Below are 86,073 nucleotides of genomic sequence, written 5' to 3'. Positions count from 1 at the left end.
AAAGCGAAAATCGGCCCCAGCGAGGACAGTTTTTGCCGAATTTGCAGCCCCATAGCCGAGCCATGGGGCAAAAAGGCGGTTAAAAATGGACCGCTGCGGTCGATTTGCAGCCGACGATTTCCAAGTCCGACAGGCTCCTAGGGGGCCAGCGTCAGGCGTTGAAGGTGCCGCCGAGCAGTTCGGGCAGTCGCTGTGCCTTCATCTTGAAGCCACAGGCCTGGGCGTGCCCGCCGCCGCCCATGCTCTCCGCCAGGGCAATGCAGTCAAAGTTGCGCTGGGCCCGCAGGCCCACCTTGACGCCATGGGCGCCTGCGCTCCACATCAATCCGAAGGTGCCGCTTTGGGCCGAGAGGATGTCGCCCACCAGGCTGTGGAACATGCCCGGGGCATTGACCATCAGCCCCGGCACGCCATTGAATACCAGCGGCTGCGCGCCTTCGGCAATGTCGGCCGCAAGCTTGCGGAATTTCTCGTCCATGGCTGCGCCGCGCGCCATGAACTGCTCCAACTGCGCGGGCGTGAAGCTGGCAATGTCGCGCCAGCGCTCAAACGACTGGGGCTCCATGTCCAGCGCTGACAAGAAGCCCGCGCTCTGCGCAAACTCCCACTTCCAGATATCGCGGTCTTCCACGTACTGCAAGAGCGGCGGCACCGGCATGAGTGGCTGGAAGAACTCCCAGGCCAGGCGAGCGCCCGACTTGTTCATATCAAAGTGCACCACTCCGCAGCGGCAGGCAAAACCAGTGAGCTTTTCGGCTGCGCTCTTGTGGTGATCCAGCATCACGAGCTTGGCCGCGCGCTCGTCGAGCGCCACCATCACGTCGGCAGAAAACGAAAAATCCAGGATATAAACGGCCCGGCCGCGCACATCGGGAAGGTCGTCGATGGTGACGATGTCGCCATGGTCGAGACCCAGGTACTCGGCGCTATCGCCATAGAACATCCAGGCCGCCAGGGCAGCGCCAAAACCATCGGCGCATCCGCGGCCGTGGTACAGGATGAGGGGCGCGGGGTCGTGTTTGTCAGGCGCGCACAGCAGCTGCAATGGGAGGATGGTCTGTTTCATGGTCCCGCGATTGTCGCGCGTCAGGCGGTGGTGGCTTGGCGGGCGCCCCGCGCCAACACAGTGCCCTGGGCGATGCCAGGGCGCCCCGCCGGTCGAAGGCACAAAGTGGCGCGGTCTGGGCCTCGCTTCATGGGCAGCAACCCCAAGCGCTTGTCATGCTGGCATGCAGGGGTTTGACGGCGCATGCGCGGGCCGTGCCGTGTGCTGCACAATCTGCGCCGCCCCCACCCATGCACCCTGCCATGCACCACCCTTTGCACATCCTCTGGCGCGACGAGCACCTGGTGGCCGTCTACAAGCCCGCGGGCTGGCTGGTGCACCGCACAGGTCTTGATGCGGGCGAAACCCGCTTCGTGATGCAAACCCTGCGCGACCAACTGGGCCAGCATGTGTACCCCGTGCACCGACTCGACAAGGGAACCTGCGGCGTCCTGGTGATGGCGCTGCACAGCGATGCGGCGCGTGCGCTGTCGCAGGCATTTGAGCACCAGGCCATGCACAAGCGCTACCTGGCCCTGGTGCGCGGCTGGGCACCCAAGGCGATCGAGGTGGACTATGCCCTCAAGCCCGACGACGCCCCCGAGCATGCGCCCGTGCAGGAGGCCCGCTCGAGTTTTCGAAGGTTGGCACAGCTCACGCTGCCCGAGGCCAGCGACGGCCGGTTTGACACCACGCGAGTGTCACTGGTCGAGGCGATCCCCACCACCGGGCGGCGCCACCAGATCCGCCGCCATCTCAAGCACATTGCCCACCCCATCATCGGCGACGCCACGCATGGCAAGGGGCCGCTCAACCGCTGGTGGGCGGCGCGACTGGGCCAACAGAGGCTTTGGCTGCATGCATGGCAGCTTACGTTGTCGCACCCGATCACGGGTGCTGTGATGCGATTGGACAGTGGGCTGCCGTGGCCGCCTGGTAAGGGCCAAGGTGGAGGTGCGATGCCATCTGCTCCCACGGCCGACTGGCAACATCTGCTGGCCCTTTTTCCGTGGGAGGTTCTGCCAGGCGGCTCGGCCGCGGCAGACCCACCCGGATAAACGGCACGCGACGGCAGCTAGGCCGGAAGGCGGGCTTTTCAGGCATGCCAGCGATGGATGCGTCGGCCGGGCGCATCGACCCAGAGGCCACACGCTTGGGCAGCCCGTGCAGGGCGGCAGGGCAGCGCGGTTCGCGGCGTCGGTGTGCGGCGGCATGCGCATAACCATGCGCCAACGCCTGTCACGCGGTGCAGACTCGCATCCCCTACACTTTGCGGCCGTTCCGTAGCCCGTCGCTTTCTACCCATGCACCCCACGACTTCCACGACCGCGCAGGCCAATCTGCGCGGCATTGTTGCCATGGTGGCGGCGGTTGGCTTTTTTTCTGTGATGGACGCGCTCCTCAAGACGCTGACGGAAAGCTATCCAGCCATGCAGGTCGCTGCGCTGCGCGGCTGGGCTGCACTGCCGCTGGTGGCGCTTTATGTGCTGTGGCGGGGCGAGGTGCGCGGGCTGCTCAAGGTGCGCTGGCCACTGCATTTGCTGCGGGGTGCGCTCAACGTGAGCATGCTGGCGCTGTTTGCCTACGCGCTCAAGGACCTCGGCCTGGCCGAGGCGTACACGCTGTTTTTCATTGCGCCGCTGCTCATCACGGTGCTTTCCACAGTGATCCTGGGCGAGCGGGTTCGGGCATCGCACTGGGTGGCCATTGCGATGGGCATGGTGGGTGTCTTGGTGGCGCTGCGGCCCAGTCAGGACGCCTTCTTGACACTGGGGGCGCTGGCGGTTCTGGGATCGGCTCTGGGATATGCCGTATCGGCCGTCACGGGCCGGCTGCTCAGTCGCACTGATTCCAGCGCCAGCCTGGTGTTCTGGACCACCGTGCTGCTGGCGCTCGGGGCGGGTACCCTGGCACTGCCCGATTGGGTGTCCGTGCATCAGGCCCACTGGCCGCTTGTGACGGGACTGGCGGTGACTGGCTTTCTGGGGCAACTGAGCATCACTGAGGCCTTCCGCCACGGGCAGGCTTCCGTGGTGGCGCCGTTTGAGTACACGGCCCTGGCCTGGGGCATGGGGCTGGACTGGGTGCTGTGGCACACAGTACCCGGCATCGCAACGCTGCTGGGCGGCGCCATCATCATCGGCAGCGGCCTGTATTTGGTGCGGCAGGAGCGCACGCCGCCCGTACTACCGCCCTGAGTCCGCCCGGCTCGTCCCCGGGCCCATGCGGCTGTACCCACGGGCCTCACGCCAGCTCGCACGGCCACCCCCCGGCACTTTGGCAGCCTACATCGGCCGCGTCAGGTACACGGCCTCGCGCCCCACGATGGGCTCGCGCGTGGGCATGAGCACAGTGCAGTCATCGCAGAGGGCGCGGATCTCCTGCGCTCCGTCGGTGGCAATCAGATCGCCCTTGGCAAACACCTCAAAGCCGATCAGCGGCCGAATGAAGCGGAAGTCCGGCGTGCGCACCATGCAGGTTTCCAGCAGCTCATACCGGCGCGGCGCGGCCGTGGGGCGGGCCGTGGTGCGCGGGGCCATCAAACCGAAATGCGCCAGAAAATCGAGCGCCACGGCCGTCGCTGTGTCAGCGGCCGACTGCAGGAAGTGCTGGCCACATTCCACCACCACAGCCACGCCGTCACCGTGGGGCTGACCGTGGCGACCATGCTGGATCAGCGGCGTGCCCGAGCCCAGCCCGCCGGGCATGACCAGGTGCACCGACGGCGTGCCAATGCCCAAGGCCGCATGGGCATTGCGCGCATAGGCGGGGTACACCCAAAAGGGTTGTACGTTCTGGCTGGTGGAGTGGATGTCAAGGATATGGTCGGCCGCCGCCACCACCGGCCGAAGCTGACGCGCGCGCAGCAGTTCCGGGCTCTCCGCTGTGCCATCGAGCTCGTCGCCGGACCAGATGCGGTTGAGGTTGTGCACCAACTGGCGGCTTTCAAACGGCCGGGCGGGGTCAAACGACTCATACGCGGCCACGTTGGCAAAGCTGATGGTGAGCGTGCCGATCAGCGGGCGCACGCCGGTGTCCAGCAGGTGGGTGGCGGCCACCATGCCGCAGATCTCGTTGCCGTGCGTCAGTGCGTTGATGAGCACATGCGGGCCGGGTTGGCCGGACTCGAAACGGTGCACGTAGTCGATGCCCACATTGCCCTGGCGGTAGGCCGACAGGTCGCGGGGCAGGACTTCGAAAACGGGCGGGTTCAGGCTCATGGACAGGCATTGAAAGAACGGCGTTGCATTGTCCACCCAAAGCCGCCTCGGCGCTGTCGCAGGGTGTACCATGGCCCGCCGCCGCACTGCCTTTGCCGCCCATGCCATCCGCCCGAATTTGCCCCCTGGCCGAAGTGGCCCATCGCCTACCGGCGGGCAGCCCTCTGGTCAATCAAGCCGATGGTCTGGCGCTGCACATCACGGACGATGTGTACCTGACGCACCTTGATCTCAATCATCCGCTGACCGACCTGGGCGCATGGGTGGATGGTGCGCTGCCCGATGGGGCTGCTCTGGGGGATGCGCAGCTTCATGGCGGCCATCACGCGCCCGCGAGGGGCTTGGACATCGGCCTCGTGCTAATCGAGGCAAGCCTTTATCTGAACGGCTCGCTCACCGCCAATAACGAGCCGCAGCCGGACGATGGCAACAGCGGCCCTGCCCTGCCCGCGCACATCGTCGTCACAGGCAGTCTGCATGCACGCAATGCCGTGCTGGCCGGTACCCGTTTGGACATTGATGGAGCCCTGCACATTGCCGACCTGCTGTGGTGCCAAGGCGATCAGGGCATGCTGGCGGTGCGGGGCGCTGTGCATGCCCGCGTGGCCGTGTTCACCGGCGGTCATGGGTTGCACTTTGCGGCGACGCAAGACATCAGTTTTCTCATCGACGAGGTGCGTGGCGGCCCGCATCTGGCCGAGTTTTCTTGCGAAGCAGTGGGCGCGGTGTTCCCCACCGCGCTCCTGAATGGGCTGAGCGACGGCGAACACGGCGTGGCTGACCTGCTGGACCGCAAGGCCGTGCTGGCCGCTGTGCGCAGTGCAGGCGGCGCAGCCCGCAGCAGCGAAGCGATCCGCGCCGCCCTGCCCATGGCCGACGAAGGGTTGGCAGATTCCGACATCAGCATCCACAACATCCGCGCCGCGCTGCGCTCACCCGTCATTCCGCACAAGCAGTTCACGGCGATGGGCTGGTTCGGGCAGACGGATTTCCTGCTGTGCCGCCAGCATGAGGATGCCAACGGCGACGCGTGCGACGACCACATCCACATCACGGTGTGGAAGACCTGGGACTTCCATCTTTCGGTGCAAAAGGCGCCCGTGCGCACGGGGTTGCGGGCGCGACTGGCGGCCGGAGTCCGGCTGCGGCGCGTGCCTAAAGCGCCACGCCTGACGCTGGCGTTCCGCGCATATTCGGCGGGCCAGCCCGGGCCCTGGCAACCGCTGGACGCCAGCCACCACCCCGATGCCTGGCAGGCCTGCACCCATGCCTGGCGCGGCGTGCTGGACTATGTGCGTCGTGGCGTGGGGCAGCACCGCGCGCGCTACCCTCTGTTGCGACAGTTGCAGGCAGAGATCACGGCGGCAGCCATGGAGGACTTCACCAGCCTGCCGGTGTTTGCCGAGCGCTGCAGCAACTGGTGGGATGACGCGCACAACGGCTGGTGGGAGGGCAATGTGTGGCTGGGCGCGCGCCAGCCCTGCATGCATGACGGCGAGCCCTGGGGCCGGGCTCTCAAGTTCAGCTGGAAAAACGGCGAAGACGCACCCGGTGACCCGGCCGACCATAGCCACAGCGCCTACCAGATGGATGTGGACGAGGCCCGCGAGGGCCCGCCCGTGGTCGCGTTCACGTACGCGCAGCGCCAGGGCGAGCAGCGCGAACCCTTCCCGCCCTGTGCTGCCGACCACATCGCACGGCTGCTGCGGTTCTACCGCGGGTTACAGGCCCGTCTGCACGCCGCGCCAGAGGCGGCACCGGACTGAGCTTCGCCAGTTTGTGCCGTACGATGAGGCACGTTTTCAATCCAGAACCTTTTCAGGAGTCAACATGGCCAAAGGCGAACAGCGCAGCAACAAGATGGCAAAAAAGCCCAAGAAGGACACGTCCATCCCCAAAGAAGGTAGCGTCTCTGACCGGCCGATGCCGCCCGTGACCACGATCATCCCGCGCGGCAAGGACAAGAACAAGTAGGCGGTTGCCACGCATGCCAGCAAACGCCGGAACGCTACGCAAAAGATAGCATCCAGCTCATATCTGCCGGGCGTAACCTGCTGTTTTAGGCATCCAACCGAGCGGTCAGCAGGCGCGGGCGGGATCAATCGGGTGGAGGTGCGTCGCCCGCGTCCGGATCGCGCCTTCCGGACCCCTTGGCTTTGGACTTGGCCCGCGCGTCCTTTTTGGCCTGGCGCTTGACGTCCTCGGCCAGCCCTGCAGCACGCCAGGCTTCAAATTCGGCGGGTGTCTCCAGCGTGATGCGGCCCAGGATGGCGGTGCGGAAATCCGTCATCACGATTTCGGCCGCCTTTTGCAGGTTGACCCGGCCGCCGCCCAGCATCGCGCCGCGCTTGCGGCCAATCGCTTGCAGCAATTCGTCGTCCTGCATCGTGGCCATGGCCCCCGCAGGCAGACCCAGCTTGTAGCGGGCCTCCAGCAGCGGCGCGTAGTGCTGCTGCAAACGGCGCAGCAGCTCCAGCGCCACCAGCTCTTCGTCGTAAGCGTTGCGGCCCACGGCACCGCTGGCAGCCAGGTTGTAGCCGCTTTCGGGCACGATGATGCGCGGCCACAACATGCCGGGCGTATCCCACAGATAGAAGTCGTCGGCCAGGGTGATGCGCTGCTCCAGCTTGGTGATGCCCGCCTCGTCCCCCGTCTTGGCCTGGCGCTTGTTGCTCAGGGTGTTGATCAGCGTGGACTTGCCCACGTTGGGCACGCCACAGATCAACACGCGCATGGGCTTGGCCATGCCGCCACGGCTGGGCGACAGCAGGTGGCAGGCGTCGATCAGCTTGCGCGTGGGCGCCGGGTCGCAGGCATCCAGCGGCACGGCGCGCGTGTCGCTCTGGGCGTTGTACCAGTCCACCCACAACGCGGTGCGCGCAGGGTCGGCCACGTCCTGCTTGTTGAGCACCTTGAGCGTGGGCTTGTGGCCGGTGATCTCGGCCAGCAGCGGGTTGGCGCTGGAGCCGGGCAGGCGCGCGTCCAGCACCTCGATCACCACATCAATGTCCTTGATGCGTTCGGTGATGGCTTTGCGGGTCAGGTGCATATGACCGGGAAACCATTGGATGGCCATGCAGGGGGTCTTTCTCGGGTGGTCTGGGGCGGTGCCTGCGGCCCGTGACCAAAAAGGGCCGGGCGGGCGTGGCTGGGGTGGCAAGGATAATCGGGGTCGTCCCGATCCAGCCTGCACCTGATTTTCCGACACCATGCCCGCTCCACGCACCAACGCCTCCGCAGCCGCCACCCGGGCCGACAAGGAGCTGCTCTTGAAGGGCGTGACCTGCACCCTGATTGGCCTTGTGATTCTGCTGGCGCCCTACGTTGCGCGCTCGGGCAGCGTGCGCGAGATGATGGCCCAGGCGACGGTGGTGGGCTGGTTTGCGCTGGTGCTGGGCCTGGCGTTTGGCGTGCAGTACGGGGTGCGCCGCGCCCGGGCGGCCCGCAAGGCACCGTGAGCGCCACGCTTTCGCCCCTGCCGCTGCCGCCCGTGGATGCCGCCACGGCACGGGCCATGTTCGCGGCCCTGCAACAGCGAGCCGCCGCAGCAGGCACCCCGCTGCGTGACCCGCCGCCCGAGCCCACGACCTGCTGCGGACGCGGCTGCAACGGCTGCGTGTGGGAGGGGTTTCTGGCAGCGGCTGAACACTGGCGGCAGGAGGCGCTGCTGGCGCTGCAGGGCTGAATTTCAAGCAAAAATACCCCATTTGCGCCTGATGGTATTGGGTTTACAGCTATCAAACTCATAGCAATCCCACCCCACGCGCAACATGCGCCGCAACACGGGACGACGCACAGGCCAGCGCAGGGGCGACTCTGGCCTTGGTGGGCCGGCTACGACTTTGCCCTCGGGGGAGGCGGCAACGACGCTCGGGCGGTCAACCCAATTCTTTGACCGACATGTACCGCTCGCGCCACGCCTCAAAGGGCAGCGTGTCGGCGGCTTCAATGGCCTTTTGCGCCACGATGGACTCAACGGCCATGGCCAGATGGCGCGCCCGCTGCTCGGGCGTCCACGGCAGGGCCAGCAGCGCATCGCGCGCCTTCTCGGACTGCTGGCGGGCAAAGTGTTCGAAGCTGTGGTCGTGGTGGCGCACGATCTCGTAAAGCACGCGGGCCGATGGCGTGCGCTCGGGTGTGGCCATCAGGGCGCGCGCATCGCGCACGGCGGCGGTGTAGTCAGCCGTGCTGTGCGTGGCGTCCAGAGCGGCGGCCAGGGGCTCGCAGGCGGCCAATACCTCATCGCCCCAGGTGGAAAGCGCAATGCTCTGGCCGTTGCGCTTGAGCTGCAGCCCTGGCTCGCGGCCGCGCTCGGCCGTGAGGTGCTGGTTGTGCTTGAGCTCGGCGATTTCCTCGGGCGTGTCGGGCGGGCTGTCGCACAGCAGGCAGTGCAGCAAAAACACATCCAGCAGCCGCATGGTGGGCGCGGTGATGCCCACAGGCACGAACGGGTCCAGGTCCATGAGGCGGACCTCAACGTATTCCACTCCCCGCTCGCGCAGCGCATGCAGCGGGCGCTCGCCGGTGCGTACCGTGCGCTTGGGGCGGATGGTGCCGTAAAACTCGTTTTCGATCTGCAAGAGGCTGGTGCCCAGCTGGTTGTAGTCGCCGCCCGGGTTGCGTATGCCCACCGTCTCGTAGGCGGGATATGGCTTGGTCAGTGCTTCGTGCAGCGAGTTGGCGTAGCCCGTCAGGCCGTTGTAGCTCACGGCCAGCGTGGCCTGCGCGTCGCTCTGGTAGCCCAGGCGACCCATGCGCAGCGAGGTGGCGTGCGGCAGGTACAGCGCACAGCCACCCGGCATGGCCTCAAGCCGGTGCTCGCGCCCTTCCACAAAGCAGGGGCACAGCGCGGGCGATGCGCCAAACAGGTACAGCAGCACAAACGCATGGCGGCGGAAGTTACGGATGAGCGCAAAGTACTGCTCGCTGTCCACGCCGGGCATCGACCAGTTGTAGTGGATGCCGGAGATGGTCTGCATGCGGCGGCCATAGCGGTGGCCCAGGCCCATGCGGTAGACGCTCTTGGCGCGTCCGACGTTGGAGCTGCCATAGCGGGCCAGCGGAATGGTCTCGTCGGTCGGCAGGCCGCAGGGCATGCTGGATGCCCACAGCAGTTCACCGCCGTGATCCCTGAGCGTGTGATGCACGAACTGGTGCACCTCGGTCAACTCATCAAGGCACTGCTGCACGCCCCGGTGCGCGCCGGTGATCAGTTCCAGTTGCGATTCGCTGTAGTCGGTGGTGATCAGCGGGTGCGTGAGCGCCGAGCCCAGTGCCAGCGGGTGCGGCGTGAGGGCCAGGCCGCCAGTGGGCAACACACGCAGTCCTTCCTTCTCGATGCCGCGGCGAATGCCCCCCAGCGCGTCCGCGGAATATGCGGACAGTCTCTCTTGCAGTGTGCTCATGGTTTGAATCTGGCCCGTCTCTTGTGTCGGCCCGGAACTTAGCACGCCGCGGACAAGCGCGTATGACGCCAGCTTATCGAGCATGGTGTAGCACTGCACTGCACTGCATGCGCGCGGGGTCCGATGCCAGCGCGCAGGGACTCACCCCGTTCACGCCCTGGGCTGCGTTGCCTTGCGGGTCCTGCGTGAGGCCGCAGGACCGGCACACGGATCACCGCCCACAAGCCCGATCATGCGTACCGACCGGGTTGGCTGTGCACGCTCAGGGTTGCACTGCACGCGAATTAAGCAATGCAATATCAACCCCCCACGCGTTATCCCGATCTGCGAGGGACAAAACTGTGGATAACCCGGGACCACGGCGGTATGACCACCGTAAGCCATTGATTTGAAAAGAATTTCCTTGCATCGCCCAAAAAACAGGCATCTGCGATGTGCACCCGCTCCACGCTTTCGGAAGCCTCACCGGTCTCGCCCAACCGTGGTTATGCCGGTCCGGCGGGGACAATGATGTGGATAACTCTGAACAAGCGCTGTATGGCCGCGCCAAGTGCTTGATCTGTAATGAAAATGCCTGCGCCGCCCAAAAAAGCAGCACACGGGCCGCTGGCACGCAGCCACAACTGCGCGCCACGCCATCTCGAAGATTGCTATTTTAACGATAGCATCGAACCCCTATAATGCGTGCGCTCCCCGCCTAATTCACTACAAATGCACAGTGCAGACCTGCCCCACAGCCCGGCCGCCGAGCGCAACCAGGGCCCGATCGCTGCCCTCTTGCGCGCACTGCTGCCCGACCACGGCACTGCGCTGGAGATTGCCAGCGGCACCGGCCAGCACGCCGCCCACTTTGCAGCGGCCCTGCCGGGCTGGACCTGGCAGCCGACCGACGTGGAAGGCGGCCTGTTCCAGGCCATCGCTGCAAGGGCTGCCAATGCGGGCGCCACCAATGTGCTGCCGCCCCTGGCGCTGGACGTGCTGAGCCCACGCTGGCCGCTGCAGGGCGAAGTATTCACCGCCCACGCGTTCGACCTGATCTACTGCGCCAACATGCTGCATATTGCGCCATGGGCGTGCTGCGCCGGACTCATGCAGGGCGCAGCGCGCCATCTGGCCCCTCAAGGGCGGCTGGTCACCTATGGACCCTATCTGGAAGACGGCGTACCCACCACGCCTGGCAACATCGACTTTGATGCCAGCCTGCGCACCCAGAACAGCGCATGGGGCATACGCCGCCTTCAGGACATTGCCGCCGTGGCCGCGCCCTGCGGCCTGGCCCTGCAAGCCCGCCACGCCATGCCTGCCAACAACCTTCTGCTGGTGTGGGCGCGGTCCTGACGACACCTGTCACCCTCCACCATCGACCTGCCTCCACACCGAGTTTTCCCCATGAGCCAACCCAACGCCCCCTTCTTCATCGCCACGGTGGAGCCCGACGGCCTGCAATGCGATGCCTGGCCCGAGCAACCGCTGCTGCAGTCGCTGGAAGGCGGCGGCATCGACTGGCCCAGTTCGTGCCGCAACGGCACCTGCCGAACCTGCCTGGGGCAATTGCTGAAGGGCGCGGTGCGCTACGACATCGAGTGGCCCGGGCTCACGGCCGAAGAAAAGGCCGAAGGCTGCGTGCTGCCCTGCGTGGCGTACCCGACGTCCGACGTGGTGCTGCAGGCGCAGTCCATCTGAAGAGCACGGGCCGGCGGCAGAGATTCTTGTTCCAACGCTCTGCGCAGGTGGGGCGGTGAACTAAAATTGCCGCTTTTGCGGGCCTGCTGCACTCGGGGTAGCGGGCCCCTCAGACGAGCGGCAGCGCCGCACGCATGTTCTTTGGGTGAGACACGGGCCGCGCCAGCGCAGTCCGGCCACGGGACCTGCGTTGCAGTGGCCCAACGAAAGCCCCATGCATGAACACTCCCCTCACCCCAGTGCCCATCTCGCCGGTGCAAGACATCGTGGCCGAAATGCGCGCCGGGCGCATCGTCATCCTGGTGGATGAAGAAGACCGCGAAAACGAAGGCGACCTGGTGCTGGCCTCCGACCATGTCACGCCCGAGGCCATCAATTTCATGGCCCGTTTTGGCCGCGGCCTGATCTGCCTGACGCTCACGCGCGAGCGCTGCGAATTCCTCAAGCTGCCCCCCATGGCAGCCCGCAACGGCACGGTGTACAGCACAGCCTTCACGGTATCGATCGAAGCCGCTGAAGGCGTGACCACCGGCATATCGGCCGCAGACCGCGCCCGCACCGTGCGGGTGGCGGTGGACCACCACAGCCAGCCCACCGACCTGGTGCAACCTGGCCACATCTTCCCGCTGCAAGCCGTGGACGGTGGCGTGCTCATGCGCGCAGGGCACACCGAAGCGGGCTGCGACCTCGCCGCCATGGCAGGCTGCAGCCCGTCGTCGGTCATCTGCGAGATCATGAAAGACGACGGCACCATGGCCCGCCTGCCCGACCTGCAGCTCTTTGCCGCCGAGCATGGCCTGAAGATCGGCACCATTGCCGACCTCATCGAATACCGGAGCCGCCACGAATCGCTGGTGGAGAAGATCGGCGAACGCAAGCTCAAGACCGCCTATGGCGAGTTCACAGCGCATGCGTTCAGCGACAAACCCAGCCAGGCCGTACACCTGGCGCTCGTCAAAGGGCAGTGGAATCCGGATGACGTGGTGCCCGTGCGTGTGCACGAGCCGCTGTCGGTGCTCGATGCGCTGGAGGTCGACCGCTCCATGCACTCCTGGGGGCTCGATGCCAGCCTGAAGTACCTGTCCAGTCAAGGTAAAGGCGTGGCCGTGCTGCTCAACTGCGGTGAAAGCGCCGAGCAGATGGTGGCCCAGTTCAAAGGCACCGCACGGTCGGCCCAGGCGCCTGAGCGCGGCCGCATGGATCTGCGCACCTACGGCGTCGGCGCGCAGATCCTGCGTGAATGCGGCGTGCACAAAATGGCGCTGATGGGCCAGCCCCGGCGCATGCCCAGCATGGCGGGCTACGGCCTGGAAATCACGGGCTTCATCCCCAAGGAAGCCCAGGCCTCGGGCGGCTGAGCCACCCCGCACTGCCCCACACCACCCCGCTGGCAGAGGCACGCAATAGTCAACCGGTTTTCAAAGAAAGACTCACACATGTTTGGTGCAGACAAAGGCAACGCAGACCGCCTGGACGGCAAGAAACTGCACATCGGCATCGTGCAGGCGCGTTTCAACGAAGGTATCACTAACAGCCTGGCGGCGGCCTGCCGCGCCGAGCTGCTGGCCTTGGGCGTGCAAGAAAAAAACATCAAGCACGTGCTGGTGCCCGGTGCCCTGGAGGTGCCCATCGCCCTGCAGGCGATGGCCGAAAGCAACGACTACGACGCGCTGATTGCCCTGGGCTGCATCATCCGCGGCGAGACCTACCACTTCGAGCTGGTGGCCAACGAATCTGGCGCAGGGGTAACCCGCCTGTCGCTGGACTACCAAATCCCGATTGCCAACGCCATCATCACCACCGAGAACCTCGAGCAGGCCATCGCCCGCCAGACCGAGAAAGGCACCGACGCCGCCCGCGTGGCCGTGGAGATGGCCAACCTGCTGGACGAACTGTCATGAGCGAACACACCCCCATCGACAACGCAGCTGCATCGGCAGGCACCCGGCCCTCCAAGCCTTCGCGCACCGGCCCCAAGTCCCCCGGCGCGCGCAAGACGGCGTCCAAATCGAGCCGCAGCCGCGCGCGCGAATTCGCTCTGCAGGCGCTGTACCAGCACATCGTGGGCGGCAACGAGGCTGCGGCCATCGACGCCTTCACGCGCGACCTGTCAGGCTTTCACAAGGCCGACTCCGCCCACTACGACGCGCTGCTGCACGGCAGCATCGCCGCCGCATCCGATATGGACGCGCTGATCACCCCGCTGCTGGACCGCAAGATGGCCGAGATCTCGCCCATCGAGCACGCCACCATGTGGATCGGCGTCTATGAGTTCCAGAACTGCCCGGACGTGCCGTGGCGCGTGGTGCTCAACGAATGCATCGAGCTGGCCAAAGAATTTGGCGGCACCGACGGCCACAAGTACGTCAATGCCGTGCTCAACAGCCTGGCCCCGCGCCTGCGTGCGGCCGAGGTGGCGGCCGACAAGGCATCGGCAGGCGTGGCAGGCGCGGCTGCATCCGGCACCTGACCCATGCACGGCACGCGCCGCCGCAACGCCTGCGACCGCCCGGCAGCGCGCCTGCCGCAACCCTGAACAACGCCCGCCAAAGCGCGGGCAGGATGTCTGTCCATGAAGTTTTCCACCCGCGCCGAGCGCATCGAACCGTTTTATGTGATGGAGGTTGCCAAGGCCGCGCAGACCCTGGCAAGCGAGGTGGCGGGCAGCGCCAACCCGATGATCTTCCTGAACATTGGCGAGCCGGACTTCACCGCGCCGCCACGGGTGCAGGAAGCCGCTGCCAAAGCCGTGCGCGATGGCACCACGCAGTACACCAATGCGCTGGGCCTGCAAGCCCTGCGCGAACGCATCAGCGGCTGGTACCAGAGCCGTTTCGGCGTGACCGTGCCCGCGCACCGTATCGTGGTCACGGCGGGCGCATCGGCTGCGCTGCAATTGGCCTGCCTGGCACTCATCGAGGCAGGCGACGAGATCCTGATGCCCGACCCGAGCTACCCATGCAACCGGCATTTTGTGAGCGCTGCCGAGGGCCGCGCCGTGCTGCTGCCCACCACCGCCCAGGAGCGCTATCAGCTCAGCGCCGACAAGGTACGCGCCGCCTGGGGCAGCAAGACGCGTGGCGTGCTGTTGGCCTCGCCCTCCAACCCCACGGGCACCTCCATCGCGCCCGACGAACTGCGCCGCATCCATGACGTGGTGCGCGAGCACCATGGCATCACCATCATCGACGAGATCTACCTGGGCCTTTCGTACGACGATGCCTTCGGCCACACTGCGCTGGCCATCGACGACCAGATCATCAGCATCAACAGCTTCAGCAAGTACTTCAACATGACCGGCTGGCGCCTGGGCTGGATGGTCGTGCCCGATGCCATGGTGCCGGTGGTGGAGCGCCTGGCGCAAAATCTCTTCATCTGCGCCAGCACGGTATCGCAGCATGCCGCCCTGGCCTGCTTCGAGCCCGAGAGCATTGCCGAATACGAACGTCGCCGCGCCGAGTTCAAGGCCCGGCGCGACTTCTTCATCCCTGCCCTGAGGGGCATGGGCCTGCATGTGCCCGTGATGCCCGACGGCGCCTTCTATGCCTGGGCCGATTGCACCGATGCCGCTGCGCGGCTGGGGGTGCAGGGCAGTTGGGATACCGCCTTTGAGCTGATGCGCCGCGCCCACGTGGCCGTGACGCCAGGGCGCGACTTTGGCACTGCAGACACTGCCCGCTTTATCCGCTTTTCGACTGCCAACTCCATGGCGCAGTTGCAGGACGCTGTAGCGCGGCTGCAGCGGGTGCTGGGCTAGGACACGCGGCCATGGCGTTTGAATTTCCGATCCGCGTGTATTGGGAAGACACCGATGCCGGGGGCATCGTTTTTTATGCCAACTACCTCAAGTTCTTTGAGCGGGCACGCACCGAATGGCTGCGCTCGCTGGGCATCGGCCAACAACGATTGCGGGAACAAACCGGCGGGATGTTTGTCGTAACCGAGGCGCATCTGCGCTACCACCGCAGCGCCCGCCTGGACGATGAACTCATTGTGACCGCAGCCCTGCAAAGTGCAGGCCGGGCATCATTGACAATCGTGCAGCAGGCGCTCCTGAAACCAGAGCATATGTCCAATGATCAACCCGCGCTGCTGGCCGAAGGCACCATCCGCATCGGATGGGTGGATGCAGCCAGCTCGCGTCCGTCCAGAATCCCAGCGATCCTCGTGGAACAACTCACCCAATGAACTCGCAAAACATGTCCATCATCTCCCTGGTGCTGCAAGCCAGCTGGGTGGTGCAACTCGTCATGCTGCTGCTGGTGACCGTCTCGGTCGCCAGTTGGGCCGCCATCTTTCGCAAGCTGTTTGCCTTAAAGCGCGTCAAGGCATTGAATGAAGAGTTCGAGCGTGAATTCTGGTCGGGCACCAGTTTGAACGACCTGTACGCCAGCGCCGCCCAAAATGCCAAACAGGCTGGCCCCATGGAGCGCATTTTTGCCAGCGGCATGCGTGAATACCAAAAGCTGCGCGAGCGTCGCATTACCGACCCTGGCACGCTGCTGGACGGCGCTCGCCGCGCCATGCGCGCCAGCTTCCAACGCGAAATGGACGTGGTGGAATCGAGCCTGTCATTCCTGGCCTCGGTCGGCTCGGTATCGCCCTATGTAGGCCTGTTTGGCACGGTGTGGGGCATCATGCACGCCTTCACCGGCTTTGCCGGTATGGAGCAGGTCACACTGGCCACCGTAGCCCCTGGCATTGCTGAGGCGTTGGTGGCCACCGCCATCGGTCTCTTTGCTGCCATCCCTGCCGTGATCGCTTACAACAACTTTGCCCGCGACATTGATCGCGTTGCCACGCACCAGGAGACCTTCATCGAAGAGTTCTCCAACATCCTGCAGCGCAATCTGGGAACCCAGCCTGGTGGCCCTACGGCCTCAGGCCACTGAACGAAGGCCCGCAGCACCATGCCCACCCTGGCATCCCGCGGCCGCAGCCGACGCACCATCAATGAAATCAACATGGTGCCGTTCATCGACGTCATGCTGGTGCTACTCATCATCTTCATGGTGACCGCGCCCATGCTCTCGCCCGGCATGATTGACGTACCCAGCGTGGGCAAGGGCAAAAACATGCCCAAGGTGGTAGCCCAGGTCATTGTGAACAAAGACGGCTCGCTGCAGTTCAAGACCCCCGAAGCCACGCGCAGCCTGAACCAGCGCGAAATCGGCGACGCGGCCATGCGCTGGCAAAAAGGCCAGGGCCCCGGCAGCGCCGTGGTGATCAGCGCTGACAAGGGCGTGCAGTATGAAACCGTGGTCAAGGCCATGGACGCGCTGCAAAAGGCGGGCGTTCAGCGCGTGGGCCTGTCCGTCAAGCAGGGCGGTTGACCCCTCCACCGCCCAGCGCTCGCCAGTCCATGCAAGCCCACGACGACCGCGACCAGTTCACGCCGCCGCAACCGCCAGCGCGACTGCGCGCCATTGCGCTGGCCATGCTGGTCCACGCCGTGCTGATCGGCGCACTGACCTGGGGTGTGAACTGGCAAACCAACACGGACCAACCCGCCGTAGAAGCCGAGCTGTGGGCCGCCGTGCCACAAATGGCCGCGCCGCGAGAATCCGCGCCCCCCCCGCTACCGGAGCCCCCGCCGCCTCTACCGCAGGCCGTACCCACGCCACCACCTCCTGCGCCGCCGCGCGCCACCGAGCCGCCCGACACGCGTGAGGCCGACATCGCCATCGAGCGCGAAAAGAAACGCCTGGAGCAGGAAAAAAAGGCCCACGAACAGCAGGCCGAGCGGGACAAGCGCGAACGTGAGCGCAAGGAAGAAGAACGTCGCGAACGCCTGGAGCAGCAAAAGAAAGAGCGCCTGCAAAAGGAAAAAGAGCGCGAAAAACAGCTGGCCGAGCAAAAAAAGGCCGAGCTGGAAAAGCAAAAGAGGCTGGCCGAAGACAAACGCAAGGCCGACGAAGCTGCCAAACGCAAAGCGGAGGCCGAAGAAAAACAACTTGCCAAGCAGCGCGAGGAGAACCTGCGCCGCATCCAGGGCCTGGCGGGCGCAACGGGCGGCGAAACGGCTACGGGCACCGCACAGCGCAGCGCAGGCCCATCAGGCAGCTACGGCGGCAAGGTGGCGGCCAAGGTGCGCCCCAACATCGTGTACCCCGACGTCATCTCGGGCAACCCGCGCGCCGAGGTGGAAGTGCGCCTGTCGCCCGATGGCACCATCGTCGGCAAACGCCTGGTGCAATCGAGCGGTAACAAGGCGTGGGACGACGCAGTGCTGCGCGCATTGGAGAAAACAGAGACCCTGCCGCGCGATGTGGACGGTCGAGTGCCACCCTCGCTGACGATCGGGTTCCGGCCGCAGGATTGATTTCGTGTCCGGGCCATTCTTTCCCCATCTGAGCCGTTGAACGGGAGTTATTTGAGACCTGTCACGAGCGGCTACAGGTGCAACGCAGCCTCGCCCGTGTTTTGGCCGTGCAGCACCCATCTGTAACAGCCACTCGTGCGACTTCAAGCGTTTGCCATGCGTCAAGATCCAGCACCGCGTCAAAGCACAGGTGGCTTACATATGGCTACGCGAAAGCAGGAATATCCACGCCGCGCAACGCTGTGGGACGCATTGGGCCTTGAGATCCCCTCTGCGCGGGGCTTCAACGGACCAACCTAAGGTGTTACTCATTTCGCCGCCGCACGCACGCCATAGAGACTTAATAGCTATGTTTTTCATAGCAACAACCATCAATCCCGCTGCTGCTCCACCGTCCGATTGATCCGCAGCGCACCCAGCGTACACACCACGCCCGACAGCAGGTACAGCGACACGGCACCCAGGCCAAACTTGGCCGACAGGCCCAGCGCAACCAGCGGGGCAAATGCAGCGCCGATCATCCAAGCCAGGTCGGTAGACAACGCAGCTCCCGTGTAGCGATACCGGGGAGAAAAGTTTGAGGTGACGGTGCCCGAGGCTTGGCCGTATGACAGCCCGAGTAGCACAAAGCCGCTGATCAGGAAGATGTTGTTACCCAAGGTGCCCGCGTTCAGCAGCCAGGGGGCCAGCAGGCTGAACACGCCGATCAGCACGGCCATGGAGCCCAGCAGGGTGCGGCGGCCCACCCGGTCTGACAGCCAGCCTGACACCACGATGGCCCCTGCAGCCAGAACCGCGCCGACCATCTGCACCCCCAGCACCTGGGTGATGGGCTGGTCGGAATACATCGCAATCCATGACAGTGGAAACACTGTCACGATATGAAACAGCGCAAAGCTGGCCAGCGCAGCGAAGGCGCCCAGCAGAACGTTGCCGCCTTCTTCACGCATCACGCGGCTCACGGCCACAGGTTGCAATTCGCGCTCTTGCAACAGCTCGGTGTAGGACTGGCCGACCACCAGACGCAGACGGGCAAACAGCGCCACCACGTTCACGGCAAAGGCCACGAAGAACGGGTAGCGCCAGCCCCACGCCAGAAACTCTTCCACGCTCAGGCTGCTGTAAAGGTAGGCAAACAGACCGGCAGCCAAGACAAAGCCCACCGGCGCACCCAACTGGCCGATCATGGCGTACCAGCCGCGGCGATTCTTGGGCGCGGACATGGCCAGCAACGAAGGCAGGCCGTCCCAGGTGCCGCCCAAGGCCAGGCCCTGACCGATGCGCAGCAACACCAGCGCGACGATGGCGACCGTGCCCACATTGGAATACGCAGGCAAGAAGGCCATGCCAACTGTGCACACGCCCAACAAGAAAAGCGCAATGGTGAGTTTGGTGCCCCGCCCCCATCGGCGCTGGATGGCCATCGACAACGCCGTGCCTATGGGCCGAAAGACAAAGGCTACAGCCAACAACGCAAATGACATCAAGGTGCCGTCAAGCTGCGAAAGGAATGGAAATAGCAGCGAGGGGAACACCAGCACGCAGGCGATTCCAAATACGAAAAAGTCGAAATACTCCGATGCGCGCCCAATGATTACGCCCACGGCGATCTCGCCGGGGGTCACTTCTTCGTGGGTATCGGCCCGCGACAGGGAAGCAGGGCTTTCTTCAAAGCCTACGGCCGGATAGGCACCAGTGGCGGGGCTGCGCATGAACGGGACTCCTTGACGTTGTGCAGTGCAATGATCCACGTTTTACACCGCCCCCGGCAGACCCACAACTGGGCTTTCGCTAACCAGCGCACAGGACACGGTCGCTTGTGTTGATCGGGCAGGGTGTCGCGCCTGTCCTGACTTTGACCTTGGACAAAATGTCCAATCGACAAAAAGGCTAGGCCTTTTACATTCCATCGGTCACCGTTATCAGCGTTTACCCTAAAGAATCCTCTGCACAACCCCCTGCGGTCTACGCGGGCGCTGGCTCGGGCAGTCCACCGCGATGCTTTCCTTGCCCTTAGCGAGGCTACGGGCTGCCCAAAGCACCTGGTGGCCCAACCCGATGCGCATCGCCGCGTCCTCGCGAGGGTTTTGCAGAGATCCTGAAATCAACGCGCGCAACGAGCGCTTTTGAAATGTCCAAAACCTTCACTCCCCGCAGGCCCGCGTGGCTGGCCGCCGTGGCTGCCTCGGTCGCCCTCGCCGGCTGTAGCAAGGCGGTTGTCCTGAACCCGGCTGGCGACGTGGCCTCGCAGCAGGGGCTTTTAGTAGTCCAGGCCACTGTCCTCATGCTCATCATCATCGTGCCGGTGATCGCGCTCACGCTGTGGTTTGCCTGGAAATACCGGCATAACAACGCCGCCAATACCGAGGACGACTACGCCCCCGACTGGCACCATTCGACCAGGCTGGAGCTGGTGATCTGGACAGTGCCTTTGCTGATCATCATTGCACTGGGCGCTCTGACCTGGATCGGCACACACAAGCTCGACCCATACCGCCCGCTGGATCGCATCTCTGCCGACAAGCCGCTCACGCCCCAGGTGCGACCACTCGAAGTGCAGGTAGTGGCCATGGACTGGAAGTGGCTGTTTTTCTATCCTGAGCAGGGCATTGCCACGGTGAACGAGCTGGCTGCACCGGTGGACCGCCCGATCATCTTCAAGCTGACGGCCACCTCGACGATGAACGCGTTCTTCGTTCCCGACCTGGCCGGCATGATCTATGCCATGCCCGGCATGCAGACCGAGCTGAACGCCGTGATCAACAAGCCCGGCGTGTACAAGGGGCTTTCCTCGCACTACAGCGGTGCTGGTTTTTCGGGCATGACGTTCAAGTTCCACGGCCTGAGCGATGCCGACTTTGCACAGTGGGTGCAGACCGCCAAAACCGAGGGCAAGGCGCTGGACAAGCAGACCTACCGAAATCTGGTGAAACCCAGCACCCGCGACCCGGCGCAGCGCTTCGGCCGCGTGGAAGAAGGCCTGTACAACAAGGTACTCAACCGCTGCGTCGAAGACGGTCAGATGTGCATGCACCACATGATGGTGATCGATGAGCGCGGCGGCGAGGCCTACATGCGCGCCGCCGGCCTGAACCTGCCCCAAGACGTTTGCACCTCACAAAACGCTGCACAGATAGTCGCCAGCACCGCCGCGCGGAACGCCGCTCCTGCAAGGGTCATCGCCCAATGATTCGCATACCCACGCTCAGCCAGCCGGCCCAACGCCTGCTAAACCGCAGCCACTAAAAGTACCTATGTCCTCCGTCATCCCCACTGAACCGCATTGGGCCCTGGGTCGCATCACCTGGGACTCGATACCAATGGCGCACGACCCGATCGTGCTCTGGACCTTTGTAGCCACCATGCTGGGCGGCCTCGTCGTGATGGCGGGGCTGACCAAACACCGTCTGTGGGGCCCTCTCTGGCGCGACTGGATCTGCAGCATCGACCATAAAAAAATCGGGATCATGTACATGATCCTGGGCCTGGTGATGCTGCTGCGCGGCTTTGCCGACGCCGTGATGATGCGGCTGCAGCAGGCCATGGCCTTTGGCGAAAACGCGGGCTACCTGCCGCCGCACCACTACGACCAGATCTTCACCGCCCATGGCGTGATCATGATCTTCTTCGTGGCGATGCCGCTGGTCACGGGCCTGATGAACTACCTGGTGCCGCTGCAGATCGGCGCGCGCGACGTGTCGTTCCCGTTCCTGAACAACTTCAGTTTCTGGATGACCACGGCCGGTGCCGTGCTGGTCATGGTGTCGCTGTTCCTGGGCGAGTTCTCCACCTCCGGCTGGCTGGCGCTGTCCAACCTGGGGGCGCAGAACCCGGGCGTGGGGCTGGATTACTACATTTGGTCACTGCAGATCGCGGGGGTGGGCACCACGCTCTCGGGTATCAACCTGATCGTGACTATCGTCAAGATGCGCGCGCCGGGCATGAACCTGATGAAGATGCCCATCTTCACGTGGACAGCGCTGTGCACCAATGCGCTCATCGTGGCCTCGTTCCCCGTGCTGACCGCAGCTTTGGTATTGATGTCGCTCGACCGGTATTTGGGAACCAACTTCTTCACGAACGACCTGGGCGGCAACGCCATGCTGTACGTGAACCTGATTTGGATCTGGGGCCATCCAGAGGTCTACATCCTGATCCTGCCTTGCTTCGGCATCTTCTCGGAAGTGGTGGCCACGTTCTGCAAGAAGCGTCTGTTCGGCTACACGTCGATGGTGTATGCCACGGTGGTCATCACGATCCTGTCATACCTGGTGTGGCTTCACCACTTCTTCACCATGGGCTCGGGAGCCAGCGTAAATACGTTTTTCGGCATCACAACGATGATCATCTCGATCCCGACGGGCGCGAAGATCTTCAACTGGCTGTTCACCATGTACAAGGGCCGCATCCGGTTCGAGCTGCCCATGATGTGGACGGTGGCCTTCATGATCACGTTCGCCATTGGCGGCATGACCGGCGTGCTGCTGGCCGTGCCCCCGGCCGACTTCGTGCTGCACAACAGCCTGTTTCTCATTGCGCACTTCCACAATGTGATCATCGGCGGCGTGCTGTTTGGCCTGTTTGCCGGCATCAACTACTGGTACCCCAAGGCCTTTGGCTACAAGCTCGACCGCACCTGGGGCCTGCGCTCGTTCTGGCTGTGGGTGGTGGGCTTCTGGGTGGCCTTTGGTCCGCTGTATGTGCTGGGCCTGATGGGCGTCACGCGACGCGTGAGCCACTTTGAAGACCCATCGCTTCAGATCTGGTTCGTGATCGCCGCCATTGGCGCCGCCATGATCGCTGCAGGCATTGCCTGCTTCATCATCCAGCTGGTGGTGAGCCACCTCAAGCGCGACGAGCTGCGCGACTGGACCGGCGACCCCTGGGATGGCCGTACGCTGGAGTGGGCCACCTCGTCGCCCCCGCCGGACTACAACTTCGCCTTCACACCCGTGGTGTATGAGATTGACGCTTGGTGGGACATGAAGCGCCACGGCTACCAGCGCCCGCTGGCCGGCTTCCAGCCGATCCACATGCCTGCGAACACCTGGGCCGGTGCAGTGATCTCAGGCATCTCGCTGGTGTTCGGCTTTGCGCTGATCTGGCACATGTGGCTGCTGGCCGGCGTGTCGTTCGTGGCGCTGCTGGCGGTGTCCATTGCCCACACGTTCAACTACAAGCGCGACTTCTACATCCCTGCCGCCCAGGTGGCCGAGACCGAACGCATCCGCACACAACAACTGAGCGCCAGCCATGTCTGATATCCGCCTTTCCGCCAACGGCGCCGCGGCAATGCCTGCCCGCGCCTACCACCTTGCGCGCGAGCCGCACCCGCCCAACGGCACGGCACTGGGCTTCTGGCTGTACCTGATGAGCGACTGCCTCATTTTTGCAGCGCTGTTTGCCACCTTTGGCGTGCTGGGCCGCAGCTACGCAGCAGGCCCTACGGGTGCACAGCTCTTTGATCTGACGCTGGTGGCCATCAACACGGCCTTCCTGCTGCTGTCTTCCATCACCTTTGGCTTTGCCATGCTGCGCAAGCAGCAAAACGATGTGCGCGGCACGCTGGTGTGGCTGGGCATCACGGGTGTGCTGGGCCTGTGCTTCCTGGGCCTGGAAATCTATGAGTTCGCCCACCTTATCGGCCAGGGCGCCACGCCGCAGCGCAGCGCCTTCCTGTCAGCCTTCTTTGCTCTGGTGGGCACGCACGGCCTGCACGTCATGTTTGGCGTGATCTGGCTGGTGGTGCTGATGGTGCAGATCAGCAAGCACGGGCTGATCCCAGAGAACAACCGCCGCCTCATGTGCCTGTCGATGTTCTGGCACTTCCTGGACGTGGTCTGGATCGGCGTCTTTACCTTTGTGTATCTGATAGGGGTGCTGTAAATGAGCGCACAACACACAACAACCCATGCCGACGCGCACGACCACCACGGCGATCATGACCACCACGGTGACGAGCCGCACAGCACCTTCTCGGGTTACATGACGGGCTTTGTGCTGTCAGTCATCCTGACGGCCATCCCGTTCTGGCTGGTCATGGCCAAGGTCATCACCGAACGCAACACCGCCGTCATGGTGCTGGGCGCATTCGCCGTGGTGCAGATCCTGGTGCACATGGTGTACTTCCTGCACATGAACGGCAAGATCGAGGGCGGCTGGACGCTGCTGGCCACCATCTTCACGGTGGTGTTTGTGGCCATCACCATCAGCGGCACGCTCTGGGTGATGTACAACATGAACGCCAACATGATGCCGGACCACACTACTCCACCGGTGCCCGCGCTGCATAAAGCACCGGGGCATTCAACACCTTGACCGCCACCACCACGCCTGCCGCTGCGCCCAGCCGGCGCCTTCGCAGGGCCTTGCTTTCGCTGGTGGGTGTGGTGCTGTTTCTGGGCTTTGTGGCCCTGGGCACCTGGCAGGTAGAGCGCCGCGCATGGAAGCTGGCGCTCATCGAACGCGTGGAGGGGCGCGTGCATGCACCGCCCTCCCCCGTTCCTTCTGAAGCCACCTGGCCAACCGTCAGCGCGGCCGATTTTGAATACCTGCCCGTCACCCTGCAAGGCCGCTGGCTGCCGGGCAAGACAGTCCTTACCGCTGCGGTGACTGAACTGGGCGCAGGTTTTTGGGTCATTTCCGGGCTGCAACGCGATGACGGCACCCAAGTGCTGGTCAATCGCGGGTTTGTTCCGCAAGACCAGCGCAACCGCTGGCTACCGCCAGTATCTGCCGCGGCCGAGCCAGACACGGATACCGAGACATCCTCCGGCACTGTGCAGATTAGCGGCCTGTTGCGCATCACCGAGCCAGGCGGAGGATTTCTGCGCAGCAACGACGCTTTGGAAGGACGCTGGTTCTCGCGCGACGTCACGGCCATCAGTAGCGCACTAGGCCTGCCGTACGCGGCCCCCTTTTTTATCGATGCCGGCTTGCCCAATCCCACCGCCGCAGCACCTGGCAGCAACGGGGACTCGGATGCTCGCAATGCCGGAGCGAACACCTGGCCCCGTGCCGGTATGACCGTCATCCGCTTTCACAACAGCCACCTGGTCTACATCCTGACCTGGTACAGCCTTGCCCTTATGGTTGTGGTGGGTGGCTGGCATGTGGCACGCTACGAGCAGTCGTTGGCCCCCTCCGACGAAGGCTCCGCCCACTCCTGCCCCGATGATTCCCCAACCCACTGACGCACATCCCGCGGCCGCAACCCTGCTGACACAGCGCAGCACAGCGCGCGCGGCTGACGCCACGGCAGGCGTCAAGAATTTGCAACAGCTGATCCAACTGCGCTGGACCGCTGTGGTCGGACAGGTACTCACCATCGAACTGGCCCATTACACCCTGGCACTGCAAATACCGGTGCGCGAAATGCTGATGGTGGTAGGTTGTCTGGCGCTTTTCAATATCGCGAGTCTGCTACGGCTGCGAATTGGTCGGCCGGTCCACAACGTCGAGCTGTTCCTGGCGCTGCTGATCGACGTCTCGGTGCTCACGGTGCAGTTGTATCTGAGCGGAGGCACCAGCAACCCTTTTGTGTTTTTATACCTGCTGCAGATCACGCTGGGGGCCGTGCTGTTGCGTGGCGCGTATATCTGGACCATCGTGGCCATCACCATTGCATGCTTCGCCGCGCTGGCCGAACACCACATGCCGCTGGCCTTGCCCCTGGAACTGGACCAGGGCCTGTCGAGCCTGTATACGATGGGCCTGCTGGTGTGCTTTGTACTGAATGCCACACTCGTCATGGTGTTCATCACCCGCATTCACCGCAATTTGCGCGAGCGTGACGCGCGACTGGCAGCGGCTCGACGCCGACGGGTCGAAGAGGAGCATATTGTGCGTATGGGTCTGCTGGCCTCGGGCGCGGCGCACGAGCTGGGCACGCCGCTGGCGACGCTGGCCGTGATCCTGGGCGACTGGCAGCACGACAAGCGACTCGCGGCAAACCCGTCGCTACGGGAGGAAATTGCAGAGATGCAGACGCAGGTGCAGCGCTGCAAAAGCATCGTCAGCGGCATCCTGCTGTCGGCCGGCGAAACGCGCGGGGAGGCCTCGGCACTGACCACCGTGCGCTCGTTTGTCGATGCGTTGGCCCATGAGTGGCACAGCACCCGGTCCTTACAGCAGTTCGACTACGTCAACGGGTTCGGCACAGACACCCCCATGGTCTCAGACACCACGCTCAAGCAAATGGTTTTCAATGTGCTCGACAATGCGCGCGACGCTTCGCCCGGATGGGTACGGCTCTCCGTGACACGGCAAGACGATGCGCTGCGCATTGCCGTGACGGACGCCGGCCCAGGGTTCGCCTCCGACATGCTAGCCAGACTGGGGACCCCCTACCAATCATCCAAGAACCGCCCTGGCGGTGGCCTTGGGTTGTACTTGGTCCTGAACGTGGCCCGCACCCTGGGCGGAAATGTCACTGCCCGCAACCGGCCCGAGGGAGGCGCTGAGGTCACGATCGAATTACCGCTAGCAGCCATAGCGCTTCCCGAGAAGGTTTGATAGACAGCGACATGGACAGCCCACAGACACCGCGCCAGCTTCTGATCGTTGAGGACGATGAAGCCTTCGCACGCACGCTAGCCCGCTCTTTCGAGCGCCGCGGCTATCGCGTATTGCAGGCGGCAAGCCTTTTAGAAGTCCAGGCTCTCTTGAAGGAGCATTGCCCCGGCTTCGCTGTGGTAGACCTCAAGCTCAAGGGCGAGGCTTCGGGATTAGCCTGCGTGCAGACGCTGCGGGGCGCTCATGCGGACATGCTCATCGTGGTTTTGACCGGGTTTGCCAGCATCGCCACCGCCGTCGAGGCAGTCAAGCTGGGCGCCTGCCACTACCTGGCCAAGCCCTCCAACACCGACGACATCGAGGCTGCGTTCGGCCTGCGGGCCGGCAGCACTGAGGTGGAGCTCACCAACCGCTCCAGTTCCATCAAGACGTTGGAATGGGAACGCATCAACGAAGTGCTGGCACAGACCGAGTTCAATCTGTCCGAAGCCGCGCGACGCCTCGGAATGCATCGCCGCACGCTGATCCGCAAGCTGGAGAAAAAGCAGGTCCGGTGATCTGGGTCACGACCAACCCGCGGGCGCACGCGGCTCGAATCGTCCAGCACTCAAGGACTGCCGTCTGTGAAAAAATCCACTCCGATGGGCCTATGGCGCCTGCAAACAAAAGAACTTTACTCCTGAAACAATAGCAAAACCACAGGGCTTTGCCCACCGCTCCATGGGAATGTGGAGCATCGCTCCACGAGCGGGGTACTGTTCGTCATCAGCGCAGCTGGCGTTCGAGCAGCCAGCGCTCCGCCTCCCGCTGGTTACCCCACTTCGCCCAGTCCAGGGCATTCTTTCCGTGCGGATCCGTACGCCATAGGTCGACCCCCCGTGATTCCAGCCACTCCAAAGCCAGGATGCGGCCCTTGGCAGCCGCCAGCATCGCCGGGGTTTCACCACGGCTCGCGGGCGCAGGCGCATCCAGTGCCTGTCCCCGCTCAGCCAACCACTGCAGACACGGCACGCAACCGCTTTGCGCCGCCATGTGCACGACACCCCAATCCCACCGGTTGCGGGCGTCCAGACGGGCACCTGCCTGCACCAGGCGCTGGGCAGCCGCCAGTTGCCCGCCGTAGAACGCCCGCAGCAGCGCCGTATCGCCGCGCTCGCTATCCTTGCGGGTCTGTCGCATGTCGGGGTCTGCCCCTGCCTGCAACAGCAGTTCGATGTGCTCCAGTTGCCCTCGGTGGGCCGCCAGCATCAACATGGAGGAGCCGCTTGGCGAGAGCAGGTTGGGGTTGGCCCCCGCCGCAAGGGCCGCTCCCAGTGCCTGGGCGTCGCCTGCATCCTGGGCGTTCAACAACGCTTCCTCGATGTCGCTGAACGCTGACTGTGTCGGGCCTCCGGCTTGCGCAATTGCCTTCCCCTATTGAGTCGGCACCTTTGAACTTGAACCAGCCGTTCGGGCTGAGCCTGTCGAAGCCTTGCGCAGAGCTTCGAACCGCATCAACGCATTCAAGTTGGTTGATGCCGACTCAATAGGTTGAACAAATCAGGGGCGACGAATCAAGCGACGAAGCTGCCCGATTTTCCGCCGTGCTTTTCGGCAACGCGCACGTGGTGGATGGTCATGCCCCGGTCCACCGCTTTGCACATGTCGTAGATCGTCAACAAAGCCACTTGCACGGCCATCAGGGCTTCCATCTCCACCCCGGTGGGGCCCACGGTTTCCACGGTGGCCGTGCAGGTGATGCCCACGGCATCGGGCACCGACTGGCTGGCGGGTTCAAACTCCACGGCGACGCGCGTGAGCGCCAGTGGATGGCACAGCGGAATCAGGTCGCTCGTTTTTTTGGCGGCCTGTATGGCGGCAATGCGCGCGATGCCCAAGACGTCACCCTTTTTGGCGGTGCCCGATTCAATCAAGGCCAGGGTCGCTGGCAGCATTTCAATGCGCCCGGTTGCCACCGCAACCCGGTGGGTGGCGGGCTTGGCACCCACGTCCACCATGTGGGCCTGGCCTTGGGCGTCGAAGTGGGTCAGCGGTGATAGGGTGGCAGTCATGGCAGGCGGTGGTGGATCTAAATGCGGGCAAAGGCATCATACGGTGTACATACGGTCTGATGCGGGCGCGAACACCCCGCCCGAGCAAGGTTTGCACATGCCACCATTGAAGTCATTTTTGCCTCTGCCGCTCGCCAATAAAGCACAGTTTGCTATTTTTTTAGTAGCAACTGCCCTGTTGGCGCTTCCGGGGGCGGCACCCGCGCAGGTGTCGCTGCCCACCCTGGGCGACAGCAGCGACCTGACGGTGAACGCCGAACGCCGTCTGGGCGACCGCATCATCCGCGAGCTTTACCGTGACCCGGATTACATCGACGATGCGGTTTTGGGGGAGTACGTGCAGTCGATCTGGCAGCCGCTGGTGGCGGCAGCACGCGCACGCGGGGAACTGACGCCGGAGCTGGACGAGCGCTTTGCATGGGAGATTCTTCTGGGGCGCGACCGGACGGTCAATGCCTTCGCGCTGCCGGGGGGCTACCTCGGCCTTCATCTGGGGTTGATCGGTGTCGTGGAAACACGTGACGAACTGGCCTCGGTGCTGGCGCATGAGCTCAGCCATGTGACGCAGCGGCACATCTCGCGGCTGCTGACCCAGCAAAGCAGGCAAACACCGCTGCTGCTGGGGGCCATGGTGCTGGGCGCGCTGGCGGCCAGCAAAAATCCGGCGGCCACGCAGGCGCTGGTGGTGGGCGGCCAGGCCTTGGCCATTCAGAACCAACTGAACTTCTCGCGCGACATGGAGCGCGAGGCCGACCGGATTGGCTACGGCCTGATGGCGCCCGCAGGGTTTGCGCCACAGGGTTTTACCGGCATGTTCGACAAACTGCAGCAGGCCAACCGGCTTAACGACAACGGCTCGTGGCCGTATCTGCGCAGCCACCCGCTGACCACCGAGCGCATGGCCGACATGCACTCGCGCCTGCCCCCTGGCGCCGCGCCCAAGCCGCTGGATGTGGCGGCACCTGTGCTGGAGGCGGGCATGATGGCGGCGCGAGCCCGTGTGCTTGCCAACCCGGGCGTGGATGTGCTGCGGCAATGGGTTGCCGAACCGCAGGGCAGCGGCTTTTCGGCGCAAGGCCCTGCCAAACGCGCCAGCGCGCTCTACGCAGCCGCCCTGGCAAGCAGTGTGCTGCGGGACAGCCAGACCGCCCGCACGCTGACCCGCAAGTTGCTCGATCTGACCCAACCCGACCCTGCCGGATACCGGCTGGCCACGCTGCTGGCAGCCGAGGTGGAGCTGGCCGCTGGCGACACAGCAGCCGCCATGGCCAAGCTTGCGGCCGGCTCGGGGGCGTCGCCGGGCCGACGCCCCGAACTGTTGATGCAAGCGCAGGCATTTGTGCGCGACCGGGCCGCAGCCGACCCCGCGGTGCTGACCGGCCGGCTGCAGACCTGGGTGACAAACCACCCGCGCGATGCGACCGCGTGGCAACTGCTGGCCTCCATCTGGCAGGCGGTGGGCCAGCCGCTGCGTGCCATCCGCGCCGAGGCCGAGGCGCACGCGGCGCGGTATGACTATGCAGCCGCAGTGGACCGCTTCAAGGCCGGGCAGGACATTGCGCGGCGCAGCAGTTCGGCCGCAGACCACATCGAGGCGTCCATCATCGACACCCGCTTGCGTGCCGTGGCGCTACTGCTTCGCGAACAGGCCGCCGAGCGCTGATTCGATCACGACTCCCAGCGCGGAGTAGATGAGCGAGCCCAGCAGGGCGGCACCAAACCCGGTGACATGAAACCCGTCCAACACCGAGGCCGCCGCCCAGAACATGAGCGCGTTGATGACGAACAGAAAAAGCCCCAGGGTGACGATGGTCACGGGCAGGGTGAGCAGGACCAGCACCGGGCGCACCACCGCATTGAACAGGCCGATGACAAAGGCCGCGATCAACGCCGAGGTGAAGCTTTCAACCTGCACGCCGCTATAGACGTAGGCTACGAAAAGCAGGGAGGCCGCGCAAAGCAGCCATTTAACAAGCAGTTTCATGCCGCAAGAATAGCACCGGGCCGACGGCAGCGCCCACGCGGTGGCCGCGCCGCTGCCGCTTGCACACGACAGCCTCCAAACGCTTGAGCGTGTTCAGCCTAATCGAACCCGAGCATGGACAACAGGCCAACGCCTGTGAGCAAGCTGCCCAGGTTGCCGGGCAGCCCCGACCAGCGCGGGTCAACCGCCGCCGGCGGCTCCGCGGTCAAGCCACGGGGGCGGCGCAGGTCGATCACCTGCACAGGGGCCGATTGCCCGGCCTGCAACTGCGCCGTCAGTTCGGCCAGGGGGGCTTTGGCGAGCATGGTCGTGACAATGCCTGCATGCGCGGGCAAGGTTGGCAGGATCTGCGCGAACAGCTTGTCGGCCCATTGGTCGCGCCAGTTTTCACGGGAACGATGGCTGGCCCACTTGCTGATACGGTGCGTCATGCGCGGGGCGCAGGCGACCAGCAACCAGTGTGCGCGGGCCGAGGGCTGGCGCGCCAGGAGCGAAGCCAGCGCCTGCTGCGCTGTGGCGGCGTCGTCAACGAAAACAATGAACTTGTCCATCCACAACTCCTTGCCATGACGATGCTGGCCCTTGGTGCGCTGTGGCCCAAAGCAGGGGCAGCGCCGTCGGGACCGGTTTCGGACGCTACGCGCCAGCGGGGCCCGCCGCTGCGCGGCGTGCCAGCACGGCCTTGCCGATAGAAAGCACAAGCAAAGCGCCGGCGACGCTTGCCCCGTACTTGATCCAGTCGGTCTGCGGAAGTTTCACCATCCACTGCCATTGGTCGCCGTTGGCAAACACCGGGTCGGTGACCAGCATGCCACCGGCGATCCAGCCCAGCAGCATGCCGCCCAGCACGATGATGAGGGGAAAACGGTCCATCAGCTTGATCACCAACTGGCTTCCCCAGACGATGATGGGGATGGAGATGAGCAGCCCGAGGACGACGAGCAGAAACGAGTGTTCACCCGCGTTTTGGGCAGCGCCTGCAATCGCGATGACGTTGTCCACGCTCATCACCAGGTCGGCCACGATGATGGTCTTGATCGCGGCCAGCAGCTTGTCGCTGCCCTGCACATCACCATGCCCATCCTCATCGGGGGCGAGCAGTTTCACGCCGATCCAGATCAGCAAGATCGCGCCCACGAACTTGAGAAACGGCAGCGCCAGCAGCGTCATGGCAAACGCGATCAGCACCACGCGCAGCACGATGGCACCGGCAGTGCCCCAGATGATTCCCTTGGTGCGCTGCGCGGGCGGCAGCTTGCGGCAGGCCAGTGCAATGACCACAGCATTATCCCCACCCAGCAAGATGTCAATGATGATGATTTGGCCCAGGGCAAGCCAGAATGCAGGGGATGTTAAGAAATCCATACGTTCCTCGAAGTGAAAGACAACAGGGCGGCCAGCTGCCAGACTCGCAGCCGTCCTTCGTTCAGGGGCATGGTCGGGAAATCAAGAATCGCCCCCGGGCGCGGGGACCCGCAAGCAAAGGGCGTCCTTGATCAGCCCTGACAGGGCCCATCAAAGGTCTTGCTCAGCCTGGTCAACGCAAGTGACCCTGGCCCGGAGCGCCGGAAGCGATGCTTCGTATTGACGACGTTTCCGACAACATGCCCTGAGCGCAATTTGGCAACGCCAAGGCCCAACGCAGTTTGGGAGCTACTCCCCTTCGAAGCCTTTGATTGGAACACCGCCAGTGCCGCCACGCAAGCGCGTTGTGTTGTGGATTCTGCGGATCCGCAACGGTGCATTTGCTGCTTGAGTGAGCCTGGCCAACACAGCAGGCCGCTGACGGCTATGAGGCTATGATCCAGCGCCCTGCATGCGCGTCCCATGGCACACATCCATATCACCGACATTGAAGCGGCCATCAACCACTGGCGAGCGCTCACGCCATCGCCCGACGGCATCACGCTGGCACCCGTATTGCACGCGCTGGCAGAGCTGTACGCACGCATGGTCTATGCCCACGAGACCACCGTTGACGAGGATGCCCTGTCGCCTCCCGCCCGGGCCGCCTGGCAGGCCTGGTATGAGACGACGCCCGATACGCCGTGCATCGCCATCTGCTCGACCAGCCAGGGGGACGATCTGTGCAAGGGTTGCGGCCGCACTTTCGATGAGGTGCAGTTCTGGCCAGGCTTGACCCCGGCGGAAAAACGCAGCGTGTGGCGGCGCATCACGCTGGAGCACTCGGCGTGGCGGTTCAACCGCTATGCAGAGCGTGCCGCCGAAGGCCCCGTGGCACCGCCCGCCGGGGCTGCGCCGGTCTGATCGCAGGCCGCCGCTCTGGCACCCTGCGCAACCGCGGCAACAGGTGCCGCCCGATGTGTTTGCTATGATTTAAGTAGCTACAAACCCCTACCCGTCGTGCGTAACTGGCTTAAAACTCTGCAAAACTCGCCCCGACCTACTTCCAGCGCACCGGCTCCACATGCACGCTGCCCAGCGTGCTGCTGAGCGTGAGCGCGCCCTCCTGCACGGTCGCCTGCAATTGCATGCTGCGCTCGGCCAACTGGGCCAGGGCCTGCGACGCGTCGGACGGGATGCGCCAGACCTGCAGCTTGTCCAGGCGCGACAGCTTGGTTTCGATGCCCCTCCACCACACCTCGGCCGCGTGGTGAAAGCAGTACACGATCACCGCATCGGCCTTGCTGCAGGCCTTGGTCAGCGGTTTGTCTTCGGGCTGGCCGACCTCGATCCACACCCGCTTGCGCCCCGTGAAATCGGTGAGAGACGCATCCGGGTCATCGGGGTCGGACAAGCCAGCCCCGAAGGCGAGCGTGCCGTCGCCATGGCAGGTGTCGTTGAGCTCATGCGCCTGGATGGCCAGCGCGGCCAGGCGCACCATCATGCGCTCGTCGGTCTCGCTCGGATGCCGGGCCAGCGTCAGCGCATGGTCGGCGTAGTAGCCGTGGTCGATGTCGGCGATTTGCAGGTTCGCCTTGAAAATGGTGGACTTGATGGCCATGACTGCCCGTAAAAAAGATAGCAGCCCGCGCTGATGTGACAGGCGCGAGAGGCCAAAACAACCAACAAAACCCTCTGGCGCTCAGACCCGGCGCGCCAGCTCGGCCGCCTTGCCCACGTAGCTGCCCGGGGTCATGGCCAGCAGGCGGTCTTTTTCGGGCTGGGGGATGTCCAGCGAGCGGATCAGCCCGTGCAGCGCCTCGGCCGTCACGGTCTTGCCGCGGGTGACTTCCTTGAGCTTTTCGTAGGCGCCCTGCACGCCATAGCGGCGCATCACGGTCTGGATGGGCTCGGCCAGCACTTCCCAGGAGGCGTCCAGATCTTGTGCAAGGGCTTCTTCGTTCAGCTCCAGCTTGTTCAGGCCCGTCAGCAACGACGCATAGGCCAGCGCGGCGTAGCCCAGGGCCACACCCATGTTGCGCAGCACGGTACTGTCGGTCAGGTCGCGCTGCCAGCGGCTGATGGGCAGTTTCTCGGACAGGTGGCGCAGCAGCGCGTTGGCCAGGCCCAGGTTGCCTTCGGCGTTCTCGAAGTCGATGGGATTGACCTTGTGCGGCATGGTGGACGAGCCGATCTCCCCCGCCTTCAGGCGCTGTTTGAAGTAGCCCAGGCTCACATAGCCCCAGATGTCGCGCGACAGGTCGATGAGGATGGTGTTGGCGCGCGCCACGGCATCAAACAACTCGGCCATGTAGTCGTGCGGCTCGATCTGGATGGAATACGGCTGGAACGTCAGCCCCAGACCCAGCGGCTCCGGCGTTTCGACGACCTTTTTGCTGAAGGCCTCCCAGTCGAAGTCGGGCCAGGCCGACAGGTGGGCGTTGTAGTTGCCCACGGCCCCGTTCATCTTGCCCATGATCTTGACGGCAGCGATGCGGTCGCAGGCGGCCTGCAAGCGCACCAGCACGTTGGCCATTTCCTTGCCCACGGTGGTGGGGCTGGCGGTCTGGCCATGCGTGCGGCTGAGCATGGGCACGTCGGCATGGGCATGCGCCATCTCGCGCAGCTTGAGCACCACGCGATCGAGCCCCGGCAAGATGACCTGGTCGCGGCCCGAACGCAATTGCAGCGCATGGCTGGTGTTGTTGATGTCTTCGCTGGTGCAGGCAAAGTGCACGAATTCCGATGCCCTTTCCAGTTCGGGCCGGGCTTCGAACTTGCTCTTGATCCAGTATTCGACCGCCTTGACGTCGTGGTTTGTTGTTTTTTCGATCACTTTGATCGCTGTCGCGTCGGCTTCTGAAAAGTTTTTGACCAGCCCCAGCAGATAGGCGCGCGCGCCGGTGGTCAGGGGTTTGAACTCTGCAAAACCAGCGTCCGACAGCGCAATGAACCAGGCCACCTCTACCTGCACGCGGCGGTGCATATAGCCATGCTCGCTCATGATGGGGCGCAGGGCGGCCAGTTTGTTGGCATAACGGCCGTCAAGCGGCGACAGGGCGGTGATGGTGGACAGGCTCATGGCCCGTGATTGTAGGTGGCACGCCATGCGCCGTTCCCCAGGGCTTGGTCGGCGCGGTGCGGGTGCCGATAGAATCAATCAACATATGGATCTGCACATCCCGCGCACCGGAAAACACGCCATGAAACTGATCGGATCCTCGGCCAGCCCCTATGTCCGCAAGGTACGGATCGTGATGGCCGAGAAAAAGCTCGACTACCAGTTCGTCCAGGAAAACGTCTGGGCTGAGGACTCCACGATCGTCACGTCCAACCCGCTGGGCAAGGTGCCCTGCCTGGTGATGGAGGGCGGCGAAGCCGTGTTTGACTCGCGCGTGATCGTCGAGTACCTGGACACCCTGTCGCCCGTGGGCAAGCTCATCCCGGCGCAGGGCCGCGAGCGCGCCGAGGTCAAAACCTGGGAGGCGCTGGCCGACGGCGTGATGGACGCCGGCGTGCTGGCGCGCCTGGAAGCCACCTGGGCCCACCGCAAGGACGGCGAGCGCAGCCAGGCCTGGATCGACCGCCAGCTGAGCAAGGTCAACGAGGGTGTGAAGTCCATGAGCCAGGGCCTGGGCGACAAACCGTTTTGCAGCGGGATTCACCTGAGCCTGTCGGACATTGCCGTGGGCTGCGCGCTGGGCTGGCTGGAGTTTCGCTTTCCCGAGATCGACTGGCGCACCGAGTACCCCAACCTGGGCAAGCTGATGGACAAGCTGGCGCAGCGCCCCAGCTTTGCCGATACGCGCCCGTGCTGAGCCGCCTGGCCTGCCCAGGGGCCGCCATGGCGGCGTCGGGGGCCGTGAGCTGTTCAGCTGCTCAGCTGTTGGCGCGCTTTTTCAGCCAGCGCATGAGTGCGCTCACCACGGGCAGCTTCTCGTACAGCTCCTCGGCTGCATCCCAGTAGTCCCGGTGCAGCGCGACCAGCCCCTGGTCGTCGAGCACCAGATGTGACGCGCCGCGCACCGTTTGCATCACGCCCTTGTGGAAGCTTTTGAAGGCAAACACGAAGTCCCAGGTCAAAAAGCACTGCTTGCCCTGCACCACGCGGCCGGTGACGATGAACCGCGGGTTCTCGAGCGCCACAAACATGTGGGCAAAGATGGCCTGGATGGCGGGCACGCCCTGCACCTCGTTGAACGGGTCCTTGAACCGGGCATCGGCGGCATAGAAATTGCCCAGGGTGGCCACGTCTGACGGGCCCAGGTTCTCAAACAGCGCAATCACGCGCGTCACGGCTTCTTCGGTGGGCCGCTGCGCATCGATCACAGACGCGGGCGCGGAGGTGGGCATGCTGGGCATCACAGTCCTGTGAAACGGCGGATGGCCGGAAAATACAAACCGTAGGGCAGCAGGCGCAACAGCTTCATCACCCGCGTGAACCGCTTGGGAAAGTGAATGTCGAATTCCCCGGCTGACCAGCCCTTGAGGATGGCCTGCGCCGCGGCCTCCGGCGAGATCAGCGCAGGCATGGCGAAGTCGTTGCCCGCCGTGAGCGGCGTCGCCACAAAGCCGGGGTTGATCACGCTCACGCCCATGCCCAGATCGTGCAGGTCCAGGTACAGCGCCTCGGCCAGGTTGATGAGAGCCGCCTTGGTGGGCCCATAGGCCAGGCTTTTGGGCAGCCCGCGAAAACCGGCCACGCTGCTGATCAGGCTCACATGGCCGGGGCGGCCCGCTGCCGCCGCCGCCAGCATGGCCGGCAGCACGCCCGCCAGCACATGCAGCGCGCCGCTGTAGTTGACCTGCTCGTGGCGCAGCATTTCGGCCAGGTTGAAGTCGGTGGCACGCGTGTCGCGGTAATAGCCCGCGCAGTAGCACACCAGGTCGGGCGCGCCGCCTTGCAGCAGTTGCGCCGACACCGCCTGCACATCCGCTGGCTCGGCCGTATCCAGGGGCAATGCCTGGCTGCCCGGGTGCTCGGCCACAAAGGCGTCCAAGGCTTCCCGGCTGCGGGCCGACACAATCACCTGGGCACCGCGCGCATGCAATGCCGATGCCGTGGCTCGGCCGATACCGCTGGAGGCACCCACCAGCCAGACCCGTCGGCCCTGCCAGTCGCGCACGGGGGGATTGAGGCTCATGGGGCGCGTTTCGTGAACGACAGGGTGATCTCGCCCAGCCGCACGCCGAACTTGCTCATGGTGGCGCGGTTGAGCATCACGCGGTCATCGATGAGGTACATCCAGTCGTCCAGATCCACGTGGTAGGTCTTGCCGTCCACCGGCAGCGCCAGCGTGTAGGTCCATCGGAAGGCGTTGCCGCGTGTTCGCCCGTTGGCCGTGCCCACCACATCGTCTGCCGTGCCGGTGTAGCGGCCGTCGGCGTGCCTGGTCAGGCGCCAGATGCGGCGCTGCGTGGTGCCGTCCGAGTAGGTGAAGGCCTCGTCCAGCACCCCCTCGTTGCCCTTCCACTGGCAGTCCATCACCACGGTGAAACGCTTGACGATCTGCCCGCTGCGATCCTGAAAGATGCCCCAGGCGTCCACGATGCCGTTGAAATAAGTGGCCAGGTCGAGCACGGGCTTTTCGCTCGCGTAGCCCTCCAGCGTCTGACCGGCGCAGCCCGAAAGGACCACGGGCGCGGCCACGGTGGCCGCCAGAAAAAGGCGTCGTCTTTGCATCATGGATGGGTGCCCTGGGTCGGTCGTGTGGAAGAACGAGCCGCGTCCGTGGCGCGCGGCGGGATGAGAAAAAAATACAGGGCTGCGGCGGCGCAGAGTTTGAGCACGCACGGCAGCAACGCATAGGCAAAGCTCAGGGTTTGCAGGCCCGCCTCGCTGCGGGTGCCTGGGGTGTAGCCTAGCAGGCCCAGCAGGGGCAGTGCCAGCCCGGCCGCCAGCGCCAGGTTGAGCTTGGTCGCAAAGTTCCACCAGCCAAAGTAGGCGCCTTCATGCTGGCCGCTGTCCCCCTCGGCCGCGATCACGCCCGCCAGCAGTGCGCCCGGAAGCGCCAGGTCGGTGCCCAGCGCTGCCCCCGACAGCGCGCAGACCACCAAAAACGCCATGGCGTCGCCCGCGCCCAGGGTGGCCGTCCACACAAAGACCGAGATGGCCAGCAACATGCCAGCCAGCCAGGTGCGCGCAAGGCCCCAGCGGGCCACGGCACGCAGCCACAGCGGTATCGACAACGCGGCGGTCACGAAATACGCCGTCAGGAACAGGGGCTCCTGGACGGGCGGGGCCTGCAAGCGATCCTGGATGAAAAACAGCACCAGTGTGGCCGGGATGGCGCTGGCAATACCGTTGAGCATGAACACGGCCAGCAGGCGGCGAAACCCCGGCTTGCCCCAAGGCCGCCACAAACCCGCGACACCGCCTGAGCGGGCGCCCGTTGGTTCCATCACCGCCTGGGCGGCGGGGCGCGGTCCGCAGGTCCAGGCCCACCAGCCAAGCGCCAGCGCCAATGCAAACACGCCCACCATGGCCGCAAGCCCTGCCAGCGCGGGCAGCACCGAGGCCACCACGACGCCCACGAGCGCAGCGACCTCGCGCCATGCCACCACCCGGCTGCGCGCCAGTTCGCCCCCACCCAGGCGCGCGCCCCATGACTGGTGGGCGATGCCCAGCTGGCTGTAGGCGGTGTAGGTGATGAGCAGCGCCACCAGCGCCCACGCCACCAGGGCGTTTTCTCCCCGCACGGCCGGAAAGAACAACGCCGCCAGCCCCAGCGCCAGCACGACCGCAGACCCGGCACCGACGGCCAGCACACTGCGCGCCGAACGGCCAAAAAGGTGGTCGGCCAGCCGACCCAGCAGCGGGTCAGTGACGGCATCAAACAGGCGCGCCGCCAGCAGCAAGGCACCCAGGGTGGCCAGGGGCATGCCGAATTCACGCGCATAGTGATTGGGCAGCAACACGTACAGGGGCAAAGCCACAAAGGCCAGGGGCAGCCCCAAAAGGCCATAGGCAAACAGGCCGCGCCGAGACAGTGCGTCGCCGGTCGAAGACAGGCCTGCAGACGGGCCGCCCGGGCGATCGACCGACGGCACCGAGGAGGTCATGGACGGCCCGCGGGGCGCAAGGCCGACACCAGGTCCTGCCGCAGGCCGGGCTCCGAGGTCTGGGGAGACAGCCAGATACCAAAAAACAGGCGGGCGAACTCGGCATCGGCAACCTCACCCACCACACGGCCACCCATTTCAAACACGGCACCGCTGCCCGGACGGTACAGGCCCACCAGCCGGTCTCCAGGCTTCACGTTGGGCAGGGCTGCTTGCAGGCTCTCCTGCCAGCGCGCGGCCTGCTGCGCCGAAAAGCTGCCAACCCGTCGCATCTCCTGGATCGACCTTTTTGCAATCGCCTCCGACGTGAAGTTGCGCTGGTAGGTGAGCTCCAGGGCCAATGGCTGAGTGGCGTAGTCGTTCACATCGAAGCCGGGGCCCGCCCACAGCCGCGCGCTGTACACCTCAAAGCCCAGAAACCGCAGGCTGCCCTGCCCGGCCAGGCGCATCCCGGTCGTGATGTCTGCCGCCCTGGCCTGCGATGACGGCAGCAACTGCGTGTTGGCGCGCGCGTCCGCACCACCGAAGCAAAAAACAGCCACTGCGGCAGCAGCGACGGCGCAAGAAGCTACTTTTTTCATAGCAATCAGTCTTTTATCAGTGTGTATTGCACAAGATCGATGTTTCCCATGGCAAATCCGGCCTCGCAATACGCCAGATAGAACTCCCAGATGTGCATGAAGCGCTGATCGAACCCCAGGTCCATGATCTGGGAGCGCTGCGCCAAAAAGCGCTCGCGCCAGCGGCGCAGCGTTTCGGCGTAGTCCTGGCCAAAGGCAAACTCATCCGAGACGCGCAACCCGGCCTCCAGTGCAGCGCGGCGGAATTCGCTGGGGCAGGGCAGGCAGCCACCCGGAAAGATGTACTGCTGAATAAAGTCGGTCGACCGGATGTAGCGCCCGTACAGGCTGTCGTCGATGACGATGCTCTGGATGCATGCCTTGCCGCCCGCTCGCAGCAGGCGGTGGATGGTCTCGAAATATGTGGGCCAGTACTCTCGGCCGACGGCCTCGATCATTTCGATGGAACAGATCGCGTCGTACGGCCCGTCCTTGATGTCGCGGTAGTCTTGCAGACGCAGCGAATGCCCGGTGTGCCCCAGGCCCGGCGCGTCGGCATGCAGGCCACTGCCTGCACTCACCCGCCGCATGCGCTCAACGGCGTAGTCCAGTTGCTCCGTGGACAGCGTGACGCCGGTCACCGAGGCACCGAAGTCCACCGCCGCCATCTCGGCCAGCGCACCCCAGCCGCATCCGATCTCCAGCACCCGCGAGCCCGGTTGCACACCCGCCATGGCCAGTGCACGCCGCACCTTGGCGTGCTGCGCCCGGCGCATGTCACCGCCCAGATCGCCCTCGAACCATGCTGACGAGTAGTTCATGGTGTCGTCGAGCCACAGCGCATAGAACGCGTTGCCCAGGTCGTAGTGGGCGTGGATGTTTTTCTGGCTGTTGGCCCGGGTGTTGCGGTTGAGCAGATGCTTGATGCGGTAGAGCAAACGGCCAGCCCAGGTGCCGTAGATCACATCCTCCACATGCTGGCGATTGGCAATGAAGAGCTTGATCAGGTCGGTCAGGTTGGGCGTGTTCCAGTCACCGGCGATGTAGCTCTCGGCAAAGCCGATGTCGCCCGACTTGAGTGCCGCACCGCAGAGGTTCCAGTTCTTGAGCGTGATGGCCGCCGACAGCCCGCCGCCGTGGCCGAAATGCCGCAGCGTGCCATCGGGTAACTGCACCGAAAGGCTGCCGTGCTGCAAGCGTTGCATCAACCGCAACGCCGCTTGAGCGGCAGCGGGGGCGCCGGCCGGAAGCTGGCCTTCAGATTGGGTGGGAGCCGTGGTGGTGGTCATGTTCATGTCGTGTGTCTGGGGCATGTCGTCAGCGGGTCACGATAGAGGCGGGTGCGGCCGGTTTCGAGTGGAACCGTACCCGCTTGAGCCATAGGCGAAGGGCGTGCCAGTGGATGCGCACGATCAGCGCCAGGGTCATTGCAGGGTAGCCCCATGATGCCTGACGCAGCGTTTGCGCCGTCAGGGGATAAAGCGTACCGCTGACGCTGGTTTGCAGCAGCGGGCCACTGTCGTCGTCGTAGTCGATGCGCACCACCGTGCGGCCCATGGGCGCAGGCGCGTTTGCGCTCCGGGGCGCAGCGTCGGCTGCAGACGCACCCTGCGTGCGCATGAAGCGAAAACGGTAGCCCCCACTGACCTGGCAGAAGGGGGATACGTGAAAGACCTTGCGGGCCTGCAACTCGACGCCGTAGCGCGGATGGTCCAGCAGATAGCAGTGGCGCTCGCCGAAGGTGTTGTTCACCTCGACCACAATGGCGCGCAGTGTGCCGTCGTCCCGATGGCAGTACCAAAAACTCACTGGCTTGAAGGTGTACCCCAGCACGCGCGGATAGCAGTGAAGCCAGACCTGGCCGGCCGCATCGTCCACGCCTTCGGAGTGCAGCAATTCATCCAGCCAGGCCAGGGCGCCGCCCTGCTGCGGCCCACGTCCATCGCCGTGGTCGGCATCGTGAAAGCTGATGGCACCACGGCGATTGACGGGCAGCGCGCCGGGCTGCGCCGCCAGGCTGCGCATGGGCAGCATCAGGAAAAATGTGGGGTAGGAAAACGCGTGGTGGCGGGGACGCAGCCGGGTATGGCGCACCTGACCAAAGCCCAGCAGCGGTGCCGGCGCGTCGACTGGCAGGCCCTGCGCGTTCACGCGGCCTCCGGCATGGCCAACGGCAGCACGGCACGCAGGCGGTCTGCGACCGCCAGGCCGGATTTCAGACCGTCCTCATGGAAGCCATAACCCGTCCAGGCACCGCAAAACCAGGTGCGGGCCCGGCCCTGGATCTGACTGACCTGGCGCTGGGCCTGGATGGCCGGACCGTCAAACACCGGGTGGGCGTATTCGTAGCGGCCCATGATCTGTGCCGGATCAATGTCGCGCACCGGATTGAGCGAAACCACCACCGGCTGCGCAAACGGCACGGGCTGCAGGCGGTTGATGAGGTAGTGCAGGCAGACCCGGGCGGATTCGTGGGCATGGTCGGCCGCGCGCTCGTAATTCCAGGCCGCCCAGGCAGCACGGCGCTGCGGAAGCACCGATGTGTCGGTGTGGAGCACCGCCAGGTTGGGCTGGTAACGGATGGCGCCGAGCACGGCCCGCTCTTGCAGCGTGGGCTGGGCCAGCAGCGCCAGCGATTGATCGGAATGGGTGGCCAGCACCACATGGTCGAAATGCTCAACCTTGCCGTCGGTGATGACGCGCACCCCGGCAGCATCGCGCTCGATGGAGCGCACGGGGGTGGACAGCCGCTTGTCGGCAATCCCCTCGAGAATGCGCTCCACGTAGTTGCGCGCGCCGCCGGTCACCGTCCACCACTGGGGGCGGTTGCTCACCTGGATCAATCCATGGTTGTGGCAAAAGCGGATCATGGTGGCCACCGGGAACTGGAGCATCTGGTCGGTGGGACAACTCCAGATGCATCCGAGCATGGGTAGAAAATACCAGTCGCGAAAGGCCGTGCCAAAGCGGTGCTCGCGCAGGAAATCGCCCAGCGGCTGCGACAGGGCCGCTTCGGAGTTTTCTTGGGCAATGCGAGTGCACAGCTTGTTAAACCGCAGCAAATCGCCCAGCATGCCCCAAAAGCGTGGGCTCAGCAGGTTTGAGCGCTGCGCGAACACGGTCGACAGATCGCTGCCACTCCACTCCAGCGCGCGCTGGCCCGCCGCTTGCGGCACCTGCACCGAAAACGACATGTCCGACTTGGACGTCGGCACGCCCAATTCGGCCAGCAGGGCGATGAGGTTGGGGTAGGTGCGCTCGTTGAGCACCAAAAAACCGGTGTCCACACCGTGCGTTACGAGCTGGCCCCGCGGATCGGGCAGCGTGACGTCCACCGTGTGCGTATGGCCACCAAAATAGTCACCCGCCTCAAACAAGGTGACCTGCGCCTCGTGGCGTAACTGGTGCGCCGCGGCAAGACCGGAGATGCCGGAGCCGACGATGGCGACTTTCATGGCCGCCCCCCCTGGGCCTGCGCCTGGAATAAAAAGGTTGCGAAGCGTCCCGAAGCGAATAAGAGAGGGAGGGAGGAGAAGCGCTCCAGGGGGTCAATCGGAACCCGGGGGCCCGAAAGGCTTCGCAACTTCAAACTGGTAAAGCGCCCGACTTGCGCGCGCAAAAAGTAGAGTCGGGCATGGCGAACAAAGTTCCGCCCATGTTGTACTACTGAATGGAAAAAATTGAAAGAAACCATGTTGCTCACCGCGGCGCGGGCACCGCAAGCTGCTGCTCGATCGCGCGCAGCAAGCCTCTGCTGTCAGGTGCCGTCAGGCTGGAGTACTGATCCACCAATTGGCCGTCGCGCCCCAGCAGGTATTTATGAAAGTTCCAGCGGGGCGCCGTGCCCGACATCTGGGCCAGTTGACGAAACAGCGGGGAGGCGTCGGCTCCCTTGACACTGCTCTTGGCGAACATCGGAAACTTCACCCCGAAGGTGTTTTCGCAGAACTCTGCGATTTGCTGGTTGCTGCCGGTTTCCTGAGAAAAGTCGTTCGACGGGAAGCCGAGCACCACCAGGCCCTTGTCTTTGTAGCGGCTGTAGAGTTCTTCCAGCCCTTTGTATTGCCCGGTAAATCCGCAATAGCTGGCCGTGTTGACGATGAGCACCACCTTGCCACTGTACTGGCACAGGGACTGGGGCTTTTCGTCCTGAAGCCGGGGGAAAGTGTGGTTCAGCGTGGCAGGACACAGAGCGCCTTGCGACGCCAACGCGCCGGGTGCGGCCAGCAGGGTCGCACACAGGACGGCGGCCTGCACGATGTGGGAGAGATGCTTCATGGCGGGTCCTCAAACGCTGACATCTTCAACTTTAACCAGATCATCACATTTTGTCCAATATAGTTTTTATTTGTACTGATTGGTATCCGCATGACTGGCTGCGTTGGAATTCTGCAGTTGTTGGGAAATGTTGATCGAAATGATCCAAGACGCAAGGCTGCCTTCCCTGATGCGGCCAGGGCGCAGGTGAAGCCGCAGAGGGCGCGCGCTGCCCAGAGGCAGCCGAGATCTTGCGGGGCACGCAAGTGATTTTCGGGATGGCCTGCAAGGCCGCCGACGCCCTGAGCGCGCACAGGGTTGAACGCGTCGGCGCCCAAGCGTGATGCGCCAGGTTGCACGTGGGCGCTGCCATAGAGTAGCCACGGCCGCGCCGGCCTGCCCTGGTTGGGGCAGCCCCTGGGGCGTCAGACCAGGGCGAGAAGGCGCTCCAGAGGCAATGCCACGCGGACGTCCCGCCAGGGGATCGCCCCAGTGATCTTCCAGGGCGGCATGCCCGTATCCCGCGGAATGGGCTCACCGGTGGGCATGCCATCGCGATTGGTCACAACCGCCACGCGTGGCGTGGTGGCGGTGACACCGCGACGGATGACCACGCCGATTTCCTTGCTGGCCAACCGGACAAAAGACCCGGGCGGGTAGACCCCGAGTGTCTTGACCAACGACGCGCCCGCCTGATCGACCTGCTGCTCCTCGTCGTAGTAGCTGGCCTGCATCGCCGCGGTCACCGCCATGGGCAACCGTGCAGCGCGCGGAGCCAGGCGCGCACCAAACACATCCGCGCGCTGGATGAGCCGAGCCATCTGCTGCGCCTCACTTTTGCCAGCCAGGGGGCCTCGGATACGGTGGTGGTGGCAACGCACCGCCTCCAGCCACAGCGGGTCGGCCACGCCCAGGCGGCGCAGCAGGGCCTCGGAGCGGTCGGCGTGCCCTTCAATGGCGGCGATCTGCGGCGCCGTCAGCGGATGGGACTGCTGCGCCAGCTGGTCCTGCAGTTCGGTCATGCCGATGTTCATGGTCAGCGCGGCCGAGCCGAGCACCTGGACACGCGCAGCGGGCCATCGGAGCATCTCGCGCGCGACCACCATGCTCACGCACGATACGAGCATGGCATGGGTGGCGCTGTACATGCGCTCCTCCTGCGCCGACAGGTACACCAGCCCGAGCAGGGTGGCGTCCGGCGTGTTCTCGCAATGCCGGGCCAACTCTTCCAGCAACGCATTGAATCGCGCGGCGAAATCGTTCGGAGACGGTGCACGCAGCAGCTGCGATGCCCGCAACTGCAGATCCGACCAGTCGGGCCAAGCCCGGTCGCGCTCACGCAGTGCCGGGTCTTCTCCCGCCGCGATCTTCATGTCGGCGATTGCGCCAAGATTCGAATCGGCGTTCAGCATGCGCTGCAGTTGCGCCAGGTAGGCGCGGTAACTCTCGCCCGATTCGTCCGTATCCACGCACAGTGTGCGCCCGCGGGCCACCATGATGGCCAGCTCTTTGCGGTCGCGTATCACATAACCTTTTCTGGCCAGCAATGCGCCGGTCCCGCCGCGCAGCACGAACGGCAGCGGCTCACCGAGCTGGATGGTGTCAATATTCAGTTTGACGAGGTTCATGGATAGCGCCGATTATCGAGGAGCGCGGCATGTCCAATGGGGATTGCAGAGGGCAAATTGCGGGCTTTCTTGCCCTACTTTGCGCCTTGTGGCCCATCCCGATCCGCGCCAGCGCAGACCGCAGGGAGTTATGCAGAGGTTCCATAGGAGCCTGTCGGACTTGGAGCGTCGAAAGCGAAAATCGGCGAGAGCGAGGACAGTTTTTGCCGAATTTGCAGCCCCATAGCCGAGCTATGGGGCAAAAAGGCGGTTAAAAATGGACCGCTGCGGTCGATTTGCAGCCGACGATTTCCAAGTCGGACAGGCTCCTAGGCATCCCCGTCTGCCAACGCCGGTGGCGCCCGGTGTGCTGGCAGGCCGCGCACGCGTCGCAAGACCCTTGCGAACCATTGCCCCACATCGTCCATGCCCGTGAACACCGCCGGAATGACCAGCAGGCTCAGCAGTGTGGAGGTGATCAACCCGCCAATCACCGCCACGGCCATCGGCGAGCGGAAGCTCGGGTCGGCCGCGCCGAAACCGATGGCAATGGGCATCATCCCCGCGCCCATGGCCAGCGTGGTCATGATGATGGGGCGGGCGCGCTTGTGGCAGGCGTCGATCAGCGCATCAAAACGGCTCATGCCGTGCTCGCGCCGCGCCAAGATGGCGTACTCCACCAGCAAAATGGAGTTCTTGGTGGCAATGCCCATGAGCATGATGAGCCCGATGAGCGAGGGCATCGAAAAGCTCTTTTGCGCCATCAGCAGGCCCACGAACGCCCCGCCCAGCGACAGCGGCAGCGCGGCAAGGATGGTGACGGGGTGCAGGAAATCCTTGAACAGCAGCACCAGCACGATGTAGATGCACAGCACGCCCGTGAGCATGGCCAGGCCGAAACTGGCAAACAGCTCGCCCATCATCTCGGCGTCGCCAATGGTGATCTGGCGCACACCGGGCGGCAGGTTCTGAATGGACGGCAGCGCTGCCACGGCCTTGGTGACTTCGCCCAGCGGCGTGCCCGACAGCTCGATTTCAAAGTTGACGTTGCGGGCGCGGTCGTAGCGGTCCACCACAGCAGGGCCGCCGCCAAACTCCAGCGTGGCCACCTGGCCCAGCATCACCGGGCCCTTGCTGCCCGGCACGGGCAGGCGTTCGAGCACCGACAGGTCCTGCCGCGCCGCATCCTGCAGCTTGACGACGATGGGCACCTGCCGCGACGCGAGGTTGAGCTTGGGCAGCGATACGTCGTAGTCGCCCACGGTGGCAATGCGCAGGGTTTCGGCCATGGCGCTGGTGGTCACGCCGAGGTCCGCCGCGCGGGCAAAGTCGGGCCGCACGGCAATCTCCGAGCGCACCAGGCTGGCGGTGGACGAGATGCTGCCCAGGCCCGGGATGGTGCGCAGGTCCTTTTCGAGGGCCTGCGCGGCCGTGGTCAGCGCCTGCGGGTCGTCGCCCGAGAGCACCAGCACGTACTTCTCGCCCGAGCCGCCCAGGCCCACCTTGCTGCGCACGCCGGGCAAGGTCTCGAGCGCGGCGCGGATGTTGTTCTCGATGCCCTGCTTGCGCGGCCGGTCACCGCGGTCGGCCAGCAAGATGGTGAGCGTGGCCTTGCGGGTCTCGGCGGCGGCGCTGCCCATGAACGGGTCGGTACCGGCCGAGCCCCCGCCAATGGTGGTGTAGATGCTTTTCACATGCTCGACCTGCGCGATGCGCTGGCGCGCGTCCTCGGCCGCGGCGCGGGTCTGTGCGAGCGTGGCACCAGGGGCCAGCTCCAGGTACACCTGGGTCTGAGAATTGTCGTCCGGCGGGATAAACCCGGTGGGCAGCAGCGGGATCAGCGCCAGCGATCCGATGAAGAACGCCGCCGTGCCCACAAAGGTCATCCAGCGGTGCCGCACGCACCACGCGGCCCAGCGCAGGTACACGCGCATCCAGCCCGGGTCTTGGTGCGGGGTGACGATGGGCTTGAGCAGGTACGCCGCCATCATGGGCGTGAGCAGCCGCGCTACCACCAGGCTGGCAAACACGGCAAGCGACGCCGTCCAGCCAAATTGCTTGAAGAACTTGCCTGCAATGCCGCTCATGAATGCCGTGGGCAGGAACACCGCAATCAGCGTGAAGGTGGTGGCCACCACGGCCAGGCCAATCTCGTCGGCCGCCTCCATGGCCGCCTGGTACGGCGTTTTGCCCATGCGCAGGTGGCGCACGATGTTCTCGACCTCCACGATGGCGTCATCCACCAGGATGCCCACCACCAGCGACATCGCCAGCAGCGTGACCACGTTGATGGAAAAGCCCAGCAGGTGCATGCCGATGAACGCCGGAATGATGGACAGCGGCAGCGCCACGGCCGAGACAAACGTTGCGCGCCAGTCGCGCAAGAACAGCCACACCACCACCACGGCCAGCAGCGCGCCTTCGTACAGCAGGTGCATGGAGCCGTCGTATTCCTCTTGCACCGGCTGCACAAAGTTGAAGGCCTCGGTGATCTTGAGGTCGGGGTGCCGCTCGCGCAACTCCTTGAGGGCCGCCTGCACGGCAGCACCGACCTCCACTTCGCTTGCGCCCTTGCTGCGCGCCACTTCAAAGCCCACCACCGGTTGGCCGTTGAGCAGGGCCATGGCCCGTGGCTCGGCAACGGTGTCGGACACTTCGGCCACCTGGTCCAGGCGGATGTGGCGGCCATCGGGCAGCGCCAGGGTGAGCGCAGCCAGCGCCTGCGCCGACTGGACCGTGGCCAGGGTACGCACGGGCTGCTCGCTGCCGCCCAGGTCGGTTCGCCCGCCCGCACTTTCGGTCTGCACCAGCCGCAGTTGGCGCGACACATCGGCAGCCGTGGCACCCAGCGCTTGCAGCTTGAGCGGGTCGAGCGCCACATGCACCTGCCGCTCCACGCCGCCGACCCGCGTGACGGCCCCCACCCCACGCGCCGAAAGCAGCTTTTTGGCCACGGTGTCGTCCACAAACCAGGACAGCGCCTCGTCATCCATGCGGGCCGAAGCGATGGTGAAGGCCAGCACGGGCTGGGCCGCCAGGTCCATCTTGGTCACGATGGGGTCGCGCACATCGCCGGGCAGCTCGCCGCGCACACGCGCCACGGCAGAGCGCACATCGTCCAGCGCTTCCTGCGTAGGCTTTTCCAGGCGGAACTCGGCCGTGATGGTGGCGCCGCCGTCCTGCACCTTGGTGTAGATGTGCTTGAGGCCCTGCAGCGTGGCGATGCTGTTTTCGATCTTGCGGGCGACATCGTTTTCCAGCTGCGCCGGCGAGGCCCCGGGCAGGGCCACGGTCACCGAAATGGTGGGCAGATCGATGTCGGGGAAGTTCTGCACCTTCATGGCGTTGAACGACAGCAGGCCGCCGAAGGTCAGCAGCACAAAAAGCATCAGCGCCGGAATCGGGTTGCGGATGGACCAGGCAGAGGCATTCATTCAAATGCTCCTGAATTGATAGCTACCGATGCTACAACCACCCGCGCAACAGGCGTTTTTTGTATCAAACCATCGGGTGAAACCGCCGACACCGCCGCCGGGGTGGTCGCCACGCGCACCAGGTCGCCGTCATTGAGGAAGCCTGCGCCGTTCACGGCAATCGACACGCCCGGCTCCAGCCCCGACAGCACCTCCACGCGGTCGGCCACGCGGCGCCCCGTGTTCACCTTTCGCATCTGCACGCGGCGGTCCGGGCCGATGACGAACACATACGAGAAGCCATCGCGCACCACCAGCGCCTCCTGAGGCACCGTGAGCGCATCGCTCTGGCCGAGCGCGAATTCGCCGCGGGCAAACATCCCCGCCAGGATGGCCGCCGACCCCGCCCCCGCCGAGGCGGGCAGATCGACATACACCAGGCCGTTGCGGGTCTGCGGGTCCACCGTGGGGCCGACCATGCGCACCGTGCCCTCGGCCGTAGCGCCGCTGGCAGCGGTCACCATCACCTTGTCGCCGGGCTTGATGCGGCGCAGCTCGGCGGACGTGACTTCTGCTCGCCACTCCAGCCGGCCCTTGCGCACCATGCGAAACAGTTCGGTGCCCGAACCCACCACAGCGCCCACGGTGGCGGAGCGCGCCGAGATCACGCCACTGTCGGGAGAGCGCACCTGTGTGTGGCGCAGGCGCAGGTGCTGGGCGTCCAGCGACGCGCGGGCGGCCTCCACCCGCGCCCTGGCGGTCTGCTCTGCCGTGGTGAACTGCTGAATCTGCTGCTGGCTGAGCGCGCCCGTGGCCTGCAGCGAGCGTGCCCGATCGGCATTGGCGGCTGCTTCGGCGGCGGTGGCCTGCGCTTCCAGCAGGCCCGCGCGCGCCTGGGCGACTTCGGCCTGCACCGTGTCGGACGAGAAGGTCGCCAGCACCTGCCCGGCCTTGACCACATCGCCCACATTCACACGCACCTCGGTCAGGCGCAATCCGTTGGCTTCGGCCCCGATGAGGGCCTCCTGCCAGGCGGCGATGCTGCCATTGGCGGCCAGACGGATGGGCATCGAGGTGCGCTGGGGTTGCGCCGTGCTCACCGTGAGGGCCGGGCGCTGTGCATGGGCCGCTTTGGGTTCATTGGCCGCACGCGATGCACCTGAGAACACCAGGGCGCCGCCCACGGCCAGCAAGCAGACCGCGATCACGGCAACGGCGGTGGGCGAGCGCTTGAAAGAAAAGAAAATTTGCATGGGCTTTTGTCCTGAAAAATTCATATCCGCTGTCCATGTCGCCACGCGCCATCGGCAGGGGATGAAGCGGGCGCGCCCCCGGCCAGCGCCCCCGTGCAAGGGCCGCCCCGCCGCGACGGGGGCACAGCATTCACGCAGCGCGCTGCGGGTCGTGCGAGGGGGACGGCGCACAGCGACTTACGGGGTGCTTGACTCATTCCATCCTCCCCCGGCCGCGCGGTACAGCGCCACCCAGGCGGCCATGCGCTCGTGCTGCAGGCCCACCAGCGCGTTTTCGGCGGCAAGGGCTGTGCGGCGGGCGTCCTCCAGCTCGACCAGGCTGGCCAGGCCGCTGCGCCAGCGGGCCTCGGTGGCATCCAGCGACGCGCGGTAGCCCTCGGCGGCGATGCGTGCAATGGCGTTGCGCTCGCCCGCGCCTTGCAGACGGGCCAGGGCTTGCTCAACCTCGCTGACCGCCTGGCGCACCCGGGCCCGGTACAGGGCGGCGGCTTCGTCGTAGCGGGCCTGGGCAGCATCCACCTGCGCGGCGCGGCGACCGCCGTCCAACAGCGGCACGCTCAGCGCCAGCGGGCCTATGGTCCAGGTGGTCAGGTCGGTCGTGACCCCGCCCGTGCGTACCGAGGCAGCGCCCACGGAACCAGACAGCGACAGACGCGGATACCGCTGTGCCTGGGCGCTGCCCACATCGGCGCTGGCGGCGGCCACGTCGCGCTCGGCGCTGTACACATCGGGCCGCTGGGCCAGCACCTGTGCTGGCAGGGCGGCCATGGCAAACAAGGCATCGGACGCCACCGGCGCAGGCTGGGCCGCAAGCCGGGCGCGCAGGCGCGGCTCCTCCCAGCCGGTCAGGGCCACCAGGGACTTGGTATCCACATCGCATTGCGTGCGCTGTTGCCACTGGCGGGCCTGGGCCTCGGCAGCGCTGGCGCGGGCCAGCGCGGCTGTGGCAGGGGCGGTGAAACCGGCACGCTCACTCAGTGCCGACAAACGCGCGGTCTCCTCACGCGAACGCGCATCACGCTCGGCCACGTCCAGTTGCAGCAGGCAGGTGCGCAGGCTGCTCGTCTGCAGGGCCACCTCGGCCGCGACGCTCACGCGGGCCTCGTGCCATTGCACGCGGGCACCGGCCAGTCGCTCGTCGGCCGCCGTTTTGGCCGCCGCATTGCCGCCCAGCAGGTCCAGCTCCCAGTAGGCCTGCAGCCCGGCCTGCGCCGTGGTGGCCGTGCTGCGCAGCTGCTCGTTCAAGCCCCGGCTGGCACTGGCCTGGCCATCCAGCGACGGCACCAGGGCCGCGCTGCTGGCCACCTGGCTGGCCCGCGCCTGGGCAATGCGCGAGCGCGCCTGGGCCAGCCCCGGGCTGAGCGCCTGGGCCGACTCGATCAGCTCCACCAGAAGCGGATCGCCCGTTCGCGTCCACCACTGGGCAAGGTCTTGCACGGAGCCACCGTGCGGCAGGGGCGCCTGCCAGCCGGGCGCGACGGGCGCGGGCACCTGCGCGGGCGGGGGCGTGGTGGAGCAGGCGGCCACCACCAGGCACAGGCCGGCCAACATGGGCATCTGAAGCATCGAACGCATGGGCCGGATCATTGGAGGGGTTTCCTGGGCTGCCTGGACTGCCTGGGGCGAGCCTTGGCGACGCCGGGGGCCGCTTCGGCAGCGCGTGCCGCCAGGCGGCGGGCGCGTTCGCCCTCCACCATGGAGCAGGCAAAGTCCACCAGCCGCACAGTGGTGGCCGCCAGCGCACGCGGGCTTGACGTCAGCCCCGGGCGCACTGCCTGCACCACATCGCGACCCACGTAGTACTGCAACGCCAGCGCAGTGATCGCCATCGCCAGCCGGTGCACATCGTCGTCGGCGGTCTTCAAGCCGAACTCGTCGCACAGCAAGGTCACCAGCGCCGCATGATCCGGTTTGATGTCGCACTCCAGCTCCTGCTGCCACAAGCCGGTGGGGTCGAGCATTTCGCGAAAGTGCAGGCGCATGCACAGCTCCACCAGTTCACCCTCGTGCAAAGGCTGCATGAAGCTCCCGATCAGAAGGGTGATGGCCTCGCGCACGGTCGGCGGGCGCGCGCCCTTGGGCCAGGCATCCAGCGACACCGGGCCACCCATGGGCTCGGTGAACGCTGCGCGGTACAGCCCGCTTTTGTCACCGAAGTAATAGCTGATGGATGCAGGGTTGACGCAAGCGGCCTGGGCCACCTGCCGGATCGATGTCTTGGCAAAACCGTGTTCGGCAAACAGGCGCAACGCCGCGTGGAGCAGCCGCGTGCGTGCGGCGACCGCCTCGGCGGGCAGCGGCGCGGCGGGCGATGGCGAGTGCGAGGGCAGGGAGGGGGCAGAGGGAGCGGGCATGGCCGTGGATTACAGCACAATCAATCAAACGTTTGATTAATTGTTTGCCTTCACCGGGGGCTTTTCAGGCGGCTACGGCCACGGGTTGAACCACGAACGCCCCCCACAGGGCCAGGCGGCCACTGCGCCGTCAGCGCGGGCCGAATACCGACGTCCACAGCGCCAGCACCGCATCGCGCTCGGCCTGCACGCTGGCAGGCGCCACCTGGGTCGGGGCCTCGTCCAGGCGGGCCTGGTGCTGAATACGGCGCAGCGCGCGGTAGGCGTTTGCAGCCGCCAACCCCACGCCCGGGGGCACAAGGCCGACCTGCTCAGCGCGCTGCAGCAGGGCGATGTTGCCCACATTACCCACCAGCTGCGGGTGCGCTGCAGATTGCGACAGCACCAGATACTGCACGGCGAACTCGGCATCCACCATGCCGCCGGGGCTGTGCTTGACGTCAAATCGGCCCTCGGGCACGGGGTGGGCGCTGCGCACCCGCTCGCGCATGGTCACGATCTCCTCGCGCAGGGCCACGGGGTCGCGCTGCGAGGTGATCACCGCCTCACGCACCGCATCAAAACGCTGGCGCAGCGGCTCGGCACCCATCACAAAGCGCGCCCGGGTCATGGCCTGGTGCTCCCAGGTCCAGGCGGTGTTGCTGCCGCGCTGCTGCTGGTAATTGGCATAGGCCTCGAAGCTGGTCACCAGCAGGCCCGAGTTGCCGTTGGGGCGCAGGGCCGTGTCGATCTCGTACAGATCTCCCTCGCTGGTCTTCACGGTGAGCCAGTTGATCAGCTTGCGCACAAAACCGGCATAGACCTCCGGCGCGCGCTCGTCGTCGTCGTCGAACACGAAGACGATATCGAGGTCGCTGCCATAGCCCAGCTCTTTGCCGCCCAGCTTGCCGTAGCCAATGATCGCAAACTGCGGCACCTGGCGGTGGCGATTTTTGAGGCGACTCCAGCACCACTGGGCGGTGACGCGCAGCACGCTGTCTGCCAGCGCCGACAGGTCGTCGGCCACCTGCTCGACGGTGATGCGCCGCTCCACATCGCGCGCCAGGGTGCGAAAGGTCTCGGCATGCTGGGCGCGGCGCAGCAGGTTGAGCAGGGTCTCGTCGTCATCCTCGCCGGTGGACTGCAGCGAGGCCAGGCGCATGGCCAGCTCGCGCTCGAAATCGGCCACCACAAAGCGCTCGGAAAGCAGGGCATCGCCCACCAGCTCATCGATCACGCCCGGATGCTGCAACAGGTAGCGCGCAGGCCACTTGGCTGCGCCCAGAAGGTGCAGCAGTTGCTCGTGCACGGATGGGCGCTCCAGCAACAGGGCCAGATAGCTTTCGCGGCGCAGCAGCGGCTCGAGCCAGTTGACAAAGCGCAGCCCGCCTTCTTCGGTCACGCGCCCTTCGGTCAGCCACTGCGAGGTGCGCTGCACCAGGCGGAACAGCCGCGCCCGCGCCTCATCGCGCAGCCCCTGCACCCGGGCATGGCTGCGCCACTCGGCTACGCGCTCGCGAAAGCCCGGGGGCGACAACTGTTCCAGCAGGCTTTCAAGCTCCGGGGGCGGGGGTGCCGAGGCACGGGGGCCACCGCAGCCACCCCCATTGCATTGCTTCTTGCTCGCGCCAAGCAGGGTGTCGAACTCCTGCGCCACCAGCTCGCGGTGGGCATCAAGCTCGTGCAGGAACGCGCAGCAGTCGCCAAAGCCCAGGGTGTGGGCGATCCATGTCAGGTCATCGTCGCGCGTCGGCAGCACATGGGTCTGCTGGTCGTCCAGGTACTGGATGCGGTGCTCCACCCGCCGCAGAAACACATAGGCGCGGGCCAGGGCATCGGCGGTTTCCTGGGGCATCAAACCGGCCTCGGCCACGCGCTGGAGCGCCTCCAGCGTGGGCCGCCGGCGCAGCTCGGGGAACTGACCGCCGCGCACCACCTGCAGCAGCTGCACGGTGAATTCGATCTCGCGAATACCGCCGCGCGAGAGCTTCACATCGTTGGCCCGCTCGGGGTGCCCGGCGCTGCGCTTGGCGGCGTGGTCGCGGATTTGCCGGTGCAGCGACCGCAGCGCATCAAACACGCTGTAGTCCAGGTATCGCCGGAACACGAACGGCAGCACCACACCGCGCAGCGCCTGCACATTGGCACTGCCCACGCAATCGCGCGGTGCCACCACGCGGCTCTTGAGCCACGCAAACCGCTCCCATTCACGGCCCTGCACCTGCAGGTATTCCTCCAGCGCCGCCAGCGACACGGAGGCAGGCCCCGAGTTACCGTTGGGCCGCAGGGCCAAATCCACCCGGAACACCATACCGTGCTCGGTGGTGTCGCCCACCAGGCTGTAGATGGCCCTGACGGCACGGCCGAAGTACTCGTGGTTGGAAATACGGCCCCGGCCGTCGGGCGTGCCGGCCGTCTCACCGTCGTGCTCGTAGACGTAGATCAGGTCGATATCGCTTGACACATTGAGCTCACGCGCCCCGAGCTTGCCCATGCCGATGATCCACAGCTGCACGGGCTGGCCCTGCGGCCCGCAGGGCGCGCCATGCCGCTCGTCCAGCTCCTGACGCGCATGGCGGCAGGCGCGGTCCAGCGCCAGCTCGGCCAGCTCGGTCACGGCACGGGTCACGTCGGCCAGGGGCAGACCGCTGTCGCAATCCAGGCCGATAAGCCGCTCCATTACCAGCTGGCGCAGCACCCGCAGGGCGGCACTGATGTTGAGCCCGCGCGCCAGCAGGTCATCGCAGGCCTGCTGCATGGTTGCCATGACCGGGGCGCCGGGCGGCAGCAGGTGCAACTCGGCTTCATAACGACGGTGCAGGCGCTGAAAGAAGCGCGAATGCCCGGCTAACGGGACCCCAGGCGCGCGCGGCGTGCAATGCGAATCAGCGGACGATGTCTGCATGGCTAATGCGGTTGCTGGCCAAAGCTGCCGGTCATAATTCCTGCCAGATTCCGTTTGACCATGATCGATCCCACCTCGAACCCCTCTCGACTGCTGAAAACAATGGCAGGATTTGCGCGGTGGTCATTGGGTCTGATGCTCACCTTCTGGCTGCTGCTGGCCATCGCCTGGGGGGCCCTTCATGGATTGATTGTGCCGCGAATCGGCGAGTTTCGCCCGCAGCTTCAGGCGCATGCCACAAAGGTTCTGGGGGTTCCTGTACAAATTGGCGCGATCGAGGCGCGCACCGACAGCCTGGTGCCTTCGGTCGAAATGCATGATGTTGCGCTGCTCGACGCCGGAGGCCGCGTGGCCCTGCGGTTGCCGCGGGTCGTCGTCGCCGTGTCGCCGCGATCGCTGATCCACTGGAACGCCGAGCAGATCTACATCGAACAGCCCGTACTGGACGTACGCCGCACGGCGCAGGGGCGCATCCTGGTGGCCGGCCTGGAGCTTGCGGCCTCGGGCGGGGACCCCCATGCCGCTGCCGACTGGGTGTTCTCGCAGGGCGAAATTTTCATCCAGGGCGGCACCTTGCGCTGGACCGACGAGCTGCGCGGCGCGCCCGAGCTTGCGCTGACGCAGGTAGACCTGTTGCTGCGCAACGGGAGCTGGCGCCACCACATGCGGCTCGATGCCACGCCGCCACCGGACTGGGGGGACCGCTTCACGCTGGCGGGCCTGTTCCGGGCGCCGCTGCTGCGGGCACGCGATGGCAACTGGAAACACTGGAACGGCCAGGTCTTCGCCAACTTTTCCCGGGTGGATGTATCGCAACTGCGCCACCACGCCCAGATCGACGGCGTGGATGTGGCCCAGGGTCGCGGCGCGTTGCGGGCGTGGGCCGATTTCCAGCGCGGCGAGCTGGTGGGCGGCGCTGCGGACCTGGCGTTGGCCGATGTGAACACCACGCTGGGCAACGATCTGCAGGCGCTGGCGCTGCATGGAGTGCAGGGCCGACTCGGCGGACGCCGCCTTGCTGGCGGATTTGAGGTCTTCACACAGGGGCTTCAGTTCCAGACCGACGATGGGCTGAACTGGTCGGGCGGCAACGTGCGCCTGGTGCATACCGATGCCAGCGGCAAGGAGCCAGCGCAGGGCGATTTCCGCGCCGACCGGCTGGACCTGGCGGCGCTGACCCAGATCGGCACGCGGCTGCCCATCGGCGCCGCAGCCCACCGCGCACTGGCCACCTACGCTCCGCGCGGGCTGGTGCAAGAGGTCAGTGCCACATGGCGCGGCACGGTGGACTCGCTGCAGGCCTACCACGTGCGCGGGCGGGTGCAAGGCCTGTCGCTCGCCGCCGACAGCGCTGGCACAGCCCCGACCCACTTCGGACTGCGGGGTGCCGCGGTGGACATCGACATGACGCAGGCCGGCGGAAAGGCGGCGCTTTCGATCGCGTCGGGCGCGCTCGTGCTGCCCGGTGTTTTTGAAGAGCCTGTGCTGCCGCTGGACCGGCTGAGCGCCGACGTGCGCTGGCAGATCGAGGGTGACCGTGTCTCCGTGCAGGCCAACGACGTTCAATTTGCCAATTCCGACGCGCAAGGTGAAGCGCGAGCCAGCTGGCACACGTCGGACGCCGACACGACAGCGCACCGCTCGCGGTTTCCCGGGGTCCTGGACCTGTCGGGAACGCTCAACCGGGCTGATGGCACGCGGGTGCACCGCTATCTTCCCCTGTCGATCCCTGCAGAGTCGCGTCACTATGTGCGTGACGCTGTGGTGGCGGGTACGGCCAGCGGGGTGCAGTTTCGCGTCAAGGGTGACTTGCACCACCTGCCGTTCAACGACCCCAAGCTTGGGGAGTTCCGCATCGCCGCCCGCGTCAGGAACGTGACGTACGCCTACGTGCCGCCCCAGCTGCAGCCCGCCAACACGCTGCCCTGGCCGGCCCTGACCGAGCTGGGCGGAGAGCTGATCTTCGATCGCTCCTCGATGCAGGTGCGGGGCGCCAGCGGCAGCTTTGCCGGTCGGCCAGGCCTGCGGATTTCGCGCGTGGACGCGCGCATCCCCGATCTTTCGCACACGGTGGTGGGTGTGGACGCCGACGCCCGCGGGCCGCTGCCTGAACTGCTGGCGCTGATGAGCACCACGCCCCTGGGCGGCATGACTTCTCATGTACTCGATCAGGCCACCGGCACGGGCAATGCCGACTTCAAACTGCGCCTGAGCCTGCCCATCAGCGACATGGCCCAGTCCAGGGTGCAGGGCAGCGTGGTGCTGACCGGCAACGAGGTGCGCATCACGCCAGACACCCCAACCCTCACACGCGCCCGCGGCACGGTGCAGTTCAGCGAAAGCGGTTTCTCCCTGAACAATGTGCAGGCCCAGGCGCTGGGCGGGCCGGTGCGGCTGGAAGGCGGCATGCGCGCCCTGCCGCCCAACGCTCCGGCCAGCGAATCGGCCGTGCAAATGCGCGCCCAGGGCACAGCCACGGCAGAGGGCCTGCAGCAGGCCACGCAGCTGGGCATGCTCTCGCAGCTGGCGCAACGCGCCAGCGGCAGCGCACCGTACACGTTGACCCTGGGTTTCCGGCGTGGCGTGCCCGAAATCCAGGTGAACACATCGCTACAGGGCATGGGGCTTGCACTGCCAGCGCCGCTAGGCAAAGCAGCCGCCGCGAGTCTGCCGCTGCGCTTTGAAAGCCAGGTGCTGCGCGAGTCACTCACGGGCCTGACCCACGCGGCGGCGGCGGACACCGCGGGGCTGCCGCCGCTGCGCGACCAGATCACGCTGGACCTGGGCACCATCGGCTCGGCCACCTATGTGCGCGAGCGGTCGGACGGGCAGGCGCGCGTGCTGCGTGGCGCCATCGGCGTCGGGCTGGGTGTGGGTGAGTCTGCGCCGCTTTCTGCACAGGGCGTGGTTGCCAACATCCAGCAGGGAAAGATCGATGTGGACCAATGGGAGGATGTGCTGATCCAGGCCACTGCCGGCAAAGCGGCCAGCCCGACGGAGGTGGGCGCCCAACGGAGCAGTGCCGCGCAGGACTACCTGCCCACCACCCTGGCATTGCGCGCCCGCGAGTTCACGCTGCAGGGGCGAACCTTGCACAACGTGGTGGCGGGCGCGCTGCGCGATGGCAGCACATGGCGGGCCACGCTGGATGCCAGAGAACTTGGCGGCTTCATCGAGTTCCGGCAACCGGGGGCTGCCGATCACCCCAGCGGGTTGCTGTATGCACGCCTTTCACGGGCCAGCCTGCCGCAAAGCGATGCCAACCAGGTTGAGGCGCTGCTCGATGAGCAGCCCAGCACATTGCCCGCTCTGGACATCGTGGTGGATGATTTCGAGCTGCGTGCCAAGCGGCTGGGGCGCGTCGAAATCCAGGCGCAAAACCGCGGCGGCGAAGGCATCCAGCGCGAATGGCGCCTCACGCGGTTCAACATCCTGACGCCCGACGCCAACCTCACCGCCAGTGGTAACTGGACCGTGGTCACGGGCGCGGCTGGCGCGGTATCCACCAAGCCGCCAGAGCGACGGACGGCGCTCAACTTCAAGCTGGATATTCGCGATTCCGGCGATCTATTGGCGCGCATGGGCATGGCCGATGTGGTGCGCCGGGGCAAGGGGCGCATGGAAGGTCGGGTGGCCTGGATGGGCGCGCCCTTCAGTCCCGACTACCGCTCGTTGACGGGCGAGATCAACCTGAATGTGGAGTCGGGCCAGTTCCTCAAGGCGGATCCCGGGCTGGCCAAGCTGCTGGGCGTGCTCAGCCTGCAGTCCCTGCCCCGGCGCCTGGCGCTCGATTTCCGCGATGTCTTCAGCGAAGGGTTTGCATTCGACTTTGTGCGGGGTGACGTGCGCATCGAGCAGGGTGTGGCCACCACCAACAACCTGCAGATGAAGGGCGTGAATGCTGCGGTGCTGATGGAAGGCAGCGCCAACATCGAGGCGGAAACGCAGGACCTGCGCGTGGTCGTCGTGCCCGAGATCAACGCCATGACCGCCTCGCTGGTGGCCACGGCCATCAACCCGGTGGTCGGACTGGGGAGCTTTCTGGCCCAGGTGTTCCTGCGCGGCCCGCTGATTGAGGCAGCCACGCAGGAATTCCGCGTTGATGGCACCTGGTCCGACCCGCGCGTGGTGCGCGTGCCGCGCCGATCGCGGGAGCCCTCCGCACCCGAGCCAACGGCCCCGACAGAGCAACCACGACCTGCCACCCCCGCGCCCACGCCCAAATCCGGAGAACCCTCGTGATGCAAGTGGCAGCCCTCCAGATGGTGTCCGGCACGCGCCTGGACGACAACCTGCAGGCCGCCCATCGGCTGCTCGAACAAGCCGCGCGCCAAGGGGCCGAACTGGCGGTGCTGCCCGAGTATTTCTGCATCATGGGCCACCGCGACACCGACAAGCTGCCTCTGGTGGAGACACCGGCCGGCGGCCCCATCCAGGATTTTCTGGCTGCGTCGGCCCGCTCGTTAGGCCTGTGGGTGGTGGGGGGAACCATCCCCATGCAGGCGAATACGCCGGACAAGGTGCGCAATACCACCCTGGTATTTGACCCCGCCGGCACGCAGGTGGCCCGCTACGACAAGATCCACCTTTTCCGTTTTGACAACGGACGCGAGCAGTACGACGAAAGTCGTGTCATCGAGGCAGGCGCATCGGAGGTGCAGTTTGACTTGCCCGCCCGAGATGGCCGTTGCTGGCGTGTGGGCCTGAGCGTTTGCTATGACTTGCGCTTTCCTGAGCTGTACCGGGCCCATGCACGGGCCGGGGCCGACCTGCTGCTGGTGCCCAGTGCCTTCACGTACACCACCGGCCGGGCCCACTGGGACCTGCTCTTGCGCGCGCGTGCCATCGAAAATCTTGCGTATGTGCTGGCACCGGCGCAGGGCGGCATGCACGAGAACGGGCGTCACACCTGGGGCCACAGCATGCTGGTGGACCCCTGGGGAAACGTGATCGCGTCCATCGACCAGGGCCCGGGCGTCGTGACCGGCACGCTCGATGCCGCCAAAATCGCCAGCGTGCGCGAGCAGTTGCCCGCCCTGCAACACCGCGTGCTCTGACCACGGCATGGCCTCGACCGAATCACCCGATCGCGCCAGCAGCATCATGGCCACAGTGCAGGCAGCCAGCCCGCCGCCACCGCGCCGCACGCGGCTGCAGCGCTGGCGGGGCGCGTGGCGTCGCTGGTCGCTGTGGACGATTCTGGCGGGGCTTGTCGTTTCGATGCTAGCCACCCTGGTATGGCTGGCGGGCCGCTACGAGGAAAGTCAGGTTCAAACGCAACTCGAGCGCGACGCGGCCGATGCGGTGGCGGATATCCGCGTGTCGCTTTCACGCACGCTGCAGAATTTGCAGGCACTGAACGCCAACGACCCGGGCGAGCTGGCGTGGGAAGTCGCGGCCGACGACCTGCTGCGCGACCGCCGAGAGCTGGTGCGCATCGAGTGGCGTGACCCGGACCTGCGCGTACGCCACCATCAGCAATCGCCGTACCGCCCGCTGGCCCGGGACATCCGGCTGCGCGAGAGCAGCCAGTCGGATGCAGCCATCGCCTGCACCAACGCCCGTCGGATCAGCAGCCCCGCCTATTCCACCAGCTACTTCCAGCCGCACGGCGACGGCATGGGTTCGGAAATGATGGATTTGTGCCTGCCGTTGACCACCGGCGGCCAGCTGACCGGTTTTGTGGTGGCCACGTTTTCGCTGCGCGAGATTCTGCTGAACCTGGTGGCCCCCAATCTCACCCGCCGCCAGAACGCGTCTTTCATTGAACCCGACGGGACGCGTCTGGCGGTGCTGGGCGCAACGCGCAAAGGCTCGCGCATGTTCACCTCGCAACATCTGCTGGACCTGCCCGGCAATACGCTGGTGCTGCGCATGGACACCTGGCATGCAGCGCCCGGTCTGTTTCCCAATGTGCTCACGGCGCTTGTGACCGCCATGTCCATTGCATTGGTCACGGTGATGTCCGTGCTGGTGCGTGACAACCGCAGGCGCCTGCGCGCCGAGCGCGAGCTGGCCGATGCGCTGGCGTTCCGCAAGGCGATGGAAAATTCGCTGGTCACCGGTTTGCGCGCGCGCGACCTGCAGGGGCGCACCACCTACGTGAACCCCGCTTTTTGCGCCATGGTGGGCTTCAGCGCGGCCGAACTGCTGGGCCAGAGCGTCACGGCCCCCTACTGGCCCCCAGAGCTCGTGGACGAATACCTTGACCGCCAAGCCGTGCGCCTGTCAGGGCAGGAGGTTCCGCCGCGCGAGGGCTTCGAGTCCGTGTTCATGCGCAAGGATGGCACGCGATTTCCGGTGCTGATCATTGAAGCCCCCCTGATCAACGCCCAAGGCCAGCACACTGGCTGGATGAGCGCGTTCCTGGACATCAGCGAGCAGCGCCGCATCGAGGAACTCTCGCGGGCCTCGCAGGAACGCCTGCAGGCCACGGCCCGCCTGGCGACGGTAGGCGAAATGGCCTCCCTGCTCAGCCATGAGCTCAATCAGCCCCTGGCCGCTATTTCGAGCTACGCTACCGGGTCCATCAACCTGCTCACGGCCCCGGGCAGCGCAGCGCCTGCAGGGTCAGACGCGGCTGACGCGGCAGACACGGCACGCGCCCCCGCAGGGCTGGATGTGGAGGGCGTGCGAATGGCCCTCACCCAGATCGCACGGCAGGCCGAGCGCGCGGGCAAGGTCATCAAGAGCGTGCATGACTTTGTGCGACGGCGGGATCAGGCGCGCGAATCGGTGCCTGCCCAACAACTGCTTGATGCCATCTTGCCGTTGGTGAGCCTGCAGGCGCGCAAGCTGGGCGTTCGCGTGCAAACCCACCTGGAGCCCGACATGCCCCCCGTGCTGTGCGACCGCACCATGGTCGAGCAAGTGCTGCTGAACCTGGCCCGCAACGCCATGCAGGCCATGGACCACCCCGACATCGACCAGCGCGTACTGGACATTCGCGTAGCCAAGACGGTCTCTGGGCAGCGAACAGGGTGGATCCAATTCACCGTGACCGACCTGGGCCTCGGGATCGACAGCGACGTGGCTGCCAAGCTGTTCACGCCGTTTTACACCACCCGCAGCGAAGGCATGGGCCTGGGGCTGAGCATGTGCCGCACGGTGATCGAGCAGCACGGTGGTTTTCTCGGATTTGCGCCGCACGAACCCCGTGGTACGGTGTTTACCTTTACCCTGCCCGTTGCAGCCACCCCCGAGCAAAGCGCCTGATGCAACCCGTATCCAACGCCACCGTTTACATCGTTGACGACGACGCCAGCGTGCGCGAGGCACTGGCCTGGCTGCTGCGCTCGCGTCGCCTGCTCAGCGAGTCGTTTGACAGCGCGGAGGCCTTTGACGCCATGCTGCAAAAGCGCCCGCCCCAGCGCCTTCCCTGCTGCCTGCTGCTCGATGTTCGCATGCCCGGCATGAGTGGATTGGCGCTGTTCGATGTGCTGGCCTCGCGGGGCGACCTGGCCACCATGCCCGTGATCTTCTTGACCGGGCACGCCGACGTCCCCACGGCGGTGGACACGGTCAAGCGCGGTGCCTTTGACTTTTGCGAGAAGCCGTTTTCCGACAACGCGCTGATCGACCGCGTTGAACAAGCCCTGGCCCAATCCGCCAAGCGGCTGGCACTTCTGCGCGAGCGCAGAGGTCTGCAGGCGCGCCTGCGGGACCTGACGGAGCGCGAGCGCGACGTGATGGACCTGGTGGTGACCGGCCTGCCCAACAAGCTCATTGCCGATCAGCTCAACATCAGCGTGCGCACGGTGGAGGTGCATCGCTCGCGCGTGTTTGACAAGATGCAGGTGAAGTCTGCCGTGGAACTGGTGAACATCCTGCGCAGCGAGGAGGAAGGGGGGGCCTCATGACGCGAAGGTCACCCTGGGGCGGCCGCCAGCGGCGGTGAGTCTTCGTTGCGGCACCAGCCGGAGCAGGCCGGCCGGCGGTCAAGTCAGGGATTCAGTCAAACAGGGGGATAAGGCCGCACCGCCCACTGGCCTAGGAGCCTGTCGGACTTGGAAATCGTCGGCTGCAAATCGACCGCAGCGGTCCATCTTTAACCGCCTTTTTGCCCCATAGCTCGGCTATGGGGCTGCAAATTCGGCAAAAACTGTCCTCGCTGGGGCCGATTTTCGCTTTCGACGCTCCAAGTCCGACAGGCTCCTAGGTCGCCGGTGGCGTGGGCGGCTTGCGGTCGTGGTCGGTGGTATCAGGTGGTGCGGGAAGCTCGCCGCCCTTGCGCCCTGAAAACATCGTCCACCAGACGATGGCAATCAAGAGCACCAGCGCCAGCAGCGCTTCAAGCAAAATCAGCCCCATGACATCGACCCCCTTGCGCCTTGTTTTGACGGGGCTGATTGTAGGAATGCTGGCTGCGTGCTCGACCCCTGTGCCACCAAGCCCCACGCCGCCCGGGGCCATACCCTCGCCGCCGCCCGGCGGCGTGCTGCCGCCGCCCGAGGCCGCAGCGCTGCCAGGGGATACCGGGCCGCTGCCACCGCCCATCGCCCAGCCCAAAAGCCGGTGGGTTCCGGTGCGCTGGGCCGAGCTGCCGGGCTTCACCCAGGATGCGCTGCACGAGGCGTGGAACGCCTGGATCAAGAGCTGCGAGCGGCCCGCCGCTCCCTTCACAGCCCTGTGCAATGAGGTGCGCCAGCTCAGCATTGCCACGGCCGATGAGCAGCGTGCGTGGCTCATCGGCCGGTTGCAGCCCTACCGCGTGGAAGCGCACGACGGCAACGCCGACGGCCTGCTCACCGCCTACTACGAACCCATGATGGAAGGCACCCGCCTGCCGGGCAACGGGTTTACGGTGCCCATCTACCGCCTGCCCGCCAGCTTTGGCACGCGCAAGCCCTGGTACACCCGACAGCAGATCGACACCCTGCCCGAGGCCCAGGCCGCGCTGCAGGGCCGGGCCATTGCCTGGCTGCGCGATCCTGTTGAATCGATGGTGCTGCACATCCAGGGCTCGGGTCGCCTGCGCATCACCGAGCCCGATGGCTCGGTGTCGATGGTGCGGGTGGCCTACGCGGGCACCAACGACCACCCCTACGGCAGCATCGGCCGCTGGCTGCTGGACCAGGGTCATACCCGCGACGCCACCTGGCCCGGCATCCGCGCATGGCTGGCGGCCAACCCGCAGCGCACCAACGAGCTGATGTGGACCAATCCACGCTACGTGTTCTTCAAAGAGGAGCCACTGGTGGGCATGGATGCATCGTTTGGCCCCAAGGGCGCGCAGGGCGTGCCGCTCACCCCCGGCCGCTCCATCGCGGTGGATCGGCAGAGCATCCCCTACGGCACGCCGGTGTGGCTGGCCTCCAGCGGCCCCCAGGTGCAACTGAGCCGCATGGTGCTGGCGCAGGACACGGGCAGCGCCATCCTGGGTGCGGTGCGGGCCGACTATTTCACGGGCTGGGGGCCCGAGGCCGGCGACATTGCCGGACGCCTCAAGCAGGGACTGAGGCTGTGGGTGCTGTGGCCCCGGTAAGCGCGCTGCGCCCGTCTGTCTGACCGTGGGCAAGGTCTGCCAGCACGCAAGGCGCGCCATCCGGGTGCCACCCAGGGTGGACGAAGCTTTGCGCTGCGGCTACCCGCCCGCTGGCACGCGGCGGCAGCAGCGCTGCGATTCCACGCCATGGCCGCGGCGGTGCACGACGTCAGCGAGTGCACCGCTGGGCGGCAAAAATCGATTCAAAATAGCGTCCGCCGCCTGATAGCAGGCGTTTTATAGCTATCATAATGATAGCATTTGACTCAGCTACGGCTGCGCGCCAGGTGCGCCAATGGCAGCGCGCCGCTGGCCTTGACTTCGCCCAGCGAGAAGCTGGTGTGCATGTCTTTCACGTTGGGCAGGTTCAGCAGCACATCGCGCGCAAACTGCGAAAAGCTGTCCAGGTCGCGCGCCACCACCTGCAGCTCGAACGTGCCGGTGCCGCTGATGTAGTGACAGGCCACCACCTCGGGGATCTGGCGGATGGCTTCTTCCATGGCGCGGGTGAGGTTGCCGGTGCTCCGGTCGGCATCCAGCCGCACAAAGGCCAGCACGCCCAGGCCGATTTTGTGGCGGTCAATCTCGGCCCGGTAGCCCTTGATGTATCCGGCCTCCTCCAGCGCCCGCACCCGTCGCCAGCAGGGCGCGGCCGACAAGCCCACGCGCTGGGCCAGCTCGGCGTTGGTCAGTCGGGCATCGGCCTGTAATTCTTGCAAGATGGCAAGGTCGTACTTATCAAGATTGTTCATTTATCGCCCATTTTAAGAAAGATTCTTTCCGAAACAAGGGTAAATACGGCATCACAACGAAAGCACATATCCACCCGCAATCCCTACACTGCAAGTCACACCATTGCAGTCGCGGCAATGCGGCCCACAAGGCCGCGCATGCACGCGCAAACCCACAGGAAGCCACCCATGAACGCCCCTCTGCCCGAATCCATCCGCAAAGCGCTGGAGACCGTCACGCTCGACGATAAATATGCTTTGGAGAGCGGCCGGGCGTTCATGAGCGGGGTGCAAGCCCTGGTGCGCCTGCCCATGCTGCAGCGCCAGCGCGATGCGGCCGCAGGGCTGAACACCGCCGGCTTCATCAGCGGCTACCGGGGCTCCCCGCTGGGCACCTATGACCAGGCGCTGTGGGCGGCCAAAAAGCATCTTGCGGCCAACCACATCGTCTTTCAGCCCGGCGTGAACGAAGAGCTTGGCGCCACCGCCGTGTGGGGCACGCAGCAGCTCGATCTGTATCCGCAAAGCAAGAAGTTCGACGGCGTCTTCGGCATCTGGTACGGCAAGGGCCCGGGCGTGGACCGCTGCTCGGACGTATTCAAGCACGCCAACATGGCAGGCACCGCCAGGCACGGCGGCGTGATCGCGATTGCGGGCGACGACCACATCAGCAAGAGCAGCACGGCCGCGCACCAGAGCGACCACATCTTCAAGGCCTGTGGCACGCCAGTCTTCTTTCCAAGCAGCGTGCAAGATATCCTGGACATGGGCCTGCACGCATTTGCCTTGAGCCGCTTCTCGGGCGTGTGGTCGGGCATGAAGACCATCCAGGAGGTGGTGGAGTCCTCCAGCAGCATCCACATCGACCCGGACCGCGTGAAGATCGTGCTGCCCGAGGACTTTGTGATGCCGTCCGGCGGCCTGCACATCCGCTGGCCCGACGCGCCGCTGGAGCAGGAAGCGCGCCTGATGGACTACAAGTGGTATGCGGCGCTGGCCTACATCCGCGCCAACAGGCTCAACTACAACGTGATCCAGGGCCCCAACGACCGCTTTGGCATCATCGCCAGCGGCAAGGCCTACAACGACATGCGCCAGGCCCTGGTGGACTTGGGTCTGGATGACGATACCTGCCGCCAGCTGGGCATCCGCGTACACAAGGTCAACGTGGTGTGGCCCTTGGAAGCCACCATCACCCGCGAGTTTGCCGAGGGGCTTCAGGAAATCCTGGTGGTGGAGGAAAAGCGCCAGGTCATCGAATACCAGCTCAAGGAAGAGCTCTACAACTGGCGGCCCGATGTGCGCCCCAACGTGCTGGGCAAGTTTGACGAACCCGAGGGCGATGCCACCGGGGGCGAATGGAGCATGCCCAACCCCAGCCAGAACTGGCTGCTGCGCGCCAAGGCCGACCTGACGCCCGCCATCATCGCCAAAGCCATCAGCAAGCGCCTGAAGAAGCTGGGCGTGCCGGGTGACATCATTGCCCGCATGGATGCGCGCATCGCCGTCATCGAAGCGAGCGAGCGCGCCATGGCCGAGCTCAAGGCAGACACGGGTGAACGCGCCCCCTGGTTTTGCAGCGGCTGCCCGCACAACACCAGCACACGCGTGCCCGAGGGCTCGCGCGCCGTGGCTGGCATTGGCTGCCACTACATGGTCAACTGGATGCCCGACCGCCACACCAGCACCTTCACGCAGATGGGCGGTGAGGGCGTGACCTGGGTAGGCCAGGCACCCTTTACCACCGAGGCGCATGTGTTTGCCAACCTGGGTGACGGCACCTACTTTCACAGCGGGCTGCTGGCCATCCGCCAGAGCATCGCGGCAGGCACCAACATCACCTACAAAGTGCTCTACAACGACGCCGTGGCCATGACCGGCGGCCAGCAGGTGGGCGAGCGGCCCGAGGGCCACTCGGTGCTGCAGATCATGCACAGCCTCAAGGCCGAAGGCGTGGTCCAGCTCGTGATCGTGACGGACGAGCCCCACAAGTACGACGGCGTGCCGCTGGCCGACGGCGTGACGGTGCACCACCGCGACGAGCTGGACCGCATTCAGCGCCAGTTTCGCGAGATCAAAGGTTGCACGATCATCATCTACGACCAGACCTGTGCCACCGAAAAGCGCCGCCGCAGAAAGCGCGGCACCCTGGCCACGCCCGACAAAACCGTGGTCATCAACGAGCTGGTGTGCGAGGGCTGCGGCGACTGCTCCACCAAATCCAACTGCCTGTCCGTGGAACCCCTGGAGACGGAATTCGGCCGCAAGCGCCGCATCAACCAGAGCACCTGCAACAAAGACTACTCGTGCGTGAACGGCTTTTGCCCCAGCTTTGTGACGGTCGAGGGCGGCAAGCTCAAGAAGCCCAAAAAGGAAAAAAAGGGCGACCTGTCGTCGCTGCCCCCCATTCCTGAACCCGTGCTGCCGGTGGCCGAGTCGGCCTGGGGCATCGTGGTGGGCGGCGTGGGCGGCACGGGCGTCATCACCATCGGCTCGCTCTTGGGCATGGCCGCGCACCTGGATGGCAAGGGCGTCATCACGCAGGACGCCGGGGGCCTGGCGCAAAAGGGCGGTGCCACCTGGAGCCACATCCAGATCGCCAATCGGCCCGACGCGATCTACACCACCAAGGTGGACACCGCCAAGGCCGACCTCGTGATCGGGTGCGACTCCATCGTGGCGGCGCACAAGTACACGCTGGCCGTGATGCAACCGGGCCGAACCTTTGTCGCGCTCAACACCCACCGAACGCCGACGGCAGCGTTCGTGAGCAACCCCGACTGGCAGTTCCCGGGGGCCCACTGCGAAGCGGCCATCGCCACAGCGGCAGGCGCAGCCAACATGGCCAGCCTGGATGCCGAGCAAGTGGCCACGCAGCTGCTGGGCGACAGCATCTACACCAACCCGCTGATGCTGGGCTACGCCTGGCAAAAGGGCCGCGTGCCGCTCACGCTGGCATCGCTCATGCGCGCCATGGAGCTCAACGGCGTGCAGGTGGACAACAACAAGGCCGCCTTCGAATGGGGCCGCCGCTGCGCGCACGATCTGGCGTCGGTCCAGGCCCTGTTTGCCGCATCGCAGGTGATCCAGTTCGTGAAAAAGCCTTCGCTGGCGGAGATGGTCGCCAAGCGCGTGGACTTTCTCACGGGCTACCAGAACGCGGCCTATGCAGCCGATTACCAGGCGTTCGTCGAGAAGGTCCAAGCCGCCGAATCCCGCCTGGCCGTCGGCACCCGACTGAGCGAAGCCGTGGCACGCTACCTGTTCAAGCTCATGGCCTACAAGGACGAGTACGAAGTGGCCCGCCTGCACACCGACCCCGCCTTCACGGACAAGATCGCCAACATGTTCGAAGGCGACTACAAGCTGGTGCACCACCTCGCGCCGCCTCTGACGGCCAAGAAAAACGACCGGGGCGAACTCATCAAGCAGCCGTTTGGGCCGTGGATGCGCAGCGCTTTCGGCGTGCTGGCCAAACTCAAGGGGCTGCGCGGCACAGCGTTGGACGTCTTTGGCAAGACCGAAGAGCGCCGCATGGAGCGCGCGCTGATCGTGGAGTACCGCGCCTGCATCGATGAGCTGCTGGCCACACTGACGGCAGACAACCTGGCGCTGGCGGTGGAGATCGCCCGCATCCCCGAAGAAATCCGGGGCTATGGCCACGTGAAGGAGCGGCACCTGCGGGCCGTGCGCCCCCAATGGAGTCGTCTGATGGCCCAGTGGCGCAGCGGCAAGGCAAGCGCAGTACAGCGCCAGGCCGCCTGAAGCGCAGACCGCCCCGCACGGCCCTTGGGCTGCAAAGGGCCCGCGTGAAGCGCGGGCTATTGCTATCAATTAGTGAGCTGTAAATGCTTACCCATCAGGCGTAACAGGGCATTTTTATCTAGCAGAACGCCCATCTGCGCCTGTGCAGACCGGGGGCCGCAAACACCCGCTGCGCCCTTGGGTCTTCCCCCTTGGGGCCCCAAGTGGAGCGCGGCATACAATGTCCTGTTCTGCCCCGACAGGCGCTTGGGTGCCTGCCGCTGGCGGGTTGTGTGCATTTTGAACATCCGTTGTGGAGTCCAGTCCGTGTTTATTTCTTCCGCTTTCGCCCAGACCGCCCCTGCCGCAGCCGCTGGGGGTGGTGACGTCATGTCATCCCTGACGGGCATGCTGCCCCTGGTCCTCATGTTCGTCGTGCTGTACTTCGTCATGATCCGCCCGCAGATGAAGCGCCAAAAGGAACACCGCGCCATGATCGAAGCCATCACCAAGGGTGACGAAGTGGCAACGGCTGGCGGCATTCTCGGCAAGGTCACACGCATGTCCGAAGGGTTCCTGCACATTGAAGTCGCCAACGGCGTCGAGGTGCAACTGCAGCGCAGCGCCGTGGTTCAGGTCCTCCCCAAGGGTTCGATCAAGTAATCAACGAGCATCCCCCTGCGCCAGCAGGCCTGCCCTTGCTGCTGCCTTGTGTGCAGCCAGCGCGGCCGAGCGGGGGGTGGCCCTGGCGTGGCAACAGCCCGCAGCGCGTGGAAAAGGCGTAAACAATGAACCGTTATCCGGTCTGGAAGTACGCGATCCTGGTGATCGTGATGCTGGTGGGGGCCCTGTACACCCTGCCCAATTTCTTTGGTGAGGCCCCGGCGGTCCAGGTGTCGTCGGCCAAGGCCACCATCAAGGTGGACACGGCCGTGCAGCAGCGCGTGGAAGACACGCTCAAGGCCGCAGGCCTTGCGCCGGACTTTGTGGCACTGGAAGGCAATTCGGTGCGCGCACGCTTTGACACGCCCGACAACCAGCTCAAGGCAAAGGACGCCATCCAGAAAGCGCTGATTCCCGACGCCGCTGACCCCTCGTACATCGTGGCGCTGAACCTGGTGTCGCGCTCGCCGGTATGGCTCAAGGCGATGCATGCCAACCCGATGTACCTCGGGCTGGACCTGCGCGGCGGCGTGCACTTCATGCTCCAGGTGGACATGCAGGCCGCCCTGACCAAGAAGGCCGAGTCCTACGCGGGCGACATCCGCACCGCCCTGCGCGACAAGAGCATCCGCCACGGCGGCATCAGCCGCGACGGGCAAACCATCGACATCAAGGTGCGCGACGAAGCCACGCTGACGGCTGCCCGCAACCTGATCGCCGACCAGTTTGCCGATTTGCAGGTGGCCAGCACCCCGGATGGCTCCGAGTTCCGTCTGCGCGCGTCGATCAAGCCCGAGGCCACGCGCCGGGTGCAGGAGCAGGCGCTCAAACAGAACATGGTCACGCTGCACAACCGGATCAACGAACTGGGCGTGGCCGAGCCCGTGATCCAGCAGCAAGGCCTGGACCGCATCGTGGTGCAGCTGCCGGGCGTGCAGGATACCGCCAAGGCCAAGGACATTCTGGGCCGCACGGCCACGCTGGAAGTCCGCCTGGTGGACGAAGGCACCGAGGGCCGTGCCGCAGAAACCGGCCGAGGCCCGGTGCCGTTTGGCTCCGAGCGCTACCTGGACCGCAACAGCCAGCCGGTCATCGTGAAAAAGCAGGTCATCCTGACCGGCGAAAACCTCACGGATGCCCAGCCCGGCTTTGACGGCCAGACGCAGGAGCCCACCGTCAACCTCACGCTGGATGCCAAGGGCTCGCGCATCTTCAAGGAAATCACCCGGGAGAACGTGGGCAAGCGCATGGCCATCGTCCTGTTCGAAAAAGGCAAGGGTGAAGTCGTCACAGCGCCGGTGATCCGCACCGAAATTGCAGGCGGTCGGGTGCAGATTTCGGGCCGCATGACCACGGCGGAAGCCAACGACACCGCGCTGCTGCTGCGCGCCGGATCGCTGGCCGCCCCCATGGAGATCATCGAGGAATTCACCATCGGCCCCACGCTGGGCGCTGACAACATCGAGCGCGGCATCAACAGCGTCGTCTGGGGCCTGGTGGCCATCGCGGTGTTCATGTGCTTTTACTACACGCTGTTTGGTGTGTTCTCCAGCGTTGCGCTGGCGGTGAACGTGCTGTTGCTGGTGGCGGTGCTCTCGATGCTGCAAGCCACCCTCACGCTGCCAGGCATCGCCGCCATGGCACTGGCCATAGGCGTGGCCATTGACTCCAACGTGCTGATCAACGAGCGCATCCGGGAGGAGCTTCGCAGTGGCGTATCGCCGCAGGCGGCCATTCACGCCGGGTACGAGCGTGCCTGGGCCACCATCCTGGACTCCAACGTCACCACCCTGATTGCGGGCCTGGCGCTGCTGGCCTTCGGCTCGGGGCCGGTACGGGGCTTCGCGGTCGTGCACTGCATTGGCATCCTGACCAGCATGTTCTCTGCCGTGTTCTTCTCGCGCGGGTTGGTCAATCTGTGGTACGGGCGCCAAAAGAAGCTCAAGAGCGTATCCATCGGCCAAGTCTGGAAGCCCGATGCAGACACCGGTGCCATCGCAAAGTCGCAATAACGACGGAAGAAGACCCATGGAGCTCCCGGCTTTCGGCGTGCGTGCGGTGTCGCGCCTGACCGCCTGCTGAGGACTCCATCAAAGGACGAGACATCATGGAATTTTTCCGGATCAAGAAAGACATTCCCTTCATGAAGCACGCGTTGATCTTCAACGCGATCTCCTTCATCACCTTCGCCCTGGCGGTGTTCTTTCTGTTCACACGCGGCCTGCACCTGTCGGTGGAATTCACCGGCGGCACCGTCATGGAAGTGGCCTACAGCCAGCCCGCTGAGCTGCCCAAAATACGGGAAACCGTGTCGTCCCTCGGCTACCCCGAGGTTCAGGTCCAGAACTTTGGCACGGCGCGCGATGTGATGATCCGCCTGCCTGTGCAAAAGGGCGTGACCTCAGCGCAGCAAAGCGAGCAGGTGCTTTCGGCGCTCAAGGCCGCCGATCCGCAGGTGACCCTGCGGCGCACCGAGTTCGTCGGGCCCCAGGTGGGCGAGGAGCTGGTCCACGGCGGCCTGATGGCGCTGGCGATGGTGGTGGTGGGCATCGTGATCTACCTGGCGTTCCGCTTCGAGTGGAAGTTCGGGATTGCCGCCATCATTGCCAACCTGCACGATGTGGTGATCATCCTGGGGTTCTTTGCGTTCTTTCAGTGGGAGTTTTCGCTGGCCGTGCTGGCCGCCGTGCTGGCCGTGTTGGGCTACTCGGTCAACGAGTCGGTCGTGATCTTCGACCGGATCCGCGAGGCCTTTCGCAAATACCGCAAGATGACCACCCATGAGGTGATCGACCATGCCATCACCAGCACGATGAGCCGCACCATCATCACGCATGCCTCGACCGAGGCCATGGTGCTGTCGATGCTTTTCTTTGGTGGCCCCAGCCTGCACTACTTCGCACTGGCGCTCACCATCGGCATTGTTTTCGGCATCTATTCGTCGGTGTTTGTGGCCGCTGCCATCGCAATGTGGCTGGGGGTCAAGCGCGAAGATCTGATCAAACCCGTCAGAAAAGACGGCGATCCCAATGATCCGCATGCCGGAGCCACCGTCTGAAGCGCTAATATTCACCCATGCAGCCTGACCCGTCTTCCGCTTCTCAGCGCCGTCTGGCTCGCCAGGCGCGCCAGAGGTTCGTGGAAGGGGTATGCGCCGAGTTGGCAGCGCTCGACAAGACCGTCCTGGATTTCCTGACCTCTCTGATGGAGCAGCCTGGCACGACCAGGGAACTGCAGGCCAGACGGGACGCGTGGGTGCTCTACCAGCAACACCACACATCCTGGACCGAGCGCACCGCCAAATCCTGGCGCGAAGGCCTCGCCCCCCACTCCAGTTCGTCCGGAACGGGGCTTGTCACCACTGTCGCGGGCAACCAGTTTGAGTTGCTGAGCGACGACGTGGTGGAAGACAAGATCGTCGCGTCCCGAATGGCCTTGGCGGTCATCGAGCAGGTGGGCCCACAGTTCGATACTGTGCGGCATCGCACCCAGTCACTGGAAGGCCAGGAGCTGGATGCCAGCGACATCCTGCGCCCAGAGTCGATCTGCCTGAAGCTCGTAGAACAGTGGGTCGCGACAGGCATGCCGCGCACCGATCTCCAGACCGTGATCGACCCTCTCCAGCGCGAGCTGGCGAACATCCTTCAAAAGCAGTACCAGGCGGTCAACGCGTTTTATGCGGAGCAGGGTCTTACGACCCACAAAGAGCTCAGACCCGTGGTCAAGCGCACGTCCGAAGGCGTGTTGCCAACAGGTACCAGACAACGCACCGGGATGGAATCGGTTGCAGGCGGTCTTGCATCCCAGGCACTGGCTCATTCGCGAGACCACATGTCGGCAAGCCAGTATCCCTACGGTCCTCCCGGCAGCGCCGGTCAAGGGCAGCCGTTCCCGTCGCCCTACCCACCCCGGCACACGGCGCAGGGGTATGTGCAGCAGGGCAGGCCCACAGGTTTTGCCCCAGGCATGACGCCATTGGCCCGTGCCCGCCAGCGTGCCAACGGGGTGATGGGCCAGTTGAGTCGGCTGCTGACGCAACCAGCGACGGGATTCGACATGGTGAACGCACCGCCCGCCTCCGTAGCGCTGGCCCATGCGCTTTCGGCGCAGCGCATCCAGGCCGACAGCCACTACAGCAGCGTGGGCAAGATAGTTGAAGACTACAGCCCCGCGGCAGTGGTGCAAGTGGCCGGTGCGGTGCGCGAGCGCTCTACTGAACTCAAGAAAAAGGCCTCCACTGCGGGCGAGAAAGCCATCATTGAAGTGGTGGCACTGATGTTCCAGAGCATCCTGTCCGAGGATCGCATTCCGCCTGCGGTGCGCGTGTGGTTTGCGCGCCTGCAGGTACCCGTGCTCCGCGTCGCTCTGGCCGAGCCTGAATTTTTCAGCAACATCAACCATCCTGCGCGCCAGCTGATCGACCGCATGGGGGCATGTGTCATGGGGTTTGATGCCACCAGCATCAACGGAAGCGCGCTCGAAAACGAGATCCGCCGTGTGGTGCAGGTCATCGAGCAATACCCCGAGACCGGACGCCGCGTGTTCCAGCTTGTCTACGACGAATTCGAGAAATTTCTCTCGAAGTTCCTCATGGAAAATCAGTCCACGTCCCGCCTGGTCTCGGTGGCACAACAGGTAGAACAGCGGGAAACACTGGCGATCCAGTACACCATCGAGCTGCGCACCATGCTGCGCGACATGCCGGTGCGCGACGACATTCGCGACTTCCTGTTCAAGACCTGGGCAGAGGTGCTGGCCCTGTCAGCCGTGCGCGAAGGCGCACAGCACGCCGACACCCTGGCCTACAAGCGAGCCGCGTCGGACCTGGTCTGGGCCGCCAGCGCAAAGCCCAATCGCACCGACCGGGCACTGGTCATCCAAAACCTGCCCGGGCTTCTGCAGCGTCTGCGCCAGGGTCTGGCACTGATGGGCATCAACGATGCCGCTCAGGACGCGCAAATCAAGCGCCTGACGGACACGCTGGCCGATGCCTTCCTGTCCAAGACCGCGTCGATCCCTCAGGACCACATCGATGCAATGGCCAAGCGCCTGGCCAACCTCGAAGACTTCATGAGCGATGCGACGCTCGGCGAGATGCCACTCAATACCGACAACATCGAGATGATGCTGGGCATTGACGCCTCGTCAATCCATGTGGTGGCCGACAACGGTGCGCCGGTGGACGAAGCCATGATCGCCTATGCCCAGTCACTGCAGCCGGGCGCCTGGTACACCCTGGACCACAACGGCGCTTCCGCCCAGGTTCAGTATGTCTGGCAAAGCGAGCGCAAACAACTGCACCTGTTTGCGGCCGTGGACGGCAGCAGCTACCTGATTCAGTTGCGCAGGCTGGCTGCGTATGTGCAGGCCGGGTTGCTCGTCGCGCAGGATGATGAGGGGCTCACCGTTCGCGCAACCCGTGAGGCGCTGGCCAAACTCGATGCCAACCCGGAACGACTGCTGGATGACTGAGCCTGTACCGGAATGACCGCCGCGATCCGGTAGACCCGAAGCGGCATGTGAACCTCACATCAGGGTGTGTACTGTCCGACAATCCCGTCGGCTATCCGCGCAGAAGCCTGTCTTCCGCCAGCACCAGGGCAGCAGGGAGCCCCGACAACACCAGCGTATCGCCGGCCTCCAGCCGGACTTCGTCGGCGGTCGAGCCTGCATGCCCGTTGGCGCGCCGCAGATTGACCACCTGTACCCCCATCGCCGGAAGCGCCAGTTCACCCAGCGTTTGGCCGATGGCGGTCGAGTCGGGGGGCAGATTGATGGTGGACAGCCGCTCCTGGTCGCGCTCCAACACTGTATCGTCGTCCGCACCGTGGAAGTAGCCCCGCAGCAGGTTGTAGCGCGCGTCGCGCTGATCCTGCACCAGGCGAAGCACGCGGCGCATCGGGACGCCCACCAGGGCCAGGGCATGGCTGGCGAGCATGAGGGAGCCCTCGATGGCTTCCGGCACCACCTCGGTCGCGCCGGCTTCCCGCAGTCGCTCCAGATACTGGTCGTCCTGGGTGCGCACCACCACCGGCACGTTCGCAGCATGGCTGCGGGTATTGGACAGAACCTTGAGCGCAGCCGGCACGTCGGTGTACGTGATGGCCACCGCACTGGCACGCACCAGGCCGGCGGCCATGAGCGCCTGCAGTCGCGTGGCATCGCCGTACACCACGGAATGACCTGCCGCAGCGGCCTGACTGACACGGTCCGGGTCCAGGTCAAGCGCCATGTAGGCAATGCTTTCCTTCTCGAGCATGCGCGCCAGATTCTGGCCGCAACGGCCATAGCCGCAGATGATGACGTGCTTGCTGGCGTTGATGGATTTGCGCGCGATAGTCGTCATCTGCAACGACTGCTGCAACCAGTCGCTGGCGACCAGCTTCATCACGATGCGATTGCTAAAGAGAATCAGAAAAGGGGTCGCCAGCATCGACAGCACCATGGCTGCAAGGATGGGATTCATCAGTGCCGGCTCGACCAGCCCGTTACGCTGCGTCAGGGCCAGCAGCACAAAACCGAACTCGCCAGCCTGCGCCAGATAAAGGCCGGTACGCAATGCAACGCCCGTGGTTGCGCCCATGGCACGCGCCAGCACAAGGATGAAAACCAGCTTGAGCACCAACGGCACGGTCAACAGCATCAGCACCAGCCCCCAGCGATCAACCAGGATATGCCAATCCAGCATCATGCCGATGGTGATGAAAAACAGGCCCAGCAGAACATCATGGAAAGGGCGAATGTCCGAACCCACCTGATGACGGTATTCGGTTTCAGACACCAGCACGCCGGCAATGAACGCACCCAGCGCAAGGCTCAGCCCCGCCAGCTCGGTCAGCCAGGCCATCCCCAGGGTGATCAGCAGGAGGTTGAGCATGAACAGTTCATCGCTCTTGCGCCGCGCCACCAGCGTCAGCCACCAGCGCATCACCCGCTGCCCGCCGGTCAGTAGCAGACCCACCAGCACCGTCGCCTTGATGAGGGCCCAACCCAGCGCGGGCAAGAGCTGATCGGCGGAGGTGGCCAACGCCGGGATCAGCACCAGGAGCGGCACCACGGCAAGATCCTGGAACAGCAGGATCCCCATCACGCGCCGACCGTGCTCGCTCTCGAGCTCCGCGCGCTCGGCCATCAGCTTGACGACGATGGCGGTGCTGCTCATCGCCATCACACCGGAGAGTGCCACCGCCGTCTGCCAGCCCATTTCCCACACGCCCCCGAACCAGCGCGACAACAGCAGCGCCCCGCCGGTAACCGCCACCATGGTGAAGACCACCTGCAGCAGACCAAGTCCGAAAACCTGGCGGCGCATCGCACGCAGCTTGGGCAGGCTGAACTCCAGCCCGATGGCGAACATCAGGAACACCACGCCAAACTCGCCAAGATGGCGCGCACCTTCGGAGTTCTGCGCCAAGGCCAAAGCGTGCGGCCCGATGAGCACCCCCGCAGCCAGGTAACCAAGCATGGGCGGCAGCTTCAGGCTTCGACAGACCACCACGCCCAGCACAGCGGCCAGCAAGTAGAGCAAGGTCAGGGCGAGGGAAGACATGGCTCGATCCTATCCGAGCAGGGCCGAACGCCAACGGCCGAGGACTACCCGGGCCCGCGCCCGCGCAGGCCGTAGGGCGTGATGCAGAGCTTTGCTGGCAGCCCGTCGATAGAATCGGCGCATGAATCTGTCGCTTGCCGCGTCTCCACCCTTTGATGCCGAACAGGCCCTTCGTCTGGCCCGCGAAACCCTGGATATCGAGGCCGCGGCCGTGCTGGGCCTCAAGGCCCGGGTGGACGATTCCTTTGCGCGTGCGGTGCAGGCCATGCTGGCCGTGCGCGGACGGGTCGTGGTGATGGGCATGGGCAAAAGCGGGCACATCGGCCGCAAGATTGCCGCCACGCTCGCCTCCACCGGCACACCGGCCATGTTTGTCCACCCGGCAGAAGCCAGCCACGGCGACCTGGGGATGATCAAGTCCATCGACCTGGTACTGGCCTTGTCCAACAGCGGCGAGGTCGATGAACTGACCTCGCTGCTGCCCGTGATCAAGCGACTGGGGGCAACCCTGGTGGCCATGACCGGGCGGCCCCAGTCCACCCTGGCGCAACATGCCGACATCGTGCTCGACAGTGGTGTGGAGCGCGAGGCCTGCCCGCTGCAACTGGCGCCCACGGCCAGCACCACCGCCCAGCTGGCCTTGGGCGATGCGCTGGCCGTAGCGCTGCTTGACGCACGTGGATTCCGCACGGAAGACTTTGCGCGCTCTCATCCTGGGGGATCGCTGGGGCGCAGGCTGCTCACGCATGTGCGGGATGTCATGCGGTCGGGCGAACAGATTCCGCGCGTAGCCCCAGAGGCATCGTTCAGCGAGCTGATGCGCGAGATGAGCGCCAAAAGCCTGGGTGCTTCGGCCATCGTCGATGGTGCCGGCCAGCTGCTGGGCATCTTCACCGACGGCGACTTGCGCCGGTGCATCGAAGCGGGAGCAGACCTGCGCTCGGCCCGGGCCGCTGACGTGATGCACCCCTGTCCGCGCAGCATTTCTCCCGACGCGTTGGCCGTGGACGCCGCCGAAATGATGGAGGCCCACGCCATTACCAGCGTGCTGGTGGTCAACGCCCAGGGCGCCCTGGAGGGTGTGGTCCACATTGGCGACCTGATGCGGGCCAAGGTGATCTGATGGCAGACACGAACACCCGCGCAGCCTCGCCAGACCATTGCCCCGCCTACCGGTGCGACCCCGAGTTGCTTTTGCGGGCGCAGGGCGTGCGGGTTGCGTTTTTTGACGTCGATGGCGTGCTGACCGACGGCGGCCTGTATTTCAGCGAGACGGGTGAGACGATCAAGCGCTTTAACACCCTCGACGGCCATGGACTCAAGCTGCTGCAGCACGCGGGCATCACCCCGGCGGTCATTTCAGGGCGAGACTCCGCGCCGCTGCGCCTGCGCCTGAAGGCGCTGGGCGTGGAGCACGCGGTATTCGGCACCGAAGACAAGCTCCCTGCCGCCGAGCAGATCCTGGCCCATCTGGGCCTGGACTGGGGCCAGGCCGCCGCCATGGGCGACGACTGGCCCGACCTGCCGATGATGCGCCGAAGCGCCCTGGCCTGCGCACCCGCCAACGCCCAGGTGGAGGTGCGCCATGTGGCCCACCTGGTCACCCAGGCGCGGGGCGGTGAGGGGGCAGCGCGAGAGTTGTGCGACCTGCTGCTGGCCTCGACAGGCCGCTACGCTGCGCTGCTGGCGCCTTACCTGGCATGAGGCTGCCAGCGTCGCTTGAGCAGGCGTTCACCGGATGGTGGTTGGCGCATCCGCCCATCGCCGCGGAAAGGCCATTCGCGTGCGAATGATTCGCCAGGCCTGGGATCGGTTCTCTCTGTATCTGCCTGTCCTGCTGATGGGGCTGCTCGCGCTGGGCACCTGGTGGCTGGTGCGCAATGCGCCCGTTCCAGTATCGCCGCAGGCCGAGCGCAAAGCGAACCACCAGCCCGACTACTTCATGACGTCGTTCTCGCTCAAGTCGTTTGATGCGACAGGCCGGCTTCAGAGCGAAGTGCAGGGCGACATCGCCCGCCACTACCCGGACACCGACACCCTGGAGATCGACAAGGCACGCATACGCTCGGTGTCCCGTGAAGGCCAGCGCACCCTGGCCACAGCGGACCGCGCACTGACCAACGCAGATGCTTCGGAGGTTCAGCTCTTTGGCAATGCCGTGGTCACGCGCGAGCCCCTCCCGGCCAGGCCAGGAGCCCCCGCAAAGCCGCGCATGGAGTTCCGCAGCGAGTTCCTTCACGCCTACACCAAGACCGAGCGGGTACGATCGGACCAACCGGTGATCCTCATTCGTGGCAACGATCAGTTCACCGCCGATGGCATGGATTACGACAACCTGAACCAGGTCATGCAATTGCGCGGCCGCGTGCGCGGCGTGCTGCAGCCCGGCCCGGGCAAGTAGCCTGCCCCGCACGGTGGCCGCGGCTCACCGATTCAATTCACCCCCTGATCCGGAGCCATGTGATGACCCCTGCCCTCGTCTTCATCACCGGGGCGTCCAGTGGCATTGGCCAGGCGCTGGCCTTGCGGTATCACCGCGCCGGCTACCGCCTGGCCCTCGTCGCCAGGCGTACTTCCGAAGTAGAAACATGGACCGCCGCACGTGGAATAAGCCCTGACAGCTATGCAATTTATAGCGCTGATGTGGCACAGACCGACAGCATCGTCAACGCTGCGCGCGAGTGCATGGCCCGGCAGGGCGTGCCGGACGTCGTCATCGCCAACGCAGGCATCAGCGTGGGCATGGACACGGCCATCCGGGATGACCTGGAGGTCATGGCCCGCACCTTTGCCACCAACAACATCGGCCTGGCGGCCACCTTCCACCCCTTTGTCGGGCCCATGGTGCAGCGCGGCGCTGGCACCCTGGTGGGCATCGGCAGCGTTGCGGGTATTCGGGGGCTTCCGGGGCATGGGGCGTACTGCGCCAGCAAGGCTGCGGTCATCAGCTATTGCGAAAGCCTGCGTGGCGAGATGCGCCCCCACGGCGTGCGGGTGGTCACCATTTCCCCGGGGTATATCGATACCCCGCTGACCCGCCAGAACCGGTACAGCATGCCGTTTCTCATGCAGGCCGACGACTTTGCAGACCGCGCCTTTCAAGCCATTGCAGCAGGGGCCAGCTACCGGGTAATCCCTTGGCAAATGGGGGTGGTGGCCAAGCTGCTGCGCATGTTGCCCAACGCAGTGTTCGACCGTTTGCTGGCGGGGCGCCCCCGAAAACACCGGCAGGGAGAAGCCCAGTGATGCGGCCAACAGGCCGTGGTTGCCGGTGAGCTGGAGCGAGACCGGAGCTTTGTTCCAACCATCGTTCGGGTCAGGCCCAACCGTGCCCATCCACCGATGGCAGGGTTTGCCGCACTGACTGCGACCAAAAAAAAGCCCCTGGCTGGGGCTTGATGGGCTGGATCAGATGGGCTGGATCAAACAGCCGATGGAGCCCAGTCCCGCGCCGAGATCATGGGCGCCGAGTCGACACACGGCATGAGGGGGTCAGTAACCGCCGCCACCGCCGCTACGGCCGCCGCCACCGCCATTGCGCGGCCCCGAGCCGTAGGGGCTGCGGAAACCGCCATCGCCGCGGCCACCGCCGCCATAGCCACCGCCATCACCCCGGCCACCACCGTCGCCGCGGCCGCCACCGTAGCCGCCGCCACCGCCTTCACGGCCGCCGCCGCCGCCATATCCGCCGCCGTAGCCACCGCCACCGCCACGACCACCACCGTAACCGCCGCCCCCACCAAAACCACCACTGCGGGGTGGACGTGGCTCCATGGGACGCGCTTCATTCACGACGATGCTGCGTCCGCCGAGCGGCTGACCGTTCATGCCGTTGATCGCTGCCTGGGCTTCCGCGTCGCTGCCCATCTCCACAAAGCCAAACCCCTTGGAGCGGCCGGTGTCGCGCTCCATCATGACCTTGGCACTGGTCACCGCGCCGAACTGGCCGAAAGCCTGCTCCAAATCGCCGTCACGCACAGAGTACGGCAGGTTGCCGACGTACAGTTTGTTGCCCATCGAGGGACTCCTCAAAAACACATGGATAAAGCGATGGAGTCCCGAAAACGCAGCCAGCTAATCTCAATGACGCTCTCAGCGCGAAACTGACGGATCACCGCAAACTTTTAGCGGAGCCATCCCCGCCGAAACATTATGCGCCACACTTTTGCACAAAAAGCAAGCGCTAACACAGCTTCAGGGAACCTCAGCAGGGATGTCGCTCCAACAAAAAAGGAGCCCGAAGGCTCCTTTTGTGACGCTGTCAGCCCCCAAGGGCTGGTGGACAGACGAGGCTTAGTAGCTGTTGCGACCGCCGCCGTAACCGCCGCCGCCGCCGCTGCGGCCACCGCCGTAGCCACCACCACCGCCGCCATAGCCGCCGCCACCACCGAAGCCGCCACTACGGGGAGCGCGGGGCTCCATGGGACGGGCTTCGTTGACCACCAGGTCGCGACCACCAAAATTTTGACCATGCACGCCTTGGATGGCTGCCTGGGCCTCTGCATCGCTGCCCATTTCGACAAAGCCGAACCCCTTGGAACGACCGGTGTCGCGTTCCATCATGACTTTGGCGCTGCCGACCGAGCCGTACTGGCTGAAGGTCTGCTGCAGGTCTTCGTCGCGGAAAGAATAGGGCAAATTGCCCACGTAAAGTTTGTTGCCCATGAGGGACTCCTAGAAAAACATGAAACCGCGATGGAGCCCGACGCAATCAACAAACCTGTGACGACTTCAAAGACGCGAAACTGACCATACACCGCTGAGCTGGCTGCCCTTCTGCAAGCAGAAAAGCGAACATATTATCAATCACTTTATGCAGGGTGTGGGGTTTTATTTCTGAGGGTGTTTCCGATGCGTCATGCCTTGCGGGGGCGTCAAAGGGCTAAAATGGACTTGACTTTGGGGAGTAGCCCGCCCGGCGCGCGAAGCGCCGGGGCATGCGTCAACACACTTGGGTCCACACGCGGCCTATGGCGCATGCGGCGTTCAGGTTGGGCGAGACCATTGACTGCATGCCGATCCACATGGCCGGAGTCGGGGTGCAGTCAATGCGTTTTCAAGTCGTCCGGCCTTGCAAGGACCCTGCCCCATGGAAGCTTTCTTCGTTTCTACCGCCATCGTCGCGCTTGCCGAGATGGGCGACAAAACCCAATTGCTGGCGCTGGTGCTGGCCGCCCGGTTTCGCAAGCCATGGCCCATCGTGCTGGGCATACTGCTGGCCACGCTGGTCAACCACGGCCTGGCCGGAGCCGTGGGCGCATGGGTGACCACCTTCCTCGGGCCGCAGGTTCTGCGCTGGATTCTGGGGGGCTCGTTCATCGCCATGGCCGTCTGGATGCTGATTCCCGACAAGCTCGACGAAGGCGAAGCCAACGGTAGCCCGCGCTGGGGCGTCTTTGGCACCACCCTGGTCGCGTTTTTTCTGGCCGAGATGGGCGACAAGACGCAGATCGTCACGGTGATGCTGGCCGCACAGTACAACGCCTACCTGTGGGTGGTGGCGGGCACGACGCTGGGGATGATGCTGGCCAACGCGCCGGTGGTGTGGCTGGGCGATCGCATCACGCGCCGCGTGCCGATCCGTGCAGTGCACATCGTGTCGGCCATCATCTTTCTGGTGCTGGGGCTGTGGGCCATGTTGGCACCGGCGGGCTGATCTGCGGCAGACGGGGAAAGCGGGCGCTTTTGGTATATTTGCCCATCGCGCCGATTTGCCACAGCTTGCGGGCGCTTTACAAATGCTGCTAAAGACCCGTCCGACACTCCAGCCCGGCCTCGTTTTTAGCGACGCCGGGTTTTTTTCTGCCATCGGGCCGCCCCCGGGCAGGAGATCGCAGCCTCCGCCAGAGGTCGCAGCCCGCGCAGGCCGTGTCGCACGGGGGCTTACACACTGCTGTTTATGTCGTTCATTGCCACGCCCCAGACCCTGCATTTCCCGGAGGTACTGCCGCTGCGAAGCGGCGCGTCCATCCGCGACTACCACCTGGCGTACGAGACCTACGGCACGCTCAATGCCGAGCGCTCCAATGCCGTGCTGGTGTGCCACGCGCTCAACGCATCGCACCACGTGGCGGGCGTGTATGCGGGTCAGCCCAAAAGCGAGGGCTGGTGGGACAACATGATCGGCCCCGGCAAGCCGGTGGACACCGACCGCTTTTTCGTGATCGGCGTGAACAATCTGGGCTCTTGCTTTGGCTCGACCGGTCCCATGCACACCAATCCCGAGACGGGCGAGGTGTACGGCGCGGACTTTCCCGTGGTCACGGTGGAGGACTGGGTCACCGCCCAGGCCCGGCTGCTGGACCGGCTGGGGGTGCGGCAACTGGCCGCCGTGCTGGGCGGAAGCCTGGGCGGCATGCAGGCCTTGAGCTGGACGCTGCAGTACCCCGACCGCGTGCGCCACGCCGTGGTGGTGGCCAGCGCTCCCAACCTCACGGCTGAGAACATCGCTTTCAACGAAGTGGCCCGCCGCGCCATCGTGACCGACCCCGACTTCCATGGCGGGCATTTCTACCGCCACGCCGTGATCCCCAAGCGCGGGCTGCGCATTGCCCGCATGATCGGGCACATCACGTACCTGAGCGACGACGTGATGAACGAGAAGTTCGGCCGCACCTTGCGGGCCCCAGCCGTGGCGGCCACGGTGGAGCCAGGTGGCGTCGCCCCGGCCGATGCGCCGTCGTCGGACCTGCGCGAGTACCTGTACAGCACCCAAGAGGTGGAGTTCCAGATCGAAAGCTACCTGCGCTACCAGGGCGACAAGTTCAGCGACTATTTCGACGCCAACACCTACCTGCTCATCACCCGCGCACTCGACTACTTTGACCCCGCGCGGCACCACGGCGGAAACCTTACCCAAGCCCTGGCGGGGGCCACGGCGCGCTTCCTGCTGGTGAGCTTCACCACCGACTGGCGCTTTTCGCCCAAACGCAGCCGCGAGATCGTCAAGGGCCTGCTCGATAACCGCCGCAGCGTGAGCTATGCCGAGATTGACGCACCCCACGGTCATGACGCTTTTTTGCTCGATGACGCGCGGTACATGGCTGTGATGCGCTCTTATTTCAATAGCATTGCCAAGGAGTTTCAGCCATGACCGAGACCGCTGCCATGCAGGCGCTGGCGCGCCTGGTGCCCGCCGGTTCGCGCGTGCTTGACCTGGGCTGCGGCAACGGCGCCATGCTCGACTACCTGCAGCGCGAACGCGGCTGCACCGGCTACGGCGTGGAGATTGCCGATGCCAACGTGCTGGCCTGCCTGCAGCGCGGCGTGCAGGTGCTGCAGCTCAACCTGGACGAAGGCCTGGCCATGTTCGACGACGACTCGTTCGACGTGGTGCTGCAGATCGACACCCTGCAGCACCTGCGCAATGCCGAAACCATGCTGCGCGAGACCGCCCGCGTGGGCCGCACGGGCATCGTCGCCTTTCCCAACTTTGCGCACTGGCCCAACCGGCTGTCGGTGCTGCGCGGTCGCATGCCCGTCACGCGCCGCCTGCCGTACCAGTGGTACGACACGCCCAACATCCGCGTGGGCACCTACAAGGATTTCGAGGCGCTGGCCACCAAGAACCACCTTCGCATCCTCGATGCCTTTGGGCTGCAGGACGGACGCGAGGTGCGCTGGCTGCCGAACGCGCGGGCGGGCACTGCGGTGTTCCACTTCAAGCGCGCTTAGCACGCCTTGGCGCAGGCCGCTCGATGGGGTCGCCCGCCGAAGCCAGGGACTCGTGTTGTGAGGTTCTCGGCCATGGCCACAGCACGGGGCGTGCCCTCGGTTACGCTTCGCTTCCCCGGCTGCGCGGCCAGCCCCGCTGTACAACCTGCCCGACCATGCCCCAGTTCGCTGCCAACCTGAGCCTGATGTACACCGAAGTACCGTTCCTCGACCGCTTTGCGGCGGCCGCGCGCGACGGATTCAAGGCGGTGGAATTTCTCTTTCCCTATGCCTATGACCCCAGCCGCATTGCGGCACTGCTCAAGGCGCATGGTCTGCAACTGGTGCTGTTCAACGCACCACCGGGCGGAGCCGACCTGGCGGCCATGGCTGCCGCGTGGGACCAGCAGGCCCGCGGCACTGCCGCGCTGCCGGGCCGCGAGGACGAGTTTCGCGCCGGGGTGCTGACGGCGCTGCGCTACGCCCAGGCGCTGGATTGCCCGCGCATCCATGTGTTGTCGGGCATCGTGCCAGCAGGCGTCGAGCGCGAATCGCTCAAGGGACTTGCCGTGGACAACCTGCGCTGGGCCGCCGCCGAAGCTGCGCGCGTGGGGCGCGACATCCTCATCGAGCCGATCAACCTGCGCGACATGCCACGCTACTTCCTGAACCGCCAGGACCATGCCCACGAGTTGCTCGATGCCGTGCAGGCACCCAACCTCAAGGTGCAGATGGATCTGTACCACTGCCAGATCGTTGAGGGGGATGTCGCCACCAAGCTGCGCCGCTACCTGCCCACGGGCCGGGTGGCGCACATCCAGATCGCGGGCGTTCCCGACCGCCACGAGCCTGACCAAGGCGAGCTGAACTACTCCTATCTCCTGGACATGCTGGATACGCTGGGCTACACGGGCTGGGTGGGCTGCGAATACCGGCCGGCAGCCGGCACCTCTCAGGGCCTGGGTTGGCGAAACCGGGCGCTCGCTGCCCAACCCTTGCCGTAGCAGCCCCGGCGAAGGCTGCACGATGATCCAGACCAAGCTGGGATAATGGCAACGCGCACATCACGCACCCGCATCCAAAAACGCACCAGACTTTCATGATTCTTGAAGTCCACCTTCCCACCGTGCTCGTCATGGTCATCGCCAGCTCGGTCATGATGGCGATAGCCATGGCCGTGGTGGCCTGGGGGCGGCGGCACGATGGCCAGCTGCATTGGTCGGCAGCGCTGCTGGCCAATGCAGCGGGGCACACGCTGCTGCTGCTGCGCGGGCAGGTTCCCGATGTGAT

76 protein-coding genes, 1 pseudogene and 1 riboswitch are annotated in these 86,073 nt (G+C 65.3%); of the genes and pseudogenes, 45 read left to right on the top strand and 32 right to left on the bottom strand.

Annotated elements, in window-relative coordinates; translation table 11 throughout:
* Positions 1 to 151: 151 nt before the first annotated feature.
* The gene (locus ACK543_RS07250; RefSeq protein ID WP_409942171.1) at positions 152 to 1,066 is read right to left on the bottom strand and encodes a DHH family phosphoesterase; all 915 of its coding nucleotides are present in this window, start codon (positions 1,064 to 1,066) and stop codon (positions 152 to 154) included.
* A 242-nt stretch (positions 1,067 to 1,308) separates the two neighbouring features.
* Between ACK543_RS07250 and ACK543_RS07245 the strand changes: the two genes are divergently transcribed.
* Together ACK543_RS07245 and ACK543_RS07240 are read left to right on the top strand one after the other, a co-directional pair.
* Positions 1,309 to 2,103 carry a pseudouridine synthase gene (locus tag ACK543_RS07245; protein ID WP_409942170.1) on the top strand — a complete coding sequence of 265 codons (795 nt, stop codon included), beginning with the start codon at positions 1,309 to 1,311 and terminating at the stop codon, positions 2,101 to 2,103.
* Positions 2,104 to 2,349: 246 nt separating this feature from the next.
* On the top strand, positions 2,350 to 3,243 hold the full coding sequence (locus tag ACK543_RS07240) for a DMT family transporter (protein ID WP_409942169.1): 894 nt from the start codon (positions 2,350 to 2,352) through the stop codon (positions 3,241 to 3,243).
* An 87-nt stretch (positions 3,244 to 3,330) separates the two neighbouring features.
* Here ACK543_RS07240 and ACK543_RS07235 read toward each other — a convergent pair whose 3' ends face one another.
* Complete coding sequence (locus ACK543_RS07235; protein ID WP_409942168.1) at positions 3,331 to 4,266, bottom strand: succinylglutamate desuccinylase/aspartoacylase family protein; 936 nt, start codon at positions 4,264 to 4,266, stop codon at positions 3,331 to 3,333.
* Between the two features lie 101 nt (positions 4,267 to 4,367).
* On the opposite strand from ACK543_RS07235, the gene ACK543_RS07230 reads away from it, so the two are divergent.
* Positions 4,368 to 6,032 carry a hypothetical protein gene (locus ACK543_RS07230; protein ID WP_409942167.1) on the top strand — a complete coding sequence of 555 codons (1,665 nt, stop codon included), beginning with the start codon at positions 4,368 to 4,370 and terminating at the stop codon, positions 6,030 to 6,032.
* 64 nt (positions 6,033 to 6,096) lie between these two features.
* Complete coding sequence (locus ACK543_RS07225; protein WP_409942166.1) at positions 6,097 to 6,240, top strand: hypothetical protein; 144 nt, start codon at positions 6,097 to 6,099, stop codon at positions 6,238 to 6,240.
* Between the two features lie 124 nt (positions 6,241 to 6,364).
* Here the strand turns inward: ACK543_RS07225 and ylqF are convergent, their stop codons facing one another.
* Positions 6,365 to 7,342 (bottom strand): ribosome biogenesis GTPase YlqF, encoded by a 978-nt coding sequence (ylqF, locus tag ACK543_RS07220; RefSeq protein WP_409942165.1) that lies wholly within the window; start codon positions 7,340 to 7,342, stop codon positions 6,365 to 6,367.
* A 133-nt stretch (positions 7,343 to 7,475) separates the two neighbouring features.
* Between ylqF and ACK543_RS07215 the strand changes: the two genes are divergently transcribed.
* Together ACK543_RS07215 and ACK543_RS07210 are read left to right on the top strand one after the other, a co-directional pair.
* Complete coding sequence (locus tag ACK543_RS07215; RefSeq protein WP_409942164.1) at positions 7,476 to 7,724, top strand: hypothetical protein; 249 nt, start codon at positions 7,476 to 7,478, stop codon at positions 7,722 to 7,724.
* A gap of 56 nt (positions 7,725 to 7,780) precedes the next feature.
* Complete coding sequence (locus ACK543_RS07210) at positions 7,781 to 7,951, top strand: oxidoreductase-like domain-containing protein (protein ID WP_409942180.1); 171 nt, start codon at positions 7,781 to 7,783, stop codon at positions 7,949 to 7,951.
* Between the two features lie 193 nt (positions 7,952 to 8,144).
* Here the strand turns inward: ACK543_RS07210 and gshA are convergent, their stop codons facing one another.
* A complete protein-coding gene (gene gshA, locus ACK543_RS07205; RefSeq protein ID WP_409942163.1) occupies positions 8,145 to 9,671 on the bottom strand; it encodes a glutamate--cysteine ligase in 1,527 nt (508 codons plus the stop codon).
* Between the two features lie 711 nt (positions 9,672 to 10,382).
* On the opposite strand from gshA, the gene ACK543_RS07200 reads away from it, so the two are divergent.
* From ACK543_RS07200 to tolA, 10 genes are all read left to right on the top strand, one after another.
* The gene (locus ACK543_RS07200) at positions 10,383 to 11,009 is read left to right on the top strand and encodes a DUF938 domain-containing protein (protein WP_409942162.1); all 627 of its coding nucleotides are present in this window, start codon (positions 10,383 to 10,385) and stop codon (positions 11,007 to 11,009) included.
* A 51-nt stretch (positions 11,010 to 11,060) separates the two neighbouring features.
* Positions 11,061 to 11,354 carry a 2Fe-2S iron-sulfur cluster-binding protein gene (locus ACK543_RS07195; RefSeq protein WP_409942161.1) on the top strand — a complete coding sequence of 98 codons (294 nt, stop codon included), beginning with the start codon at positions 11,061 to 11,063 and terminating at the stop codon, positions 11,352 to 11,354.
* A gap of 218 nt (positions 11,355 to 11,572) precedes the next feature.
* Positions 11,573 to 12,712: a bifunctional 3,4-dihydroxy-2-butanone-4-phosphate synthase/GTP cyclohydrolase II gene (ribBA, locus tag ACK543_RS07190; protein WP_409942160.1), complete on the top strand. Its 1,140-nt coding sequence runs from the start codon at positions 11,573 to 11,575 to the stop codon at positions 12,710 to 12,712.
* Between the two features lie 78 nt (positions 12,713 to 12,790).
* A complete protein-coding gene (gene ribH, locus ACK543_RS07185; protein ID WP_409942159.1) occupies positions 12,791 to 13,255 on the top strand; it encodes a 6,7-dimethyl-8-ribityllumazine synthase in 465 nt (154 codons plus the stop codon).
* Positions 13,252 to 13,824, top strand: a complete 573-nt coding sequence (gene nusB, locus ACK543_RS07180) for a transcription antitermination factor NusB (protein WP_409942158.1) — start codon at positions 13,252 to 13,254, stop codon at positions 13,822 to 13,824. Before ribH ends, nusB begins: the two co-directional genes overlap by 4 nt.
* Positions 13,825 to 13,926: 102 nt before the next feature.
* Positions 13,927 to 15,111, top strand: coding sequence for a pyridoxal phosphate-dependent aminotransferase (locus ACK543_RS07175; protein ID WP_409942157.1), 1,185 nt, complete (start codon positions 13,927 to 13,929; stop codon positions 15,109 to 15,111).
* Between the two features lie 11 nt (positions 15,112 to 15,122).
* Entirely contained in the window at positions 15,123 to 15,542 is a 420-nt protein-coding gene (locus tag ACK543_RS07170; RefSeq protein ID WP_409942156.1) for a YbgC/FadM family acyl-CoA thioesterase, read from the top strand.
* Positions 15,539 to 16,246, top strand: a complete 708-nt coding sequence (gene tolQ / locus ACK543_RS07165) for a protein TolQ (protein ID WP_409942155.1) — start codon at positions 15,539 to 15,541, stop codon at positions 16,244 to 16,246. The genes ACK543_RS07170 and tolQ overlap by 4 nt, the downstream gene beginning before the upstream one ends.
* Positions 16,247 to 16,264: 18 nt before the next feature.
* On the top strand, positions 16,265 to 16,687 hold the full coding sequence (locus ACK543_RS07160; protein ID WP_409942154.1) for a biopolymer transporter ExbD: 423 nt from the start codon (positions 16,265 to 16,267) through the stop codon (positions 16,685 to 16,687).
* A 29-nt stretch (positions 16,688 to 16,716) separates the two neighbouring features.
* Positions 16,717 to 17,676, top strand: coding sequence for a cell envelope integrity protein TolA (gene tolA, locus ACK543_RS07155; RefSeq protein WP_409942153.1), 960 nt, complete (start codon positions 16,717 to 16,719; stop codon positions 17,674 to 17,676).
* 371 nt (positions 17,677 to 18,047) lie between these two features.
* Here the strand turns inward: tolA and ACK543_RS07150 are convergent, their stop codons facing one another.
* Positions 18,048 to 19,388: an MFS transporter gene (locus ACK543_RS07150; RefSeq protein WP_409942152.1), complete on the bottom strand. Its 1,341-nt coding sequence runs from the start codon at positions 19,386 to 19,388 to the stop codon at positions 18,048 to 18,050.
* Positions 19,389 to 19,807: 419 nt separating this feature from the next.
* On the opposite strand from ACK543_RS07150, the gene cyoA reads away from it, so the two are divergent.
* The 7 genes from cyoA (at position 19,808) to ACK543_RS07115 (ending at position 26,747) form a co-directional block, all read left to right on the top strand.
* Complete coding sequence (cyoA, locus tag ACK543_RS07145; protein ID WP_409942151.1) at positions 19,808 to 20,866, top strand: ubiquinol oxidase subunit II; 1,059 nt, start codon at positions 19,808 to 19,810, stop codon at positions 20,864 to 20,866.
* A gap of 64 nt (positions 20,867 to 20,930) precedes the next feature.
* A complete protein-coding gene (cyoB, locus tag ACK543_RS07140; protein ID WP_409942150.1) occupies positions 20,931 to 22,937 on the top strand; it encodes a cytochrome o ubiquinol oxidase subunit I in 2,007 nt (668 codons plus the stop codon).
* Positions 22,930 to 23,562, top strand: a complete 633-nt coding sequence (gene cyoC / locus ACK543_RS07135; protein WP_409942149.1) for a cytochrome o ubiquinol oxidase subunit III — start codon at positions 22,930 to 22,932, stop codon at positions 23,560 to 23,562. Before cyoB ends, cyoC begins: the two co-directional genes overlap by 8 nt.
* Positions 23,563 to 23,994 (top strand): cytochrome o ubiquinol oxidase subunit IV, encoded by a 432-nt coding sequence (gene cyoD, locus ACK543_RS07130; RefSeq protein WP_409942148.1) that lies wholly within the window; start codon positions 23,563 to 23,565, stop codon positions 23,992 to 23,994.
* Complete coding sequence (locus ACK543_RS07125) at positions 23,991 to 24,869, top strand: SURF1 family protein (protein ID WP_409942147.1); 879 nt, start codon at positions 23,991 to 23,993, stop codon at positions 24,867 to 24,869. The genes cyoD and ACK543_RS07125 overlap by 4 nt, the downstream gene beginning before the upstream one ends.
* Positions 24,850 to 26,190, top strand: a complete 1,341-nt coding sequence (locus tag ACK543_RS07120) for an ATP-binding protein (RefSeq protein WP_409942146.1) — start codon at positions 24,850 to 24,852, stop codon at positions 26,188 to 26,190. Before ACK543_RS07125 ends, ACK543_RS07120 begins: the two co-directional genes overlap by 20 nt.
* An 11-nt stretch (positions 26,191 to 26,201) precedes the next feature.
* A complete protein-coding gene (locus ACK543_RS07115; protein WP_409942145.1) occupies positions 26,202 to 26,747 on the top strand; it encodes a response regulator transcription factor in 546 nt (181 codons plus the stop codon).
* Positions 26,748 to 26,955: 208 nt separating this feature from the next.
* On the opposite strand, the gene ACK543_RS07110 is transcribed toward ACK543_RS07115, so the two are convergent.
* Together ACK543_RS07110 and moaC are read right to left on the bottom strand one after the other, a co-directional pair.
* Positions 26,956 to 27,537, bottom strand: a complete 582-nt coding sequence (locus tag ACK543_RS07110) for an ankyrin repeat domain-containing protein (protein WP_409942144.1) — start codon at positions 27,535 to 27,537, stop codon at positions 26,956 to 26,958.
* Positions 27,538 to 27,743: 206 nt separating this feature from the next.
* On the bottom strand, positions 27,744 to 28,241 hold the full coding sequence (gene moaC / locus ACK543_RS07105; protein ID WP_409942143.1) for a cyclic pyranopterin monophosphate synthase MoaC: 498 nt from the start codon (positions 28,239 to 28,241) through the stop codon (positions 27,744 to 27,746).
* Positions 28,242 to 28,338: 97 nt separating this feature from the next.
* Between moaC and ACK543_RS07100 the strand changes: the two genes are divergently transcribed.
* Positions 28,339 to 29,904, top strand: coding sequence for a M48 family metalloprotease (locus ACK543_RS07100; protein WP_409942142.1), 1,566 nt, complete (start codon positions 28,339 to 28,341; stop codon positions 29,902 to 29,904).
* Here the strand turns inward: ACK543_RS07100 and ACK543_RS07095 are convergent.
* The 3 genes from ACK543_RS07095 to ACK543_RS07085 all read right to left on the bottom strand — a co-directional run bounded on the left by ACK543_RS07095 (position 29,872) and on the right by ACK543_RS07085 (position 31,590).
* Positions 29,872 to 30,225, bottom strand: coding sequence for a phage holin family protein (locus ACK543_RS07095; RefSeq protein WP_409942141.1), 354 nt, complete (start codon positions 30,223 to 30,225; stop codon positions 29,872 to 29,874). The genes ACK543_RS07100 and ACK543_RS07095 overlap by 33 nt on opposite strands.
* 98 nt (positions 30,226 to 30,323) lie before the next feature.
* Positions 30,324 to 30,776 (bottom strand): hypothetical protein, encoded by a 453-nt coding sequence (locus ACK543_RS07090; protein WP_409942140.1) that lies wholly within the window; start codon positions 30,774 to 30,776, stop codon positions 30,324 to 30,326.
* An 85-nt stretch (positions 30,777 to 30,861) separates the two neighbouring features.
* Positions 30,862 to 31,590 (bottom strand): TerC family protein, encoded by a 729-nt coding sequence (locus ACK543_RS07085; RefSeq protein ID WP_409942139.1) that lies wholly within the window; start codon positions 31,588 to 31,590, stop codon positions 30,862 to 30,864.
* A gap of 462 nt (positions 31,591 to 32,052) precedes the next feature.
* On the opposite strand from ACK543_RS07085, the gene ACK543_RS07080 reads away from it, so the two are divergent.
* The gene (locus ACK543_RS07080) at positions 32,053 to 32,493 is read left to right on the top strand and encodes a DUF3717 domain-containing protein (RefSeq protein ID WP_409942138.1); all 441 of its coding nucleotides are present in this window, start codon (positions 32,053 to 32,055) and stop codon (positions 32,491 to 32,493) included.
* A gap of 136 nt (positions 32,494 to 32,629) precedes the next feature.
* Here the strand turns inward: ACK543_RS07080 and ACK543_RS07075 are convergent, their stop codons facing one another.
* Both ACK543_RS07075 and purB read right to left on the bottom strand, forming a co-directional pair.
* The gene (locus ACK543_RS07075) at positions 32,630 to 33,190 is read right to left on the bottom strand and encodes a YaeQ family protein (RefSeq protein ID WP_409942137.1); all 561 of its coding nucleotides are present in this window, start codon (positions 33,188 to 33,190) and stop codon (positions 32,630 to 32,632) included.
* Positions 33,191 to 33,271: 81 nt separating this feature from the next.
* Positions 33,272 to 34,651, bottom strand: coding sequence for an adenylosuccinate lyase (gene purB, locus ACK543_RS07070; RefSeq protein ID WP_409942136.1), 1,380 nt, complete (start codon positions 34,649 to 34,651; stop codon positions 33,272 to 33,274).
* Positions 34,652 to 34,772: 121 nt separating this feature from the next.
* Here purB and ACK543_RS07065 point away from each other — a divergent pair, with 121 nt between their 5' ends.
* The gene (locus ACK543_RS07065) at positions 34,773 to 35,387 is read left to right on the top strand and encodes a glutathione S-transferase N-terminal domain-containing protein (protein ID WP_409942179.1); all 615 of its coding nucleotides are present in this window, start codon (positions 34,773 to 34,775) and stop codon (positions 35,385 to 35,387) included.
* A gap of 61 nt (positions 35,388 to 35,448) precedes the next feature.
* Here ACK543_RS07065 and ACK543_RS07060 read toward each other — a convergent pair whose 3' ends face one another.
* The 15 genes from ACK543_RS07060 to glnE form a co-directional block, all read right to left on the bottom strand.
* Entirely contained in the window at positions 35,449 to 35,931 is a 483-nt protein-coding gene (locus ACK543_RS07060) for a nuclear transport factor 2 family protein (protein ID WP_409942135.1), read from the bottom strand.
* Complete coding sequence (locus ACK543_RS07055; protein ID WP_409942134.1) at positions 35,931 to 36,713, bottom strand: SDR family NAD(P)-dependent oxidoreductase; 783 nt, start codon at positions 36,711 to 36,713, stop codon at positions 35,931 to 35,933. The genes ACK543_RS07060 and ACK543_RS07055 overlap by 1 nt, the downstream gene beginning before the upstream one ends.
* Positions 36,710 to 37,252: a DUF3833 domain-containing protein gene (locus ACK543_RS07050; protein WP_409942178.1), complete on the bottom strand. Its 543-nt coding sequence runs from the start codon at positions 37,250 to 37,252 to the stop codon at positions 36,710 to 36,712. The genes ACK543_RS07055 and ACK543_RS07050 overlap by 4 nt, the downstream gene beginning before the upstream one ends.
* The gene (locus tag ACK543_RS07045) at positions 37,252 to 38,631 is read right to left on the bottom strand and encodes an MFS transporter (protein ID WP_409942133.1); all 1,380 of its coding nucleotides are present in this window, start codon (positions 38,629 to 38,631) and stop codon (positions 37,252 to 37,254) included. The genes ACK543_RS07050 and ACK543_RS07045 overlap by 1 nt, the downstream gene beginning before the upstream one ends.
* Entirely contained in the window at positions 38,628 to 39,212 is a 585-nt protein-coding gene (locus ACK543_RS07040) for a chalcone isomerase family protein (protein WP_409942132.1), read from the bottom strand. The genes ACK543_RS07045 and ACK543_RS07040 overlap by 4 nt, the downstream gene beginning before the upstream one ends.
* 5 nt (positions 39,213 to 39,217) lie before the next feature.
* Entirely contained in the window at positions 39,218 to 40,480 is a 1,263-nt protein-coding gene (locus ACK543_RS07035; protein ID WP_409942177.1) for a class I SAM-dependent methyltransferase, read from the bottom strand.
* 28 nt (positions 40,481 to 40,508) lie between these two features.
* A complete protein-coding gene (locus ACK543_RS07030) occupies positions 40,509 to 41,342 on the bottom strand; it encodes a DUF1365 domain-containing protein (RefSeq protein ID WP_409942131.1) in 834 nt (277 codons plus the stop codon).
* Entirely contained in the window at positions 41,339 to 42,646 is a 1,308-nt protein-coding gene (locus ACK543_RS07025) for an NAD(P)/FAD-dependent oxidoreductase (protein WP_409942130.1), read from the bottom strand. Before ACK543_RS07025 ends, ACK543_RS07030 begins: the two co-directional genes overlap by 4 nt.
* Positions 42,647 to 42,890: 244 nt before the next feature.
* A complete protein-coding gene (locus ACK543_RS07020; protein ID WP_409942129.1) occupies positions 42,891 to 43,469 on the bottom strand; it encodes a glutathione peroxidase in 579 nt (192 codons plus the stop codon).
* 404 nt (positions 43,470 to 43,873) lie between these two features.
* A complete protein-coding gene (locus ACK543_RS07015; protein ID WP_409942128.1) occupies positions 43,874 to 45,076 on the bottom strand; it encodes an HD-GYP domain-containing protein in 1,203 nt (400 codons plus the stop codon).
* Positions 45,077 to 45,384: 308 nt separating this feature from the next.
* The gene (locus tag ACK543_RS07010; RefSeq protein WP_409942127.1) at positions 45,385 to 48,489 is read right to left on the bottom strand and encodes an efflux RND transporter permease subunit; all 3,105 of its coding nucleotides are present in this window, start codon (positions 48,487 to 48,489) and stop codon (positions 45,385 to 45,387) included.
* Positions 48,486 to 49,721, bottom strand: a complete 1,236-nt coding sequence (locus tag ACK543_RS07005) for an efflux RND transporter periplasmic adaptor subunit (RefSeq protein WP_409942126.1) — start codon at positions 49,719 to 49,721, stop codon at positions 48,486 to 48,488. Before ACK543_RS07005 ends, ACK543_RS07010 begins: the two co-directional genes overlap by 4 nt.
* A 177-nt stretch (positions 49,722 to 49,898) precedes the next feature.
* A complete protein-coding gene (locus ACK543_RS07000; RefSeq protein WP_409942176.1) occupies positions 49,899 to 51,287 on the bottom strand; it encodes an efflux transporter outer membrane subunit in 1,389 nt (462 codons plus the stop codon).
* A gap of 17 nt (positions 51,288 to 51,304) precedes the next feature.
* Positions 51,305 to 52,075 carry a CerR family C-terminal domain-containing protein gene (locus tag ACK543_RS06995; protein ID WP_409942125.1) on the bottom strand — a complete coding sequence of 257 codons (771 nt, stop codon included), beginning with the start codon at positions 52,073 to 52,075 and terminating at the stop codon, positions 51,305 to 51,307.
* A gap of 130 nt (positions 52,076 to 52,205) precedes the next feature.
* Positions 52,206 to 54,959 (bottom strand): bifunctional [glutamate--ammonia ligase]-adenylyl-L-tyrosine phosphorylase/[glutamate--ammonia-ligase] adenylyltransferase, encoded by a 2,754-nt coding sequence (gene glnE, locus ACK543_RS06990; RefSeq protein ID WP_409942124.1) that lies wholly within the window; start codon positions 54,957 to 54,959, stop codon positions 52,206 to 52,208.
* A gap of 60 nt (positions 54,960 to 55,019) precedes the next feature.
* On the opposite strand from glnE, the gene ACK543_RS06985 reads away from it, so the two are divergent.
* Genes ACK543_RS06985 through ACK543_RS06970 form a run of 4 tightly spaced genes read left to right on the top strand, consistent with a single transcriptional unit; the run spans position 55,020 to position 62,818 of the window.
* Positions 55,020 to 59,201 (top strand): YhdP family protein, encoded by a 4,182-nt coding sequence (locus ACK543_RS06985; RefSeq protein WP_409942123.1) that lies wholly within the window; start codon positions 55,020 to 55,022, stop codon positions 59,199 to 59,201.
* Positions 59,201 to 60,016, top strand: coding sequence for a carbon-nitrogen hydrolase family protein (locus tag ACK543_RS06980; protein ID WP_409942175.1), 816 nt, complete (start codon positions 59,201 to 59,203; stop codon positions 60,014 to 60,016). Before ACK543_RS06985 ends, ACK543_RS06980 begins: the two co-directional genes overlap by 1 nt.
* A gap of 46 nt (positions 60,017 to 60,062) precedes the next feature.
* Positions 60,063 to 62,174, top strand: a complete 2,112-nt coding sequence (locus ACK543_RS06975) for a sensor histidine kinase (protein ID WP_409942174.1) — start codon at positions 60,063 to 60,065, stop codon at positions 62,172 to 62,174.
* Complete coding sequence (locus tag ACK543_RS06970) at positions 62,174 to 62,818, top strand: response regulator transcription factor (protein ID WP_409942122.1); 645 nt, start codon at positions 62,174 to 62,176, stop codon at positions 62,816 to 62,818. The genes ACK543_RS06975 and ACK543_RS06970 overlap by 1 nt, the downstream gene beginning before the upstream one ends.
* A 295-nt stretch (positions 62,819 to 63,113) precedes the next feature.
* Here ACK543_RS06970 and ACK543_RS06965 read toward each other — a convergent pair whose 3' ends face one another.
* Entirely contained in the window at positions 63,114 to 63,269 is a 156-nt protein-coding gene (locus tag ACK543_RS06965; RefSeq protein ID WP_409942121.1) for a hypothetical protein, read from the bottom strand.
* On the opposite strand from ACK543_RS06965, the gene ACK543_RS06960 reads away from it, so the two are divergent.
* The gene (locus ACK543_RS06960) at positions 63,202 to 64,443 is read left to right on the top strand and encodes a murein transglycosylase A (protein ID WP_409942173.1); all 1,242 of its coding nucleotides are present in this window, start codon (positions 63,202 to 63,204) and stop codon (positions 64,441 to 64,443) included. The genes ACK543_RS06965 and ACK543_RS06960 overlap by 68 nt on opposite strands.
* 266 nt (positions 64,444 to 64,709) lie before the next feature.
* Here the strand turns inward: ACK543_RS06960 and ACK543_RS06955 are convergent, their stop codons facing one another.
* Positions 64,710 to 65,195 carry an Lrp/AsnC family transcriptional regulator gene (locus tag ACK543_RS06955; protein WP_409942120.1) on the bottom strand — a complete coding sequence of 162 codons (486 nt, stop codon included), beginning with the start codon at positions 65,193 to 65,195 and terminating at the stop codon, positions 64,710 to 64,712.
* A gap of 168 nt (positions 65,196 to 65,363) precedes the next feature.
* On the opposite strand from ACK543_RS06955, the gene ACK543_RS06950 reads away from it, so the two are divergent.
* The 5 genes from ACK543_RS06950 to ACK543_RS06930 all read left to right on the top strand — a co-directional run bounded on the left by ACK543_RS06950 (position 65,364) and on the right by ACK543_RS06930 (position 75,053).
* On the top strand, positions 65,364 to 68,939 hold the full coding sequence (locus tag ACK543_RS06950) for an indolepyruvate ferredoxin oxidoreductase family protein (RefSeq protein ID WP_409942119.1): 3,576 nt from the start codon (positions 65,364 to 65,366) through the stop codon (positions 68,937 to 68,939).
* Between the two features lie 306 nt (positions 68,940 to 69,245).
* Positions 69,246 to 69,581: a preprotein translocase subunit YajC gene (gene yajC / locus ACK543_RS06945; protein WP_409942118.1), complete on the top strand. Its 336-nt coding sequence runs from the start codon at positions 69,246 to 69,248 to the stop codon at positions 69,579 to 69,581.
* Positions 69,582 to 69,706: 125 nt separating this feature from the next.
* Positions 69,707 to 71,593: a protein translocase subunit SecD gene (gene secD / locus ACK543_RS06940; RefSeq protein WP_409942117.1), complete on the top strand. Its 1,887-nt coding sequence runs from the start codon at positions 69,707 to 69,709 to the stop codon at positions 71,591 to 71,593.
* 95 nt (positions 71,594 to 71,688) lie between these two features.
* Positions 71,689 to 72,639: a protein translocase subunit SecF gene (gene secF, locus ACK543_RS06935; RefSeq protein ID WP_409942116.1), complete on the top strand. Its 951-nt coding sequence runs from the start codon at positions 71,689 to 71,691 to the stop codon at positions 72,637 to 72,639.
* A gap of 17 nt (positions 72,640 to 72,656) precedes the next feature.
* A complete protein-coding gene (locus tag ACK543_RS06930) occupies positions 72,657 to 75,053 on the top strand; it encodes a DUF1631 family protein (protein WP_409942115.1) in 2,397 nt (798 codons plus the stop codon).
* Positions 75,054 to 75,144: 91 nt separating this feature from the next.
* Here the strand turns inward: ACK543_RS06930 and ACK543_RS06925 are convergent, their stop codons facing one another.
* Positions 75,145 to 77,130, bottom strand: a complete 1,986-nt coding sequence (locus tag ACK543_RS06925) for a monovalent cation:proton antiporter-2 (CPA2) family protein (protein ID WP_409942114.1) — start codon at positions 77,128 to 77,130, stop codon at positions 75,145 to 75,147.
* Between the two features lie 121 nt (positions 77,131 to 77,251).
* Between ACK543_RS06925 and ACK543_RS06920 the strand changes: the two genes are divergently transcribed.
* From ACK543_RS06920 to ACK543_RS06905, 4 genes are all read left to right on the top strand, one after another.
* Positions 77,252 to 78,253 (top strand): SIS domain-containing protein, encoded by a 1,002-nt coding sequence (locus ACK543_RS06920; protein WP_409942113.1) that lies wholly within the window; start codon positions 77,252 to 77,254, stop codon positions 78,251 to 78,253.
* Positions 78,253 to 78,834, top strand: coding sequence for a KdsC family phosphatase (locus ACK543_RS06915; RefSeq protein ID WP_409942112.1), 582 nt, complete (start codon positions 78,253 to 78,255; stop codon positions 78,832 to 78,834). Before ACK543_RS06920 ends, ACK543_RS06915 begins: the two co-directional genes overlap by 1 nt.
* Positions 78,835 to 78,919: 85 nt before the next feature.
* Positions 78,920 to 79,531: an LPS export ABC transporter periplasmic protein LptC gene (gene lptC / locus ACK543_RS06910; RefSeq protein ID WP_409942172.1), complete on the top strand. Its 612-nt coding sequence runs from the start codon at positions 78,920 to 78,922 to the stop codon at positions 79,529 to 79,531.
* Between the two features lie 62 nt (positions 79,532 to 79,593).
* Complete coding sequence (locus ACK543_RS06905; RefSeq protein WP_409942111.1) at positions 79,594 to 80,376, top strand: SDR family oxidoreductase; 783 nt, start codon at positions 79,594 to 79,596, stop codon at positions 80,374 to 80,376.
* A 246-nt stretch (positions 80,377 to 80,622) separates the two neighbouring features.
* Here the strand turns inward: ACK543_RS06905 and ACK543_RS06900 are convergent, their stop codons facing one another.
* Together ACK543_RS06900 and ACK543_RS06895 are read right to left on the bottom strand one after the other, a co-directional pair.
* Positions 80,623 to 81,147 carry an RNA recognition motif domain-containing protein gene (locus ACK543_RS06900; protein ID WP_409942110.1) on the bottom strand — a complete coding sequence of 175 codons (525 nt, stop codon included), beginning with the start codon at positions 81,145 to 81,147 and terminating at the stop codon, positions 80,623 to 80,625.
* A 276-nt stretch (positions 81,148 to 81,423) separates the two neighbouring features.
* Positions 81,424 to 81,795, bottom strand: coding sequence for an RNA recognition motif domain-containing protein (locus ACK543_RS06895; protein WP_409942109.1), 372 nt, complete (start codon positions 81,793 to 81,795; stop codon positions 81,424 to 81,426).
* Between the two features lie 219 nt (positions 81,796 to 82,014).
* Positions 82,015 to 82,203, top strand: a riboswitch (yybP-ykoY riboswitch).
* Between the two features lie 16 nt (positions 82,204 to 82,219).
* Here ACK543_RS06895 and ACK543_RS06890 point away from each other — a divergent pair.
* The 5 genes and pseudogenes from ACK543_RS06890 to ACK543_RS06870 form a co-directional block, all read left to right on the top strand.
* Positions 82,220 to 82,786 carry a TMEM165/GDT1 family protein gene (locus ACK543_RS06890; protein ID WP_409942108.1) on the top strand — a complete coding sequence of 189 codons (567 nt, stop codon included), beginning with the start codon at positions 82,220 to 82,222 and terminating at the stop codon, positions 82,784 to 82,786.
* A gap of 243 nt (positions 82,787 to 83,029) precedes the next feature.
* Positions 83,030 to 84,223 (top strand): homoserine O-acetyltransferase, encoded by a 1,194-nt coding sequence (locus tag ACK543_RS06885; protein WP_409942107.1) that lies wholly within the window; start codon positions 83,030 to 83,032, stop codon positions 84,221 to 84,223.
* A complete protein-coding gene (metW, locus tag ACK543_RS06880; protein ID WP_409942106.1) occupies positions 84,220 to 84,804 on the top strand; it encodes a methionine biosynthesis protein MetW in 585 nt (194 codons plus the stop codon). Before ACK543_RS06885 ends, metW begins: the two co-directional genes overlap by 4 nt.
* A gap of 155 nt (positions 84,805 to 84,959) precedes the next feature.
* Positions 84,960 to 85,787, top strand: coding sequence for a 2-oxo-tetronate isomerase (gene otnI, locus ACK543_RS06875; protein WP_409942105.1), 828 nt, complete (start codon positions 84,960 to 84,962; stop codon positions 85,785 to 85,787).
* Positions 85,788 to 85,882: 95 nt separating this feature from the next.
* Positions 85,883 to 86,073, top strand: a pseudogene (locus tag ACK543_RS06870) (GGDEF domain-containing protein); the annotation flags it as partial.

Origin of the sequence: Acidovorax sp., assembly GCF_046341535.1 — a bacterium.
Classification (GTDB): domain Bacteria; phylum Pseudomonadota; class Gammaproteobacteria; order Burkholderiales; family Burkholderiaceae_C; genus Acidovorax.
Note: the sequence above shows the minus strand (reverse complement) of the source record. Positions and strands in the feature narration are given on the sequence as shown.

What these genes read in the sequence shown, in the direction of transcription:
- ACK543_RS07250 (WP_409942171.1), bottom strand. Translation starts at nt 1,066, where the DNA reads ATGAAACAGACCATCCTCCCATTGCAGCTGCTGTGCGCGCCTGACAAA.
- ACK543_RS07245 (WP_409942170.1), top strand. Translation starts at nt 1,309, where the DNA reads ATGCACCACCCTTTGCACATCCTCTGGCGCGACGAGCACCTGGTGGCC.
- ACK543_RS07240 (WP_409942169.1), top strand. Translation starts at nt 2,350, where the DNA reads ATGCACCCCACGACTTCCACGACCGCGCAGGCCAATCTGCGCGGCATT.
- ACK543_RS07235 (WP_409942168.1), bottom strand. Translation starts at nt 4,266, where the DNA reads ATGAGCCTGAACCCGCCCGTTTTCGAAGTCCTGCCCCGCGACCTGTCG.
- ACK543_RS07230 (WP_409942167.1), top strand. Translation starts at nt 4,368, where the DNA reads ATGCCATCCGCCCGAATTTGCCCCCTGGCCGAAGTGGCCCATCGCCTA.
- ACK543_RS07225 (WP_409942166.1), top strand. Translation starts at nt 6,097, where the DNA reads ATGGCCAAAGGCGAACAGCGCAGCAACAAGATGGCAAAAAAGCCCAAG.
- ylqF (WP_409942165.1), bottom strand. Translation starts at nt 7,342, where the DNA reads ATGGCCATCCAATGGTTTCCCGGTCATATGCACCTGACCCGCAAAGCC.
- ACK543_RS07215 (WP_409942164.1), top strand. Translation starts at nt 7,476, where the DNA reads ATGCCCGCTCCACGCACCAACGCCTCCGCAGCCGCCACCCGGGCCGAC.
- ACK543_RS07210 (WP_409942180.1), top strand. Translation starts at nt 7,781, where the DNA reads ATGTTCGCGGCCCTGCAACAGCGAGCCGCCGCAGCAGGCACCCCGCTG.
- gshA (WP_409942163.1), bottom strand. Translation starts at nt 9,671, where the DNA reads ATGAGCACACTGCAAGAGAGACTGTCCGCATATTCCGCGGACGCGCTG.
- ACK543_RS07200 (WP_409942162.1), top strand. Translation starts at nt 10,383, where the DNA reads ATGCACAGTGCAGACCTGCCCCACAGCCCGGCCGCCGAGCGCAACCAG.
- ACK543_RS07195 (WP_409942161.1), top strand. Translation starts at nt 11,061, where the DNA reads ATGAGCCAACCCAACGCCCCCTTCTTCATCGCCACGGTGGAGCCCGAC.
- ribBA (WP_409942160.1), top strand. Translation starts at nt 11,573, where the DNA reads ATGAACACTCCCCTCACCCCAGTGCCCATCTCGCCGGTGCAAGACATC.
- ribH (WP_409942159.1), top strand. Translation starts at nt 12,791, where the DNA reads ATGTTTGGTGCAGACAAAGGCAACGCAGACCGCCTGGACGGCAAGAAA.
- nusB (WP_409942158.1), top strand. Translation starts at nt 13,252, where the DNA reads ATGAGCGAACACACCCCCATCGACAACGCAGCTGCATCGGCAGGCACC.
- ACK543_RS07175 (WP_409942157.1), top strand. Translation starts at nt 13,927, where the DNA reads ATGAAGTTTTCCACCCGCGCCGAGCGCATCGAACCGTTTTATGTGATG.
- ACK543_RS07170 (WP_409942156.1), top strand. Translation starts at nt 15,123, where the DNA reads ATGGCGTTTGAATTTCCGATCCGCGTGTATTGGGAAGACACCGATGCC.
- tolQ (WP_409942155.1), top strand. Translation starts at nt 15,539, where the DNA reads ATGAACTCGCAAAACATGTCCATCATCTCCCTGGTGCTGCAAGCCAGC.
- ACK543_RS07160 (WP_409942154.1), top strand. Translation starts at nt 16,265, where the DNA reads ATGCCCACCCTGGCATCCCGCGGCCGCAGCCGACGCACCATCAATGAA.
- tolA (WP_409942153.1), top strand. Translation starts at nt 16,717, where the DNA reads ATGCAAGCCCACGACGACCGCGACCAGTTCACGCCGCCGCAACCGCCA.
- ACK543_RS07150 (WP_409942152.1), bottom strand. Translation starts at nt 19,388, where the DNA reads ATGCGCAGCCCCGCCACTGGTGCCTATCCGGCCGTAGGCTTTGAAGAA.
- cyoA (WP_409942151.1), top strand. Translation starts at nt 19,808, where the DNA reads ATGTCCAAAACCTTCACTCCCCGCAGGCCCGCGTGGCTGGCCGCCGTG.
- cyoB (WP_409942150.1), top strand. Translation starts at nt 20,931, where the DNA reads ATGTCCTCCGTCATCCCCACTGAACCGCATTGGGCCCTGGGTCGCATC.
- cyoC (WP_409942149.1), top strand. Translation starts at nt 22,930, where the DNA reads ATGTCTGATATCCGCCTTTCCGCCAACGGCGCCGCGGCAATGCCTGCC.
- cyoD (WP_409942148.1), top strand. Translation starts at nt 23,563, where the DNA reads ATGAGCGCACAACACACAACAACCCATGCCGACGCGCACGACCACCAC.
- ACK543_RS07120 (WP_409942146.1), top strand. Translation starts at nt 24,850, where the DNA reads ATGATTCCCCAACCCACTGACGCACATCCCGCGGCCGCAACCCTGCTG.
- ACK543_RS07115 (WP_409942145.1), top strand. Translation starts at nt 26,202, where the DNA reads ATGGACAGCCCACAGACACCGCGCCAGCTTCTGATCGTTGAGGACGAT.
- moaC (WP_409942143.1), bottom strand. Translation starts at nt 28,241, where the DNA reads ATGACTGCCACCCTATCACCGCTGACCCACTTCGACGCCCAAGGCCAG.
- ACK543_RS07100 (WP_409942142.1), top strand. Translation starts at nt 28,339, where the DNA reads ATGCCACCATTGAAGTCATTTTTGCCTCTGCCGCTCGCCAATAAAGCA.
- ACK543_RS07095 (WP_409942141.1), bottom strand. Translation starts at nt 30,225, where the DNA reads ATGAAACTGCTTGTTAAATGGCTGCTTTGCGCGGCCTCCCTGCTTTTC.
- ACK543_RS07090 (WP_409942140.1), bottom strand. Translation starts at nt 30,776, where the DNA reads ATGGACAAGTTCATTGTTTTCGTTGACGACGCCGCCACAGCGCAGCAG.
- ACK543_RS07085 (WP_409942139.1), bottom strand. Translation starts at nt 31,590, where the DNA reads ATGGATTTCTTAACATCCCCTGCATTCTGGCTTGCCCTGGGCCAAATC.
- ACK543_RS07080 (WP_409942138.1), top strand. Translation starts at nt 32,053, where the DNA reads ATGGCACACATCCATATCACCGACATTGAAGCGGCCATCAACCACTGG.
- ACK543_RS07075 (WP_409942137.1), bottom strand. Translation starts at nt 33,190, where the DNA reads ATGGCCATCAAGTCCACCATTTTCAAGGCGAACCTGCAAATCGCCGAC.
- purB (WP_409942136.1), bottom strand. Translation starts at nt 34,651, where the DNA reads ATGAGCCTGTCCACCATCACCGCCCTGTCGCCGCTTGACGGCCGTTAT.
- ACK543_RS07065 (WP_409942179.1), top strand. Translation starts at nt 34,773, where the DNA reads ATGAAACTGATCGGATCCTCGGCCAGCCCCTATGTCCGCAAGGTACGG.
- ACK543_RS07060 (WP_409942135.1), bottom strand. Translation starts at nt 35,931, where the DNA reads ATGCCCAGCATGCCCACCTCCGCGCCCGCGTCTGTGATCGATGCGCAG.
- ACK543_RS07055 (WP_409942134.1), bottom strand. Translation starts at nt 36,713, where the DNA reads ATGAGCCTCAATCCCCCCGTGCGCGACTGGCAGGGCCGACGGGTCTGG.
- ACK543_RS07050 (WP_409942178.1), bottom strand. Translation starts at nt 37,252, where the DNA reads ATGCAAAGACGACGCCTTTTTCTGGCGGCCACCGTGGCCGCGCCCGTG.
- ACK543_RS07045 (WP_409942133.1), bottom strand. Translation starts at nt 38,631, where the DNA reads ATGACCTCCTCGGTGCCGTCGGTCGATCGCCCGGGCGGCCCGTCTGCA.
- ACK543_RS07040 (WP_409942132.1), bottom strand. Translation starts at nt 39,212, where the DNA reads ATGAAAAAAGTAGCTTCTTGCGCCGTCGCTGCTGCCGCAGTGGCTGTT.
- ACK543_RS07035 (WP_409942177.1), bottom strand. Translation starts at nt 40,480, where the DNA reads ATGACCACCACCACGGCTCCCACCCAATCTGAAGGCCAGCTTCCGGCC.
- ACK543_RS07025 (WP_409942130.1), bottom strand. Translation starts at nt 42,646, where the DNA reads ATGAAAGTCGCCATCGTCGGCTCCGGCATCTCCGGTCTTGCCGCGGCG.
- ACK543_RS07020 (WP_409942129.1), bottom strand. Translation starts at nt 43,469, where the DNA reads ATGAAGCATCTCTCCCACATCGTGCAGGCCGCCGTCCTGTGTGCGACC.
- ACK543_RS07015 (WP_409942128.1), bottom strand. Translation starts at nt 45,076, where the DNA reads ATGAACCTCGTCAAACTGAATATTGACACCATCCAGCTCGGTGAGCCG.
- ACK543_RS07010 (WP_409942127.1), bottom strand. Translation starts at nt 48,489, where the DNA reads ATGAATGCCTCTGCCTGGTCCATCCGCAACCCGATTCCGGCGCTGATG.
- ACK543_RS07005 (WP_409942126.1), bottom strand. Translation starts at nt 49,721, where the DNA reads ATGCAAATTTTCTTTTCTTTCAAGCGCTCGCCCACCGCCGTTGCCGTG.
- ACK543_RS07000 (WP_409942176.1), bottom strand. Translation starts at nt 51,287, where the DNA reads ATGCTTCAGATGCCCATGTTGGCCGGCCTGTGCCTGGTGGTGGCCGCC.
- ACK543_RS06995 (WP_409942125.1), bottom strand. Translation starts at nt 52,075, where the DNA reads ATGCCCGCTCCCTCTGCCCCCTCCCTGCCCTCGCACTCGCCATCGCCC.
- glnE (WP_409942124.1), bottom strand. Translation starts at nt 54,959, where the DNA reads ATGCAGACATCGTCCGCTGATTCGCATTGCACGCCGCGCGCGCCTGGG.
- ACK543_RS06985 (WP_409942123.1), top strand. Translation starts at nt 55,020, where the DNA reads ATGATCGATCCCACCTCGAACCCCTCTCGACTGCTGAAAACAATGGCA.
- ACK543_RS06980 (WP_409942175.1), top strand. Translation starts at nt 59,201, where the DNA reads ATGCAAGTGGCAGCCCTCCAGATGGTGTCCGGCACGCGCCTGGACGAC.
- ACK543_RS06975 (WP_409942174.1), top strand. Translation starts at nt 60,063, where the DNA reads ATGGCCACAGTGCAGGCAGCCAGCCCGCCGCCACCGCGCCGCACGCGG.
- ACK543_RS06970 (WP_409942122.1), top strand. Translation starts at nt 62,174, where the DNA reads ATGCAACCCGTATCCAACGCCACCGTTTACATCGTTGACGACGACGCC.
- ACK543_RS06965 (WP_409942121.1), bottom strand. Translation starts at nt 63,269, where the DNA reads ATGGGGCTGATTTTGCTTGAAGCGCTGCTGGCGCTGGTGCTCTTGATT.
- ACK543_RS06955 (WP_409942120.1), bottom strand. Translation starts at nt 65,195, where the DNA reads ATGAACAATCTTGATAAGTACGACCTTGCCATCTTGCAAGAATTACAG.
- ACK543_RS06950 (WP_409942119.1), top strand. Translation starts at nt 65,364, where the DNA reads ATGAACGCCCCTCTGCCCGAATCCATCCGCAAAGCGCTGGAGACCGTC.
- secD (WP_409942117.1), top strand. Translation starts at nt 69,707, where the DNA reads ATGAACCGTTATCCGGTCTGGAAGTACGCGATCCTGGTGATCGTGATG.
- secF (WP_409942116.1), top strand. Translation starts at nt 71,689, where the DNA reads ATGGAATTTTTCCGGATCAAGAAAGACATTCCCTTCATGAAGCACGCG.
- ACK543_RS06930 (WP_409942115.1), top strand. Translation starts at nt 72,657, where the DNA reads ATGCAGCCTGACCCGTCTTCCGCTTCTCAGCGCCGTCTGGCTCGCCAG.
- ACK543_RS06925 (WP_409942114.1), bottom strand. Translation starts at nt 77,130, where the DNA reads ATGTCTTCCCTCGCCCTGACCTTGCTCTACTTGCTGGCCGCTGTGCTG.
- ACK543_RS06920 (WP_409942113.1), top strand. Translation starts at nt 77,252, where the DNA reads ATGAATCTGTCGCTTGCCGCGTCTCCACCCTTTGATGCCGAACAGGCC.
- ACK543_RS06915 (WP_409942112.1), top strand. Translation starts at nt 78,253, where the DNA reads ATGGCAGACACGAACACCCGCGCAGCCTCGCCAGACCATTGCCCCGCC.
- lptC (WP_409942172.1), top strand. Translation starts at nt 78,920, where the DNA reads ATGATTCGCCAGGCCTGGGATCGGTTCTCTCTGTATCTGCCTGTCCTG.
- ACK543_RS06905 (WP_409942111.1), top strand. Translation starts at nt 79,594, where the DNA reads ATGACCCCTGCCCTCGTCTTCATCACCGGGGCGTCCAGTGGCATTGGC.
- ACK543_RS06900 (WP_409942110.1), bottom strand. Translation starts at nt 81,147, where the DNA reads ATGGGCAACAAACTGTACGTCGGCAACCTGCCGTACTCTGTGCGTGAC.
- ACK543_RS06895 (WP_409942109.1), bottom strand. Translation starts at nt 81,795, where the DNA reads ATGGGCAACAAACTTTACGTGGGCAATTTGCCCTATTCTTTCCGCGAC.
- ACK543_RS06890 (WP_409942108.1), top strand. Translation starts at nt 82,220, where the DNA reads ATGGAAGCTTTCTTCGTTTCTACCGCCATCGTCGCGCTTGCCGAGATG.
- ACK543_RS06885 (WP_409942107.1), top strand. Translation starts at nt 83,030, where the DNA reads ATGTCGTTCATTGCCACGCCCCAGACCCTGCATTTCCCGGAGGTACTG.
- metW (WP_409942106.1), top strand. Translation starts at nt 84,220, where the DNA reads ATGACCGAGACCGCTGCCATGCAGGCGCTGGCGCGCCTGGTGCCCGCC.
- otnI (WP_409942105.1), top strand. Translation starts at nt 84,960, where the DNA reads ATGCCCCAGTTCGCTGCCAACCTGAGCCTGATGTACACCGAAGTACCG.